The organism is Sphingomonas jejuensis, from assembly GCF_011927695.1.
Taxonomy (GTDB): domain Bacteria; phylum Pseudomonadota; class Alphaproteobacteria; order Sphingomonadales; family Sphingomonadaceae; genus Sphingomonas_K; species Sphingomonas_K jejuensis.
This window is the reverse complement of record NZ_JAATJE010000001.1, coordinates 1723432-1834848: the sequence shown is the minus strand read 5'-3', so window position 1 is coordinate 1834848 and position 111417 is coordinate 1723432. Positions and strand designations below refer to the sequence as shown.

Genomic DNA, 111417 nt, shown 5'->3' with positions numbered 1-111417 from the left:
GTGAGCGACCCATCGCTGAAAGATCGCATTGCCGAACTGACCACCACGCGGGACCAGGCCAAGGGCGATTCGGAGCGCGCCCTCGCCCATATCGTGAAGATCGGTCCGGCGATCACGCCGGAGAGCCTGCGCGCATTCGCGGCGGCCCTGCGCAAGAAGTTGCGCAACGACGACGGGACGTTCGCCCGCGATCAGGTTCGCGCGGTCGCGCAGCGCGTGGAAGTCGTCAACCGGAATGAGGTCCGCATTCGTGGGCTGCGGAGCGAGCTGCTCCGAACCCTAACCGCCGCCTCTGGCGTAGAGGCGGCGGTGCTAGGCGTTCGTGCCTTTGAACCGAAATGGCGCGCCCGGCAGGATTCGAACCTGCGACCACAGGCTTAGAAGGCATGTGCTCTATCCAGCTGAGCTACGGGCGCGCACGCTCGCCGCTCTAGCGGCATTTGCCGCCGCGTGGAACCGCAGGCGTCAGCCGACCGCGGCGATCATGCTCTCGAACAGCCGGCGGCCATCGTCGCCGCCATGCGCGGCCTCGATCATGCGTTCGGGGTGGGGCATCATGCCGAGCACGTTGCGCCGGGGCCCGCCGATCACGCCCGCGATGCTGCGCGCCGATCCGTTCACCGCGCCGGCGTAGCGGAACGCCACCCGGTCCTCGCCCTCGAGCCGATCGAGCACGTCGTCGTCGGCGGTGTAGTTGCCGTCGTTGTGCGCGATCGGGATGGTCAGCGTCTCACCCGCGGCATAGCGGCGCGTGAACGGGCTGTCGGCGGTGCCCACCGTCAGCGTCACGTCGCGGCACAGATAATTGAGCTCTGCATTGCGCATCAGCGCACCCGGCAGCAACCCGGCCTCCGTCAGGATCTGGAACCCGTTGCACACGCCGAACACCAGCACGCCGCGCTCCGCGGCGGCGGCCACCGCCCGCATGATCGGGCTGCGTGCCGAGATCGCGCCCGACCTGAGATAGTCGCCGAAGGTGAAGCCGCCGGGCAGCACCACCAGGTCGATGCCGTCGGGCAGGTCGGTGTCGCCGTGCCACAGCATCTGCGGCGCGGTGCCGCTGACCTGCTCCACCGCCACCGCGACGTCGCGGTCGCAGTTGGAGCCGGGAAAGACGATAACGCCGGCTTTCACGCGCGCTCCACCCGGAAGGTCTCGATGACGCTGTTGGCGAGGAGCTGGCGGCACATCGCCTGGATGGTCTCGTCGCTGGTGTCGTCGGCCAGCTGGAGCTCGATGAGCCGGCCGGCGCGCACGTCCTCGACACCTTGGAAGCCCAGTCCCTCCAGGGCATGCTGGATCGCGCGACCCTGCGGGTCGAGCACGCCCGGCTTCAGCGTGACGTGAACAAGCGCCTTCATCTGGGTACCGCTCCTCGGCAATCCGGCCGCCATGGCCGGCGCGTGCCCTGTCGCACAGGCTTCACCAATTCTTCAACCACCGGCGTTACGGTAAGCGTTCCATCAACCGGAATCCGACGCCATGGCCGCCATCGCCATCATCATCTTCGTGGGCCTGTTCAGCTTCGGCGGGGAGGCTTTTGGCTGGGTCGCCTACGAAGCGGACGTGCGGCTGGCCTTGTTCCTCACCTTTGTGCTCGGCATCATCTGCGGCATGCGGGTGAAGAGCTGACGGCCTATTTGCCCCGCCGCTTGCGGTGGGTTTCCAGGTCCAGCACCGCCGTGTCCGCGCCCTCCGGCAGCAGCCCCAGGCGCCGCGCGACCTCCTGATAGGCCTCCACCTCGCCGCCCAGGTCGCGGCGGAACCGGTCCTTGTCCAGCTTCTCGCCCGACGTCATGTCCCACAGGCGGCAGCCGTCCGGGCTGATCTCGTCGGCCAGGATGATGCGGCTGTAGTCGTTCTCCCACAGCCGGCCGAACTCCAGCTTGAAATCGACCAGGCGGATATTGATGCCCGCGAACAGCCCGGACAGGAAGTCGTTCACCCGGATCGCCATGTCGGCGATGTCGTGCATCTCGTCCTGGTTGGCCCAGCCGAAGCAGGCGATGTGCTCCTCGGACACCAGCGGGTCCTGCAGCGCGTCGTCCTTGTAGTAATATTCGATGATCGTGCGGGGCAGGGCGGTGCCCTCCTCGATCCCCAGCCGCTTGGAGATGGATCCGGCCGCGACGTTGCGGACCACGACCTCCAGGGGGACGATCTCCACCTGCCGGATCAGCTGCTCGCGCATGTTCAGCCGGCGGATGAAGTGGGTGGGGACGCCGATCCCGCCGAGCAGCGTGAAGACATGCTCGGAAATGCGGTTGTTCAGCACGCCCTTGCCGCTGATCGTGCCCTTCTTCTCCGCATTGAACGCGGTGGCGTCGTCCTTGAAATACTGGATCAGCGTGCCGGGCTCCGGACCCTCGTAGAGGATCTTGGCCTTGCCTTCGTAGATCTGACGGCGGCGTGCCATGCGGGCTGGCTCCATGGGGCGGCGGCGCCCGAAAAAGACGAGGGATCCGCCCGGCACGCGCGGGCGGATATGGCGAGGCGCGGGCTATAGACGAGGGCTCGGGCGCGCGCAATTCGTCCCCGTTGGGGACCAAAGCTTCACCGCATGGCAACCGTGCAGGATCAAGACCGGCGGCCGGACGTTAACCGACTGTCACGATCCCGAAACGTCCGCGTGGCGCCCGGGAATCGGGGCCAGGGAATTTAGATGTGCCGAATCGATACAATTCAGGGTAGTCGGGTAACCAAGATTCGTGATCCCGGTAACCCTGTTCGGATGGGGCAAACCACCGATTGTCGCGTTAAAACAAGGGTCTGAAAGGGAGGAAAACGGTGCTCAGCCAGATCGTAGCGTCCAGAGCGGCAAAGCTGATTGCGGCATGCGTGTGCCCCGTCGCGGGCGCCGGAACGCTGACCGTCGCGGTGCCGGAGGTTCGCCAGGCCGTTCACCGCGCCACCGCGCCGCGCGCGGCTGCCCGGCCGGCGCGTGCCCCGCGTCAGATCGCGCGTCCGCAGGCGCGTCCGCGCATCCAGCCGGCCGTTGCCGCCATCGAGTGTCCGCCCGATGCGCCCATCGTGCTCACGGGCAACAGCTTCGCGCCGGAAGCGGTGCCGGTCAGCTATCAGCCGGGCGCGCTTCCGCCGCTCGCCGGGGGCAACCAGCCGTCGATCCCGGGCACCTATGTGCCGGTGACGCCGATCGGCTTCGTTCCGATCGTGCCCGGACCGCCGACCACCGGCAACCCGCCGCCGACGGAGAATCCGGGCCCGGTGCCCGTGGTGCCGGAACCGTCGACCTGGGTGCAGATGATCATCGGCTTCGGCATCGTCGGCGGTGCGCTGCGCAACGCGTGGAAGCGGCGCGACGAGGACTGGGTGGACGACACGCAGGAGGCCTGATCCGGCCTCCGGCGTTCGGCCCGCTCAGAAGGGCTGTTCGCCTTCCAGGTTGCCGGCCGTGCTGTACCGGCAGACGAGATATTCGTCCTCGCCATCATCGGCCATCGCGCAGCCGACATGCGTCGTCTCGCGCCACATCACCTGGGTGTAGTGGCCGACATCCTCCATCCGGCCGGTGGTCGACACGTCGGGGAACCGGCCGGGATGGTAGCGGGTCTTGCCCGCCGACCACAGGTCCACCATCGCCTCCGGCGAGTAATAGCCCTTGGTCCCCAGCCACAGATTCTCGCCCTGCGGATCGGGATCGGTCGGGTCGATGCCGAAATGTTCGAACGTCCGGGTCGCCGCCAGGTAGCGCGCCCACTCGGCCGCGTCGCTGGCAAGCCCGGCGTCCCATTGCAGCGCGTCCACGCCCATGCTGCCGCGCTCGCGGTTGTGCGCGGCGAGCAACCTGTCGTCCAGGTTGCCCAGCCGGTCGGTGGCGCCAAGCGCCGCCGGCGCGGCGAGGAGGAGCGAGACGGCCATCACACGCCGTCGGGAAAACGCGGTGCCCATGGCCGACGGGCTACCGGCAAAAGCCTAACAAAGACTTACCTGCTGCCGCCAACTGCTTGTCCGCAAACATGATTTATCGTGCGTTAGCCACGATCCGGCGCGCGATCGGGCCGCCGACGGCCGGTGCGCGGATCGCTGGCATCTTCGCGCAGGCGGCGCTGGCTGCTACGCCGGCGCAATGACCGACACCGCCGATCCGTTCGACAGCATCGTCGACGCGCCGTTCGACAGCGCGCTCAGCGAGCGATACCTCGTCTACGCGCTGTCGACGATCACGGCGCGCTCGCTGCCCGATCTGCGTGACGGCCTGAAGCCGGTGCACCGCCGGCTGCTCTGGGCGATGCGGCTGCTTCGGCTCGACCCCGCCGCTGCCTACAAGAAGTGCGCGCGCGTCGTCGGCGACACCATCGGCAAATACCACCCGCATGGCGATCAGTCGGTCTACGACGCCATGGTCCGCCTCGCGCAGGATTTCTCGCTTCGCTACCCGCTCGTCGACGGGCAGGGCAATTTCGGCAATGTCGACGGCGATAACGCCGCGGCCTACCGCTACACGGAAGCGCGGCTGGCGCAGCCCGCCATCGACCTGATGGCCGGCCTGGACGAAGGCACGGTCGACTTCCGTCCGACCTACAATGGGGAGGAGGAGGAGCCGGAGGTTTTTCCCGGCCTGTTCCCCAATCTGCTCGCCAACGGCGCGAGCGGCATCGCCGTCGGCATGGCGACCAGCATCCCGCCCCATAATGTCGCCGAGATCGTGGATGCGGCCACGCTGCTGATCGACGATCCGAACGCGGCGCCGGCCGCGCTCCTGGCGCATGTGAAGGGCCCGGACTTTCCGACCGGCGGCCTGCTCGTCGATCCGCCGGCCGCGATTGCGGAGGCGTATGCCACCGGGCGCGGCAGTTTCCGCGTCCGCGCCCGCTGGGTGCGCGAGGACACCGGCCGCGGCACCTGGGCCGCGGTGGTGACGGAGATCCCCTACGGCGTGCAGAAGGGCAAGCTGATCGAGGCGATCGCCGCGCTGGTCAACGACAAGAAGCTGCCCATCCTCGCCGACGTCCGCGACGAAAGTGATGCCGCCATCCGCATCGTGTTGGAGCCGCGCAGCCGGTCGGTCGACGCCGACATGCTGATGGACAGCCTGTTCCGCCTCACCGACCTGGAGGTGCGCGTCCCGCTCAACATGAACGTGCTGGACGCGTCCCGCACCCCGCGCGTCATGGGGCTGAAGGAGGTGCTGGTCGCCTGGCTGGACCACCAGAACGACGTGCTGCTGCGCCGGTCGCGCCACCGGCTCGCCAAGATCGCCGACCGGCTGGAGCTGCTTGGCGGCTACATCATCGCCTATCTGAACCTCGACCGGGTGATCGCCATCATCCGCAGCGAGGACGAGCCGAAGCCGGTCCTGATGGCCGAGTTCGCGCTGACCGACCGGCAGGCGGAGGCGATCCTCAACATGCGGCTGCGCTCGCTGCGCCGGCTGGAGGAAATGGAGCTGAAGCGCGAGCAGGCCGCGCTCGAAAAGGAACGCGACCAGCTCCAGGCGCTGGTCGACAGCCCCGCCCGCCAGCGCACCCGGCTGAAGAAGGACCTCGCCAAGCTGCGGGAGCGATACGGCCCGGAAACCGCCATCGGCCGCCGCCGCACCGATGTGGCGGAGGCCGCGCCCGCGCGCGAGATCCCGTGGGACGCGATGATCGAGCGGGAGCCGGTCACCGTGATCCTGTCGCAGCGCGGCTGGATCCGCGCCATGCGCGGCCATGCCGACCTGGCCGCGGCCGACACGCTGAAGTTCAAGGACGGCGACGCGCTCGCCTTCGCGCTCCACGCGCAGACCACCACCCGCCTGTTCCTGGCGGCGGCGGACGGGCGGATCTACACGCTGGGGGCGGACCGGCTGCCCGGCGGTCGCGGCTTCGGCGAACCCGTCCGGCTGATGATCGACCTGCCGGCCGAGGTGGAGATCGTCGCGCTGCTGCCGGCCGTGCCCGGCGAACGGCTGCTCGTCGCGACCACCGACGGCCGCGGCTTCCTTGCCCGTGCCGACGAGATCCTGGCCGAGACGCGGAAGGGCCGCCAGCTCGTCAACCTGCGCCCGGGCGCCACGCTCCGCATCGTGCGGCCGATCCGCCGCGAGGGCGACAAGGAGATCGACGATCACCTGGCCGTCATCGGCGACAACCGGAAGCTGGTGGTGGTGCCGCTGTCGGAGCTGCCGGAAATGACGCGCGGCGCGGGCGTGCAGCTCCAGCGCTACCGCGACGGCGGCCTGTCCGACGCGCGCCCGCTCCGGCTCGTCGACGGGCTCAGCTGGGCGATGGGCGGGGGAAGCGGCCGGCAGCGGACGGAGGCCGACCTGACGCCCTGGCGCACCGCGCGCGGCGCCGGCGGGCGCATGGCGCCGAACGGTTTCCCGCGCGACAATCGCTTCGGCTGATCGCCATGCCGCCTTTTGGAGGCTGTTAACCAGTCGGGGTCTAGGCCGACCCTTGATGGCGTCGCGAGCAATCAAGACTGACGGGCCACAGCTGGTGGTCCTGTCCGCACCCGAGGACGGGGGCGGCGATGCCCTCATGGCCGATCTGCTCGACCTGCGCCGCCGCTACCTGGATGCGCTGCCGATCGCGGCGGCGGTGCTCTACGAAAAGGACGGCGGGCTGCGGGTCGATGCCTGCAACCAGCTGTTCGAACGCATCGACACCGGCGCCGGCTGGTCACCCGACGACCTGATCGGGCTCGAGCCGCTTCTCGACCGATCGGGCCTCGCGCCTGTCGTCTCCACCTTCCTGGCCGGCCGCGATGCGCAGTGCGACCTCCGCTGGTCGGACGGCGACAGCATCTCGGGCCGGCACTTCGCCGTGCGCATCTCGCGCGTCCGCACGCTGGCGGCGACGGAGCCGCGCTGCCTCCTGACTCTCCTGGACCGCACGGCGGAGGTGCAGACCGAAAAGAGCCTCCGGCTGGAAATGCAGACGGACAGCCTGACCGGCCTGCTCAACCGCAGCGGTTTCACCGAACGGGTGGAGCAGGCGATCGCCGATGCCGCCGGCACCGGCCAGCGCCACGCGCTTCTCATCCTCGATCTGCGCCGCTTCGGCCGCATCAACGAATCGGTCGGCGCGCTGTCGGGGGACGAGCTGCTGATCACCGCCGCCCGGCGCCTGCTGCGGCCGCTGCGCACCGGCGACGTCATCGCGCGGATCGGCGCCAACGAATTCGGCATCCTGGTCCGCACGGACGAGACCGACGGCGGCATCGCCGTCGCCGATCGGCTGCGCAAGGTGTTCGAACAGCCGTTCCGCCTGTCGGAGCTGGAGATCAGCGTCGACTGTGCGATCGGCAGCGTCAGCGTGGAGGCCGAGCTCGACGTGGACGAGCTCATCCGCCGCGCGCAGTTCGCCAGCAAGCGCGCCAAGCAGAGCGGGCAGGTCGAGCAATATCAGCCCGTCGCGTTTGATCGCGCGCGCCGCCGCTTCACGCTGGAAACCGATCTGCGCCGCGCGATCGAGGGGGATCGGCTGCGGCTCGCCTTTCAGCCGATCACCTGCCTTGCGACCGGCCGGGTGCTGGGGTTCGAGGCGCTGTCACGCTGGCCGCACGACGGGGGCATGATCCCGCCCACCGAATTCATCCCGGTGGCGGAGGAATCGGGGCTGATCGTCCCGCTCGGCCGCTGGGCGCTCGATCATGCGCTGAAGACGCTTGCGGCCTGGGACGCCGCGGCCGCCGCGCCGCAGGCGGTCAGCATGGCGGTCAACCTGTCCCCGCTTCAGATCGCGCAGGACGATGTGCCCTCGCTCGTCGAACATGCGCTCGCCAAGCACGGCGTCGCGCCGCGACGGCTGATCGTGGAGCTGACGGAAAGCGCGATCATCGCCGATCCCGAACGCGCGATGGGGGTCATGGCGGCGCTGCGCGAGCTGGGCGTGGAACTCGCGCTCGACGATTTCGGCACGGGCTACTCCAACCTGTCCTATCTGCAACGCCTGCCCATCGACATGCTGAAGATCGACCGCAGCTTCGTCACCGGCATGCTGACCGACCGCGACAAGGGCGCGATCGTCCGGGCGATCCTGTCGCTGGCCCAGGCCTTTGGGCTGCGCACCACCGCCGAGGGCATCGAATCACCCGAACTCGCCGCGCTGCTGGCGGCGCTCGGCTGCACGCGGGGGCAGGGCTTCCTTTACGCCTCGCCGCTCGATTCCGAGGCGGCCTTCGCCTATCTGTCCGACGCGAGCGCCTGAGCCACTTCGTCGGCCGCGATCTCCTCGACCCGGTCCGCCGGCGGAAAGTCCTCCTCGATCCAGCGCGTCTCGACCCGGCGCAGCGCCGCCGCCACCGCCGGCCCCTCGGTCAGCCCCTGCGCGATCAGCGCACCGCCCGTGATCGGCAGGCGCGGCGGCGACCACCCGATCAGTGGCTGCGGGTCGTCGCCGTTCATCAAGAGCCGGTCGATCGCCGATTCGGTGCCAAGTCGATAGGCGAGCGCGCGCGTGCCTGCGCCAGCATCGCCGCTCGCCTGTTCCAGCCGTCGGACCTGCGCCTTCGACAGTCGCAACCGCTGCCCCACCGACACTGCGGCATCGTCGGGCAACAGCGCGGCCAGCCGCCGGATCGGATCGCCCGGCACGCCGAAGCTGCGCTCCGCCGTCATCAGGTCCGCCAGCCGGTCGACCCCGCGCCGCGTCACTTCCGGCAACACGGGCTTCAGGATGCCCAGCCGCTCCATCAGCGCCACCGTCGGCAGCGGATCGCGGCTCGCCAGCAGCTTCAAGACCTCGTCCGCGATCCGCTCGCGCGACAGGGCCATCAGGTCGTTGGCGCGGTTGGTGCAGGCCTCCAGGGAGCGCGCGTCCGGCTCGCCGCGGCCATAGCGCGCATGGAACCGGAAGAAGCGCAGGATGCGCAGATGATCCTCGGCGATGCGGCGAAGCGGATCGCCGATGAAGCGCACGATCCCCGCGTTCAGGTCGCGGCGCCCCTCGAAATAGTCGATGACGTCGCCGTCGATGGGGTCGGCATAAAGCGCGTTGATCGTGAAGTCGCGCCGGGCCGCGTCCGCTTCCCAGTCGAGCGTGTAGGCCACCGTCGCGCGGCGCCCGTCCGTCGACAGGTCGTGGCGCAGCGTGGTCACCTCGATCGGGCCGGTCGGCAGCACCGCCGTCACGGTGCCGTGCGCCAGGCCGGTCGGCACCACCCGGATGTCGGCGGCCTTCAGCCGGCGGATCACCGTGTCGGGCACCAGCCGGGTGGCAAGGTCCACGTCGTTGAACGGCCGGCCGATCAGCGCGTCGCGCACCGCGCCGCCCACCAGGCGGGTCGCGCCGCGGCCGGTGTCCAGCGCCTCCAGCAGATGCTCCATGCCGGGGCGGAGCGGCAGGATCAGGCGATCCATCGCAGCCGATCCGACAGGTTGGCGATCATGGCCGCGGTCGCGCCCCAGATCCGCCGGTTGTCCCAGATCGCCTCGCGGTAACGCCGCTGCCGCCCGTCGAGCAGGATGGATCGTTCCACCATGTTGCCCGGCGCCAGCAGGAAGGACAGCGGCACCTCGAACACCGCCGCCACCTCCGCCTCGCTCGGCACCAGCGGCACGTCAGGCGGGATCACGCCGATGACGGGGGTCACGCTGTATCCGGTGACCGTCAGATAGGGGTCGGCCTCGCCCACCACCCGCACGGCAGACGGCGGCAGGCCGATCTCCTCTTCCGCCTCGCGCAGGGCGGCGGCGGTGGGCGATGCGTCGTCCGGATCGATGCGCCCGCCGGGAAACGCGACCTGGCCGCTGTGCTGGCGCAGCGTTCCCGCGCGCTCGGTCAGGATCATGCCGGGCGCCGGACGATCGGTGATGGCGACCAGCACGGCCGCCGGCACCGGCCGCGCCGGCACGATGCGGCCGTCCACGTCGTCGCTCGGGTAGAGGGGAGGGGAGCCGGGATGCGCCATCGCCTCCCTCAACCGATTGACGAGGCTCAACGATCCCCGCCGGTGATGGGGAAGAAGGCGCCGTCGCTCCAGACGCCGGCCGGATCGCCGCCGTCCGCGATCGCCAGCTCGGCCAGCTCGTAATAGACCGGCCGCGCGATAAGCGCGTCCAGTTCGCCGCGCACGCGCAGCAGCGGCACGGGACCGTCCTCGCCATCCTCGATGCGGATCGGGCGCGTGGGGCCGGCCACCACCAGGTCGCCGGTGTTCAGCCGGAAGGCGAGCCGGCGGTCGCGTCCGCTGCCGTCGCTTGTCATCTCCACCGCCGTGAACGGGGCGAGCTCGACGTCGATGTCCAGCTTCTCGACGGGCGTCACCAGGACGTGCCGGCCATCCTCCTCGCGCCGCAGCAGCGTGGAGAACAGCGCCACCATCGCCGGCCGGCCGATCGGGCTGCCTTCGTGGAACCAGGTGCCGTCGCGCGCGATCCGCATCCCGCTCGATCCGCAATGCGCCGGCTGCCAGCTTTCGACGGGCGGCAGCTGCGCCGATTCGGCCAGGCGCGCGATCTCGCCCAGCGACAATCCGGTCAGGTCGGGCAGCGTTCTCATGGGCATGTCGGGGCTGTAGCGCACGCGGAACCAAGTGGGAACATCTATGCGTCCGTCAAGGCCCGGCGCGGGACCACCGTTCCGCTCACGCGCAGCCGATCGGCGTCGCGCGCGCGCAGCAGCAGCCGGTGGCGCTCGACCGGCCCGGGCAGCCGCCAGCCACCGGTCGCATCCGCCGAGAATCCGAAGAAGCGGCCATAATAGTCCGGATCGCCGATCATCATCAGCCGTCCGCTGTCGCTGCCGCCGTTCGCGTCGGCGGCGGCGATCACCGCATCCACCAGCGCGCGGCCGATGCCCTGGCCCTGGCGGTCGGGCGCGACCGCGACCGGGCCCACCATCACCATGGGAAGCGTGGTTCCGTCGTCGATCTCGATCGCGACCGGCCAGCTCTGGATGCTGCCGACAAGCGCGCCGCCGTCCAGCGCGGCGAAGCTCAGGGCGGGGATCGGCCTGGTGCCCTCGCGCAGGCGATAGGCGGTGCGCCCGCGCCGATCCGCGCCGAACGCCTGGTCGAGCAGCGCGTCCACGGCTGCGGGATCGATGCGGTCGAGCGGGGACAGGGGCAAAACGGGCATGGCCGGCAACTCTCGCGCCCGTCGGTGGACGGGCAGAGCGGCGCGCTTTAGCGTCGCGCCCGTGAAAAGAAAGGGGACAGCATGACGCCGGAGTTCGGCGGGGGGCCGCGCACCGCCATCGTGACGGGCGCGGGCCGGCGGATCGGCCGGGCACTGGCGGAGGCGCTGGGTGCCGACGGTTGGACCGTCCTTCTCCACTGCAACCGGTCGGTGGACGGGGCGATGGCGCTGCGCGATTCGCTGGGGGCCGGCCGCGTGGTGGTGGCCGATCTCGTCGATCCCAACGCCCCTGCGCACATCGTCGCCGCGCTGGACGGGCTGCCGCCGCCCGCGCTCCTCGTCAACAACGCCTCGCTGTTCGACCTTGATGGCTTTGACGACATGACGGTCGCCGCCTGGGACCGGCACATGGCGATCAATGCCCGGGCACCCGCCTTTCTCACCCGCGCCTTTGCCGCCGCCGTGCCGGCCAGGGCAGGGGGGCTGGTCGTCAACCTGCTCGACGCCAAGCTGGAGAACCCGAACCCGGACTTCTTCTCCTACACCGTATCAAAGATGGCGTTCGCCGGCATGGCGGAGATCGCGGCGCGGGTGCTGGCGCCGCGCGGCATCCGCATGGTGGGCATCGCGCCCTCCGTCACGCTGGTGTCCGGCCCGCAGACGCGGGAAGGCTTCGATGCCGTCCACCGCGTCAACGCGCTTGGCCGCGGCGTCTCCGTTGCCGACATCGTCTCGGCGCTGCGCTTTGCGGTGGCCAGCCCGGTGCTGACGGGGCAGACGATCGTGCTCGATGCCGGGCAGCGCTTCCTGCGTCTGCCGCGCGACGTTCAGTTCATGGAGCCGTGATGATTGCCGACCCGTCCCCCGCCGCGCTGCTCGACGACATGGTCCCGCCCACGCTGGCGCCGCGCACGCGCACCATCTTCATCACCGACTATGACCTCGCCGTCGACATCGGCTTCCATGATTTCGAGATCGGCAATCCGCAGCGGCTGCTCGTCTCGGTGGAGGTTTGGCTGGACGAGGCCGCCTTTGCCGCCAGCGACGATGCCGACAGCGCGTGGAACTACGACCATCTGCGCACGGACATCCGCCGTATCGCCACCGAACGCCGCTACAACCTTCAGGAAACGCTGGCGCGGGCCATCTACGCGATGATCGCGGCCCGCCACGGCGTGGTCGCGCTCACCGTGTCGACGCGCAAGCCCGACATCTACCCGGATTGCGCCGGCGTCGGCGTCTCGCTCTCGTCGCGCTGACGCTCGCACGGGCCCAGCCCGTCGAGCACGACCTGGTAATCGGCCGCGATTCGTTCCGCGTCGGCGCCGGCCGCGATTGTCGGCGGCAGCGTGCGCGGGAGCCCGCACGCCAGCCGGTACCACAGCAGCGTGTCGCGCGGCGGCGGGGCGGCCGATTCGTCGACGATCTCGGTCTGCGACACTGCCCAGCGCACCGTCTCGCCCGGCCGGCGCAGCACGCTCAGCGTCATCGGCCGGCGGTCCGCGGTCTGCACGAACAGCTGCGTCTCGCTTTCGCCCGGCAGGGTGCCGGCGACGCTGAAGCCGCTGGCGATGCCGGTCACGGCGGGTGGCGCATCGGCCGCCGCCGCCGCCGTCAGGATCGCGCGCAGCTGCGCCTCATTCGCCGGCGTCCAGTCGATCTGCGCATCGGCGGCGACCAGCTGCAGCTCGCCCGCCCGCGCCGGCACCGGCCGTGCGAGCACGATCACCCGCCGGTCGCGCAGCCGCGCCGGCCGGCCGCGCGCGTCGTTGGGCACGTCCACCAGATAGGTCACGCGCGATGCCAGCCCGCCCGTGCCCTTCAACAGCGTGGCGACATCCGCCTCGACGTAGAATCGGGTCGATCCTGCCGCCACGCCCGTGGCGCGCGCGTCGCGCAGCCGGGTGGCGCGGTCGATCGTCACGATCGCGGCGACCGGCGCGGACAGCGCCAGATCCGCCTGGTCGACATAGCCGATGGTGGGCGCCGCCGTCGGCGCCGCTGCCGGGGCAGGGGGCGGGGGAGCGGCTTGCGCCGAGAGCGCCGGGCTCGCGGCGGCGAGAAGAAGGGAAAGGATGCCGGCCATGTCTGCTCCATATCGGGACGGCGCGGCTGCCAGGTGCGTGAGCCTGCCTCAAGAAGCCTTCGTTAATGACATGGGCGACGTTGCGGCATCAAGACGGCGACAAAGCGTTTGCGTCGCTCAAAGCTGCGGGTTAAGCCTTTCGTCGAACTGCCCGGACGAAATATTCGTTCGTGCAGGACGACTGGATGGAACGATCCGGTGCCGCGGCGGTCGCGCCGCTGCCCAACTGCCAGGAGTTTGGTTACCGAATGGCTTACGCTGACCAGAAGATGAGCGCTGGCAAGATCTGGTCGATCGTTATCGTCGTCCTGATCCATGTCGTGCTCGGCTATGCGTTGGTCACCGGGCTCGCCTCGAACTTCGTGTCGAAGGTTCAGGAAGAGTTGACGGTGGTCGACGTGGAAGAGCCGCCACCCCCGCCCGAGGAAGAGCCGCCACCCCCGCCGCCGCCCGATCAGCCGATCGAGCCGCCGCCCGTGGTGTCGCCGCCGCCGCTGGTGCGGGCGCCTACGCCGCCGCCGCCTGTGTTCACGCAGCCGACGCCGCCGCAGAACTACAATCCGATCCCGATCGCGCCTCCGCCCGCGCCGCCGGCCCCGCCGGCCCCGCCAGCGGCACCGGTTGCCACGGTCAGCCGTGCGGCCTCGGCCCGCGGCAACCCGGGCTCGTGGCTGACCCAGGCCGACTATCCGGCCCGTGCGCTTCGTGAGGAGCGTGAGGGACGTGTGGGTGTCCGGTTCGACGTCAACGCGCAGGGTCGTATCGAGAACTGCACGGTGACTTCGTCCAGCGGTCATTCGGATCTTGACGCGGCCACCTGCACGGCCATCACGCGTCGCGGTCGTTATTCGCCGCCGCTTGACCAGGCCGGCAACCCGACGCGCCAGAGCGGTCTGCGCCTGAATTTCACGTGGCGGATCGAGCAGTAATCGAACAGCAGGCCCGCCGGCGGCGCCGGCGGGCCATTTCGTCCCCTTCAGTCAGATTATTCTAGAAACAGGAAGCCAAGCGATGCTCATTCATCTTCTCGCCTCGGCCGCCGCCGCGGCCCCCGGCGGTGCAGAAGCAAACCCGTACGGTCTCGGCGCCGCGCTCCGCGAGGGTGGCCTGATCGCGCAGGGCACGTTCACCATCCTGGTGGGCATGTCGATCTTCTCCTTCTACATCCTCTTCACCAAGCTGTTCGAGCAGCAGAAGATCATCAACCAGGGCAAGCGCGTGCGCGCCAGCTTCTGGAACAACACCAACCTGCGCGAAGGCGCGGGCAAGCTGGAGGCGAACAGCGCCTACCGCCAGATCGTCGACGACGGCCTGGTCGCGCAGGACCAGCACGGCAAGCTGACCGACCCCGTCGACCAGCATGACTGGATGCTGAGCTCGCTGGCGCGCAGCCAGGCGACCATCAACTCGAAGCTCGGCGGCGGTCTCGCCTTCCTGGCGACGGTTGGCGCCACCGCGCCGTTCATCGGCCTGTTCGGCACCGTGGTCGGCATCTACCGCGCGCTGATCCGCATCGGCGCGTCCGGCCAGGCATCGATCGACGCCGTCGCCGGCCCGGTCGGTGAGGCGCTCATCATGACCGCGCTCGGCCTCGTCGTCGCCGTGCCGGCCGTGCTCGCCTACAACTGGCTGCAGCGCCGCAACAAGCACATCGCCGAGGACCTGGGCGCCTTCTCCAACGACCTCCATGGCTACATGGTGTCGGGTGGTGCGGTTCGTCCGGCGGTGCGCAGCGGCACGGCCCGTCCGGCGACCACCGGCACGGCCACCGGCTCGACCGCAACGCGTCCGGCAACCCCGGGCGCCGCGTCGCCGACGGGTGCGGGTGCACCGGTCGGTGGTGCGCGCGGCGCGACCACGACCGCGGGTCAGACCGGCGGCGTGCAGACCAAGCCGAACAGCTAAGTCGATTGGGGGAAGGCGGCTGCCGATCCGGCCGCCTTCCCACATGAAGGATCGGGGCCGGACAGCGGCCGGCACTCAATCACCGCTCCAGCAGGAATACGTGCAATGGCAATGAATGTCGGCCCCGGCGACGGTGGCGCGGAAAAGCCGCTTTCGGACATCAACACGACGCCGCTCGTCGACGTCATGCTGGTGCTCCTCATCATCTTCCTGATCGCCATCCCGGTCGTCGTTCAGACCGTCGATGTCCAGCTTCCCGACGTCGTGTTCGAGCCGACCGAGACGAAGCCGGAGAATGTCTCGCTGTCGATCCGACCCACGCCCGGCCAGACCGGCGCGAACGCGACCTGCGAGGTTTACTGGAACCAGACCCCGGTCAATGCGGAGCAGCTCGTCGAGCGCGCCGTGGACAAGCTCGAAACCGAGATCGCCCGCCAGGGTGGACCGGAGGCCCCCGGCCTTGAGCTGCCGGAGGTCCACATCCGCGGCGACGTCAACACGCCCTACCGTTGCATCGGTGGCGCGATCTACCAGATGCAGCGTGCAGGCTTTGCCCGCGTCGGCTTCATTTCAGAGCCGCCGGCCGGCAGCGCGCTCCGCGCGCGCTAAGACAAGGAGTATAGTCCCATGGCGATGAGCGGCGGCACCGAAGACGGCGAGCCGATGATGGAGATGAACACGACGCCGTTGATCGACGTCATGCTCGTGCTCCTCATCATGTTCATCATCACCATCCCGATCCAGACGCACGCGGTGAACGTCGACCTGCCGGTCAACGATCAGACCAACACCCCGCCGCCGATCAATCCGGTCCGTAACAAGATCACGATCGATCCGCAGAGCGGCATCGCCTGGAACGCCCAGCCGGTGAACCTGGTGCTGCTGCGTCAGTATCTGGACATCACCAAGACGCTGCCGACCGAGCCGGAACTGCAGATCCAGCCGGACGCCAACGCGCCCTACCTGACGGTTGATCAGGTGCTCGCGGTGGTCCGCCGTGCCGAGATCACCAAGCTTGGTTTCGTCGGGAACGAGCAGTATCGCGAGTTCTGATCGGCATCGATCGACCAGCACGCAAAAAGGGGCTCGCCGTTGTTCCGGCGGGCCCTTTTTTCATGCGCTCGGACCCGCTGCCCGGTGCGAGCTGATCCGAGGCTGAGGCGAGGAGCGCCGTCCACCGGGGTGCGAGTTCGGCGCCACGAGGCCATCAGCGCACCGGTGACGCCACTCTATGACCAGAGATGCTTCGGTTTGCGGCGGGGCTCGACGTGGCTGACCAGCGCCTCGGCCGCGCCGTTCGGCTCCAATTGTGTTGCCCCTCGGCTGCGGAAACGTCGGCTCAACCGCTGACCGTCGCGCCGTGAACCGGCACATCTCTCGTTCACGGCCGGACCTCGACCAGTCCGCGCCTGCTTCTTCGGGACCAAGCTTGTCAGGTCGCCGATCTGCGGCTTCCACCTTCCCGGGAAAGACGCCTCCAGCGCGCCGAGCGTCGTTCGGTGACCGGCCAGGCTTTCAGCCGCCTGCAGGCTTGTCCGAACCCCGCTTCATCACCTCGCATCGCCTGAACGGGGCGGGCGACCACCACATCGCCGCCACCCAATCCGCCGCTCCGTCTACGCAGTCAGGCTTGTCGGATCGTCGAACTGAAGCCGCGCCAGCCGAGCGTAGAGGCCGCCCTGCGCCACCAGCCGGTCGTGCGTGCCTTCCTCCACGATACGCCCCGCATCCATCACGATGATGCGGTCCGCCGCCCGCACGGTGGCGAGCCGGTGCGCGATGACGATCGTGGTGCGTCCGGCCGCCACCCGCTCGAACGCAAGCTGCACCGCGCGCTCGGATTCCGCGTCCAGCGCCGATGTCGCTTCGTCGAGCAGCAGGATGGGCGCATCGCGCAACAGCGCGCGGGCGATCGCGATGCGCTGCCGTTGCCCGCCGGACAGCCGTGCACCGCCTTCGCCCAGCTGCGTGTCCAGGCCGTCCGGGAGCGCGCGCAGGAACTCCGCGGCGTTGGCGGCCTCCGCCGCTTCCCAGATCGCCTCATCGCTCGCGTCCCAGCGGCCGTAGCGGAGATTGTCGCGCGCGCTTGCCGCGAACACCACCGTCTCCTGCGGGACCAGCGCCAGCCGCGCCCGCACCGCGGCGGGATCGGCGTCAGGCAGCGGCACGCCGTCGATCAGCACGGTTCCCGCCTGCGGGTCGTAGAAGCGGGCGGCGAGCTGGAACAGCGTGGACTTGCCCGCGCCCGACGGCCCGACCACCGCCACCGTCTCGCCAGGCTTCACCTCCAGCGTGAAGTCGTGGAGGGCGGGCAGGTCCGGGCGCGTGGGATAGCGGAATTCGACGTTGCGGAAGGCAAGGCTGCCGGTCGGCGGCGGCAACGGGCGCGGGTTGGCCGGCGGTGCGATCTCCGGCTGCTCCGCCACCAGCTGCGCCAGCCGCCCGGCCGCGCCGGCGCCGCGCAGCAGGTCGCCATAGACCTCGGTCAGCGCGCCGAACGCACCGGCCACCAGCGCGCCGGTCACGACGAAGGCTGCGATGTCGCCGCTCGACATGCGGCCCGCCGCCACGTCCAGCGCGCCCTGCCACATCACCAGCACGATCGATCCGAAGATCAGCGCGATCACCACCGCCGTCATACCGGCGCGCAGCAGGATGCGCGTCTTGGCGGTGCCGAACGCGCGTTCCACCGCATCGGCGAAGCGCAGGCCCTCGCGCCGTTCCTGGCCGAACACCTGCACGATCTTCATCGCACCCAGCGCGTCGGACGCGGTGGTGCCGACCTCCGCCACGCGGTCCTGGCTGCGCCGGGAAAGTTGCGTCAGCCGCCGCCCGAGAAGCGCGATCGGCAGGATGATGAGCGGGATGCCCAAGAGCAGCATGCCCGTCAGCCGCGGCGCCAGCGTGAAGAGATAGGCGATGCCGCCCACGCCCATCACGACGTTGCGCAGGGCGACGGATACGGTGGATCCCACCACCTGTTCGATCACCGAGGTGTCGGCGGTCAGCCGCGACGCGATCTCGGCCGGGCGGTTTTCCTCGAAGAAGCGGGGCGCCAGCCGCAGCAGATTGTCCTGCACCAGCACGCGGATGTCGGCGACCACCCGTTCGCCCAGCCATGACACGAAATAGAAGCGCGCCGCCGTTGCCAGCGCCAGGACGGCGACGATCATCAGCAGGTAGTTGAAGTAGGGCGTGATATCGACCGCACCGCTGGCGAAGCCCTGGTCGATCACCCGCTTGAACCCGCTCGGGATCGCGAGCGTCGCCGCCGCCGCGACCAGCAGCGACAGGCCCGCCAGCGCGATGTGGCCCGGATAGCGGATCGCCGCGCGCCAGACCATCTTGAGGTTGCCCAGCCGCCGCTCCCCGCCGCCTGCTGCCCCTGCCGCCGCCACCTCGGCCGCGCTGCCGTCGTCACCTCGTGCCATGCGCGCGCTCTACTGCCCTTTGCGCCCGTGGGGAACCGCAAGGGCGATTGGATGATGCCGCATTGCGAAACCGCGCGTTATGGTCTTTGACTTAAACGGTTGAGCCGATCCTGCGGCCTGAAGGACGATGATTTCGATGCTTTACGACGCCTACGAGATGCAGAAGTCCTTCCTTGCGGGTGCCAGCGCCTTTGCCTCGGCCAGTGCCGGGCTGTTGCAGCACCCCGCCAATCCCTTCTCCTACATGGGTGGCGGCCCGATCCTCGCTTCTGCGCTTGAGGTGTTCGCCCATGCCTCGGCCCCCCGCGGCAAGCCCGCCTTCGGCCTTGCCAGCACCAGGGTTGACGGCCGCGACGTCGCGGTGCGCGAGGAAATCCTCGGACGCAAGCCGTTCGGCCAGCTCCGCCACTTCGTGCGGGAAGGCGTGGAGGGTCAGCCCCGGCTGCTCATCGTCGCCCCGATGTCGGGCCATTATGCCACGCTGCTGCGCGGCACGGTGGAGCGCATGCTGCCCGGCCACGATGTCTACATCACCGACTGGCGCGATGCGAAGCTGGTGCCGCTGTCGGACGGCAGCTTCGATCTCGACGACTATATCGACTATATCGTCGATTGGCTGGAGCTTGTCGGCCCCGACGCGCACATGCTCGCCGTCTGCCAGCCGACCGTGCCCGCGCTCGCCGCGGTGGCGGTGATGTCGGCCGAGGGGCATCCCGCCCGGCCGAAGACGCTCAGCATGATGGGTGGGCCCGTCGACACGCGCGAGGCGCCGACCGCGGTCAACCTCACCGCGACCGAGCGGCCGCACGCCTGGTTCCAGCAGAACGTGATCGCCACCGTCCCCTACAGCTATCCGGGGGCCGGGCGCCGCGTCTATCCGGGCTTCCTGCAGCTCGCCGGCTTCATGTCGATGAACCTCGGCAGCCATCTCCTCAGCCACTTCGAGATGTTCAAGCATCTCGTCCGCGGCGACGGTGAGTCCGCCGAGGCGTCGATGGACTTCTACGAGGAGTATCGCTCGGTCTGCGACATGACCGCCGAGTTCTATCTGCAGACGATCGACGTCGTGTTCCAGCGCCACGCGCTGCCGCGCGGCGAGTATTTCCACCGCGACACGCGCGTGGACATCGGCGCGATCAAGGATACCGCGCTCCTGGCGATCGAGGGCGAGCGGGACGACATCTCCGGCCTCGGCCAGACCAAGGCCGCGCTCACGCTCGCGACCAGCCTGCGGGACGATCGCAAGCAGTATCTGATGGCCGAGGGCGTCGGCCACTACGGCATCTTCAACGGATCCAAGTGGCGCACCCGCATCGCGCCGGTGCTGGAAGACTTCATCAAGCGCCACGACGCCTGACGAACAAGGAAAAGGGGCGCCGGACCCGCGTCCGACGCCCCCTTCCATGTCCGGCCGCGTCAGGCCGCCGTCGTCGAGACCTTCGCGTGGCTCGACGACTCGGATCCCTTGATCGTGCCGCCGAACAGCATCTTCAGCCGGCCGGAGATGGAGATGTCCGTCTCCCACAGCTCCGCGGAATCGATGTCGAGATAGACGAGCGCCAGGTTCGGGTCGTCCTTGCCGCCGTCGAACCAGGCCTCGACCTGCTTGTTCCACAGCTTTTCGATCATCGCGCGGTCATTGTCCTGAACCACCGTGCCGTGCAGGCAGGCGAAGAAATCGTGCCCCTTGGACACGAACTGCGCCATCGCGTCGCCGCCGCCCGCAATGCGGTTGTCCTTGCCGACGAAGAAGTAGATGCGGTCGACCTGATCCTTGTCGAGCTGCGCGGCCAGCGGCTCGCTGTGCTGCTCGCTGCCGGTCAGCCCCACCATCAGGTACGGGCTGTCGGCCATCTTCTCCCACATGTCCCGGCGGATCTCGTCGTTGCTCTTCTTGTCGGCCATCGCGCGGCTCCTTTCTCGTGCGTCCGCCCTCCAACGGGATCAGGCCGACGCCGGTTCCGCGGGCCCCTGCAATCCGGGCGGGGGCACCGCCTCTCCACCGTCCGAGTCCGGGTCGCGCCCCTGCGACTTGTCCAGCAGCCGCATGACGGGCGTCACGCTCAACCCATGGATCAGCACGGACAGGAGGATCACCAGCCCGGTGATCGACCACAGCGTGCGCGCCTCGGCAATGTCCATGTGGTTGAGGCCGTAGGCGAGATAGTAGATCGACCCCACGCCGCGGATGCCGAAAAAGGCGATCGTTCCGCGCTCCAGCGGCGCGGCCCGGAACCCGATCAGCCCGATCAGCCCCGCCACCGGGCGCACCACCAGCAGGATCAGCAGCGCCAGCGCCACCTCCCGCCAGCCGAGCGGCGCCAGCAGCCCGCTCGCCAGCGCCCCGCCGAACACCAGCAGCAGCACCATCATCGCCAGCCGTTCGACCTGCTCGGTGATCTCGTGCATGCTGTGGTGGAAATCATCGTCAGGGTTCGACTGGCGCAGCGTCAGGGCGGTCACGAACACGGCCAGGAAGCCGTAGCAGTTGATCATCTCGGTGAGGCCATAGGACACGAACGTCGCGGAAATCGCGATCAGCCCGTCGCCGGTCTTCGCCAGCTTGGTCTTGGCCGGCACATGGAACGTCATCCAGCCGAACAGCTTGCCGATCGCCCAGCCGCCCGCCACCCCGGCGCCGATCTCCCACGCCACGTCGTGCCAAAGCCAGTCGGCCAGCCATGGCTCGCCCGTCGTCGCCCATGCCGCCAGCGCGATCGCCAGGTTGACGAACGGGAAGGCCAGCCCGTCGTTCAGCCCGGCCTCCGACGTCAGCCCGAACCGGACCTCGTCCTCCTCACCGGTTTTGGGCGGCCCGACCTGCACGTCGGCCGCCAGCACGGGATCGGTGGGCGCCAGCGATGCCGCGAACAGCAGCGCCGCGACCCAGGACAAACCCAGCCCCCATGCGCCCAGCAGCGTGATCGCGCCGATCGACAGCGGCATGACGATCGCCAACAGCCGCCATGTCACGCCCCATTGCCGCCAGCCGAAGCGCCGGTCTATCTTCAGGCCCGCGCCCATCAGCGCGATGATCACCACGAATTCGCTGAACCGCTCGGTGATGTCCGGGTAATCCAGCGGATCGGGCGAAAAGGGCATCGGCACGAACGCGAACAGCGCCGCGCCGATCGCGATGCACACGATCGGCAGCGACAAGGGCAGGCGGCGAAGGGCCAGCGGCAGCCAGGCCACCAGCGCGATCAGCGCACCGGCGCCGGTCAGCGCGATGATATAAGGGTCGGGCGCGGGAAACATCGCTGGGTGAACGAGCAGCAGCCCCGCCTGTTCACCGCGATTGGTGGGTTGGTGCCGACGCGCGGCCCGATCGCCCGGGCGGCGCGCCGGCGTCCGGCGCCTACAGCACCTCGAACAGGCCGGCCGCGCCCATGCCGCCGCCAACGCACATCGTCACCACCACATGGCGGGCGCCGCGGCGCTTCCCTTCGATCAGCGCGTGGCCGACCATGCGCGCCCCCGACATGCCGTAAGGATGGCCGATCGAGATCGCGCCGCCGTTGACGTTCAACAGCTCGTCGGGGATGCCCAGCGTGTCGCGGCAGTACAGCACCTGCACCGCGAATGCCTCGTTCAGCTCCCACAGGCCGATGTCGTCCATCTTCAGCCCGAACCGCTCCAGCAGCTTCGGCACGGCATAGACGGGGCCGATCCCCATCTCGTCCGGCTTGGTGCCCGCCACCGCCATGCCGACATAACGGCCCAGCGGCTTCAGCCCGCGCTGCTCGGCAAGCTTTGCCTCCATCACCACCGCGGCCGATGCGCCGTCGGACAGCTGGCTGGCGTTGCCGGCGGTGATGTTCGCCTCCGGCCCCATCACCGGCTGCAGCGATGCCAGCCCCTCGGCGGAGGTGTCCGGCCGGTTGCCCTCGTCCTTGGACAGCGTCACCTCGCGGTCGGACACTTCCTTGGTGGCCTTGTCCTGCACCTTCATGGTCGCGGTGACCGGCACGATCTCGTCGTCGAAGCGGCCGGCGGCCTGCGCGGCGGCCGTGCGCTGCTGCGACTGCAGCGCATAGGCATCTTGGCGCTCGCGGCTGATGCCATACCGCTTGGCGACCACCTCGGCCGTCTGCAGCATGGGCATGTACACATCGCCGTGCATCGCGATCAGCGACGGGTCCGGCATCACCCGCATCTCGGGCGTCTGTACCAGCGACACGCTCTCCACGCCGCCGGCGACCACCACGTCCATGCGGTCCACCGTGACCTGCTTGGCGGCGGTGGCGATTGCCATCAGCCCGCTGGCGCACTGCCGGTCGATCGACATGCCGGATACGGTGGTCGGCAGGCCCGCCTTCAGCGCGACCAGCCGCGCGATGTTGGGCGCCTGACTGCCCTGCTGCAGCGCCGCGCCGATCAGCACATCGTCGATCTCGCCGCCGTCGATGCCGGCGCGCTCCACCGCGGCCTTCACCGCATGGGCGCCCAGCGACGGCGCCGGCAGCGCGTTGAAGGCACCGCGATAGGCGCGGCCGATCGGGGTGCGGGCGGTGGAGACGATAACTGCGTCGCGCATGGTCTTGATCCTCTTCAGATGGTGACGAGCAGGCTGATCCAGTCGGCGACCACCGCCGGCTTGTCCTCCCCCTCGATCTCGAGCGTGTAGGTGGTGGTCTGCTGCCATTGGCCCGGCCGCTTCTGCTCCAGCGCCTGGAGCGTGAAGCGCGCGCGCACGCGGGCACCCGTGCGCACCGGCGTGATGAACCGGGTGCGCTCGCCGCCATAATTGACGATCATCGCCAGCCCGGCGGGGCGCGGCAGGTCGGCGTCCACGGACAGCCGCGGCATCAGCGACAGCAGCAGGAATCCGTGGGCGATCGTGCCCCCGAAGGGCGTCATCGCGGCGGCCGCGGGATCGATGTGGATGAACTGGCGGTCGCCGGTCGCATCGGCAAAGGCATCCACCGTCGGCTGATCGATCGTGATCCATCCGGACCGCCCGATCTCCTCGCCCACGCGCGCGCTCAACGCGTCGATTGATACCTCTGGCACCCGGTTCCTTTCGCCTCTCGCTTGGCGCATAGCGCGCCTGTTTTCGCGACTTCTGGGCGCGGTTTCCGGCCGACACAAGGCCGGCGAGGGACAAGGATTCGAAGGCCATGGATTCCGCAACGTCAACCGCGCGCGCCGCGCTCCGTCCGCTCCACCGTGCTCCCGAACCGGACGTGCTGGGGGGGCTGATCGAGTCGGCCCGCCTGACTGCAGCAGAGCGCGACGGCGTGGTCGCCACCGCGCTCGGCCTGTTGGCCGATCTGCGGGCCGCGCAGCGCGACGGCTGGGTCAATCAGTTCCTCCAGGAATATCGCCTCAACAGTTCCGAAGGCGTGGCGCTGCTCGCGCTCGCCGAGGCGTTCCTGCGCGTGCCCGACCCGGACACCGCCGACCTGCTGATCGCCGACAAGCTGGGCGATGCCGACTGGCGCGCCCATGCCGGCCGCTCCAACTCCGCGCTCGTCAATTCGGCGACCTGGGGCCTGGTGGTCGGCCGCGCGCTGGTGTCGACCACGGGGGAGGCAGGCACGCTGCGCCGGCTGGTCGCGCGCGCGGGCGAACCCTTCATGCGTCAGGCGGTCGGCGCCGCCATGAAGCTGATGGGCGAGGTGTTCGTGATGGGCCGCACCATCGACGAGGCGGTCGACCGGATGCGAAAGCCCGCCAACCGCGGCTTCACCGCCAGCTTCGACATGCTGGGGGAGGCCGCGCGCACCTTTGCCGATGGCGACCGCTATTACGCCGCCTATGAAGGCGCGATCGATGCGGTCGGCCGCCGCCCGGGCGATGGTCACTCGATCTCGGTCAAGCTGTCCGCGCTCCACCCCCGTTACGAGGTCGCGCAGGCCGATCGCTGCGTTCCCGCGCTCACCGACATGCTGCTTGCGCTGGCGGAGCGTGCGGCCTCGCGCGGCATCGCCCTCACGGTCGATGCGGAGGAGAGCGAGCGGCTGGAAATGAGCCTCGACATCATCGGCGCGGTCGCGCGGTCCCCGTCGCTGGCCGGCTGGGACGGCTTCGGCATGGCGATCCAGGCCTATTCGAAGCGGGCACGCGCCGTGGTCGGCTGGGCCGACGCGCTGGGCCGGGATACCGGCCGCCGCATCGCCGCGCGCCTGGTCAAGGGCGCTTATTGGGACAGCGAGATCAAGCGCACGCAGGAAGCCGGCCTGCCCGACTATCCGCTGTTCACCCGCAAGGCCGCGACCGACGTCTCCTATCTCGCCTGCGCAAAGGACATGCTGGCCGCGCGCAACATCTATCCGGCGTTCGCCAGCCACAATGCGCTGACCGTCGCCACCATCATCGAATGGGCCGGCGACTCCCGCGATTTCGAATTCCAACGCCTCCACGGCATGGGGGAGGGGCTCTACGAGCGGCTGGTGCGTCGCGAGGGCTACCACACCCGCATCTACGCGCCCGTCGGCGGCCACCGCGATCTGCTCGCCTATCTGGTCCGCCGCCTGCTGGAGAACGGGGCGAATTCCTCCTTCGTCCACCAGCTCGCCGATGAACGGCTGACCGATGCCGACCTGCTCGCCGACCCGGTCGGAAAGGTCGTGGCGGTGGGCGGCACCCGCCACGCCTCCATCCCGCTTCCGGCCGACCTGTTCCCCGATCGCGCCAATAGCGGCGGCATTGACCTTCAGGATGCGCCGACGCTGGCGGATGTGGCGGGCACGATCGCCGCGCACCGCCTCTCCCCCGCTCCTGCGGATGCGGGGGACGTTGCGGGCGCGATCGCGCGCGCCCAGGCCGCCTTTCCCGCCTGGTCCGCCCGCCCGGTCGGCGATCGCGCCGCCGTCCTGGAACGGCTGGCCGACCTCCTGGAACGCGACCGGCTGCCGCTGATGGCGATCTGCGTGGGGGAAGCGAGGAAGACCATCCCCGATGCCCTGGCCGAGGTGCGCGAGGCGGTCGATTTCTGCCGATACTATGCCGTGCGTGCGCGCGCCGACCTGGCCGATGTCGAGCTTCCCGGCCCCACCGGCGAACGCAACGTGCTGCGCCATGGCGGACGCGGCGTGTGGGCGACGATCGCGCCCTGGAACTTCCCGCTCGCCATCTTCCTCGGGCAGACGGTGGCCGCACTGGTCGCGGGCAACAGCGTGGTCGCGAAACCCGCGCCGCAGACGCCGCGCATCGCGGAGGCCGCCGTCGCCCTCGCGCATGAAGCCGGCGTCCCCGCCGACGTGCTGCAGCTCGTCCCCGGCGGTCCGGACGTCGGCGCCGCGCTCACCGCCGACCCGCGGGTCGCCGGCGTTGCCTTCACCGGCTCCACCGCCACCGCCAAGCGGATCGCGGCGAGCCTGCTTGCCGATGACGACCGCCCCATCGTCCCGCTGATCGCGGAGACCGGCGGCATCAACGCGATGATCGTCGATTCAACCGCGCTGCCCGAACAGGTGGTGGCCGACGTCGTCACCTCCGCCTTCCGCTCGGCCGGGCAGCGCTGCTCCGCGCTCCGCCTTTTGCTGCTGCAGGAGGAGATCGCCGACCGCACGCTGGAGATGCTGGCCGGCGCCATGGACACGCTGGTGGTGGGCGATCCCGCCGATCCGCGCACGGACGTCGGCCCGGTGATCGACCAGACGGCCTATGACCGGCTGATGGAGCACCGCGAACAGAGCCGCGCCCAGTGGATCAAGACGGTGGCAGCGCCGGCGGACGGGCTGTTCGTGCCGCCCACCGCGATCCGGCTGGGAAGCGTCGACGCGCTCACCCGCGAATGGTTCGGCCCGCTCCTCCATGTCGCCACCTGGGCCGCCGGCACGCTGCCGCAGACGATCGAGCGCGTGAACGCCAAGGGCTTCGGCCTCACCATGGGCCTGCACAGCCGCATCGCCCGCAACGCCGACGTGCTGGAGGCGCATGCCCGCGCCGGCAACCTCTACGTCAACCGGTCGATGATCGGCGCGATCGTCGGCTCGCAGCCGTTCGGCGGGGAGGGGCTGTCCGGCACCGGACCGAAGGCGGGCGGCCCGCATTATCTGCCCCGCTTCGCGGCGGAGCGGGTGACCTCCACCGACACCACCAGCTCGGGCGGCAACGCAACGCTGCTCAGCCTGGAAGAGGTCGGCTTCTGAAGCGGACGACGGGGCGGCGGCACCGTGCCGCCGCCCGCGCGTGATCAGGCGGCGACGGCCACCGGACGGCGGCGCATCAGACCGCCCACCAGCGCGAAACCGCCGATCATCATCGCCCAGGTCGCCGGCTCCGGCACCGCCGCCACGCGCTCCAGCGTGAAGGTCACCGGCGTGCCGGCAACGGGCAGCGGCGGCAGCGTTTCGTTCATGCCGTTCACATTGGCGGAGAAGAACGCCTCGCCGACACCCGCGAATGAATAGAAGTTGAGATCGGCATCATAGCCATCGACGCGAAAGGCCACGCCACCGATCGTGAAGAACGGCTGGGCGCCGAACAGCAGGTTGTCCGAGCGCTCGCCCCCGATATCCGTGCCGGCCGGCAACAGGCTGGTAATCGCCTGTCCGTTGAAGGTGCCGGTCAGGCCGGTAATGGTGAAGGCCTGCCGCCCGTCGACCGTGGTGGTCGTGTCGGTGGTGGTGAAGGTCCCCGCCGCGGTCAGGCCGGTGCCCGCCGCGGTAAAGGTGAAGGTGGCGGCCGATGCCGGTGCGGCGGCACACAGCATCGCGGCACCCGCGAGTAGAACCTGCTTCATCGAAAGTCCCCTGACCTGATGCGACCCCCGCCGCGCTTCCCCGCGCGAAGGTTAACGCATTGGCGTCATGGCGGCAACGCGGCTCTTGCACCCCTCGCACCAAACGCCTGGGCGTCGATCCGTCGCGGCGCGCCCCTGTCATTGCCCTGAAACACGCCGGATCCAAGATGATGCGCGTGCTGCCGGGGGATCTGGGGAGATGAAGACCCGCCTGTTGCCGCTCGCGCTGCTGCTGCTGGGAGGCTGCGGCGGCGGCGGATCGGACAGTTCGGATGTGTCCGTGGTTCCCACGCCGACACCCGCGCCCGCGCCCGCGCCGCCCCCGGCCGCGCCTGCACCCGCACCGACGCCCGCGCCGGCCCCCGCGCCGACGCCGGCCCCGACCGCCGATCTGCGCTTCGACGAGATCTACAGCTTCCGCTTCGGCCAGTCGGGGATCGAGGTTCCCACCGGCTGCGCGGTGTCGGGATCGCCCCCGGCCGTCACCCGCCACGGTGACGGGCCATCGTTGCGCTTCCTGCTGACGCCGCAGGTCTGGATCATCGGCGGCGACGTCGGCATCGGCTTCGATGGACGCGATGCCGATCCGGACCTCGCCGGGCGCGAGGTCGCCTATGCGAAGCGGCTGGGGCCGGCGACGGCCCGCTTTTCGATCACGCGCCCGACGCCCGCCGGCGCGGCGATCGACTATGTCCGGCAGGTCGACATCGCTGCTCCCGTCGGCGGAGTGGAACGCCGCTACCGCTGCATCGCCGGCTTCGCCACACGGGCGGAAGATCTCGGGGTGCGGGCCTCCTCCTCCCTGGCGCGCGCGGTGCTGTCCGGATCGGTCCTGATCGGCGGGTTGGAACGCCGGCTTGAGGCGAACGGCGTTCAGATCGCCTATGATGCACCGGCGCGTGAGCTGTCGGTGGTGCTGCGGCTGGTCGCCCGGGCGGCGGACCCGGCGTCTGCGGACATCGACCTCGGCGTCATGTCCGCCCGCGCCACGCTCGGCACCTCGGGGCTTTTGTTTACCGCCTTTGACGACAGGGCAGGCGCGGCGGGCCTGATCAGCGGCGCCTTCTTCGGTCCCGGCGCCGGTGAGTTTGGCGCCGTCTTCTCCGTCAGCGGCACCGCATCTGGCGTCGCCTACAGCGCCACCGGCAGCCTGTTCGCCGAACCCTGACGCCAGCCGGTTCAGCCGGCGCTGTTCACCGTCCGCACCGGCTGCACCTCGGCATAGGGCATGACCATCCGGCCGTCGGGCGCGGCGGTGAAGGTGGTCTGCGTGGGATAGGCGAACTCCAGCCCCGCCTCGTTGAACCGCTTCAGCACGGCCATGCCGACGGAGTGCCGCGCGTCATAGGCGATCTGGTAATCGGTCCCTGCGACGTCGAACTCCAGCTCAAAATCCAGCGAACTCGCGCCGAAGCCGACGAACCCGGACCGGACGAACTTGTGCCCCAGTCCTTCGACGATCCCCTTCAGCAGGTCGGGAATGCCGGCCGCCGCGTCGGGATCGGTCTGGTACACCACGCCGATCGCGAACTTGAACCGCCGGGCATCGCGCCGCGAATTGTTGCTGATCTCCTTGTTGAGGAGATTGGTGTTGGAGATGATCCGCTCCTCGCCCGTGATCGAGCGGATGCGGGTGGATTTCAGGCCGATCGCTTCCACGCTGCCGGTCGTGGTGTCGTAGGTCACGGCATCGCCGCGGCGGAACGGGCGGTCGAACAGGATCGACAGCGCAGCGAACAGGTCGGCGAAGATGCCCTGCGCGGCAAGGCCGATGGCGATGCCGCCGACGCCCAGACCCGCCACCAGGCCGGTGATGTTCACGCCCAGATTGTCGAGCACCACCAGGAGCGCAATGGCGAAGAACACGGTGGTGACGAGCAGGCGGATGATGCCCAGCGCGCTCGCCAGCCCCTCGTGCTCGCCCGCGACCGTGCGATGCTCCACAAAGCCCAGCACCAGCTCGCGCGCCCAGATCGCGCCCTGGAACACGGCGATGACCGTGAACAGGAAGGTTGCGGTGTCGTCCACCGCCGCCGGCGGGTTGGTGTATCCCGTCACCAGCTGCCCGGCGACCGCGATGATGAACAGCGTGCCGGTCTTGTCGATCACGCGGCCCAGGATCGCGCGCCAGTCGGCGCCGACCTCCGATCCTCTCAGGAACCGCCGGCCGATCCGCCGCAGGCCGATCAGCGCGATCACGATCACGGCGCCTGCCAGGCAGGCGATCAGCAGGTTCACGCCGTTGGTCTGGAACCATCCCACCGTCTCGCCGGCCAGCTGGTCGACGCGGGGCGGGCGGAACGGCAGGTCGGCGCCGTTTGCCGGGCTTGCCGTGCTCACGCGGCGGCTTGAACGGGAACCTTGCCCGCCTCCTCAAGGAAGCCGATCAGCCCGCGCTCCGCGCGTGTCAGATAACGTGTTCCGCGCGGCAGCCGCATCGACGCGTCCCATTCCACGCCCTTGGCCGTCAGCGCGATCAGCGCCGGGTGGACGTAGGATTTGCGCGCGATCGCCGGGGTGTTGCCCAGCGCCTCGGTGACCGGCTCCAGCAGCTGTTTCAGCGTCAGCGATCCCGCCGTCTCGAACAGCGTCTCGAAGGCGATCGCGCTGGCGCCCCAGGTGCGGAAATGCTTGGCGGTGAAATCCTCGCCCATCGCTTCGCGGATGTAGCAGTTGACGTCCGTGGACGTCACCGGGTGGATGGTGCCGTCATCGTCCAGCCAGTTGAACAGGTTCTGCCCGGGCAGGTCCTGCATTTTCTTCACGAACCGGTTGAGCCCGCCGTCGCTGACCGTCAGCACGCGCTGCTTGCCGGACTTGGCGCGATATTCCAGCTTCAGCGTGCGACCCTTCAGCACCGCATGCTTCTTGGTCAGCGTGGTCGCGCCATAGCTCTTGTTGGTCTTGGCGTAGGACGCGTTGCCGACGCGGACATGCCCGACGTCCAGCAGCCGCACCACCGCCGCCACCGCGCGCTCGCGGCCCAGGCCGCGCCCCGCCAGGTCGCTCTCCACCCGCGCGCGGAGCAGCGGCAGCTTGCGCCCGAACAGCGCGCAGCGGTCATATTTCGCCGCTTCCTGCTGCGCGCGGAAATCGAGGTGATAGCGATACTGCTTGCGGCCCTTGTCGTCCCACCCGACCGCCTGGATGTGGCCGTCCGGGCTGGGGCAGAACCAGGCGTCCTTGTAGGCGGGGGGCAGGCCGATGCGGTTCAGCCGGTCGATCTCGTCGCGATCCTTGATGCGCTCGCCCGTGGCCGTGAAATAGGCCCAGCCCTTTCCCGCCTTCTTCCGGGTGATCCCCGGAAGGTCGTCGTCGACAAAGGTCAAACCACCTGCCACGCGCGCCTGGCTCCCATCATGCTCTCGCCCGGGACAACAAGGGCGGACCCGATTTCGTTCCGGGGCAGGTCATTCCTGCGCCAGCACCAGCGCCTCGATCCGCACCGTCACCGTTCCTCCGGCGCCGCTCTCCAGCGCGCCTGCGACATCGGCCATGATGTGCCCGGGCAGGCGCCAGTCCATCTCGGGCAGGTCCAGCATCAGGCGGTCGACGGGACCGGCCTGGCCGCTCGTCAGCACCATGGACAGCTGCACGCCCGAATAGGTGACGCTGGCCCATGGCCGCTGCCGCGCCGTCACCAGCTCCGCGTCCGGCACGCGGCGCCGGATCTCGCGCATCACGGCCACGGCCGGGTCGGGTCCGCGACGCTCCATCATGCCCCATGCTCCGCCAGGTAGCTGTCGATCCGCCGCTGGATGCGCGTGCCGAGCGCGCGGCCGTTCCTCATGTCGAACACCAGCCGCGGATCGTGCACGCAGTCGCGGCCGAACCGGGTGGGCGTCATCCCGCTGGTCTTGAGGAAAAGCTCGATCCGCCTGTTCACGTCCATGGTCCCGCCGCCGACTCGTTGATAGGGTTTTGCCTAGCTGGATGAGCATTTCCTACTTGTCTAGGGAAATTCCTAGCGGTAGGAAGCGCCATGGCGGACGATCCCAGACAGGTGCTCGACAGGCTGATCGCCGAACGGGGGGAGGATTATGCCTCGCTCTCGCGGCTGATCGGGCGCAACGCCGCCTATATCCAGCAGTTCATCAAGCGCGGCGTGCCGCGCCGCCTGGACGAGGGCGACCGGGCCACGCTGGCCCGCTACCTGCGCGTCGACGAGGCGCTGCTGGGCGCGCCGCAGCGGAGCACGGCGCGGGTGGCGGCGGTCGGCGGGCACTGGCGGGGCGCCGATCTCGTCGCGATCCCGCGGCTCAGCGTGTCCGCCGCGGCCGGTGCCGGCGCCTTCGACGGGGAGGAGGGGGGCGAGCCGGCCATGCTGGTGGAGCCCGCCTGGCTGCGCAGCGTCGCGCCCGGCGGGCGCGATGTGTCCATCATCTCGGTGCGCGGCGATTCGATGACGCCGACGCTTGACGACGGCGACGACATCCTTGTCGACCGCGGCGATGCCGGCGACCGGCTCCGCGACGGGATCTATGTGCTTCGCCGCGACGACATGCTGATCGTGAAGCGTGTTACGCTGACGAAACGATCTGGCCGGTTCGACGTCACAAGCGACAACTTGGCCCACAATCGCTGGACCGACGTCGGCCTCGACGAGATCGAGGTGGTGGGCCGCGTCGTCTGGCGCGGCCGCCGCCTCCCCTGACGGTCAGCGGCGGTCCGCCACCCAGAACAGCAAGGTCAGCACCAGCGCCGCTGCCAGCCCGATCACCAGTCCCGCCGACGGCTGCCGCAGCACCGCGCCCACCAGCAGGCCGGCAACGGGAAGAATGGCGAACATCACGCCGGCGGATCGGCTGGCGCGGCGTTGGGGCGGGCGGGGCATGGCCGCTGCCCTGCCACCAACCGCGCCGGTCCGCCAGCCATGTCGGTGTGCCTGACGTTTACCAGATCGGGCAAAACGGCCTTTACCATCACCCGCCGCCGGAATGCTGGAATTTGCGCAAACTGGCACCGACCTTGCGGAACCTCCGCTCATCACAGGATGAAGGCGAATTCCGATGCGCAACATGCTTTTCGCTCTGGCCGCCGCCACCGCGATCGTCTCGCCAGCCCAGGCCGCCATCACCTTCAACCTCGGCGGCAGCAGCACCGACAGCCCGACCAAGACCTTTTCCGCCGGCGGCCAGACGCTGGCGGCGATCGGCTTCACCTATGAAGGGCAGCCCTCCGACTTCCCGATCGGCACCAGCGTTCCGTCGCTCGCCCCCATTCGCCAGAGCGCAAGCGGCATCGGCGTCTGCCAGGCCGGCGAGAGCGGCGACTTCTGCGCCCAGGTCGAAAGCCACGGCCCGAACGCATCGGAAGGCCTCGCCTTCGCGCTGACCGACGGCACCGCCTTCTCGATCACCTCGGTCACCTTCTCGATCATCGATTCGAATGACACGCTCCAGCTCTGGGGCGGCGCGCTGCCCGACACGCTCGACTATCTCGGTTTTTCCGGCACCATCGCCGGCGGCCTTGCGGGCGCCACCACGACGCGCCTCGGCAACGGCGTCTACCGCGTCGATATGAACACGGCGGCCTATCAGCTGTTCGCCTTCGGCCAGCAGCGCCGCGGCGACGGCGCGCAAGGTGATGGCTTCCGCATCAACAGCATCTCGGTGGCGGCCGTTCCGGAACCGGCGACCTGGGCGATGATGATCGCGGGCTTCGGCATGGTGGGGGCCGGCATGCGCCGCCGCGCCGGCCGCACGGCGACCGTCACCGCCTGAACAAGGCTTCCCGGGGGAAGGGATGGGGGCGTCGGACCGGGTCCGGCGCCCTCATTCCGTTGCGGGATCCGCCTCCCGCCACGACCAGCGAAGGTCCTTCCACGTCAGGTCGCGGCCGTCGGCGGCGCGAACGCGCACTTCCTGCACAGGCCGTTCGTCGCGCCGGTCGATCAGAACCGGGTTGGACGGCACCCCCGTGCCCCAGCGCTCCCCCCACTGCCTGAGTGCGATCAGCACCGGCAGCAGCGCCTCGCCCTTGTCCGTCAGCCGGTATTCAATCCGCCGGCGGTCGTCGTCGCACGGTCGTCGCTCCAGGATCCCGTGCCCCGTCAACCGGCTGAGGCGGTCGGCAAGGATGTTCCGCGCGATGCCGAGATGGCCTTGCATCTCCTCGAAATGCCGCATGCCGTTGAAGGCCGCGCGCAGGATCAGGAACGACCAGCGCTCGCCGATCGCCTCGATCGCGGACGGCAGGCCGCACGACAGCTCGGCGATCACGGAGGGAGGCAGCGGCGCGTCTGCAGGAACGGGACGATCGGACATCCACCCGGTGTCTCACGCGCCTCATCAGGTTGCAACTTGCAACCTTTGCTGCGTCGCCATATGAGTAGCGAATCGAAACTCAAGCCGAGGCTTAGCCATGCGTCTCCCGCTTCTCGCCGCTGCCATGATGATCGCCGCACCCGCCGCCGCACAGACGGCGCCGACCCACAGCGTGCGCCTGGCCGCCGCGCCGGAGCAGGGGCGCGTGGTCGTTCGCGACGTGCTGTGGACCTGCGCCGGCAACAGCTGCACCGGCGGCCGCTCGGACAGCCGCCCGGCGATCGTCTGCCAGAGCGTGGCGCGCCGCTTCGGCGCCGTGGATGCCTTTGCCGTGGGCGACCGGGTGTTTGACGCGGCCGAGCTTGAGCGGTGCAATGGAGCTGCACAGCGCTGACGCCCTTGCATCGCCGGCCTCAGCCGTCACATTGAAGCCGTGCTGAGACAATATGAGCTGGTGGAGCGCGTCCGCGCCTACGATCCCGATGCCGACGAGGCGCTGATCAACCGCGCGTACGTGTTCTCCATGCACGCGCATGGCAGCCAGAAGCGCGCATCCGGCGACCCTTATTTCAGCCACCCGATCGAGGTGGCCGGCATCCTGACCGACCTGCGGCTGGATGACGAGACCATCGCCACCGCCATCCTCCACGACACGGTGGAGGATACGGTGGCAACGCCGGAGGAGATCCGGTCCAAGTTCGGCGACAATGTCGCGCGACTGGTCGACGGCGTCACCAAGCTGTCTAAGATCGAGGCGCAGACCGAAAGCGAGCGCGCGGCGGAGAACCTGCGCAAGTTCCTGCTCGCCATGTCGGACGACATCCGCGTGTTGCTGGTGAAGCTGGCCGACCGGCTCCACAACATGCGCACGCTCCACCACATCGCAAAGCCGGAGAAGCGCCGCCGCATCGCCCGCGAGACGATGGACATCTATGCGCCGCTTGCCGAGCGCATCGGCATGTACGAGTTCATGGTGGAGATGCAGACGCTCGCCTTTCGCGAACTGGAGCCGGATGCCTTCGCCTCCGTGACCCGCCGACTGGAGCAGCTGGAGGCCGGCGACGGCAACCGCATCGCCCGTATCAGCGAAAAGCTCACCGAGCTGCTCGCCTCCGCCGGGATCGAGGCGCAGGTCAGCGGGCGCAAGAAGCATCCTTATTCCATCTGGCGCAAGATGGCGGAGCGGCACGTCAGCTTCGAGCAGCTGTCGGACGTGATGGCGTTTCGCGCGATCGTTCCGACACAGGACGATTGCTACCGCGCACTTGGCCAGATCCACGCGCGCTGGCCGACCGTGCCGGGACGGTTCAAGGATTACATCTCGACGCCCAAGCGCAACGGCTACCGTTCGCTTCACACGGCGGTGATCCATTCGGAAAACATGCGGGTCGAGATCCAGATCCGGTCGGCCGAGATGCATGAACAGGCCGAACATGGCCTCGCCAGCCATTGGGCTTACAAGCAGAAGGCCAATGATCCGGACGCGCAGGTGCGCTGGATTCGCGACCTGATCGAGATCCTGGACAATGCCGGCAGCGCGGAAGAGCTGCTCGAACATACCCGCATGGCGATGTACCAGGACCGCATCTTCGCCTTCACGCCCAAGGGCGAGCTGTTCCAGCTGCCGAAGGGCGCGACGCCGATCGACTTCGCCTATGCGGTTCATACCGACCTGGGCGATCAGGCGGTGGGCGCCAAGGTCAACGGACGCGTGGTGCCGCTGCGCACCGAACTCCAGAACGGCGACCAGGTGCAGATCCTGAAGTCGGACGCGCAGGAGCCGCAGCCGTCATGGCTTGGCTTTGCAACCACCGGCAAGGCGCGCGCCGCGATCCGTCGTTTCGTCCGGCACAAGGAGCGCGGGGAAAGCGTTGCGCTCGGCCGCAAGCTCTACGACGACATCGTCAAGCGGCTGCCGGCACAGCTCGGCGCGGACGCGATGGGCCAGGCGCTGAAGCGACTTCGCATCGAATCCGAGGCCGAGCTGATGGCCGCCGTCGCGCGCGGGTCGGTCGGCGACCGCGCGCTGATGGAGGCGCTGATGCCCGGTTCGGCGGGCGGGGACGTGGCCGATGTCGATGCGGTGCCGCCGCAGCGCGAGGCGATCTCGATCAAAGGCCTGACGCCCGGCGTCGCCTTCGGCCTTGCTGCCTGCTGCCACCCCGTGCCGGGCGACCGCATCGTCGGCCTGCGTCATCCGGATGCGCCCATCCAGGTTCACACCATCGATTGCCCGACACTGGCGAGCGGCGAGGATGCCGACTGGATCGACCTTGCCTGGGGCGACGGGTCGGACGGCGCCGCCGCCCGCCTGCGCATCGTGCTGAAGAACGAGCCGGGCGCACTTGGCGTGATGGCGAGCATCCTGGGCGGGCACAAGGCGAACATCCTGAACCTGCGGCTGGAGAGCCGGGACGTTCAGTTCCACAGCTTCCTTGTCGATCTGGAGGTGCACGACCTCCACCACCTGACCCGCATCGTCGCAGCCCTTCGCGCCGCCGACGCGATCAGTGCTGCGGATCGCTGCTGATCCGCCTTGTTGTCGGCGACGCTGACAGCGACCGGCCCCGACCACGGTTAGTTCGGCGGAAAACCGCGCTTGGCACGGGGGGTGCAATCCGACCCCGCATCGGCTCGTCGCCGTCATCAAAGGGGGTTTGAAACATGAAGCGTCTTGCCATCCTCGCTGCAACCGTTGCCGCGTTCGCGGCCGTACCCGCTGCCGCTGCCGACTTTTCCTATCGCGGCACGCTGACCGATCCAAACACGCCGTTGTTCTTCAACTTCACCGCGACGGGCGCGTCGACGGTGACGTTGGTCAGCTTCTCCTATGCCGGCGGCACCCAGGCGGATGGCACGCTTGTCGGCCGCGGGGGGTTCGATCCGCGGCTGGCCCTGTTCCGTGCCGATGGCACCTTCATCGGTGAGGATGACGATGGATCGTCAGTGGTCGATCCGTCCACGACAAATTCCTACGACGTGCGGTTCAGTGCGCCGCTCACCGCCGGTAACTATATCGTCGCGCTGACCGCGTTCCCGCTCACCGCCAACGGCAACCGCCTGGACGTCAACAACTTCCGCCCTGCTTTCGACAGCACCGGAAGGCTTGATGGCCGCTCCAGCCAGTTCGCATTCGACATCCTTGGCGTTGACCAGGCGTCCGGTCCCGGCGCGGTTCCGGAGCCCGCGACCTGGGCGATGATGATCGGCGGTTTCGGCCTGATCGGCACTGCGCTCCGCCGCCGTACCGGCGACACCGCGACCGCCTGACCGCGTCGATCACCAACTTCGGGCGCCGTCGACCTGCCCTGGTCGGCGGCGCTTTCCGTTGCCTGTCATCCGCAGCTAGGATGCGGGCATGACCACGTCCGACATGACCTATGCCCGCTACCTCGCGCTCGACGACCTTCTGTCCGCACAGCACCCCGTCTCGGCCGAGCATGACGAGCTCCTGTTCATCGTCATCCACCAGACCAAGGAATTGTGGCTGAAGCAGATCGTGGCCGAGCTGCACGAAGCCAAGGCCATGGTGCGCGCCGGCGATCTCGTCCCGGCCTACAAGATCCTCGCGCGCGTGTCGCGGATCCAGGCGGTGATGACGCTCTCGTGGGACGTGCTCGCGACAATGACGCCTGTGGATTATACCCGCTTCCGCGGCGTCCTCGGCACCTCTAGCGGCTTTCAGTCGGACCAGTTCCGCACGGTCGAATATCTCCTTGGCCTGAAGGACGAAGGCTTTGTCCGCTTCCAGGAGGATCGCCCGCATGCCGCTGCGGCGATGGAGCAGGCGCTGGACCAGCCCTCGCTGTGGGACGATGCGATCGCGGCTCTGGCCGCCGCCGGGTTCGACCTGCCGCTGGGCGTTCTGGAACGCGACTGGCGCCAGCCATATCGACCAAGCACCGCCGTCGAGGACGGGTGGCTCGCCGTCTACCGCGATCCCGACCGCTACTGGCCCCTCTACCAACTGGCCGAAAAGCTGGTCGACATCGACGACGCCACCGCCACCTGGCGACACAAGCATGTGACCACGGTGGAGCGCATCATCGGCTTCAAGCAGGGCACCGGCGGCACCGCCGGCGTCGGCTACCTGTCGTCCACGCTGCCCAAGCGCGCTTTTCCCGAGCTCTGGTCGCTCCGGACCCGGCTCTGATCCGGCGCGCCTTCCTGTCAAAGCCTGCGGCTTTGGGGTAGGACAGGCGCAAACATGATCTTGCCAGAGAGAACGCCATGAACGCTCCGCTTCGCACCCTCGCCAACTGGGACGACATCCTCCTCCTGGACGACCAGCTGTCGGACGAGGAGCGGGCCATCCGAGACGCGGCGCGCGATTATGCGCAGGACAAGCTGCTCCCCCGCGTTGTGGAAGCCTTCCGCAACGAGCACACCGATCCCGCGATCTTCCGAGAGATGGGCGCGCTTGGCCTGCTCGGCGTGACGCTGCCGGAAGATTATGGCTGCGCGGGCGCGTCCTATGTCGCCTACGGCCTTGTCGCGCGGGAGGTGGAGCGCGTCGACAGCGGCTACCGATCGATGATGAGCGTGCAATCCTCGCTCGTCATGTATCCCATCTATGCCTTCGGCACGGAGGAGCAGCGCCGCCGCTACCTGCCGAAGCTGGCGAGCGGCGAATGGATCGGCTGCTTCGGCCTGACGGAGCCCGATGCCGGTTCCGATCCCGGCTCGATGCGAACCCGCGCCGAGAAGATCGACGGCGGCTATCGCCTGACGGGCGCGAAGACCTGGATCTCCAACGCGCCCATCGCCGACGTGTTCGTCGTGTGGGCGAAGTCGGACTCGCATGGCGGGGCCATCCGCGGCTTCGTTCTCGAAAAAGGCGCGACCGGCCTGTCGGCGCCCAAGATCGACGGCAAGCTTTCGCTGCGCGCTTCGGTCACCGGCATGATCCAGATGGACGGGGTCGAGCTGGGCGAGGCCGCGCTGCTTCCGGAGGTGCAGGGCCTGAAGGGGCCGTTCTCCTGCCTCAACCGCGCCCGCTACGGCATCAGCTGGGGGTCGATGGGCGCGGCCGAGGATTGCTGGCATCGTGCCCGCGCCTACGCACTCGACCGCACGCAGTTCGGCCGGCCGCTCGCCGGCACGCAGCTGGTGCAGAAGAAGCTGGCCGACATGCAGACCGAAATCGCGCTCGGGCTACAGGCCAGCCTGCGCGTCGGGCGGCTGTTCGATGAAGGTCGGATGGTCCCTGAAATGGTCAGCCTGGTGAAGCGCAACAACTGCGGCAAGGCACTCGACATCGCCCGCGTGTCCCGCGACATCCACGGCGGGAACGGCATTTCGGAGGAATATCATGTCCTCCGCCACGCGCTGAACCTGGAGACGGTGAACACCTATGAGGGCGCTCACGACGTCCACGCGCTGATCCTTGGCCGCGCGCAGACGGGGCTTGCCGCCTTCTAGTCAGGCCGCGTTCGCGCACCCATCGCCTTCGTTTCTCAGGCGGTTGGAAACGCTTCCACTTGCGCGCGCCTCCGGTTCGGGCGAAGCACGGCGCGAAAGTTCAGGATCGGGGAGTAAATCATGGCAATTGGGGCACCGGTGGCACCGCCGGCGGCGGGTGATGCGTCGCACGGATATGACGCGCCCGACCTGAAATGGTTCGTGTTCGCGCTGTTCTTCATCTTCGGCGGCATCACCAGCCTCAACGACGTCATTATCCCGAAGCTCAAGGAGCTGTTCACGCTCAATTATGCGCAGGCGCTGCTTGTGCAATCCGCCTTCTTTGCGGCCTATGCGCTCATCTCGCTGCCGGCCGCCGCGATCGTCCGCCGGCTCGGCTACATGCGCACCGCATCGCTCGGCCTCGTCACGATGATGGCCGGCTGCCTCCTGTTCGTGCCGGCATCGCAGTCCGCCACCTTCGGCGTGTTCCTGCTCGCGCTGTTCGTGCTGGCGGCGGGCATCACCATCGTCCAGGTCGTCGCCAATCCGCTCATCTCGCTGCTCGGCCATCCGCGCACCGCGCACAGCCGGCTGACCTTTGCGCAGGCGTTCAACTCGCTGGGCACCACCATCTTCCCCTATGTCGGGTCGATCGTGATCCTGGGATCGCTGGCGACGGTTGATGCCTCCACGCTCACCGGCCCGGCGCTCGCCGCCTACCGCGCGGAAGAGACGCAGGTCGTCGTGCACACCTATCTGGCACTCGCCGCGGCGCTCGCCGTCGTGGCGATCGTCGTCTGGAGCCGACGCAACCGCCTGCAGGAGCAGCAGGCGCCCGGCGGCAGCATCTTCGCGCCGCTCACGCTGCTTCGCCGTCCGCGCTTCGCCATGGGTGCGGCGTGCATCTTCCTTTATGTCGGCGCGGAGGTCGCGATCGGGTCGCTGATCGTCAATTACCTGATGGAGCCGGAGGTGCTCGGCCTCAGCGACCAGGATGCCGGCAAGCGCGTGGCGCTTTACTGGGGCGGTGCGCTCGTCGGCCGCTTCATCGGCGCCTATCTGCTGACGCGGATCTCGCCCGGAAAGCTGCTCGCCGCCTTTGCCGGCGGCGCGATCGCGCTGCTCGCCATCTCGACCAACAGCACGGGCAATGTCGCGGCCGTGTCGCTGCTGGCGATCGGGCTGATGAACTCCATCATGTTCCCGACGATCTTCAGCCTGGCGTCCGAAGGGCTCGGCCCGCGGGCGGCGGAAGGATCGGGCGTGATCGCCACCGCGATCGTCGGCGGCGCGATCATCCCGCCGCTGACCGGGCAGCTCGCCGACAGCTCGGGCAGCCTGCAGTTCGCGATGATCCTGCCGGCGATCTGCTACGGCCTTATCCTCGCTTATGGCCTCTACGCGCGCCGTCCGCTCGTTGCCGACGACGTGCTGGCGACCCCCACCAGCACCTCGGCACACTGAGGCGTCAGGCGAGCGCCCGCTCGCCATGCACCAGCATGGCGGGCACCACGATCTCCTCCTCGTCGGCCAGGTGCCGGTCGAGGAGGGCGATCAGCTGGCCCGACCGGGCGGCAAAGGCCTCCGCCTCGCGCGGGGCGTCCCCGGCGGCAAGCGCGGTGAGCAGGCCGCGCGCCGACGACACCGTCTCCTCCAGCATCCGGTGCACCGCAGCGTGGTCAGCCTCCAGCAGGTCGAACGCCGCGGCCATCCGCACATCCAGCGCGCGGAATTTTGGGAAATAACTCTGGTCCTCGATGCCATGATGCATGTCGAGGTGGCCGAGATGCTGGTTGAGCGCGGCGACAAACCGCGGCGCGAACGTCTCGCGCGCGATGCTGCCGTCGATCAGCCCCGCCGTCAGCGCCTCAACCGCCCCGCCTTCCCGCCGCAGCTGCGCGTGCACGTTCAGCCAGAAGTCGGCGAGCTGCCCGAAGGTGGGCGCCGCCCGCCATCCCTCGCGCGGGTTGGCTGCACGCAAGTAAGCCACCTCGTCCGGAAGGCCCCGCCGCACGCCCAGCATCAGATCATCCGCCATGGCGGTCACATGGTGGCGGGGGCAGGGCGCGTCCAGTCTCGACCGGCTCAGCGCGGGCGGTATGTTCGCCTGAGCACCAGCATCGCGGTGGGCGCCCCTGCCTCCCGGACGATCAGTTCGACCGCGACATAGTCGCGATCGGCGTAGAACAGCCCGGGGTCCGTCACCACCGTCCAGCTGCCGCCCGGCGTCCGCGTCCGAAGCCCGCGCCCTGCGGAGGACCCGCGGGGCGGCGTCGCCGACCACAGTCGCTGCGACCATCCGGGAATAACCGCGCTCCCGTCCGGCCGGCCGACATGCCGCGTGGTGCCGCCCGCCCCCATCAGCCCGGTCACCCCCCGGATCAGGGCGGGGATGTCGGGCGACCCGATCAGCACCAGCGTGCATCGGTCCTCGACCAGGCCATGCGTGATCTGCGCGGTGGAGGCGGACATGACAAAGGTCAGGCCGCTCACCCCGTCCCGCATCGCGCCCGCGGGTGCCGCCGCCTGGCGGATCCCCGCCCGGTCCCGCTCACGCGGCGTCAGCGCCCGCCAGTCACCGGTCGTGCGAATGGATGGCTGCCCGGTCCGCCGCATCGGATCGAAGCAGCGGCGCCGGAAGATCGCGACGGGATCGATCGGGCTGCTGCCTGGCCGCGCTGACACGACGATGTCGTCGCCCGGCATCGGGTCGGGATCGGCGACCGGCGGCGGCTGCAGCCCGATCAGGGCGACGGCCGCGATGACCGCCGCGCCCACCGCCTCAATAATCCCGTGAGTAGCGCAGGTTGACGTTCGACCCGCCGAAGCTTCCCGTGGATGACAGCAGGCTCAGCGTGCGGGATAGCGCGATCTCGATCTGCGTGGCGGTGAAGCCGCGCGCGTCGGTGATCACCTCCAGGTAGATGTCGTTGGAGATATAGGTCCCCGCCGCCAGCGCCGTTCCGCGCCCGGTCGCCTCGTCCGCACCCAGGATGCGCAGCCGGTCGATGCCCGTCGCCGAGCGGAGCGTGCCGAGCGGGTTGAGCCCGCCGCCGCCCGATCCGCGCAGCGAGTTGAGCGCCGCCGCCAGCTGCAGGGCCTGCGTGGCCGACAGCTCGGTCACGCTGTTGCCGAACAGCAGCCGCGACAGCACCTCGTCCTGCGGCAGCGTGGGCACCGATCCGAACGCGATCTGCGGGTTCTGTGCGCGGCCCGTGATGTCGATGGTGGCGGTGATGCCGTCCACCGTCGTCTCGGCCGCGATCTGCAGCTCCGGATTGGTCAGCGGCCCGCCGTCGAAGCGGATCAGGCTTGCCTGGTCGAGCTCGAAGCGCTTGCCCGCAAAGCTGTAGGTGCCGCGCACCAGCTCCACATTGCCGACCACGCGCGGCGCGGCGTTGGTGCCGGTCACGCGCAGGTCCGCGCCCCATTCCGACTCTAGGCCCATTCCGGACACGAACAGCTGGTTGTCCGCGCGCACGCGCAGGTTGAGCCTGAACAGTCCGGGCGGCGACGCCGCGGCGGCGCCCTGCTGACGCTGGCGTGCCGCCAGCTCGGCCGGCGACGGGCTGCCGCGCCGGCGCACGCCCTCCAGCTCGGCGATTTCCGCCTGCCCCTGGCGGACCACCTCGTACCGGATCTCCGGCAGCCGCAGCTCACCCTCGATCAGCCCGCCGTTCGCGGCGCTGTTGGTCACCGCGATGTTGCCTGAGACGGTCGCCGACAGCGCATTGGACCGGGCCAACTGCGCGTTCTGCAGCTGCGCGCGGAGATCGATGGGGAAGCCCGCCGCCGACGACAGCCCGACCGTGCCCGCGCCGCTGACGGTGCCGTCGCCGGCACGGCCTGCGAACTCGGTGATTTCCAGCCGGTCGTTGGAGAAGCGCCCGTTCAGCCGGATGGCGCTGATCCGCGTGCCATAGATGTCGTTGGTGTAGGTGAGCGCATTGGCGCGAAGCACCCCGTTCAGCTGCGGCCGGTCGAGCCGGCCGGAGAAGTCCGCCGCCACGCCGATCGGGCCGGAGATCGTCTGCCCGGCGATGCCGGCCAATGACCACAGGGCGTCCGCAGGGCCGTTGTAGCGGATCCCGCCGGCCAGCGGCGCCGCGGCCAGCTGTTCGGTCCAGCCGCCCGCGCCGCTCACCGGCTGCAGCCGCAGCTGCGCGCGCCCGATCACCCCGCCGCCGCGGCGCATCACCGCCGCCAGGTTGCCGCCTTCGGGCCGCAGCGTGCCGAGCAGCGACACGTCGATCGCCTGCGACACCGACACCGCGCTCGAGCGGGTGAAATTGTCGATGTTCAGGCGCATGTCGGCGCGCGGGAACGCGTCCCCGCTTTGCGCGAAATCAAGGCTTCCCGTCGCCGCGCCGCCCAGGCCCGCGCCCGGCGTGAAGGCGTTCAGGATGGCGAGGTCGAAGCGATCGAGACGGGCCTGCGCCTGCAGGCTGTCGCCGAACCGCCCGGCAAGCCGCACCTGGCCGCGCCCGCCGCCGACGGCGATAACGGTCGGCCGCAGCACATAACCATCGGCCGCCCGCTCGATCACCGCCGGCGCAGCCGTCCGCAGGTCGACTCCGCCCACCGTGCCGTTCAGCGCGGCGCGGTAAAGATCGGGCGTCAGCTCCACGGTGCTGGCGATGCGGAAGCTGGTGCCGCTGTTTCCTTCGGCCAGCAGCTGCGCGGTGCCGCGGCCGCCGCGATAGTTCACCCGCGCCCGCGCGGTCTGGATGGTGATCCCGCCGGACTGCACGCCGGCGGCCTGCACATCGGCAGCGATCAGCGGGGCTGCCGGATAAAGCACGATGTCGGCCTCGACGATCGCCCGGCCGATCTGGATGGGCGCGTCGCCCGGCACCTGGAACCCGGTCGCACGCGCCGACACGCGGGCACGCTGCACGCCGTCCTGCACGCCCAGTCCGACGACGCCCTGCAGGCCTTGTCCGGCCAGCGTCAGCCGACCGCTGAACGGACCGGCGGCCGTCTGGACGACCCGACCGGCAAGGTTCACGCCCGCGAACTGCGCATCGGCGATGTCGATGGTCAGCGGCCCTGCGCCCGTGGCCACGAACAGATCGGCGGAAAACGGTCCGTAGGGCGAACCGCCGGTGACATCGACCTGATAGCCGCGGCCGGTGCCGCGCACGATTGCATCCACGTCGGTCAACTGCACGCCGACATTTGGCCGCGCCGCCTGCAGCCGGATCAGCGGCTGCGTCGCCGTCCCCGTCACCCCGACACGGAGCGGCCCATAGATGTCCGACAGCCCGACGGCATTAAACGTGATGCGCCCGTCGGGGCGATAGCTTCCGTCGCCCGACGTGATGCGGAACAAGGGCGCGTTCAGCCGCAGGTTGCGGATCGCCGCCACCCCTTCTGGGTCAAAGCTCACCTGCGCCGACACGTAGGTGCGACCGCCAAGGAAGTCGCGCGCGCTCTGGTTGTCGATGCGCACCGTCTGAGCGGCCACCCGCCCGGCAAGACCGAACCCGCCGGACGGCGTCGTCGTCAGGTTGATGTCGGTGTTGAGGTTGATGATGCCGACACCGTCGATGGCGTAGTCGTTCACCCGCCCGCGCAGCGCGCCGCGGTAGATGCCGGTTGACAGGTCCGCGACCACCAGAGCGGTCGCGTCGATCCGGTCCGACCGGATGCGCAGGTTGTCCGACAGGATCGTGTCGCCCGCCCAGGCGAGCTGCCCGTTCAGGGACACGTTGGTCAACAGGCCGCCGGCCGCGGCGTTGAGGCCGCTGACCCGCGCCGCGCGTGCCTGGACGGGGATCAGGATGCGGTCGGCATCCACCCGCGCACGCCCCCGTGCCTGCAGCCGCTCGACCACCGTCTCGCCAAAGCCGATTGCCGCGGCGGTGACGGCATAATCGACCAGCGGCGTGGCAAAGGGGCCATCCAGGATCACCGCCGCGCGCACGTCACGGCCGTTCAGGTTCTCCGCGATCGATCCGGGCTGCAGCAGCTGCGCATCCACCCGCACCGAATTGAACCGGCTGCGGGCAAGGTCCAGCCCACCCTGCGCGTCCACCGCCAGGGCATCGGACGTCAGCCGGATCCGGCCGGTGCCGACCCGCTCGGCAAAGGTCGCGCGCGCATCAACGCTCAGCTGCGGCGTCGTCAGCCGCTCCACGGGGCCGGCCAGGATCAGCCCGGGGCGGGTCGGCCCGCGCAGGCTGAACGTGCCGTCGCGCGCCTGCAGCGACAGATCGGCAAGCGGCTGCCCGCCAAGCCGTGCCTGCGCCCGCCCGTTCCAGGCCGCCCAGCTGCCGCGCCCGTCGATCGTTGCGACCAGCGGCGCCTCCAGCCCCGCCAGCGAGGCGATCAGCCCGCCCGCCGGCGCGTTGACGCGGGCGTTGATGTCCAGCCGGTCGGCGTCGGGCACCGCATCCAGGCTCAGCTGCAGGCGGTCGCCGCGGCCCAGCTCGGCCGCGCGGGTTTCCAGTTGCGCGCGCCCGTCCGCGATGCTCGCCTGACCGGTCAGGCTGACCACCCGCCGCTCGCCCGACACCGGCGCATCGAGCACCAGCCGGTCGACCTGCAATCGTCCGATGTCGATGTCGATGTTGGGCAGCAGCGGCGCGTTGGGGTCGGTCGGCTCCTCGCTGGGGCGCAGTTCCGGCAGGCGCGCGACCCGCGCGAACGGAATGCGGGCGGACCGGACGTCGACATGGTTGTTGATGAAGGCGAAAGGCCGCCAGTCGAGCGCGACTTCGGGCACCACTGCGAACACGCCGCGCGCGTCGTGGATGCGCAGGTCGCGGATCGTCAGCTGGTCGTAAAGCGACCCGTCCAGACGCCCGACCTCGAACCGGAGCCCCGATGCCAGCTCGAACCCGCTGATCTGCCGCGCGACGAAGCGGCGGCCGGGATCGGTGTTGAGCCCAAGCACGACCAGCACCAGCAGCAGGATGAGCCCGCCGAACACGCCCGCGCCCCAGGCGGCGACGCGTCCGGCGGTCCAGCGACGGCTGTGGCCGCGCTCCTCCTGATCCTGGATCTCGGTCTGCGGTTCCGCGGCGGAAAGGGGCTCGTCCGCCATCAGAAGGCCTGTCCGATCGAGATGTAGAGGGCCACCGTCGGCTCGCCCTCGCGCCGGCCGAGCGGCGTCGCGATGTCGACGCGCAGCGGTCCGAAGTTGGTGTAGAGCCGTCCGCCGATGCCGACGCCGAAGCGCAGATCGTTGAAGCCGGGCGTCACGCTGTCATAGACCTGCCCGCCGTCGATGAAGGCGACCACGCCGTAGTCGCCGAAGCGGTAACGGCCTTCCAGCGCGAACTCGTTGAGCGATCGTCCGCCGATGGGGTCGTTGTTGGCGTCCCGCGGTCCCAGCTGCTGGAAGCCGAAGCCGCGCACCGATCCGCCGCCGCCCGCATAATAGCGCCGCGACGGGGCAAGGTCCTCGCGGGCGACGCCGGGGATCGATCCCACCCGCACGCGCCCCGCCACCGTCAGCGCGTCCGTCGCCGGATAATAGACCGACCCTTCCAGCAGCCCGCGCAGATACTGGCTGTTGGGACCGCCGTCCCGCTGCGAGATTTCCGGGCTCAACCGCGCCGTGATCTTGAAGCCGCGGGTCGGGTCCAGCAGGCTGTTCGACCGGTCATATGTCACCTCGCCGGGCAGCGCTGCGACGAAATAGGTCTCGCGCTGGTCATCGCCGTCGGCGTTGATGTTGCGGAACACCGTTTCGTTGGTCGCAATGACCTCGAAGCCATAGGCGTAGGTCCAGCGCTTCTGCCAGATCGGCGTGCTGATCCGGCTGATCCGCCCGCTGATCTGCGCGGTATAGGCCTGGAACGCCTCATAGTCGTTCTGCGACACCGACGCGCCGAGGAACACGGTGCGATCGCGAAGGCCGGCGTTCGACCGCGTGAAGTTGACGCCGAGCAGCTGTTGCTGCGTGCCGCCCACCGCCTGCACGCCCAGCGCTCCTTCGGGCGGGAACAGGTTGCGGTGCGTCCAGGTGCCCTCCAGGCGGAAGCCCTCGCCGGTGCCATAGCCCGCACCGGCGGTCAGCCGCCGCGCGGGGCCGGCATCCTGGCGTACCAGCAGGTCGACGACCTCCGTGCCCTCCGGCCCCATCCGGCCGGTGCGGACCGGCTCGACCGATGCCGTGGCCAGCAATCCCGTCGCGATCAGCGCCTGCCTCAGGTCGTCGACCAGAAGACTGTTGTAGATCTGCCCTTCCTCGAACCGGGCGAGCACGCCGACATGCTCGGCATCGAAGGCGAGGTCGCCCGTGGTGCTGTAGGTGCCAAAGCTCGACCGCGGGCCGGGATCGACCGGCAGCGTATAGTCGCCGGTCAGCGTGGTCGCATCCAGGACCACGTCGCGCGCGCCCAGCTCAACAAAGGGATAGCCCTGCTGCGGCAGCTTCAGGCTGATCGCGGCCTCCGCCCCCTCGATGTCGGCGGCGACCAGCGGATCGCCGCTGTTCAGCCGGAACGCATCGCGCACCAGGCCGGGCGGCACCGTCTCCGGTCCGTCGAGCGTGATCGTGCCCAACGAATAGCGGCCACCCGGCACGGCGGCGACGGTGGCGCGAACGCGGCCCGGCGTGTCCGGCAGCACCTCAACCGACGAGGTGACCACCCCGTCATAATAGCCTTCCGATCGAAGGATGCGGAGCGCGAGCTGTTCGTCCTCGCGCGCCCGTGCGGTCAGCACCGCGCCGTTCGCCGCCTCGCCGTCGCCGTCGTCAAGCGCGGACAGCCCGCTGAACGTGCCTTCCAGCCCGACCTCGTCCAGCCCGGTGACGACCACGTCGTAGCGGACCGTCGCCGCCTGCTCCGTTTCTTCCATGCCGGGCAGGTCGGCTTCGGGCGTCACCTCGAAAGACGACAGCGCCGGCAGCGGCTCGCTCAGCGCCGGATCGGCCGGGACCGGGCCTGCGAGAGCCGGCGCGCTCTCGGCCGGCGCGTCGGGGGCGGGCGGGGGCAACACGTCGTCGATGTCGGCGAGCGGCGCGTTCAGCTCCGGATCGACGGGCGGCAACGCCTCTTCGAACTGGCTGTTCGGGATGATCGGTTCGGCCGGGGTGGGGAGCAGCGACCCCTGCGGTGCCGCGTCCACCGCGCTCTGGCTCGGAGTGGGCGGGGCAGGGTTGGCCGCCTGGGCCATGGCAAGGCCGATCCAGCTCGTCGCAGCGACACCCAACCCAGCCATGCGACGAAACAACCCCCTGTTTTGCTAAGGCAACGAAGCACTTCCGGAATGTATCCGGAGCGCATGCCCGTTTGCGGTCAGCGCGGATTGCGCCGCCGGATCAGGCCTTCCTGCGCCACGCTCGCGACCAGCCGCCCATCGCGCGAGAAGATCTCGCCCCGCGCAAAGCCGCGGCCGCGCCCGGCCCACGGGCTGTCGGTCACGTAAAGCAGCCAGTCGTCGATGCGGATGTCGTCATGCAGCCACATGCTGTGATCCAGGCTGGCCGTCTGCATGGCATCCACCATCCAGTTGACGCCGTGCGGGCGCGTCGAGGTGCCGAGCAGATACATGTCCGACAGATAGCCGAGCATGGCGCGGTGCATCCGTGCATCGTCGCCGACCGGCGCGACCGCGCGGAACCAGATGCGCTGGGTGGGCGCGGCCGCCGCACCGCTCAGCCAGGGCGGCAGGTCGACCAGCCGCACCTCGAAGGCGCGCGGCCGCAGGAACCACTCGCGGAACCGCTCCGGCACCTGCGCCGCCACCGCGCGGCGCTGGTCCGCCTCGTCGACCAGCGTCTCCGGCGCAGGCGTATCGGGCATTTCCGACTGGTGCGACAGGCCGGCTTCCAGCGTCTGGAAGGACGAGGTCATCGTCAGGATCGGCTTGCCATGCTGGAACGCGATGACCCGGCGGGTCGAAAAGCTGCCGCCGTCATGGTCGCGCGCGACGCGGTAGATGATCGGCACCTCCTCGTCGCCCGGCCGCATGAAATAGGCATGGAGCGAGTGGACAATACGCTCGGCCGGCGTGGAGAGGCCGGCGGCGACCAGCGCCTGTGCGATCACCTGGCCGCCATAGACGCGCCCGACACCGCCCGGCTGCCGCGCGCCGCGGTACAGGTCGACGTCGATCTGCTCCACCGCCAGCAGCTGGCGCAGGTCGTCGACCAGCTGGTCCGGGGTTCTCGCCGCCGCGATCGGAGCTTGATCGTTCATCATTGCGCCACCAAACCCGGCCGCACCCGGCTGTCAACCAGCGCGCCATAGATCATGGTGCGCAGCTCGCGCCGCACCGGATAGGTGCTCGACGGGCTCAGCTGCGCCATGAACACGGTGATGATGCGCTCGACCGGGTCGATGAAGAAGGCGGTCGAGAACATGCCCCCCCAGTGATATTCGCCCGCCGATCCCGCCAGCATGGTGCGCGCCGGATCCATCGTCACCGCGAGGCCCAGGCCGAAACCGATGCCCGCATTGGTCGCCTCGCTGAACATCGATCGCGACAGGCTCGTCAGGTCGCTGTTGCCCGGCAGATGGTTGGCGGTCATCAGAGCGATCGTCTTGGGCGACAGGATGCGCGCGCCGTCCAGCGCGCCGCCGTCCATCATCATGCGGCAGAACCGGTGATAGTCGGCGCTGGTCGACACCAGGCCCCCGCCACCCGACAGCAGCTTGGGCTGCCGCAGCCAGCGGGATCGCACCGCCTCGTCATAGAGCGCGACGCCGCCCGGCACGACGGCATGGCAGTCGGCCAGCCGGTCGACCTTGTCGGCCGGAACCACGAAGCCGGTGTCGGTCATCCCCAGCGGATCGAACAGCCGGCGCTTCAGCACCTGGTCGAGCGGCGCGCCGTCCAGCCGCTGCACGATCAGGCCGAGCACGTCGGTCGCCATTGAGTAGTTCCACAGCTCGCCCGGCGAGAATTCGAGCGGCAGCTGGCCAAGGATGCCCGCCATGCTGTCCAGATCGTGGTTGCCGTGGAACGCCTCGATCCCGGCCTCGCGATAGGCGGCGTCGACCACCGTGCGGTTCTGGAAGCCGTAGGTCAGCCCGGACGTGTGCCGCAGCAGGTCGATCATCAGCATCGGGCGCTCGGGCGGGGTCCGCACATAGCCGCCCGATCCGCCGGCGGCATGGACGCCGACATTGGCGAACTCGGGCACCACCGTGTCCACCCGGTCGTCGAGCGCCACCCGGCCTTCCTCCACCTGCATCATGAAGGCGACCGACGTGATCGGCTTGGTCATCGACGCGATGCGGTAGATGGTGTCGGGGCGGGTCGGCACCCCGTCCTGCCGCATCGCGCCGGTGGAGGCGAAGTGAACCGGCTCGCCGTCCCGGCTGATCAGCAGCTGGGTGCCGAGCAGGCGGCCCGTCTCGATGTAGCGCTGCTGCAGGAACCGGTCGATGCGCTGCAACCGGTCGGGATCGAAGCCAAGCGTGGCGGGTGAGGTGATCTTCATCTCGGCTCGCTTATCGTCATGCCGCGGTGCAGGGGCAACCGTCTTGGCGCGTCGGTCAACGCCCGAACCCACCGGCTGGCCTGCTCGACTTGGGCGCCCGGGCGGGGCAAAGGGCAGGAGCACCGGCGTTCCGACCGGAAACTGTCCCCAAGTCGCGGAGTTTGCGAGATGTTCCGTTGGGCGATGATGGTGGCCGCCTTGCTGTCGGCGATGATGGCGTCACCGGTGGCGGCGCAGGTGGCGCTCTCGATCCATTCGCGGGAATTCGGCAACACCTTCCCCCACGCCTTCGTCACCTTCGAAGGCACGCTGTCGGACGGCACGGCCGTGCCGCTGACCGGCGTCGGCTTCACCGCCCGCCGGCTGTCCCCCGCCATCCTGATGGGCTCGGTGGAGGGCGAGGTGGAGGCGATCACCGGCCGCGACCTCACGCGCGGCACCAACCATTTCACCGTGATGCTGGACGATGCCGCCTATGGCCGGATGCTCGCCGTGATCGCGGACTGGCGGGGGCGGGAAGGGCGCAGCTACAATCTGGAACGCGCCAACTGCATCCATTTCGTCATGGACATCGCGCGCGCGGTCGGCCTCGCGACCAACCCCGACACCCGCTTCCGGAAGCGGCCCCGCGCCTTTTCGGAGGAGCTGAAGGCGCTCAACCCCACCCTTGCGCTGCCGCCGCGACCGGTTTCCGCGGCTGATGCAGGTTAGATAGACAGGTCGGCACATCCGGACGGCACAGGCGTTGGGTCCGGTCTATGCCTCAGGTTAGCAAGCCGCCATTCCGTTCGATCTTCACGCCCGGCGCCGAAACGGCGGCGGCGGTGGCCGAAGACCTTCGCGACTTCATTCGGGAGCGGGCGTTTCCCTGCGTCGGCGCGAAATCGGCGCTGTCGCGCGACACGCTGGAAATCATGGTGGCGCGGTCCATCACGTCGGCCTGGGACGATCTGACGATCGTCCAGTCGCTCCTCCGCTTCGTGCAGCAGCCGCGCGACCCGCGCGATCTGGTGAGCTTCGCCGTGGTGTTCGCGGACGACACGCCCATGGACGAACATGACTTCGAAAAGCACCTGTGGGACCGCATCCAGTCGATCAGCGACAAGGACCAGTGGCTCGGCCAGCCCTATGACCGCTCGGTCAGCTCCGATCCGTCCAACCCCCATTTCTCCCTGAGCTTCGGCGGGCAGGCCTTCTTCGTCGTCGGCCTGCACCCGGGGTCAAGCCGGAAGGCACGGCGCTTCGCCCGGCCGGTCATGGTGTTCAATCTCCACGACCAGTTCGAGCGACTTCGCGAGGAGCAGCGCTACGAGAAGATGCGCGAGACGATCCTCGCCCGCGACGTGGCCTTTTCCGGATCGGTCAACCCGATGCTGTCGCGCCACGGCGAGGCGTCCGAAGCGCGCCAGTATAGCGGTCGCGCGGTGGACGCGGACTGGCGCTGCCCCTTCTCGCGCGCCGGCACTGACGGCGCGGTGACCCAGGACGACAGGCAGGCCGACATCGATGCTGCATGACATCGCGCCGCGCACGGGCGCAGCGTTCACGGTCGACAAGGGTCAGCGCCTGACGGTGATCGATCCGCAAGGCGGGCAGGTCGCGGATCTGCTGGCGTTCAACCGGTCCGACATGGCGGAGGTGCTCTCCTCCGGCCGGACGCTCGACTATGCCAGCCGCATCTATCTGACGACCGGCGATCCGCTTTATTCGAATCGCTCCAACGTCATGCTCCGCATCGTGGAGGATATGGTCGGGCGTCACGATTTCCTGCTGACGCCCTGCTCGGCCGACACCTTCCGCATTCTCTACGGCGACGATCAACCGCACCGCGGCTGCTTCGGCAATCTCGCCGCCGCGCTCGAACCTTATGGCGTGACGCCGGACGCGATCCCGGTCGCGTTCAACTGCTTCATGAATGTGCCGGTGAATGGCGAGACAGGGACCTTCACGGTGGAGCCGCCGCTCAGCCGCGCCGGCGACCATATCGTGTTCGAGGCCGAACAGGATCTCGTGATCGGCCTCACGGCCTGCTCCGCGCCGCTGTCGAACGGCGGCAGCTTCAAGCCGATCGCCTATCGCATCGACTAGCGCGCGGCGGCTCAGTCCTGCTGCGCGTCTTCGGCCGGTGAGTCCTCGACGCCCTCAGCCGGCGTCAGGAAATAGGGCTCGACCTCACCGACCAGCTTGATGGTGAGCGGACGTCCGCGCCGGTCGACCTTGCGTGCCAGGGCGACGCGGATCCAGCCGGCCTCCGCGTCATATTCCTCCACGTCGTTCCGCTCCGCACCCTTGAAGCGGATGCCCACGCCCCGCGACAGCACCGTCTCGTCATAGAGCGGGCTGGACGGATCGTTGGACAGGCGGGCGGGTGGCCGGTCGGAAGCTGTATCGGTCATCTGCGGGCGCATAGCGGGGGCGGGGGGCGCTGCCAACCACGGCGTGCGCGCATTGCGCGGCGGGCGGGACGCTCTATGGGCGGGGCGTGCCGCGCTCGCTCGATTCCTCCGCCTGGCGAACCGAAGCGGCAGCGACGCTGGCGCTCGCCGCCCCCTTGATCCTCACCAACGTCGCGCAGGCGCTGATCCACGCGACTGACGTGGCGCTGGTCGGCCGCCTCGGGCGCGATCCGCTCGCGGCGGCGCAGCTCGGCATCAACCTTTACACCGCCTTTCTCATCTTCGGTGTCGGGCTGGTCACCGCCGCTGCGCCGATGATGGCGCGCGAACGGGGGCGCTTCCGCCATTCGGTGCGCGACCTGCGCCGCACCTTCCGGCAAACGGTATGGGTCGCGCTCGCCATCTGCCTGCCCTTCTGGCTGATCCTGTGGAACACCGCGCCCATCCTGATCGCGCTCGGCCAGCAGCCGGCGCTCGCCGCCGCCGCGCAGTCGCTCGTCCGGCCGCTGATGTGGGGCCTGTTCCCCTATCTCCTGTTCGTGGTGCTCCGCTCGTTCGTCTCGGCGCTGGAGCGTCCGACGGCCGCGCTGCTGATCGCGGTCGCTGCGGTGATCTTCAACTTCGCCATCAACTCGGTGCTCATCTTCGGCCTCGGTCCGGTGGCACCGCTCGGGCTGTTCGGCGCCGGGCTGGGCAGTTCAATCACCAACCTGCTGATGGCGCTCGGCCTGTCGGCCGTGGTGATGACCGATCGGCGCTTCCGCCGTTACCGCCTGTTCGGCCGCTTCTGGCGTCCGGACAGCGCCCGCTTCGCGCAGGTCTGGCGCTTGGGGCTGCCGATCGCGGTTACGCTCGCGCTGGAGGTGACGGTGTTCAACGCGGCCGTGTTCCTGATGGGCCTGATCGGCACGGACGCGCTGGCCGCCCACGGCATCGCCATTCAGATCGCGGCCTTGAGCTTCATGGTTCCCCTCGGCCTCTCGCAGGCGGTGACGGTGCGGGTCGGCCTGGCGCTCGGCCGAGGCGACAAGATGGGCATCACCCGCGCGGGCTGGACGTCGTTCTGGATGGGCACCGGCTTCATGGCCGTCATGGCCCTCCTGCTGATCGCCGCCCCGCGCCTCCTGATCTCGGCCTTTGTCCCGCTCGACGATCCGAGCTTTGCCCGCGCGATCCCGCTGGCCGTCTCGTTCCTTGCGGTCGCCGCGCTGTTCCAAGTGGTCGACGGTGCGCAGGCGGTCGGCGCGGGCATGCTGCGCGGCCTCCACGACACCACCGTGCCCATGATCTTCGCCGCCGTCGGCTATTGGGGCATCGGCCTGTCGCTCGGCGCCGGGCTCGCCTTCTGGGGCGGCTGGGGCGGGCTCGGCATCTGGGTGGGGCTGGCGACCGGGCTTGCGGTCGTGTCCGTCCTGATGGTCGCGCGGTGGGTGATGCGCGACCGGCTCGGGCTCGTCGTGCTTTAGCCCGCCACCGCCGCCGTCCGGTGGTGGCGGATCACCTCCTCAATGATGAAGCGGAGGAACTTCTCGGAAAATTCCGGGTCCAGCCGCGCGTCCTGCGCCAGCGCGCGGAGCCGGGCGATCTGCTGCTCCTCCCGCGCCGGGTCGGCGGGCGGCAGCCCGGCCTGTGCCTTGTACCGGCCCACCGCCTGGGTGATGCGGAACCGCTCGGCAAGCATGAACACCAGCGCTGCATCGATGTTGTCGATGCTCCGCCGGTAACCGTCCAGCAGGTCGTCCCCCATCCATCCGTCCTTTCCGCGCGTGCCGCGCTTGCCTTCGAGGCCGTCGCGGGCCACATCCCCCGGCAATGACGGCCAGCATCCACCGCCTGAACGCCGACCGGCCGCCCTCGCTCGATCCGATGATGGCGCTGACGGCGCATGACCTCAACCATGTCAACGCGGTGATCCTCGATCGCATGCAGTCGGACATTCCGCTGATCCCCGAACTGGCGGGTCATCTGATCGCCGGCGGGGGCAAGCGGATGCGTCCTATGCTGACCTTGGCCAGCGCGCGGCTGCTCGATTATCCGGGGGCCCGGCACCACCGGCTCGCCGCCGCCGTGGAGTTCATCCACACCGCAACCCTGCTCCACGACGACGTCGTCGACGGCTCCGACCTGCGGCGGGGGCGGCGCACCGCCAACATCATCTGGGGCAACCCGGCCAGCGTCCTGGTCGGCGATTTTCTGTTCAGCCGATCGTTCGAGCTGATGGTGGAGGACGGCAGCCTCAAGGTCCTGAAGATCCTGTCCAACGCCTCGGCCGTGATCGCGGAAGGCGAGGTCAACCAGCTGACCGCCCAGCGCCAGGTCGAAACAACCGAGGAGCGCTACCTCCAGATCATCGGGGCGAAGACCGCCGCGCTGTTCGCCGCCGCCTGCCGCATCGCCGCCGTCGTCGCCGAGCGAGGGGAAGGGGACGAGCAGGCGCTGGACGCCTATGGCCGCAATCTCGGCATCGCCTTCCAACTCGTCGACGATGCCATCGATTATGCGTCCGACGCGCAGACGATGGGCAAGGGCGTCGGCGACGACTTCCGCGACGGCAAGGTGACGTTGCCGGTCATCCTGGCGCATGCGCGCGGGGATGCCGACGATCGCCGCTTCTGGCGCGATGCCATGCAGGGCCACCGCGTCAGCGACGACGACCTCGCCCATGCCACCGCGCTGCTCCGCAGCACGGGCGCACTCGACGACACCATGGCCTGCGCGCGCCTTTACGGTCAGCGGGCGATTGACGCACTGACGCGCTTTCCGGCGGGTGAGGCGCGGTCGGCGATGGTGGAGGCGGTCGCCTTCGCCGTATCGCGGGCCTATTGACGGTGGAACGCCGCCGTTCCCCGGTGGACCCGATCGCCGGGCTGCCGCCGCGGCTTGTCTACGCCGCGATCCTGCTGCTCGATCTGGCCGTGATCGCCTTGTTGCTCACCGGCGTGCTCTGGCTGGTCGACCGGGTCGAAGATCGGATCTTCCCGGGCGGCACCGAATGGCTGCCCTTCTGAGCTGATCCCGCCGGCACGCGCCGACGGGATCTCGCATGACCAGATCAGGCGAAGCGGACGCTCGTCCGCTGCCGACGCATCGCCGCGCCGACCAGGCCGAAGCCGCCGATCATCATCGCCCAGGTCGCCGGCTCCGGCACGGACGGCGGCAGCGGGGCCGTGATGGCGGCGCCCGCATTGATGCCGGCGTTGGCAACGTCGCTGAACGCGATGTCGAGCGTGCCGTCGCCGTTCAAGCGGGCGAAGCCGTAGAAGAAGTCCTGCCCGACCGAATAGCGGAGCCCCAGGTCACCCGCCACGAGGCTGAACGGGATCGGGGTCAGGTCCGGGAACGACGCGAAGGACGGAAACAGGTTCGCATCGACCAGGATGTTCGCATCGGTGCGGAACACGCTCGGTTCCAGCGGAATGCCCAGGAAACCGCCGAATGCGGAGGTTTGAGCCGTGCCGGTGGTCTGCACCGAATAGGTGTCGGGGTTGAAGCTGGCGGCCGCCTGCGGATCATAGGAGAACCGGAACGTAGAGCCTTCCACCGGCGTGAAGACGAACGGCGTGGAGAGCGAGACGCCGGCCAAGCCGACGACGGCTGCACTGGCGGGTGCAGCGGCAGAAGCCGCAACGACGGCGGCAATCGCGAAAACGGAAGAACGCATGACGAGGTACCCTTCCCTGTGAGCCCCCGCTCGACCTGAACAAACACCTCTGCTGGGGATCGTGCGCCCCCCGAATGGATGAAAAATTAACCACATTCCTTGGGACGCTCCGTCTGAAAATACTTCCGGAACGGCTTTACCGAAGCAGCGTTCTTGGCGGCTTCGCGCCGTGCGTGACGGTCGACACGGGCGTGCTTTTCTGGTCCTGACGACCACCGATGCTGCCGATCCAAGACGTTCTTCCGTCCATCCTCGCGCATCTGGATGCAGGATCGACCTGCGTCGTCGTGGCGCCGCCCGGTGCCGGCAAGACCACCGCGATCGCCCCGGCGCTGCTTGACCGGGATTGGTGCACGGGTGAGGTGCTTTTGCTGTCGCCGCGGCGGCTTGCCGCGCGTGCGGCGGCCGAGCGGATTGCGGAACAGATGGGGCAGGCGGCGGGCAGGCTGGTCGGCTATGCGACCCGCCTCGACAGCCGCCGCTCCGCCGCCACCCGGCTGACCGTCATGACGGAGGGCATCTTCCTTGCCCGCATCCAGGCCGACCCCGAACTCGCCGACGTCTCGGCCGTCCTGTTCGATGAAGTGCATGAGCGCAGCCTCGACAGCGACTTCGGCCTCGCGCTTGCGCTCGATGCGCAGGCTGGCCTCCGCCCCGACCTCCGCCTCGTCGCCATGTCCGCCACGCTCGACGGCGCCCGCTTCTCGGCGCTCATGGATGGTGCGCCCGTGGTCGAGAGCGAGGGGCGAAGCCACCCGCTCGACCTTCGCCACATCGGCCGCAGCGGCGCCGATCGCATCGAGGATGCCGTCGCCGCGGCCGTTCGCCGTGCCTTGGGTGACGCCGATGGCGGCGTGCTCGCCTTCCTGCCGGGCGTGGCGGAGATCGAGCGCACGGCCGATCGCCTCGCGACCCTGCCGGCCGGTGTTGTCGTTCACCGCCTGCACGGTCAGGTCGATCCCGCCGCCCAGCGCGCTGCGATCGGCCGCGCGCGAGATGGTGAGCGAAAGGTCGTGCTTGCGACCTCCATCGCCGAAACCAGCCTGACGCTGGATGGCATCCGCATCGTCGTCGACAGCGGCCTGTCCCGCCGCCCGCGCTACGACCGGGCGGCCGGCATCACCCGGCTGGTGACCGAACGCGCCAGCCGCGCGGCGGTGACGCAGCGCGCGGGCCGCGCCGCACGCCAAGCGCCGGGCGTCGCCTATCGACTGTGGGAAGCGGCGGCGACCGACGGCCTGCCGCCGTTCGATCCGCCCGAGATCGTGGATGCCGACCTGTCCGCGCTCCTGCTCGATTGCGCCATCTGGGGCGTGGCCGATCCCCGCGCGCTCCGCTGGCTCGATCCGCCATCGCCTGCCGCATTGGCCGAAGCGCGGGAGCGCCTGGATCATCTGGATGCCCTCGACCCTGATGGGCGGCCGACCGCGCATGGACGGCGCCTCGCCCGGCTGCCGCTGCCGCCGCGGCTCGGCCACATGCTCGTCCGCGCGGGCGAGCGCGGCTGGGCGCGCGTGGCGGCGCGCGTGGCCGTGCTGCTCGGTGAGCGCGGGCTGGGCGGCAACGATGTCGATCTGGAGCGGCGGTTGAGGCGCTGGCGTCAGGAGCGCGGACCGCGGGCGGCCTCCGCCGCACGACTCGCGGCGCGCTGGGCCGCACTGGTCGGCGGCGGAGGGGAGGGGGGCGATGACATGGCCGCCGCCTGCATCGCGCTTGCCTTTCCGGATCGGCTCGCCCGCCGCCGCGATGCAGCGGGCGAGCGCTGGGCCAGCGTGGGCGGCCGTGGCTTCCGGCTGGACCCTGACAGCGGGCTCGCCACGGCGGAATGGCTGGCCATCGCCGATGTCAGCGGCAGCGCCGCCGGCGCGCGCATCCTGTCGGCCGCGGCGATCGACGACGCGGCGGTGACCGCCCTGTTCGGTGATCGGATCGAGCAGCACCGGGTCGTCCGCTTCGATCCGGAGACGCGCGGCGTCCGCGCGACCAGGGAGCGCCGGCTGGGCGCCATTCGCCTTTCGGAAGGCCCCGATGTTGACGCCGACCCCGCTGCCATGGCCCAGGCGCTGCTGGCCGGTGTCCGCGCCGGCGGCGTGCAGCTGCTGCCATGGCCGGACGCCGCCGCCGCGCTTCGCGCCCGGGCCGCCTTTGCCGGGACGGCCGCCGACGCGATCGGCATGGACGCGCTTGCCGCCGACCTCGACGAGTGGCTGCCGCCGCTGCTCGCGGGAAGGCGCCGGCTCGGCGATGTCGATCCGGGCGCGCTGATGGCGGTTCTCGACGCGCGGCTCGGCTGGACGGCGCGCGCCGAACTCGACCGGGTGGCGCCTGCCGCCTTTCGCTCCCCGGCGGGCTCGACGCACCCAATCGACTATGCGGCCGAGGGCGGTCCGCGCGTGGAGCTGCGGGTGCAGGCGCTGTTCGGGCTCGCCGATCATCCCGTGGTCGGGGCCGGGCGGGTGCCGCTGGTGCTCAGCCTCACCTCGCCGGCTGGCCGGCCGATCCAGACCACGCGCGATCTGCCCGGGTTCTGGGCGGGCAGCTGGCGGGAGGTCGCCCGCGAAATGCGCGGCCGGTATCCCCGCCATCCATGGCCGGATGATCCCGCCGCGGCCACCGCCACCTTGCGCACGAAGCGGGCGGACGCGCGCGGATGATCGGTGCCGGCGCTTGCCATGGCGCGCCCTTCGACACTATCTGCCACGCGACTTCAGGAGCAGCTTCGCCATGGCCGCGCGTATCTATCAGCACGTCAAGAGCAACATGCAGTCGGGCCGCGCCCGCACCGACCGCTGGGTGCTGGAATTCGAGCCGGCCGAGCCGAAGCGCGCCGATCCGCTGACCGGCTGGGCGGGGTCGGGCGACACGCGCGAACAGGTGCGTCTCGGCTTCCCCACGCTCGATGCGGCGCGCGCCTATGCCGAAAGCCAGGGGCTCGACTTCCACGTCGTTCCTGCGCCCGAACGGCGGCTGAAGCTTCAGGCCTACGCCGACAACTTCCGCTGATCGCCGGTCCGGCGATCAGGCCGGGTTCGTGCCCAGCCAGCCGCCGGCAAGCAGCAGCAGCATCTTGACGTCGATGGCGCATCCGGCGGCACGCCGCGCCTCCACGAAACCAGGCACGTCCGGCAGGGCCACATGGTGGACCGCGATGTCCTCGCCCGCCGCCCCGCCGCCATCGCCCACGCGCGTCAGGCCGTGGGCGCGGACCAGCCAGAAGGTTTCGGACACCATCCCCGGCGACGCGGCGAACTCGCCAAGTCGCTCGATCCGAGCCGCGCGCCAGCCGGTTTCCTCCTCCAGCTCGCGCGCCGCGGCGGCCTCGATGCTCTCGCCCGCCGTTTCGTCGCCGACCAGCCCGGCCGGCAGCTCCACACAGCGCCGGCCGAGCGGCACCCGGTACTGCTCCACCAGGATCGCGCGACCTTCCGGATCGACGCCCAGGATCACCGCGGCGGTCATGCCGCCCTGCCGGCCGACATATTCCCACGGGCCCCGCGTCTTGGCGACGATGTAGCGGCCCGCCCAGCGCACCTCCTCCGGCGCTGTTTCGCTCACAGTTCGATCAGCCGGTCGGGCAGCTCGTTGCGATCGTCATGCCCGCGCGGGAAATGCTCGGCCAGCGGTCCCGCGATCAGCCCGATCGCGTCGGCCATGCCGTCGCCCGGCCGACCGTCACGCGTGGCGGCCAGCAGCGCCGCCATCGCATCCGCCCAGAACTCGGCCGGCACCTTTTCGTGGATGCCGGCATCGGCGATGATCTCCGCGCGGTGCTCGTCGAGCGACAGGTAGATGAGGACGCCGGTCGAACCATGCGTCCGGCCCTCGATCGCCGCGCGGAACATGGCCAGTGCCCGCCGCCTGACCCGCCGCGTCTTGGTGGCGCCGGGCGTCAGCAGCATGCGCACGGCCATCGGCAGCGTCGCCAGTCGGGCCAGCAGAAAGGTCAGCGCCAGCGTCGCCAGCAGGATGGAGGCGAGCTGCGACAGGCTCCATTCCGCACCCCACCGTCCCGTGATCCGGTCGAGCAGGTCCACCGCGCACTGCGGGACGGCCGCGACCAGCGCGACCACCAGCAGCATCGCCAGCATGGCCCAATGGAGCGCGACATCGTGATAGGCGTCCGAGTTGCCGGCTGCGATCGCGACGATCTCGCCGCTGGTGTTCGCCTCGGCGGCCGCGACCGCGGCACTCACCCGCGCGTGCTGATCGACGCTCAGCCGCATCACCAGCTCCCGGAGGCGCCGCCGCCCCCACCTGAGCCACCACCGAACCCGCCGAACCCGCCGCCTCCACCGAAGCCGCCACCGCCGCCCCAGCCGTCATTGCCGTTGCCCGACCGGCTGGCCGCGCTTGCGATGTTGGCGATGGTCCAAAGCGCGATGCCCCAGTCGACATCTCCGCCCCGGCGCCGCTGGCTCCCGCGCATGCCCCAGGGCCCCTTTCGCCGCCGACGCCCGCGCGACCCGCCGATCACCGCGGGCAGGAGGACGAAGCCCAGCACCACCAGCCAGAAGACGATACCGATCCAGTTGATGCCGCCGCGCCGCGCGCGGCTCTGCGCCTGTTCCTGTTCCGCCTGCTCGGCGCGCGTGCGCTGCTCCTCCGGCGGGAGCTGAAGCTGCCCGATCAGCGCATCCGCACCCGCGATGGTGCCGCCCGCAAGATCGCCCGAACGGAAGCGGGGAATGATCTCGCGGCGGATGATCGTGGAGGACACGGCATCGGTCAGCACGCCTTCCAGGCCGTACCCGACTTCGACCCGCACCCGCCGTTCGTTGGGCGCGATCAGCAGGATGGCGCCCCGGTCGGATCCGGCCTGCCCGACGCCCCAGGCGCGCAGCAGGCCGACGCCGTATTCCTCGATCTCGCGCCCCTCCAGGCTCGGCACCGTCACCACCGCCAGCTGCGTGCCCGTGCCCTGGTCGAGCGACTGGAGCCGCGTCGTCAGCGCAGCCTCGTCGGCCGGCGGCAGGATGTTCGCCGCATCGACGACATAGCCCGTCGGCCGCGGATAGGTCTGCGCGCCGGCCATTCCCGCCGGCAGCGATGCCAGCAGGACCAGCAGGATGAGCCGGACGATCGTCATGCCGATCAACTGCCCGGCGCGAACACCTCGGGCGCGACGTTGGCGTTGGGCGTGGTCGCCTGGAAGGGCGGATAGGGCTCCGCGCCGTGGATGAAGCGCGCCCCGATCAGGTCGGGGAAGGTGCGGATCCGGGTGTTGTACGCGCGCACCGCCTCGTTGTAGTCGCGAACCGCCACCGCAATCCGGTTCTCCGTGCCTTCAAGCTGCGACTGGAAGGTCAGGAAATTTTCGTTCGACCGCAGCGTCGGGTACTGCTCGACCGTCACGCGCAGGCCGTTCAGCGCCGACGACAGCTGGCCCTGCGCCTGGCCGAAGCGCTGCAGCGCCGCCGGGTCGTTCAGCTGCTCGGGCGACACGTTCACCTGGACGGCGCGCGCACGCGCCTCGGTGACCTCCGTCAGGATCTGGCGCTCCTGCGCGCCGGCCGCGCGCACGGTGTTGGCCAGGTTGGGGATCAGGTCGGCGCGCCGCTGGTAATTGGTCTGCACGTCGGCCCAGCGTGCCTTCACCTCCTCCTCGGCGGTCGGCACGCTGTTGATGCCGCAGCCCGCCAGCAGCAGCGGAGCCAGAAGAGCGGCAGATCGATACGCCATCGCGTGAAAATCCCTCATCATGCAGAGGCCGGCATGTTACGACGACCATCGGCTTTGTCGAAGCCCTTTCGACGAAGCGACTTTGTCTGTCAGAAGGGGGTTCGCTGATGTTCAAGGATTTCAAGGCCTTCATCGCCCGCGGCAACGTGCTTGACTTGGCCGTGGCCGTGATCATCGGCGCCGCCTTCGGCCGCATCGTTACCTCGCTCACCGACGACATCATCATGCCCGTGATCGGCAAGATCACCGGCGACCTGGACTTCTCCAACTATTTCGTCCGGCTGGGCGAGCTTCCGGCGGGATATGCGGGGTCGCCCACCAACTATGCCGCGCTGAAGGCCGCGGGCGTCCCGCTTCTCGGCTACGGTCAGTTCGTCACCGTCTTGGTCAACTTCCTGATCGTTGCCGTCGTGATCTTCATGATCGTGCGTGCGGTGAACCGGCTGACCGAGCTCGAGAAGCGCAAGGCGGCGGAGGCGCCGGCGCCGTCCGATCCTGCCGACGTCATCCTGCTTCGTGAGATCCGCGACGAGCTGCGCGCGCGCCGGACCGCCGACGGCGCGGCCGTTCCGCCGCCGGGCGGATCGTTCCCCGCCTGACCCCTTTCCACCGTCCCCCCGCGCGCCTATACCGGTCGGGCCGGGCTTGCCCGGCTATGGTGATAAACGATGCCGTGAAATAGGCGCAGCGGACCCGGGGGCAGTACCCGGCGGCTCCACCATCAATCCCGCCCGCGGGCTTGCTGATGGGGCCGAACCAGGATCGACGTGTGTTCAAAGACGGTATTTTTGCCCGGCCTGATTGAGCCGTAAAACCGATCAAAACCACAAGTGCCAACGACAACGAGGCGCTCGCGATTGCTGCCTAACCCAAGTCCTCACGGATTAGGTTAGACTGACAAAAGCGCGGTCCGGGCCGCACCGGGCAACAGAAGCGGACACCGGCGGTATGGGGGGCACCGAGCAACAGAAGCTCCCCACTTCGCAGAATTCTGGAGAAATTGTGGGAACCAGCCAGTGACTTGGTTGTTCTACCACCAAGCCCATCCCCCCGGGGCTCACAAAAACGTCCCGAGATCATCGGGTCGCAGAAGCCGGCACCGTTCCCCCCACGGTGTCGGTTTTTCTGCGTCTTGGGCTTTTGTTTTCGGCCGATGATGGGCCGTCAGCGCGGGATTTGCAGGCGCGCCACCGTGCCCCCGCCTGCCGCGGCCGAGAGCCGGAAGCGTCCGTCCAGCGTCTCGGCCAGAGTCGTGGCGATCTTCAATCCCAGGCTCGACGAGGCGCCGACATCGAACGCCTCCGGCACGCCGATGCCGTTGTCCTCGACCTGGATTGACAGCTGCGCCCCCTCCTCGACGACCCGCACCAGGATGCGCGCCTCGTCGCGGCCGGCGAGCCCATGTTCCACCGCATTGGCGACCGCCTCGGCGACGATCAGCGCGACGGAAACGGCCGCATCGGGGTGGAGGCGGGTGCCGTGCGCGCAATCGACGCGCCGGTCGATGTCGCTGCGTCCATGCGCATCCAACAGGTCGTCCACCATGGTGGTCAGGAAGGTGTCGAGCGACGACGCCTCGCCACTCGGATCGTAAAGATTGCGACTGATCCGCCCGATCAGGCCAAGTCGGCGCGCCGCCTGGTCAAGCGCGCCGCGCGCATCCTGGTCGGCCAGCTTTTGCCGTTGCAGCGTCAGCAGGCCGGCCGCCACCTGCAGGTTGTTGGACACGCGGTGCTGCAATTCGCGGAACAGCAGCTCGCTGGTGGCGGCGAGCTGCGCATTGTGCACACGCGCGCGTTCCAGGCGGTTGTTGGCGACCTGCATGAAGTGGATCAGGGTCAGCTCCACGCCGACCACCAGCAGGTAGAATGCCATCGCCGTCAGCGTCTGTGGCGAAGTGCCGAACGTGCCCGGCGTCACGAAGAAATACCAGGAGATCAGGCCGGACAGCAGCGCCGCCAGCATCCCCGGCTTCAGCCCGAACAGGAAGGCGGTAAGCGCGACCATCGGAAAAAAGGTGAAGAAGGGGTATCCCGGCGGCAGCGCGTGGTCGACCAGCACGCGGAGCCCCGCTCCGAAAGCGACCAGCAGCACGGCGGCCAGGTAACTGAGCACCGGCCGGCTCCGCGCGATGGGGAGGCGCTCCACCAGGCGTTCGGAAGATGATCGGGCGGTGAGCGGCATTCGTTCCCGGTGTAGGCGAGCAAGGGGAGGAAGACCAGCGCCCCCGAAACGATCAAGGGCCGCGCTCCATGATGGAGCGCGGCCCTCGTGTCGGACGTCCTCTGGTAGGAGGATCAGTCGTCGTCGCGGCTCAGGAATGCGGGGGCAAAGGTCGGCGCCTCGCCGCCTTCGCTGCGCTCCGGCCGGTCGCCGCGGTCGCGACGCGGGCCGCGATCGCCGCCGCGTCCGCCGCGGTCGCTGCCGTCACGGCGGGGGCCCCGATCGCCACGGTCGCCGCGCGGGCCGCGATCACCACGCTCACCGCGGGGACGCTCCTCGCGCGGGGGACGCGTGTCCTCCAGCTCGGCACCGGTCTCCTGGTCGACGACGCGCATCGACAGGCGCACCTTGCCGCGGTCGTCGATGCCCAGCACCTTGACCTTCACCGGCTGCCCCTCGGACAGGACGTCGGCGACCTTCTCGACCCGGTCGCTGCGGATCTCGGAGATGTGAACCAGGCCGTCCTTGCCGCCCATGAAGTTCACGAACGCACCGAAATCGACCATGTTGACGACCTTGCCGGTGTAGATCTTGCCGACCTCCGGCTCCTCGACGATGCCGAGGATCCAGTTCTTGGCGGCCTCGATCTGCGACAGGTCGGACGAGCTGATTTTGATCAGGCCCTCGTCGTCGATGTCGACCTTGGCGCCCGTCTCGGCCACGATCTCGCGGATCACCTTGCCGCCGGTGCCGATCACCTCCCGGATCTTGGACTTGTCGATCTGCAGCGTCTCGATGCGCGGCGCATGCGCCGACAGCTCGCCGCGGGTCTCGCCCAGCGCCTTGGCCATCTCGCCCAGGATGTGGGCGCGGCCCTCATGCGCCTGTGCCAGCGCGGTCTTCATGATCTCCTCGGTGATGCCGGGGATCTTGATGTCCATCTGAAGGCTGGTGATGCCCTCGGACGTTCCGGCCACCTTGAAGTCCATGTCGCCCAGGTGATCCTCGTCGCCCAGGATGTCGCTGATCACGGCGAAATCCTTGCCTTCCAGGATCAGGCCCATGGCGATGCCGCTGACCGGCCGCTTCAGCGGCACGCCCGCGTCCATCAGCGACAGCGAACCGCCGCACACCGTCGCCATCGACGACGATCCGTTGGACTCGGTGATGTCGGACACCACGCGGATCGTGTAGGGGAACTCGTCCTTGGTTGGCAGCACCGGGTGCAGCGCCCGCCATGCCAGCTTGCCGTGCCCGACCTCGCGGCGGCCCGGCGCGCCGAAGCGGCCCACTTCGCCGACCGAATAGGGCGGGAAGTTATAGTGCAGCATGAAGTGCTGGTACGACAGGCCGTTCAGCCCGTCGATCATCTGCTCGCTGTCCTTGGTGCCAAGGGTGGTGGTGCAGATCGACTGGGTCTCGCCGCGCGTGAACAGCGCCGACCCGTGCGTGCGCGGCAGGAAGCCGACGGTCGCCTCGATCGGGCGAACGGTCTTGGTGTCGCGCCCGTCGATGCGGCGGCCGTCCTTCAGGATGGCCGTGCGCACGATCTCGGCTTCCAGCTTCTTCACCAGCTTCAGCGTGGCGAGATATTCGGCCGGGTTCTCCGCCTTCAGGTCGGCAAAGGCGTCGCGCGCCTTGGTGCGGGCCTCGTTGACGGCGTTCTGGCGCTGCTGCTTGTCCGTCAGCTTGTAGGCCGCGGCCAGGTCGGCCCCGATCAGCGACTTCAGCTTGGCCTTGGCCTCGCCGCGGTCGATCTGCGCGGACAGCTCCCACGGCTCCTTGGCGGCCTGCTCGGCCAGCTGGATGATGCCGTCGATGACCTTGCGGCTGGCGTCGTGCGCGAACACGACGGCGCCCAGCATCACGTCTTCCGACAGCTCCTTGGCCTCGGACTCGACCATCATCACAGCGTCCTGCGTGGCCGCGACCACCAGGTCCAGGTTACCGGCGGCGACCTGCTCGTCCGTCGGGTTCAGCTGGTACTCGCCGTCCTTGTAGCCGACGCGCGCCGCGCCGATCGGGCCCATGAAGGGCACGCCGGAGATGGTGAGCGCGGCCGACGCCGCGACCATCGCCAGCACGTCGGGCTCGTTCTCGCCGTCATAGGAGAGGACGTGGCAGATGACGTTGATTTCGTTCAGGAACGCTTCGGGGAACAGCGGGCGGATCGGCCGGTCGATCAGGCGGGAGACCAGCGTCTCCTTCTCGGTCGCGCCGCGCTCACGCTTGAAGAAGCCGCCGGGGATGCGGCCGCTTGCGAAGAACTTCTCCTGGTAGTGGACGGTCAGCGGGAAGAAGTCCTGCCCTTCCTTCACCGAGCGCGCGGCGGTTACCGCGCACAGCACCACCGTCTCGCCGAGCGTCGCGATCACCGCGCCGTCGGCCTGTCGGGCCACCTGGCCCGTTTCAAGAGTGAGGGTCTTGCCGCCCCACTCGATCGATACCGTCTTCTTGTCGAACATGCTTGTTTCCTTCATCCGGCGGCCCGATGCCGGCCGGTGCCTACGAGCCCAAGTACGGGCTCTCAGATGTCCCCCAGCCCGTTCGGGCTGAACCTGTCGATGCCCCGTCCTGCGCGATGACGGTCCGGGGCAATCGGGGGACTTTGATCGGGCGCGTCGCCGGATTGCGACAGGCCCGGATATGCGAAGGGCGCCGGTGGGGCGCCCTTCGGAAAACTTACTTGCGGAGGCCCAGCTTGGCGATCAGCGCAGAATAGCGATCCGCGTCCTTGCGCTTCAGATAGTCCAAGAGGCTGCGCCGCTTGTTGACGAGCATCAGAAGGCCGCGGCGCGAATGGTTGTCCTTCGCGTGGGTCTTGAAGTGCTCGGTCAGGTTGGTGATCCGCTCGGTCAGGATCGCGACCTGCACCTCGGGGCTGCCGGTGTCGCCGTCCGCGCGGGCATTGTCCTTGATCAGCGCTTCCTTGCGCTCTGCCGTGATCGACATCGTCGTCCTTTCTCGTTCAAAGGTTGAAGCCGCGCACGACCCGGGCCACCCGGGCCGAGACCTCGACCAGCGCGACAGGAACATCGTCCAGCGTCGCGAACATCTGGCCGTCGTCGGCGGCGATCCCGACCAATTCACGCCCCTGGCGGAGCCGCCCTGCCTGGTCGGGGGAGAGGGTGAGAGCCGGGATGTCGTCCAGCCCCGCCCTCAATGGCAGGATGTGTTCGTGAAGGCTGCGGGCCTTACCGGCTTCGGCCAATTTGTCCAGCGATATCGCCTTCGCCAGCCCGAACGGCCCCGCAGCCGTCCGCCGCAGCATGGTGACATGGCCCACGGTGCCCAGCGCCCGGGCGATGTCGCGCGCCAGGCTGCGGATGTAGGTGCCCTTGGAAACCGTGGCAGACAGGGTGAGGCTGTCGAACACAGTGTCGTCCCAGCCAAGGTCCCAGTGCGGGATGACCAGTTCGTGCACGGTCACCCGGCGCGTCGGCATCTCCGGCGCTTCGCCCGCCCGCGCCCGGTCATAGGCGCGCTTGCCCTCGATGCGGATCGCCGAATAGGCCGGGGGCGTCTGCTCGATCGACCCGCGGAACCGCCACAGCACGTCCTGGATGGCCGTCTGCGTCGGGCGAACGTCGCTCGATGCTACCACCGCGCCTTCGGCGTCGAGCGTGCTCGTCTCCGTGCCGAAGCCGATCGTGAACAGATAGGTCTTGGTGGCATCGAGCATGCGCCCGGCAAGCTTGGTCGCCTCGCCCAGCGCCACTGGCAGCACGCCGGTCGCCAGCGGGTCCAGCGTGCCGCCATGCCCGACCTTCACCTTGGGATAGCCGCCAGTCCTCACCGCCCGCTTCACCGCAGACACGACCTCGGTCGATCCCGTGCCCAGTGGCTTGTCGACGATGATCCACCCGTGCAGCGCGGCCGCGCCGTCCACGTCCGCGATCAGAACGGCACCCAGTTCTGCCGTTCGGTGAAGCGCATATAGCCCGCGTTGACGCCGAGCCGCCATCCGACGCCCAGACGGATCGGGATCAGCACCACGTCGCCCCACCGCAGGTAGGACGCGTTGAACCCGCCGACGAGATAGGCGGTGCCCTCGCCGGCCGGAAAGCGGCGGTAGAGCTCCTGCGAGTCATAGAGGTTGTAGACGAGGACGAACGTCTTGGACGCATTGCCGCCGACGTCGAAGCCGACCGACGGCCCGGTCCAGTAGACCGGCCGCTGCCCTTCCACCTTGTGGAACAGCGTGCCCGATCCGTAGCGCAGCCCGACGATGAACGCGCCGCCCGCCTCGCGGCCGGAGATGTAGGCGCTGGGTTCGCCCTGGTCGCGCAGGATGTTCTCGATGATGCCGGCGAGCCCTTCGGCGCCGCGGCCGAACACGCCTTCGGCTGCCGAGATCAGGTCGTCGCGCTTGTAGGTGGTCTCGCCCGCCTGCGCGCGCAGCGCCTCCTGGCTCCCTGCTGCGGCCGGCGCAGTGGGGGCGGGGGCAGGGGCTGGGGTGCTCGGCGCCTGCTGCACGGGGTCGGGTTGTTGATAGGGGTCTGGCTGCGGCGCATCCGGCGACACCAGGTCGGCGTCCGCCGACGTGCTGCTCTCGGCCGGCGGGGGCGTGTCCTGGTAGTACACGTCGCTACTGGTGCGCGGCGGGGCGGGGGCCAGGTCCGCGTCGATGGCGCTGTTGGGATCAACCGTGCGCACCTGGGCGGACGCCGCGCTGGCAAGCGCGACCGACCCCGCCGCCATCAGCACCGCACGCATCATCACCGACCTGACCATCATCGCTTTCCCGCCGAACCCCCGGATCCCGCGCATGTAGCCGCGTTCGGTCTGACCCGGCAATGAACGGGCGACGGCCGGAGTCCCCGCACGCCCGGTCGACGCGGCTGCGGCCGCCGACGCGCCGCAGGGCAGTTGATTGGCCCCGGCCACATGGTTATAGCCCGCCGCTGCCGCGATGCGACCCGGAGACGTGGGTGAGTGGCTGAAACCAGCGGTTTGCTAAACCGCCGTAGGGGGATTACTCCTACCGAGGGTTCGAATCCCTCCGTCTCCGCCAGTCTCCCTCCATGGGACGGCCCGTTCAATCCCGGGCCATCTACCGGCGACGTCCCCTCCGAGACTTGCGGATGCCGAGGCGCTCTACCTGGACGCATGCTGCCGAAGGCCATCCTCCACGCCAGTCCATGCGACGCCGAAATAGCGGTCATTGTCGAACGGCGTGTCGAGCATGCCCTCTCCGGCAAAGAGGTTCTTCATGTACTGCATCCCCTGCCACGCCGGGTAGACCTCGCCCGTGCGTCCGGGTGCGACACGCTTTGCGATGCCGATGATCAGGTCGAGCATGCCGATCGTTCCGGCGGGAAGGACGCCGTAATCGCGTCCCCTCACGCGCGAGACGACCTCGGCCAGGTCGCGCGCGCTCACCCGCGCCCCGCAGATGTTCAGCGCGCGCGGGCTCTGCGGGTCGAGGGCGGCGCGTGCGGTGAACGCTGCGGTGTTGGCGATAGTCGTGAAATCCATCGGCTGGTCCGCGCTGCCCCAGTAGAGGACTCGGCGCAGGCGATGCTGGATGATCGGGATCGTACCCGACAGCATGTCCATGAACGCGCCGTTGAAGATCGACGTCAACCGGATGTCGGCCTGCTCGGCGATCGCCTGAAAGCGGGCGCGAAGATCGAGGTTACGGTTGGTGCCGCGCGGGATCTTGCGAAAGTCGATCGCGAAGTCCGACGGGATGAAGCGCGGCACTCGCGCCTGAGCCGCGGCATCGAGCAGCCGCCGCTGCGCGGTGACGACAACGGGTTCGAGCCCGCTGAGGGCGGAGACGATGCAGCTCGCCCCATCGACCGCGCGGGCCAGCGACGATGCATCATCATAGTCGACGATCCGGGTCTTTGCGCCTGCCAGGCGATCCGCCCCATTGGCTCCACGGGCCAGCGCCACGACCGGCGCCTTGAGCTCGACCAGCTCGCGGACGATCCGACCGCCCAGGTTTCCTGTTGCGCCAGCGACGATGATCATTCGTATCTCCGCATCTTGCGGCATCATGATCTCAGAAGCGACGCAATGGTTCCGGAGGCGGCCTGGTTCCGCCGGTCGCCCGTCGTCACGCCGTCATTGCGGCCTCGCCGGCGTTCCGGCACCTTTGATCCATGGAGCTGTTCTTTGGCTGGCGATCGGCGGTCCTCCTGTGCGCGGCGCTGGTGACGCTGCCGATCGTCGTCGCGTTGCCGCAAGTCTCCGTGAACCGCTCCGCGAACCGAACGCTCGCGCTGCTTCTGCTGGTCCTGGTCGGGGTGCAGACCCCCTGGGCGATCGGCTTTGCCGGCTTCTACGATCGCTGGCCGTGGCTGACATTCCTGCCGGTCGCTTTGCCTCTGCTCACGCCGCCCCTGGCCTTCTTCTACGCGCATGCGCTGACCCATGGTGGCTGGCCACGCCGCGCCTGGCTCGCCCTGGTGCCGGGTCTCTTCCACCTTGCGGTCATGGTTGCGGCGTTCTGCCTGCCGCTCCCCGCAAAGCGCTTGGCCGCGGACCGGATTGGCCCGTGGATTGGGGCGGCGGTCGCGGTGGGTCTCGTCATCGGCTTCGCTGCCGCACTTGCGCTGCTTGCCCGGACGTTCCGCGACTATTCGCGCTGGCTTGCGGGTCAACGGAGCGACGATGCGCGCTTTGCCACGCGCTGGTTGGGTCGCGCCATTGCGGCGCTTGGGCTGCTCTTCGTGTTGTGGGCGGGCTTTGAACTCGTCGATCTCGTGCGTCCGCTCGGCTATGAAGGGCTGATGCCGCTCTATTGCGGGATCGCAGCGGTAACGGTGTTCTTTGCCGTCGAAGGCTGGCGGCATGCGGCGCTGGTCTGGCCGGTGATGCCGGCCGAGATGCCGGCGATGCCGACAGCACCAACGGGGCACGACTGGCCCGCATTGGGCGCGCGCTGGCAGGCAGAGCTGCGCGCCGCTGGCGCCTTCCGTGAAAATGATCTGACGCTTGCGCGAGCCGCTCGCCTGGTCGCCACCAACACCAACTATCTCTCGCGCGCCTGCAACGACGGGCTGGGGATCAGCTTTTCGACTCTGATCAACCGGATGCGCGCCGAAGCCGTCGCCGACGCCATGGTTGATGGATCCGCGGCGAGCTTGCTCGATCTCGCACTGGACGCAGGCTTCGCTTCGAAGGCGAGCTTCAATCGCGCATTTGCGGAGCGCTTCGGCGCCAGCCCGTCCGCATTCCGCCGACGTCTCACATCGCGAAAAGCTGAGCCCTTTCGCCAAAGTGAGGCGATCGAGGCGTCGGTGTCAGGATAGGGCCTCGGCCATGAACCGTCGCCATCTCCTGCTCGGCCTCGCCCGAAGCTCACTCGCCGGCCTCTTTGCTGCCCGCGCCTTCTCCCCTGCGCATGCCGTGCTGCATGGAACCGGCCGGACGATCGATGCCGACCTCGACATCGCCGTCATGCGTGCGGCGATGGGCATCCACCCCGGCATCTATCGCTATCAGGAAACAGCCGCCGCCCACCGCGAGCTGGCTGCTTTCGAGGCATCCTACCGCGCGGCGCTCCAGCGCGGACATGTCGCCGGTGCTTACCTCGCCCTGTCGCGCTACCTCGCGACCCTGCGATGCGGGCACAGCTACGCCAACTTCTTCAACCAGAACGACGACGACGTGGTGGCTCTGTTCGATCGGAAAACGCGCCTGCCTTTCTGGTTCCGGTGGGTTGGCGATCGCATGATCGTTACGCGCGATACCGGAGGGCTCGGGCTCACTCCGGGCAGCGAGGTCGAACGCGTGAATGGCGTCCGGGCCGCCGATCTGCTGGCGGCGCTCATGCCGTTTACCCGCGGCGATGGCAGCAACGACGGCAAGCGCCGCGCGCTTTTGAGCGTGCAGGGGCACGAGGATTACGAGACCTTCGACATCTTCCAGGGCTTGGTCGCGCCTCCCGGCGGCGATGGCCTGCACCATGTCGCCCTGCGCTTGCCGACGGGGCGACATGTTGACCTGGCGCTTCCCCCGATCGATCTCGCGCAGCGTCGCGCGGCGATGACCCGCGTGCCCGACAGCGGCGACCGGCCACGTTGGACCTGGGAGGAAAGGCGCGACGGCGTGTGCCTGCTCACCATGCCGGGCTGGGCGATGTGGAACAGCCAGTGGAATTGGCGACAATGGCTGGAGGAGCGGCTCGACAGCCTCGCCGGCGCGCGCGGGCTCGTGATCGACATTCGCGACAACGAAGGCGGCGATGATTGCGGCGACCCGATCGTCGCGCGCCTCATCAATCGTCCGCTGGCCGGCTGGCCGTTCGAGACCCGCATCCGCTTCACGCAAATGCCCGCTTTGCTGCGCGATCATTCCACGACCTGGGACGATCGGTTCTACGCTCTGGGCGACGGCGCAATTTCGCTCGGGGGCGGCGAATGGCGCCCGCGCGAGGACGCGGTCCAGAACGCGATCGGTCCGTCGTCGAAGCGGATCACCTGTCCGGTGGCGGCGCTGATCGGCCCGACCAACAGCTCCGCGACCTTCGGCTTCATCAATGCCGCGCGCGCAAGCGGCAAGTTTCGCCTGTTCGGCGAAACCACCGGCGGCAATCGCCGCAGCATCAACGGCGGCGCTTTTCTGTTCGTGAAGCTGCCCAGCAGCGGCATCGTGTTCGACCTGCCGCTGAAGGGCTATGTGTCGCGCACGCCCCAGCCGGATCGCGGGATCGATCCGGACGTGCAGCTGCCCTTCGATCCCGCCTGGATCGGCGCAGAGGCCGATCCGGTGGTCGAGGCCGCGGCACAGTGGTGCGTCGCCTCGGGCAACCCGCGGCGGGGGTCGCCGCAGACGGCGTCGTGAGGCCGTGATCGGCTGATCGGAAGATCATGCTAACAGCGTCGAAGAACGTCCTGGGGCGGGGAGACGCGCGTGAGTCCGTTTGAGTTTCTGATCAGCTTCTACGGCATCCTGCTGGGACTGAGCATCGCCGAGCTGGCGAGCGGCTTTTCACGGGTGTGGGACAAGCGTGCCGTTCACGGGATCGGCTGGCTCGCCCCGCTTCTCGGCACCATCATGTTGGCGGACCTGGTGAGTTTCTGGACCAACACCTGGCTGCTGAAGGACGTCATCGAGGTCGGCTATTTCACCGCATTGGGCGCCGCGGCGATCACCTTGCTCTATTACTTCGCCGCAACGCAGGTGTTTCCCCGCGAGGGTGCCGACGCTGTTCCGGACGCGCACGCGATGGCCCACCGGAAGGTGGTCGTCAGCGCGATGATCGCCAGCAACGTCCTCCTGATGGTCGCGCTCAAGATCATCCTGGATCTCAGCACGCCAAGGCTTCTGGCGGTCTTTCTCACCTATGTGCCGCTGCTGGCCGCCCTGATCTGCGTCGGCTGGCTCCGGACGCGCCGGTCGGTGCGTGTCGCGATGCTGGTGTGCCTCCCGCTGACCATCATCTACAAGCCCTTCGCGGACGGCGTCTGGTCCGCCCTGATCGAGCGCGCCGGCTGACGGCGGCCGTCCGAAAAACGCAGCGGTCGATCCCCAAACTTTCACATGGATCAAGGACGCGCCGGCTGAAACGTCATCATCTGGCGTATGGCTCCGGTGGTCTCTGACGCACCCACGCAGCAGAACGACAGCGAGGCGCGCTTCCGCCTGCTGCTCGGAAACATCGCGCAGGCGTTCTGGGAAACCGATCCGGACGGGGTCGTCGTCGTCGATAGCTCCAGCTGGCGCGCCTATACCGGCCAGAGTGTGGATGAATGGATGGGCTATGGCTGGCTGGGCGCCATCCATCCCGACGACCGCGCCTTTGCCGAGCGTCAGTGGCGTGCATCCGTTGCCGCCCGGCGCCTGGTCGATGCCGAGTTCCGGCTGCAGGCGCCGGATGGCGGCTGGCGCTGGACCAACGTCCGCGCCGCGCCGATGCTCGCCGCCGATGGACGCATCGCCCGCTGGCTCGGGATGAATATCGACATCGATGCGCGCAAGCGGGCCGAAGCCGCTCTCCGGGAGAGCGAGGCCCGGTTCCGCACGCTGGCCGACACCGCGCCCGCCCTCATCTGGTTCAACGATCCGGACGGCAACAACATCTTCGTGAACCAGGTCTGCCTCGATTACACGGGCCGGTCGCAGGCGGAGATCGCGGGGAGCGGCTGGCGCGGTCTGCTAGATCCCCAGCTGGAGGCGGCATATACCGCGGGCTATCTCGCCGCGATCCTAGAGCGGCGCGAATGGCGGGATCGCACGCGCATCCGGCGGTGGGACGGGGCGTGGCACTGGTTCGAGAACCACGCGCGCCCGATGGTCTCGGACGATGGAAGCTAACTCGGACATGTGGGGGTGTCCGTCGACGTCAACGAGGTGGCCGAAGCCGAAGTCGCGCTCCGCACGAGCGAGGCGCGCCAGCAGGTGCTGATCGAGGGGGTGCCGCAGCTCGTGTGGCGCGCGGTCGATCATGGCCGATGGGCCTGGGCAAGCCCGCAGTGGACAGCAAAGACGGGCCAGGCGGAAGCGGACAGCCACGACTTCGGCTGGCTCGACATGGTTCATCCCGAAGATCGGCCGCTGGCGATGGAGGCCTGGGCGGGGGCGATCGACGGCGCCGAATTCCACGCCGACTACCGGCTCTGCCATCCTGCCGAGGGCCGCTATCGCTGGTATCAGACACGCGCGACCCCGGTCCGCAACGATCGCGGCGACATCGTCGAATGGCTCGGCACCTCCACCGACGTCGACGACCTGCGCCGGCTGCAGAAGCGCCAGGAAGTCCTGCTTGCCGAGCTGCAGCACCGCACCCGCAACATCCTTGCGGTCACCCGGTCGATCATCAGCCGGTCGGACGATGGCGAGCGATCCACGGAGGATTATGTCGCGCATCTGCAAGGGCGGCTCGCCGCGCTGGCCCGGGCCCAGGTCCTCCTGACGCGCGCGGCCGGAACCGACGTCGATCTGGAAGGCCTGATCTGGGACGAGTTGCTGGCGCAGGCCGTCTCGGAAGATCAGATCAGCGCGGCAGGGCAGTCGGTCGCGATCTCGCCCAAATGCGCGGAGGTCCTGACGCTCGCCATCCACGAACTTGCGACCAACGCCACGAAATATGGTGCCTTCTCCCGCGCTTCGGGACGGCTCGATGTCGGCTGGAGCATCGAGACGCGGGACAATCGCGATTGGGTGGTGATCCTGTGGAAGGAGCGGGGCGTCCCGGTCATCGATGCCTTTCCGCGCCGCCAGGGGTTCGGGCTGGAGCTGATCACGCGGCGCATCCCCTATGAATTGCGGGGGCACGGCACGCTTGAGCTGAAGCCCGAAGGGATCGAGAGCCGGATCGAGTTTCCGCTCAGAAGTGGCGAGAGCATCCTGCAGACCGACGCCGGGTCGCATTGAGGGGAGGCTGATGGTGGAAGGCGCGCGCGTTCTGATCCTCGAGGATCACTATTACCTTGCGACCGATCTTCAGGCGGCGCTCCAGGCTGCGGGCGCGCAGGTGGTCGGCCCGTTCGGCGACATCGGGGAAGCGTCGCGGGCGCTCGCATCGGACCCGCCGGATTGTGCGCTGGTCGACCTCAACCTTGGCGCCGGCATCAGTTTCGATCTTCCGCAAAGGCTCCGGCAGCATCATGTGCCGTTCGCCTTCGTGACTGGCTATGATCGCGCGGCGATCCCGGACGAGTTCGCGGGCTTCACCCAGCTAGAGAAGCCGGTGGCGGCCCAGAAGGTGGCGGATGTCGTGCAAAGCCTGCTCGCGCCTCAGCAAAGCTGATCGCGCGCAGCGCGGCGTGGATCCGCGCAGACATCGGGCAGCTGGAGATAGTCCGGGTCGAACTCGGCCACGGCAACCAGGGCACTCCAATCAAGGATCTTCACCGATGCGCGGCAGATCTGGATGAGCCGCGTGTCCTGCATGGTCTTGATGGACCGATTGACGGGGACCGGTGTCAGTCCGACGGCATCGGCGATCTGCTCCTGCGTCATCTGGAGCCGGAACACGCCGTCGTTCAGCATGCCGATCTGCGCGCAGCGCGTGGCCATCTCGGCGATCAGGTGAGCGATCCGGGCCAGCGCGCTCTTGCGACCCACATTGATCAGCCACCGCTCCACCACAGAAGCATCGCCCAGACAGTCGCGCCACAGCGCCTCCGAAAGCTCTCTGTTGTCAAGCAAAGGCCGCAGGTCATCGTGTCGCACCCTGATGATGGTCGTGTTCGCCAGCGCATGCAGCGGGGACTGCGCCGCGGGAAGCAGCAGCGAGGGCAGCGCCAGCAGGTCGCCCGGCATGTACACGCTCAGGATCTGGCGAATTCCATCGACAAATTGGCTCGACAGGGCGGCAAGCCCCTCGGCGATCAGGAACGACTCGCTCAGTATCTCACCGGATCTGACGAAATCCCGATGTGCGGCGACCTTCTGCGGCGTCCCGGAAGCTCAAGTACCAAGTTTTGCGCAGGCGATCCGAGTGTAGATCTGGATTCCAGCCTGCGGAGAAGAAGCTTCAACGCCTCGCGTCTCGACCCGATCTCCATGATCTCGCCTCTTTCCATCTCCCGCACAGCGACCTGACATATAAAAACATGCTCTGATCTATGTTGTTTCAACCCGTCTTCGGATGGCGAAGCGTCAGATCCGAAGAAGGAAACTTGCAAAGCAGCCGGCAACGAAGATGCCGGAAGGCCTCGGGTTGATCGCAAAACCGCGCGGCGGTATCAGGCGCGCGGGTGTCGCCCAGCGTGCGCCCGGCAGGCGGCGACAAGGGACAATGCGCTGCAAGCCTTTTTCAAAGACGAGCTAACGCACTTTTTTCGTTCATCAACAGGAGGGTGGCCTCCGTCCGTCTCCCGAAGGCCCCGGCATGAAGGTCGGCATGCTTCCAGGCCTTGCTCTGCGCGGCGCCGGCTTCGGCACCCGCTGCAGCACTCCCTCGCCGATCAGGAAAGATCCGACAGCATGAACCATGCCCATCGCCGTCCGCTTGAAGGCACCGACCTCGACTATTTCGACGTCCGCAGTGCAGTGGAGGCGATCCGGCCCGGTTCCTACGACAGGCTGCCTTATGTCGCGCGCGTGCTCGCCGAACAGCTGGTGCGCCGGGCGGATCCCGCGATCCTGACGGACGCGCTGACGCAGATCGTCGAGCGGCGGCGCACCATGGACTTTCCCTGGTATCCTGCCCGCGTCGTCTGCCACGACATTCTCGGCCAGACTGCGCTGGTCGATCTCGCCGGCCTGCGCGACGCGATCGCGGAGCAGGGGGGCGATCCCGCCAAGGTCAACCCGGTCGTCCCGACGCAGCTGATCGTCGATCACAGCCTGGCGGTCGAATATGGCGGCTTCGACCCGGATGCATTTGCCAAGAACCGCGCGGTGGAGGATCGCCGCAACGAGGACCGGTTCCACTTCATCGAATGGACCAAGCTTGCCTTCGACAATGTCGACGTGGTGCCCGCCGGCAACGGCATCATGCACCAGATCAACCTGGAGAAGATGTCCCCCGTCATCCAGGCGCGCGACGGCGTCGCCTATCCGGACACCTGCGTCGGGACGGACAGCCACACCCCGCATGTCGATGCGCTTGGCGTGATCGCGGTCGGCGTGGGCGGCCTTGAGGCCGAAACGGTGATGCTCGGCCGTCCATCGATGATGCGGCTGCCCGACATCGTCGGCGTGCGCCTTTCCGGCCAGCGCCAGCCCGGCATCACCGCCACCGACATCGTGCTCGCTCTGACCGAGTTCCTGCGCAAGGAGCGCGTGGTCGGCGCCTGGCTCGAATTCTTCGGCGACGGTGCCGACAGCCTGACGATTGGTGACCGCGCGACGATCAGCAACATGACGCCGGAGTTCGGCGCCACCGCGGCGATGTTCTACATCGACGATCAGACGATCGACTATCTGCTCACCACCGGCCGCGATCCCGATCACGTCCGCTTGGTGGAAACCTATGCGCGCCAGGTCGGGCTCTGGTCGGACGCGCTGCGCGACGCCGACTATGAGCGCGTGCTGGAGTTCGACCTGTCGACCGTGGTGCGCAACATGGCCGGCCCGTCGAACCCCCACCGCCGCCTGCCGACCAGCGCGCTCAAGGAGCGTGAGATCGCCGTCAACCTCGATGCCGCTCGCGCCGAGGAGCGGGAGGGCAAGCTGCCCGACGGCGCTGTGATCATCGCCGCCATCACCAGCTGCACCAACACTTCCAACCCGCGCAACGTGGTCGCCGCCGGCCTTGTCGCCCGCAAGGCGAACGCGCTTGGTCTGGTGCGGAAGCCCTGGGTGAAGACGAGCTTTGCGCCCGGCTCCAAGGTCGCGCGCCTCTACCTGGAGGAAGCGGGGCTGCTGCCCGAGCTTGAGAAGCTCGGCTTCGGCATCGTCGCCTATGCCTGCACCACCTGCAACGGCATGTCCGGCGCGCTCGATCCCGACATCCAGCGTGAGATCGTGGAGCGGGATCTCTACGCAACCGCCGTTCTGTCCGGAAACCGCAACTTCGACGGGCGCATCCATCCCTATGCCAAGCAGGCGTTTCTCGCCTCGCCGCCGCTGGTCGTCGCCTATGCCATCGCCGGCACCGTCCGCTTCGACATCGAAACCGACGTCTTGGGCATGCATGACGGGCGCGAGATCCGGCTGGCCGACCTGTGGCCCAGCGACGAGGAGATCGACGCCATCGTCCGCGCGCATGTGAAGCCGCAGCAGTTCCGCGACATCTACGATCCCATGTTCGCCGGCGCGCTGCCGGAGGGGGTGGAGGCAAGCCCGCTCTACGCCTGGCGGCCGCAGTCCACCTATATCCGGCGCCCCCCTTACTGGGACACGCAGGGGCTGGGCGCGCTTGCGGCATCGCCGCGGACGCTGTCGGGCATGCGCCCGCTCGCCATCCTGCCGGACAACATCACGACCGACCATCTGTCGCCGTCCAACGCCATCCTGCCGACGTCGGCGGCGGGCGAGTATCTGACCTCCATGGGCGTGCCGGAGGAGGATTATAACAGCTACGCCACCCACCGCGGCGATCACCTGACCGCGATGCGCGCGACCTTCGCCAACCCGCAGCTCGTCAACGAGATGGCGGTGGTCGACGGCGCGGTGAAGAAGGGCAGCCTTGCCCGGCTGGAGCCGGACGGCACCGTTGTCCGCATGTGGGAGGCGATCGAGACCTATCTGAAGCGCCGTCAGCCGCTCATCATCATCGCGGGCGCCGATTACGGGCAGGGGTCCTCGCGCGACTGGGCGGCCAAGGGCGTCCGGCTTGCGGGCGTGGAGGCGATCGTGGCGGAAGGGTTTGAGCGCATCCACCGCACCAACCTCATCGGCATGGGCGTGCTCCCGCTGGAGTTCCAGCCCGGCACCACCCGGCTGACGCTTGGTCTGGACGGGACCGAGACCTATGACGTTGCCGGCACGCCTGCGGCCGGCGCGACGCTCACCGTCCGGATCAACCGCGCCCACGGCCGGGTGGAGGAGGTGCCCGTCACCTGCCGCCTCGACACGGCGGAGGAGGTGTTGATCTACGAAGCGGGCGGCGTGCTGCAGCGCTTCGCCCAGGATTTCCTCGCCGGCGAGCTGGAAGCGGCATGACCGGCCAGGTCCGCATCCCCGCCACCTACATGCGCGGCGGCACCAGCAAGGGCGTGTTCTTTCGGTTGGAGGACCTGCCGGAGGCTGCCCGCACGCCCGGCGCCGCGCGCGACCGGCTGTTCCAGCGCGTGATCGGCAGTCCCGACCCTTATGCCGCGCAGATCGACGGCATGGGCGGGGCGACCAGCTCTACCAGCAAGTGCGTGATCCTCTCGCCCAGCAGCCGGCCGGAACATGACGTCGACTATCTCTACGGCCAGGTGTCGATCGACACCGACTTCGTCGACTGGTCGGGCAATTGCGGCAACCTGTCCACCGCCGCCGGCGCCTTTGCGATCCATGCCGGCTATGTGGCGGCCGGCGACGACGGCATCCGCACGGTGCGCATCTGGCAGGCCAACATCGGCAAGACCATCGTCGCGCATGTGCCGGTGGCCGACGGCGCGGTGCAGGAAACCGGCGATTTCGAGCTCGACGGCGTCACCTTCCCGGCGGCCGAGATCGTGCTGGAGTTCGTCGATCCCGCCGACGACGATGACGGCGGCTCCATGTTCCCGACCGGCAATCTCGTCGACACGCTCGACGTGCCGGAGGAAATCGTTGCCGGCGGCCGGCTGGAGGCGACGCTGATCACCGCCGGCATCCCGACCATCTTCGTGCGCGCCGCCGACATCGGCTATGCGGGCACGGAACTGCGCGAGGCGATCAACGGCAACCCGGATGCGCTCCGCCGTTTCGAGGCGCTGCGCACGATCGGCGCGCTGAAGATGGGGCTGATCGCCAGGCCCGAGGAAGCGCTGAAGCGGCAGCACACGCCCAAGATCGCCTTTGTCGCACCGCCGGTCGCCTACACCGCGTCCAGCGGGCGGCAGATCGCGGCGGACGACATCGACTTGGTCGTGCGCGCCATGTCGATGGGCAAGCTCCACCACGCCATGATGGGCACGGCGAGCGTCGCCATCGCGACCGCGGCCGCGGTGCCCGGCACGATCGTGAACGCGGCGGCGGGCGGCGGCGACCGCACCGCCGTCCGCTTCGGCCACCCGTCAGGGACGCTGCGGGTGGGCGCCGCCGTCGCCGACGTGGACGGGCGCTGGACCGTCACCAAGGCGGTGATGAGCCGCAGCGCGCGCATCCTGATGGAGGGGCATGTGCGCGTGCCCGCCGGCAGCTTCTGACGGCTTACGCCGGCTCGTCGTCGTGCGCGTCGTCGGCCGTCGTCTTCGGCTCGGAGATCTGCGGCGGCTCCGACGTCATCATTGATCCCTGCAGCGCGATGTCCAGCTTCTCGTCCGCGTCGAGCTTGCCGTCCTTGATCGGCTGTTCGTCCCGGATACGCTCGTCGGCGTCGGTCTGCGGCTTGTCGGCCATGGTCGTTCTCCTTCTGCGCCCTTCAACGGGGGGAGGGGACGGCGCGTTCCGCCTCCCGTGGGGTTGAACCGCAGGCCCGCTTGTTCCTAAGGCAACCGCAACACATCGCCGGCAACCGCCGGACGACATAAGGCAAAGAGGAACCGAGATGACCGACACCGCCACCGCCCCCGCGCCCGCCGCCGATGCTCCGGCGTTCAAGCCGAAGAAGTCGGTCGCTCTGTCGGGCGTGGCGGCGGGCAACACGGCGCTGTGCACGGTCGGCAAGACCGGCAACGACCTCCACTATCGCGGCTACGACATCCTTGATTTCGCCGAGGGCGCGGAGTTCGAGGAGATCGCGCATCTGCTCGTCCATGGCTGGCTGCCCAACCAGGCCGAACTCGCCGCCTACAAGACGAAGCTGAAGGCGCTGCGCGGCCTGCCGCTGGCGGTGAAGGAAGCGCTGTCGGCGATCCCCGCAAACGCCCACCCGATGGACGTGATGCGCTCGGGCGTCTCCGCGCTCGGCTGCGCGCTGCCGGAGAAGGACGATCATGCCGCGCCCGGCGCGCGCGACATCGCCGACCGGCTGATGGCCTCGCTCGGCTCGATGCTGCTCTACTGGTACCACCTGTCGAACAACGGCAACGAGATCGACGTGGAGACCGACGACGAGTCGATCGGCGGCCATTTCCTCCACCTGCTGCACGGGGAACGGCCCAGCGACAGCCATGTGCAGGCGATGCACACCTCCTTGATCCTCTATGCCGAGCATGAGTTCAACGCGTCGACCTTTGCCGCGCGGGTGATCGCGGGAACGGGATCGGACATGCACTCCGCCATCACCGGCGCGATCGGCGCGCTGCGCGGCCCCAAGCACGGCGGCGCCAACGAGGTCGCGTTCGAGATCCAGAAGCGGTACCGCAATCCGGACGAGGCGGAGGCCGACATCCGTGCCCGTGTCGCGGCCAAGGAGGTCGTCATCGGCTTCGGCCACCCGGTCTACACCGTCAGCGATCCGCGCAACGTGGTGATCAAGCGCGTGGCCAAGAAGCTGTCGGACGAGGCGGGCTCCACCAAGATGTACGACATCGCCGACCGGCTGGAATCGGTGATGATGGACGCCAAGAAGATGTTCCCGAACCTCGATTGGTTCTCGGCCGTGTCCTACCACATGATGGGCGTGCCGACCGCGATGTTCACGCCGCTGTTCGTCATCGCCCGCACCAGCGGCTGGGCCGCGCACGTCATCGAGCAGCGCGAGGACAACAAGATCATCCGCCCGAGCGCCAACTATGTGGGGCCGGAGGATCAGACGTGGGTGCCGTTGAAGGAGCGAGGGTGATATCGTTCGAAAATGACTAGCGGGGCGAGCCGAACGTCATTCATTCGCATCACGCGAGGAATTGGCCGCCTCGCACTCTGGCTCTTCGCAGCTGTTGGTGTGCTGTGGACGTTCGGGCAATTCGTGCTGCCCAGGCTAATGTCTGGTCTGTATGTCACCGAGGTGATCCGAACTGTGCCATCGCCCGATCGGCATGCGAAAGCCCAGATCGAGGTAACCCGCGGTGGCTTTGGCACGGTTTGGACCACGCGAGTAAATCTCTTCAAAGATCGTCCCGAGCCTTGGACGGTTTACGAGACGAGAGACAGCGACAAAGTTCCTGGGGCCACTTGGCTTTCAGGTAACGTCCTTCAACTCACGCTCCCTTGCGAGCGCTTTGACCACGTCTCCAATCCCGATGATTGGGAGCGGAACAACGCCAATGAGCGACGCTTGAAAATCAGACTTCGGTATCCCGCTGGCTGCCCGAGTTCCTAGGCGCCTCCACCACCTTATCGAGAGTATCCCATGCCCTACCTCCTCTCATCCGACCTCCCCACCGAACCCGCCGGCAAGCGCTTCCGCGCCGCGCTCGCGCGCCCCGGCATCTACCAGCTGCCCGGTGCGCATAACGGGCAGGCGGCGATCCAGGCGCGCAATGCCGGGTTTGACGGGCTGTACCTCTCCGGCGCGGCGATGACCGCATCGATGGGCCTGCCCGATCTCGGCATCATCACGGTGGACGAGGTCGGCTTCTTCATCCGCCAGATTGTCCGCGCCTCCGGCCTGCCGCTCTTGGTCGATGGCGACACCGGCTATGGCGAGGCGCTGAACGTCATGCACATGGTCCGCACCTTCGAGGATGCGGGCGCGGGCGCGGTCCACCTGGAGGACCAGATCCTGCCCAAGAAGTGCGGGCACCTGAACGGCAAGAGCCTGGTCAGCCCCACCGACATGGCCGCCAAGGTCGCCGCCGCCGCCAAGGCGCGCCGCGACATGGTGATCGTCGCGCGCACGGATGCGGTCGGCGTCGACGGCTTCGACGCCGCGGTTGAGCGCGCACGCCTTTATGTCGATGCCGGCGCGGATGCGATCTTCCCCGAAGGGCTCACCAGCCGCGAGATGTTCGAGCGGTTCAAGGCGGCGCTGCCCGATACGCCGCTGCTCGCCAACATGACGGAATTCGGCAAGACGCCGTTCTTCACGGCCGCCGAGTTCGAGGCGATGGGCTACAAGCTCGTCATCTGGCCCGTGTCCAGCCTGCGGGTCGCCAACAAGGCACAGGCCGAACTCTACGCCTCCATCAAGGCGGAGGGCGGAACCCACAAGATGCTGGATCGCATGCAGACCCGACAGGAACTCTACGACACCATCGGGCTGCACGATTTCGAACAGCTCGACGCCAACATCATCCAGACGATCGTGCCGCAGGGAATGCCGCAGGACGCGTGACAATGGCGGGAGGCATGTTACACTGTAACATATGACCCAACATGCCTCCCACACCACCGCCGGCTTCTTCAACGCGGACATGGCCGCCGGCTATGATCAGCGGAACGCCGGCCTGAAGCCGATCGGCGACTGCCTTCACTTCCTGATGGGCATGGTGCTGGAGGATCTGCCGCCCGACGCCCGCATCCTGTGCGTCGGCGTCGGCACGGGCGCGGAGATCCTGGCGCTTGCCGGCGCTCATCCGGGCTGGTCCTTCACCGGCGTCGATCCATCGGCCGAGATGCTGGCTGTCGGGCGCGACCGGCTGGGGGCGGCGGGCGTGCTCGGGCGCTGCCGCCTCGTTCATGGCTATGTCGACGATGTCGCCGACACCGGCTTCGATGCGGTTGTCAGCCTGCTTGTCGCGCATTTCGTGGCGCCGGCCGATCGGCCCGCCTTCTACCGCGCCATCCATGATCGGCTCCGCCCCGGCGGCCGCTTCGTCAGCGCGGAGATCAGCGCCGATCTCGACGCCGCGGCCGCGCCCGCGATGATCGACGACTGGCGGCTGGTGCATGCGCGCATGGGGGCGGACGCCGATGCGCTGGCCGCGCTTCCGGCCATGCTGCGCGATGTCCTTGCAGTCGTCACGCCGGACCGGACGCAGGCGCTGTGGCGCGACGCCGGCTTCGTGGCCACCGTCCCCTTCTTCCAGGGCTTCATGATCCGCGCCTGGCACGCACGCAAGGGGTGAGCGCGCGGCTGCTTCATGCTAGGGGCGACCCATCATGACCGACCTGCAACGCCCCGTCCTGACCCCGCCCGCTGGCCACACGCGCGTGCTGCTGCACAGCTGCTGCGCGCCCTGCTCGGGCGAGGTGATGGAGGCGATGACCGCGTCGGGGATCGACTATACGATCTTCTTCTACAACCCGAACATCCATCCCAAGGAGGAATATCTGCTCCGCAAGGAGGAGAATATCCGCTTTGCCGAACAGCATGGCGTGCCCTTCGTCGATGCCGACTATGACACGGTCAACTGGTTCAAGCGCGCCAAGGGCATGGAATGGGAGCCGGAACGCGGCATCCGCTGCACCATGTGTTTCGACATGCGCTTCGAACGCACCGCCCTCCACGCGCACGAGCATGGCTTTCCGGTGATCACCTCCTCGCTCGGCATCAGCCGGTGGAAGGACATGAACCAGATCAACGGCTCGGGCGAGCGCGCGGCTTCGCACTATCCGGACATGACCTACTGGACGTTCAACTGGCGCAAGGGCGGCGGCGCGGCCCGGATGATCGAGATCTCCAAGCGGGAGCGCTTCTACCAGCAGGAATATTGCGGCTGCGTCTATTCGCTGCGAGACACCAACGCCCACCGCGTGGCGCAGGGCCGCGCGGAGATCGATCCCGGCAAGCTCTTCTACGGCGACGACCAACCGGCCTGAGGGGAGGGGGCGGCGCCACCTGCCGACCGGATCAGCCCGTCACCAGCGTTCACCTCGAAGCGACAAACCCCTGTATGTGCAGGGATCGTCGACACCGAATGCGCTGGCCGCACCGGCGTGCGGCGAGGCTGCACGCTGGATAGGAATGCAGTCCCGCGCCGATCCCTGTTCCGGGTCGATGGCCAGGAGCCCGCGACGCATGCCGGGGGCGGCGCCAGATACGAGCTCCCGGGTTAGCGACGACGGCAGATCCGAACCTCCGCACTCAGGCGGCGTTTCTCAAGTCCAGCCTGGTTGGGAACACCGGGACGCGGGGCAGGGACGCGACGTGCGCGGCCGTTTCGCTTGCTTCGGAAAGATGAACCACCCGCTTGGCAAACTCCCGCTCGAAGCTGTGGGATCGCGCCACCGACGCTGCGACGCTCATCATCTCGGTGACCTTCTGCCGGTTCTCACAAAGATCGACGACGATGTTCGCCAATTGCTTGATGTCACCCATTCTGCAGACGTCGCCGAACCCGCCAAGGCTGAGAAGACCCCGCAACGCTGCGTTGTTGTAGCCGATCGTTGGCACGCCGCAGCCGGCGGTTTCCATATAGGTGCAGGATGGATCGGCCTGCTTGTGGCAGCACAGGAACATGTCCACATTCTGCCTGAAGAAGGGGACAAGCCTGGTCAGGTAGTCGACCGAGCCATGAAGCGTGATGGCATCGTCTAGGCCGCCGGCGCCGATCTGATGCTCGATCAAGGCGCGCGATGGTCCGTCCCCGAAGATGTCGAGGGTCACGTCCGCACCCGCGCGACGGGCTTCGGCGATCACCGGAACCAGGTCCTCCACGCCCTTGATGGGGTCCAGCCGTCCTGAGAAGGCCAGCCGCAATGGCTCACGGCTTGAGCAGCTGCCCTGCTTCAGCCGGAGCTCCGAAGACGAGATAACCGCCTTCTCCGGCATGCGCGTGTCGAAGAACTGCACGGAGTGCTGCGAGCACGCCCCGTAGGCATCGAAAGCCGGAAACCCGTTGCACTGCAGCCCGGCGGACATCCGGAAGGATCGACGGCGGTAAAGCTCCGCCTTTGCTGCCCACGCGCTTCTCTTCAGGCGCCTGAGCGGCGACGCTTCTTCCAGCCTGATGATGTCGAGTTGGGTCTTGAGCGGATTTTCGACGATGTAGACGATCGGCGTCGAGGTGATCCGTGGAAGGTGGTGATCAAGATGATTGTCGCCGCTCGCAAAACCACAGCCGCGCCCTGGACATCCGCTGCCGTCAGCCGGCTGTGCTCCGGGACGACATCCACGGTAAATGGCAGGTCACCTGGGTCATAGCTCTCGCCAAAGACGATGTTCTTCTCATCGCCCTTCCGCATGATGCAGCGGACTGTGCCGTTCCACCGTGATGCATATTGCGCCAGACCGTCCACGGCCTTCCGGTCGAGGTGCAGCTTGTTGCCCGCGACGGTCGCGGTCGTGCTCGGAATAACGGTTAAGACACGTCGATTGTTGATTGGCCTGATCATCGAACATCCCCCCGGACAATTCTTGATTGTTCTTTATCTGTAACCGGCAACCTGCTGGCACTCGCCGGCGGGGTCCAACGGACATCTGCCGGAAATTTGTGGAGGTTGGTCAAGGCCCCCGCCCGACTCACCGCCACCTGGCTTCAACGTTCTTCGATCCGGTATCAGGACCACCAACTCGTCGGACGCGCCGATCTGAAATGGTGGCCTGGGCCAGCTCGCTGCCTTCGGCTCTCAACGCTACACAGCACGCGGATGCAGAAGAAGGCGGCGCTTCCGCACGCTCTTCGGCACATTGTCGGACCGACACCATGGTCCGGTTCGACTCGAATGGTTAACCTAAAATGCTCGGCCGATCCATCGGCGATTCCCGCCGACGGGTCGCCATCGAACGAAGTCCCGTGTTGGGACCACGCGGCGCGAGCAGTTCCGTCAACCGGGCGGCCGTCACCGTGGCAGCACGGCCTTGGGAAAGTCCTTCCACACGCTGTCGTAATCCAGCTGCGCGTCGGACAGCGCCTGCGCGGTCGGGCGGTATGGCCAGCAGCTTTCCAGCATGAACGCCATCGTGCCCTCGATGCGATGGGGCTTCAGCTCGGCCGCGCTTGCCGCCTGCCAGCTCGCCACGTCGGGGCCATGCCCCGCCATCAGGTTGTGGAGCGACAGCCCGCCCGGCGCGAAACCGTCCGCCTTGGCGTCATAGGCACCCAGGATCAGCCCCATCGCTTCCGACATGACGTTGCGGTGGAACCAGGGCGGCCGGAACGTGTCCTCCGCCACCATCCACCGCGGGGGAAAGATCACGAAGTCGGCATTGGCCCGCCCCGGCACGTCGGACGGCGACGTCAGCAGCGTGAAGATGGACGGGTCGGGATGGTCGAAGCTGACCGTTCCGATCGTGTTGAACCGCGCCAGATCGTACCGCCACGGCGCCAGGTTGCCGTGCCACGCCACCACGTCGAGCGGCGAATGGTCGAGCGTCGTCGTCCACAGACTCCCGCCGAACTTCTGGATCAGCGCGACCGGCTCGTCGCGGTCCTCGAACCACGCCACCGGCGTCTCGAAGTCGCGCGGATTGGCAAGGCCGTTGGCGCCGATCGGCCCCAGGTCGGGCAGGCGGAACAGCGCCCCGTGATTTTCCAGCAGGTAACCGCGCGCCGCCCCGTCCGGCAGCAGCGCGCGAAAGCGGACGCCGCGCGGCACCAGCGCGATCTGCCCCGGCGCGATGTCGATCCGCCCCAGCTCGGTCAGCAGCGCCAGCCGCCCGTCCTGCGGCACGAACAGCAGCTCGCCATCGGCGTTGGCGAACACGCGCGCGTCCATGTCGCGGTTGGCGGCATAGCGGTGGATCGCCACGCCCTCTAGCGCAGCCGGGTCGCGGTTCGCCATCGCCGTCACCAGCCCGTCGATCAGGTCCGTCGGCACCGCGGCGGGCGGCAGCGGGTCCCAGCGCAGCCGGTTGGGCGCAAGCGGCGCATCCGACGTGCCGGGCGCAAAGCGCGCCGCGCCCTCATAGGCGACGAACGGCGGGTGCTCGGCGGTCGGCCGCATGCGGTACAGCCAGCTGCGCCGGTTCTCGTGGCGCGGCGCGGTAAAGGCGGTGCCGGACAGCTGCTCGGCATAAAGGCCGAAGGCCGGCCGCTGCGGGGAGTTGCGGCCGATCGGCAGCGCCCCGGCCACCGCCTCCGTCGACACATGGTTGCCGAAGCCGGGGATGTACCCGGCCGAGCGTCGCGCTCCCTCGGTCGTCATGCCCCCCTCCCCTTCAGCGGCCGCCCGATCGCGTCCCGGCGGCGATCACGCATCCACCTGGATCACGCCGCGGCGGATCTGATCCAACTCGATGCTTTCGAACAGCGCCTGGAAATTGCCGTTGCCGAAGCCCTCGTTGCCCTTGCGCTGGATAATTTCGAAGAAGATCGGGCCCACCATCGGCTCGGTGAAGATCTGCAGCAGCAGCCCTTCGTCGCCGACCGCCCCGTCGATCAGGATCCGGTTGCGGCGCAGCCGCTCCAGGTCCTCGCCGTGCCCGGGCACGCGCTTGTCGACCAGCTCGTAATAGGTCTCGATCGTGTCCTGCAGCCTCACGCCGCGGGCGCGCAGTCGCTCCACCGTGTCGTAGATGTCGGCCGTGGTCAGCGCCAGGTGCTGGATGCCCTCGCCATTATACTCGCGGATGAACTCCTCGATCTGGCTGTTCTCGTCCTGGCTTTCGTTCAGGGGAATGCGGATGGCCTTGTCGGGCGCGATCATCGCCTGGCTGAACAGGCCCGTCGCCTTGCCCTTGATGTCGAAATACTTCTGCTCTTCGAACCCGAACAGCCGGCCGTAGAAGCTGGACCAGGTCCGCATCTCGCCGCGTCGGACATTGTGGGTCAGGTGGTCGAGCAGGTCCAGCCCGACATTGTTCTCGGCCTCCGCCGCCTGCCAGCCCGGGATCTCGTCCCAGTCGGCGTATAGGTCGACGCCGGCCTGCACGAGGTAAAGGTTGCTGCCGCCGATGCCCTCGATGACGTGGCTGTCGGGGCCGAGCGTGCCGCTCGCGGCGTCGACCGCCGTGGCGCCGGCCGCCACCGCATGGTCGAACGCGGCCCCGGGGTCGGCGACCCGGAACGCCATGCCGCTCGCCGACGGCCCGTGCGCCGCCCGGAATGTCGCCGCTTGGCCGTCAGCGGCCCGGTTGAGCAGGAGGTTGATGCGCCCCTGCTTGTACCGGGTGACGTCGCGGTCCGGGTGGCGGTGCGTCGGGACAAAGCCCAGCTGCTCGAACCCGGCGGCCAGCGCGGCCGGATCGGGCGAGGTGAACTCGCAGAACTCGAACCCTTCGAGGCCCAGGGGATTGGCGTCATCGACGGCCATGATCGCTCTCCAAGATGGTATCAGTTGTTACCATCCTTATCGATCCGGCGGCCGGTCGCCGTCAACAGGGCCGTGCCGCCCGCCGGCCGCTATCCGCCCCGCGCCACCTGGAAACCGGCAAAGGACTGGCTGACCGGCATGATCTCCAGCCGGTTGACGTTCAGGTGCGGGGGCAGTCCCGCGATCCACAGCACGGTTGCGGCGATGTCCTCCGCCGTCATCGGCGTCGCCCCCTGGTAGAGCGCATCGGACGCGCCCTGGTCGCCGCCCGTCCGCACCAGCGTGAACTCGGTCTCCACCATGCCCGGGTCGATCAGGCTGGCACGCACGCCCGTGCCGTGCAGGTCCGATCGCAGCGCCAGCGTGAACTGCTGCACGAACGCCTTGGTGCCGGCATAAACGTTGCCGCCGGGATAGGGATAGCTGCCCGCCACGGACGCGATGTTGATGATCGCCCCGCGCCGCTCGATCAGGCGCGGCAGCAGGCGGTGGGTCAGCGCCAGCAGCGCGGTGACGTTGGTGTCCACCATCGTGCGCCACTGCGTCAGGTCCGCCTTCTGCGCGGGCCCGGTGCCCAGCGCCAGCCCGGCATTGTTGACGAGCAGGTCGACCGCCGCGAACCGGTCGGGCAGGGCATCGATCGCCGCGGCCATCGCGGCTTCGTCGCGCACGTCGAAGACGGCGGGATGCACGGCCTCGCCATGCTCGTCCCGCAACCGCTCCAGCCGCTCGGCGCGGCGGCCGGTCGCGACCACCTGCCACCCTGCGCCGATCAGTGCGGCAACCGTGGCCGCGCCGATGCCGGATGTCGCACCCGTGACGATCGCTGTCTTCATGTCCGCGTCTCCGTTCCTCAATGCGCCGCCCCCGGCTTCAGGTGCAGCAGCGCGACCACGATGCCGCCGGCCACCAGCCCGACCACGCCCGATGCCACTGCCGTCACCAGCCATTCGATGGCGGCGGCGTCGCCGCCGATGCCGACCGCCAGGTCGTGGATCACATGCTCCGGCCCGGCCAGTCCCAGCTCGGCCAGGCCGTGGATCAGGATGCCGCCGCCGACCCACAGCATCGCCGCCGTTCCGACCACCGCCAGCACCTTCAGCAGCATCGGCATGGCCTTCACCAGCCCGCGGCCGATCCCCGCCGCCGAACCGCCGGCACGCTGCATGCGCAGGCCCACATCGTCCATCTTCACCAACAGGCCGACCAGGCCGTAGACCGCGACGGTCACGGCGATGCCGACCACCGCCAGCACCACCGCCTGCGTCACGATCGGGCTCTCCGTCAGCTCGTTCAGCGTGATCACCATGATCTCGGCCGACAGGATGAAATCGGTGCGGATCGCGCCGCTCACCTGCCGCTGCTCCAGCTCGGCGGGCGAGGAGATCGCGGCGACCTCCGTCTCGGCATGCTTGCCGCGCAGCGAATGAAGGATCTTCTCCGCGCCCTCGAAGCTCAGATAGAGTCCGCCCGCCATCAGGATCGGCGTCAACGCCCAGGGCGCAAAGGCGCTCAGCAGCAGCACCACCGGCAGGATGAAGATCAGCTTGTTGCGAAGCGAACCGATCGCGATCTTCGCGATGATCGGCAGCTCGCGCTCCGGCGGCAGTCCGACGACATAGCCCGGCGTCACCGCCGCGTCGTCGATGACCACGCCCACGGTCTTGCTGCCGGCGCGTCCGGCCGCTGCTGCGATATCGTCGGCGGATGCCGCCGCCAGACGCGCCAGCGCAGCGACGTCGTCCAGAAGCGCCAACAAACCACCCGCCATCGGATCCCCTTTCCTGAAGCCGGGATCGGCATGCGCAGAAACCGGCCGGGCCGTCCATGACCGATCACGAATGGCGGCGCTCCGGCCCCCCGCCAATGAAAATGCGGGACACCTTCGTCTCGAAGATGCCCCGCACATGGGAAGAACGATTTGTGTCGTGCGTTCGGGAACGCAGGGCGCGCCCCGCATTCCCGGCTGCGATCAGGCGACGTCCATCAGCACGTCGTCAGACCGGCGCGCAGTCAGGTCGAAGCGATCGGCGTTCATCACCTTCACCCAGGCCTTCACGAAGTCGCGCACGAACTTCTCTTCATGGCCGCGCTCGGCATAGACCTCGGCGGTCGCACGCAGCTGGCTGTTCGACCCGAAGATCAGGTCGGTGCGCGTCGCACGCCACTTGGCATGGCGGCCACCGCGATCATAGCCGATGAACTCCTCGTCGCTGGACGTGTCGACCCGATCCCAGAAGGTCTCGTTGTCGAGCAGATTGACGAAGAAGTCGTTGGTCAGCGTACCCGGACGGTCGGTGAACACGCCTTCCTTCAGGTCGCCGTAGTTGGCACCCAGCACGCGCAGGCCGCCGACCAGCACGGTCAGCTCCGGCGCGGACAGGCCCAGCAGCGATGCGCGGTCCAGCAGCAGCTCTTCCGTCTTCACCCGCTGGCGCGTCTTCAGATAGTTGCGGAAGCCATCGGCCTGCGGCTCCATCCAGTGGAAGCTCTCGACGTCCGTCCACTCCTGCGTCGCGTCGCCGCGGCCGCCGGAGAACGGCACTTCCACGTCGAAGCCGGCGTCCTTCGCCGCCTTCTCGACCGCGGCCGATCCGGCCAGCACGATCGCGTCGGCCAGGCTCAGCGAGCCGCGAAGCTCGTTCAGCTTGTCGAGGACGATCTTCAGCTGCTCGGGCTCGTTGATCGCCCAGTTGCGCTGCGGCTCCAGCGCGATGCGGGCACCGTTGGCGCCGCCCCGGTGGTCCGACTTGCGATAGGTGGAGGCCGACGCCCAGGCCGTCTTCACCAGCTGCGACACGGTCAGGCCGCTCGACAGCACCTTGTCCTTGAACGCCTTGACGTCGGCGTCGGACGGCACGGTGCCCTCGGGGATCGGGTCCTGCCAGATCAGGTCCTCGGCCGGCACGTCGCTGCCGAGGTACCGGATCTTCGGGCCCATGTCGCGGTGGGTCAGCTTGAACCACGCGCGGGCGAAGGCGTCGTCCAGCGCTGCCTGGTCGTCCTTGAACCGCAAGGAGATCTCGCGGAACTCCGGATCCATCTTCAGCGCCATGTCGGCCGTGGTCATCATCGTCGGCACGCGCTTGTTGGGGTCGCGCGCGTCCGGCGCCATGTCCTCGGGATCCGGGTTGACCGGGGTCCACTGCTTGGCGCCCGCCGGGCTGGTGGTCAGCTCATAGTCGTACTTGAACAGCAGGCGGAAATAGTCGCCGGTCCACTTGGTCGGGTTGTTCGACCATGCGCCCTCGATGCCGGACGTGGTGATGTGGCCGCGGCCGATGTCTTCCTCGTCGACCAGCCAGCCCAGGCCCTGCAGGTGCACCTCGCCCGCGGCCGGGTTCTTGCCGAACTTCTCGCCGGGCTTGGCGCCGTGCGCCTTGCCGAACGCGTGCCCGCCGGCCGTCAGCGCGACGGTTTCTTCCGAATTCATCGCCATGCGGGAGAAGGTGGCCTTCATGTCGCGCGCCGACAGCAGCGGGTTGGGATCGCCGCCCGGACCTTCCGGATTGACGTAGATGAGGCCCATCTGGATCGCGGCCAGCGGCCCTTCCAGCTCCGGCAGCTCATCGGTGATGCGGGTCTGCGCACCCTCGTCGACCCAGATCTCCTCGGCGCCCCAGAAGGTGTCGCCTTCGGACTGGTACACGTCCTTGCGGCCGCCGGCGAAGCCGAACACGGGTCCGCCCATGCTCTCGATCGCGACGTTGCCGGCCAGGATGAACAGGTCGGCCCAGCTGATGTGCTTGCCGTACTTCTGCTTGATCGGCCACAGCAGGCGCCGCGCCTTGTCGAGGTTGCCGTTGTCCGGCCACGAGTTGAGCGGCTCGAACCGCTGCTGGCCCGAGCTCGACCCGCCACGACCGTCGGTCACGCGGTAGGTGCCGGCGGCGTGCCACGCCATGCGGATCATGAAGGGACCGTAATGGCCGTAGTCAGCCGGCCACCAGGCCTTGCTGTCGGTCATCAGCGCGGTCAGGTCGGCCTTCAGCGCCTGGTAGTCGAGCTTGCTGAACGCCTCGGCATAGTCGAAATCCTCGCCCATCGGGTCGGGCGACACGCCGTTCTGGTGCAGGATGTCGATCGGCAGCGCTTCCGGCCACCAGTCCTTGTTGGTCCTGCCGAGCAGCGAGCGTGCCTCGGTCACGCCCGGCGCGCCTGCGTGCATGGGGCAGCCTGTAGGATCGCGGTCAGCCATGGTAACTCTCCGTTGCCTCGTGATGGTCTGGGTCGAACACCCTTTACGGAGACAAGATAGCCCTAAACACCCGCCGGGATAAGGCGGGCTGCCTCGATCAAACCCATCGCCAAATTAGATCAGCCTTCCTGCCAGGGCGCCTCGCCGTAAAACGGCCTTCCGCTCAAAAGCCGATGACGACGCTCACCGTGTCGGTGTAGCGGCCCGCCCGCGGCGTCGGCTGCGCGGGATTGATGCGCGCGACAAAGGCTTGCACCTGCCCCGGCACGACCGCGCCCGTGCCGACCTGCGCGGCCGGCGCCGGATTGGCCTCGTCCCAGATCGTCGACCCGTCCGGGCGGTAGATGTTGTACTCCAGCCGGTCGCCCGCGCCGCTGCTCATCGCCCGCCACGGCCGGCTCGCCCCGCTCGCTCCGGCGGAGAAAGACACGGTGTAGGCCGCGCCGAGCGAGCAATCCACCAGCACCGCCTGCGACACCGGCGCGAACTGGCCGGCGAGCGGCGCCGACCCGAACTCCAGCGCGTTGGCGGCCACGCGGCAATCCTTGGTCACGGTCACGCGCACCGTGATGGTGGTCGTCTTGTTGCTGCCCGTCTCCGCCAGGACGCAGACGCCCAGCGCCCCCACGCCGCGGCAGATGGTGTAGTTCCAGACGATCGTGACCGTGTCCTCGTACACGCCGGCCGGCACGTTGCCCGCGCCCGTCAACGTCGCGAACAGCGGCGTGCGAAAGCTGTCCTGGCTCAGGATGCCGAGCAGCGAGAGCAGCGCCGGGTTCATGTAGTTGATCGTCGGCGTGGTGTTGAACGAATAGGTTCCGCCGCTGTCCGCCGACAGCCGGTAGGGAAGGGTGACGCCGCTGCTCGAACGGAGCTGGAACCCGTTGGCGCTGGTGGCGGTCGCCCGCGCATAGTCGGACGATATGACCGTCAGCACCGATCCGTTGCAGGTCAGCCCCCCGCTTCCACTCACCTGCGCGACCTTGGCCTCGCGCACGTCGAACGTGGAGCTGTCCGCGAACAGCAGCGACCCCGCCGGCGCGACGCTGCAGGCGGCCCGGGCTTCCGTTCCGCCGATCACCGCCAGCAGGGCGGCAAGGAGGATCCGCAGCATCAGCGGCACGGTGTCGGCTCCAGCCGCGTAAACGCCGGCAGGCCCGGCGGCACCGACAGGCTCGCCGTGCAGTCCGACCCGTCGCGCCGGGTCACGCGGACGGTGACGGTGCCCTGGACGTCTTCCAGCAGCAGCAATCCTCCCCACCCGACCAGTGCCTCGCGACCGTCGCCGAAGCGTGCGCGCGCGCCCGGCGCGATCGTCTGCCCGGCATCGTCGACCAGCGTGGCCATCGCGCTTGCGGTGTGGCGCACGGGCATCCGGATCACCGCGCCCGTGCCCTCGCGCAGTGCCACCCGCCGCTCGACCACGTCGGCCAGCATGCCGTCGGGCAGGGCAATCGGATCGATCGAGTAGAGCGCGTTCTGGTACGCGCCGAGCGCTGGCACGAACAACCGGCCGCGGCGATCGGTCACGCCGACCTTCTGGTTCTCGAAGCGGACGGGCACCCCCGGCGCTTCGGTGCGCACGATCGCAAAGGCGTCGGGCGTGGTGTTGGCGATATAGACGGCGTCGTCCATCAGGATCGCGGCGCCCGACATCCCGACCCAGCCAGCCGTGCGCCCGGCCACCGTGGAGACGCCCGCTTCTCCCCGGAACGCGCGCGCACGCCAGTCGAGGCTCGCCTGCCCGTCGATCCGCCCCCCGCCCAGGGCCGCATCGACCGTATAGCCGAGCCCGCCGTCACTCGGTGCCGATCGTCCGAGGCCAAGCTGCGCGGACAAGCCGCGTGCGCCATCGGTGGCCAGCCCCGCGCTCGCGCCGGTCATACGTGACGCGCCCAGCGGAACCACAAGCCGCACCTGTGCCGCCGTGCTGCGCCGGCCGAGGTCGTGGTTCACCGCCGCGAAGATTGCGATCCGCTCGTTTAGGTGGGCCGACCAGGACGCGTTGAAGAGGCGGATCGACCCGCTGTCCTCCCGCCGCGCCGCCAGATAGCCGATCCCGACGCTGCCGAAGCGCCCGAGCGAAAGGCTCCCGCTCACCCGGTCGCTGCGCAGCCGCTGGCCGAGCTGCCCGAGGTCGAAGCTGGCGAGGTCGGCATAGCCGGGCCCGCGCTCGACATGCTCCGCTCCGACGCTGAAACGTCGGGTGGTGTAGCTGTACCCCACGGTGATCTGGGTGCCGGAGCGTCCGCGCGCCTGCCCGGCTGCGACGGACGCGTTCACCGCGCCCCACAGGCCGGGCGACCAGACGATCCCGGCTCCCGCCACAGCGACGTTTCCGCTCGCCTCGCCGTGCGCCTCCACCGTCAGCCGCTGCGTCAATCCATGGCGCACGGTCCCGGCGGCCGCGGCAGATCCATAGGCAAGATTGCGGACGCCGAACCCGCGGCGCAGCAACCCAGCATCGATCGAGAAGTCGGTCAGCCCACGCCGCAACGCCTGTGGCGCGACATAGAAGGGGACGGTGGTCGCCACCTGCCGACCAACCGCATCGGTTGTGACAACCGTCAGGTCACCGGCACCGTTCACCACCGGCAGGTCATCCAGCACGAACCGACCAGGTTCGACGCTGGTGCTGCTCTGTCGCGTTCCGTCGATATACAGGTCGACCGCCGTCGGAACGGCAGCTTGCCCGGCAAAGCGCGGCAGCGGAACCGTGACGAGGTCGGGCCGGACGCGCCAGCTGCGCGCGACCTGCACGCCGCCCAACCGGACCGACCCGTTCCACGCAAGCGCGCCGGTGAAGAGATCGCCCGCCGTGATCGTCAGCGCGCGATCCTCATCGATGCGCCTGAGGTGCGTGTCGTAGCGCACGTAACGCGCCGGTCCGCGCTCCGTCAGGAACAGGCTGCCCGTGTTGGACAAGGTTCCGAGATCGCCGAACAGTCGCTGCTCCGTCCAGGCGGACAGGCTGCTGCCGCCGCTGCCGGCGCGGCCGTAGACGTCGTAGGCGAAGAGGGCGCCCGTATCGGCGACCGTGCGCACCCGGTCGCGACGCGATCCGCGATGCGTGGTGGTCGGGAGGCGGTCGGGCGGCACGTCCAGCATCAATCGCTGTCGCGGCCCGTCATAGGTGGCGGTCGTGCCGACGATGCTGTGCAGGTCGATCGGCCCATCGCCGTCGACCGAGACCCGGGCGGAGCGAAGATCGGCCGCATCGACGATCAGGCGGTCGCCGTCCCGCACCAGCGGCAGGATGGTCCCCGTCGCGACGCCGTTCAGGACAAGCTCCACATAGTAGCGAACGGCGGGATCGGTCGCCTCGGCCTGGGCCGGCGCAGCGCCGAACGCCGCCAACAGCGCCATGAAGCAGAAAAGGCGGCGCAGCATGGCGGCGACAGCACCCGGCCCTCAGGCCGACGGCGTGAGCAGGCGAGACACACCGTCGACGGACACGGTGAACACCGGCGCGGTGACATCGGCCGGAAGCGGCCAGCGCATGGTGGCACCGGCCAGGACATAGCCCATCAGCCCCTGGCGCAGCATCGCGCCGTCCGCTGATCCACCCGCGCGCAGGTCGGTCAGGCGGACATGGGTTGCGCCCACGTTGGTGATCTCGATTGTGCGCACGCCGTTGACGCTCCGCACCCGCGTGACAAGCGGATCGGCCGGCGCCGCAACGGGGCTTGCGGGCGAGTAGGTGAACAGCGGAATGGAATAGCGCATCTGCACGGTCAGCCGCGCGCCCGTGGCGCCGGCCGCGAGGTCGGGGGAGGCCGTGGGCACTTCGTCGACGAACAGGCGGAAGCTGCGCTCGCCCGCCGATCCGTCGACGGTTCGCCGGATCACGCGCACCAGCTGCCGTGCGCCGGGGGCGATCTCCACCATCGGCGGGCTGGCGACGATCTCGTCCTGATCGGTCAGCCGGTCCTCCCCCCCATCCTGGGACCATAGGAAGGATCGCACCTGCAGCGTGATCGGATCGGTGCCGCTGTTTTCCAGCCACAAGGCCGTCGCACGCTCACCCGCCTCGATCCGGGGATCGATCGGCCAGATCACGACGGACGCCGCCAGGGCGGGCACCGGCAAGGCGAGGGCAGCCAACGCGACCATCAGGCGAAAGCAGATCATGCGGATCATCCTAGAAGCTCAGCGTCAGCCTGATGGTGTCGGTGTATCGGCCCGCCGGCAGGGTGGTCGGCAGGCTGGTCTCGGCGCGGATCGGCAGCACGCGGCGCTGCCCGCCCGCCGGAAAGGCGAGGCGGAGCGATTGCGTGGTCCACGGCGTCGCGCTCCCATCGACGAACAGGCGATAGTCAAGGCGGGACGCTCCGCTCGCCGGAGCAAGGCGACGCGTTCCCGACTGGCTGTTCAGCCCTTGATCAATGGCCAGCGACACATCCGCGCCGGGCGTGCACTCGATGCTCAGTCCCGCGACGCCGCCGGCGCTCAACGATCCGCTGGCACTGGCTCCGGGGATGCCCGGCACGGTGCCCATGGCGATGTCTCCCCATGATCCCGATACATCGCTGGCAACGGTGCAGCCGTTGACGATGCTCGCGCCGACGATGAAGGCCGCGCGCCGTTCGCCGGCGTCCGCCGTACCGGGCACAAGCGTTGCGCCCAGAAGCGCAAGGCCGGCAGGCAGGCGCCGTGCGACCACCGCGGTGCTACCAGCTGAGCGTAACGGTGACGGTGTCGGTATAGGTGCCCGCCGGGAGCACCTGACCGCCGCTGTTCACCCGCGCGAAGATCGGCACACTCGTCGCACTGGCCGACGGCGCCAGGTTGATCACGCCGCCGATGGCGATCTCGGAGGTGCGCTGCGCGTCGGAGAACAGGCGGTAGGCGACGTCGCGGCCGTTGGCGCGCAGGTTGCGGCGGGTGGAGCCGTCCTGCTGTCCCGCGCCGATCGTGAGGACGGGCGACAGGCCGGGCGAGCAGAGCACCGACAGCGCGCCCTGCGGACCGACCAGCTCGCCGTCGACATCGCCGAAGATGCCCGCCTGGTCCGGAAAGGCGATGGAGCCCAGCACGCCGGCGTTGGTCTGCACGGTATTCGCGCCGTTGATCACGCAGGCATTGGTGACGTTCAGGCTAAGATTGATGGTTCCCTGCGTGTTCGCATTCGCCGGGGTTGCGGCCAGCAGCACGGTCGAGAGAAGAGTGGAGACGACGACGGAAGCACGCATATCGAGCGGCCTTGCTTGGTTGCGGTACCTCCGGATAACTCGCTCGCAGTAAAGGATAACTTACGGGTTCCTGCGACTTGGATCAGTCCGAAACGGCTTCATTTGAGCTGTTAACCGCGGAAATCAGCCATCGTTTCGGCCTCCAATCCAAACGCACGTTCCACGTCACGCGAAAAAGTTCCGTCGTTGCGAAATTTTTTTCGACGTTGATCGTCTCCCTCGCCGCGTCCGTCGCCGGCGCTGCGAATCAGAAGCTTGGGGAGCGTTGGACGGCGCCGGTCGTTCCCCTGAAATGACAGACCCCAGCATCAGCACCGCCCGGCCGCTTCGCCTTGGTTTCCCCGTCAAGGTGATGGGGCGTCCGGGGTTCAAGAGCAACGACACGCGACGCTGGCAGAAGGGGCCGCATCTCAAATGCTCGCTCGAGGAAGTGGACAAGATCCTCGACTACCTCATCGCCGAGGATCTCGACATGTATCGCCTGTCGTCGGACCTCGCGCCCTACGCCACCCATCCGGACCTGCCGCAATTCCATGATCAGGTGGCGGACAGCGATGCCGAGCTGAAGGCTTTCGGCCGGAAGGCGCGTGACAACGACATCCGCCTGTCCTTCCACCCGTCGCAATATGTGCTGCTGAACTCACCCGACCCGGCGCTCACCGACAAGAGCATCTGGGATCTGTCGAGCCAGGCGGAAATGCTCGACCGGATGGAGCTCGACGACGAGGCTGTGATGGTGACGCATGTCGGCGGCGTCTACGACGACCATGACGCCAGCCGCGCCCGCTGGATCGAGGGATGGGAGAAGTGCCCGCCGCACGTCCAGCGGCGGCTCGTCCTGGAAAATGACGACATCCGCTTCTCCGCCGCGGACGCCTTGTGGATCCATGAGCGCACGGGCGTCCGGCTGATCTTCGACTACCAGCATTTCTGGTGCCTCAATCCCGAAGGGCTGGACATGCGCGACACGCTTGAGCGCTTCCTGGCGACCTGGCCCGCCGGCGTGCGACCGAAGATCCATTTTTCCTCGCCGCGCACGGAGATGCGGGAGGTGAAGCAGAAGATCACGGCCAAGCAGCGGAAGGCCGGTACCGGCGGCAAGGTGAAGGCGGGCGAGACGCTGAAGGCCGCGGTGAAGGCCACCGCCCGCATCAAGACGGTGCTGCGGCCGCCGATCTGGACGGGCCATGCCGACTTCACCAACCCGTTCGAGTTCGCCACCTTCATGCGGATGGCGCACGGGCTGGAGTTCGACGTGATGATGGAGGGCAAGTCGAAGGACGTCAGTCTGTTGAAGCTGCGCCCGGACCTGCTGCGCTATGCGCCGGACGTTGCCGCCCGCTTCGGTATCGGCGCGGAGGACGCAGCGGCGCTCGCGGCGGACGAGGCCGCTCTCGAGACCGGGGTGGATGCCGACAGCGAGCCCGATGTCGATGAAGGGGATGCGATCCGCGCCGCCGCCTGACCGCGCCGCCACAGGAGGCACCCCGGCAGCACCGGCACCACCAGGCTGGCGGCGGCCAGTGCGTCCCACGCGCCGCCGTCGCCCATCAGGCCGGCCATCAGCCCGCCGATGGTGATGGCGCAGATGATCGCGGGCGCCGCCAGGATGCGGCGCAGCGGCTGCACCCGCCGCTTCATGCCTGCACCGCCTTCAGCCGGCGATGCCCAGCCGGGGCCCGACGCCGCCCGATCCACAGCCGCAGGCCGGTCCACAAGACGGCGATCGTCATCAGGTCGAGGATCGCCCACAGGATCTTCATGGGCAGCCCGGCATAGTCCCCGAAATGGAGCGGCTGGGCGAGCAGCAGCGCCTGCATGTACCACGGCATCGGCTGCACCGCGTCCAGCCGCCCGGTCCGCGCGTCGACGAAGGCGGGGGTAAGGAGCCGCGCCGTCATCGGCGTGTCGCCCTGCAGGAAGATCGCCAGGTGCCGGTCGCTTGAATAGGACACGCCCGGAAAGCCGATGAACTGCGGCGTCATGCCGGGTGCGGCCGCCAAGGCGCGGTCCATCGCCGGCTGGACCAGCCCCTGGCGGACCGGCACCGCGCCGCCCGCCGGCCCCGCCGCGATCGCCGCCAGCTGGTCGGCCTTCCACATGGTGGTGATCGGCAGCACCAGCGTGTTGATGGTGCCGGTCACCCCCACCACCAGCGCCCAGGCGAGCGTGACGACGCCCAGCAGGTTGTGGCGATCGATGCGGCGCACGCGCGCGGTACGCTCATGGCGGACGGTGCCGAACGCCAACCGCTGCATGAAGGGCACGTAGAGCACGAGGCCGGAGATGATGGCCACCGCGAAGAGCAGGCCCATCGCGCCCAGGAACAGTTCGCCCGACAGGCCCAGCATCATGTCGGTGTGAAGCTGCAGCACCACGTCCATCACGCCGCCTTCGGCCATCGGCAGCACCTCGCCCGTGCGCGCGTCGAGCGACTGGAAGTGCATGTCCGTGGCGACGGCATCGGGCGTGGGCCCGCTCGTCACGTTCACCACCGGCCGGTCGGTATCGAAGCTCATATAGAGCGGCACCTCGCCCGGCCGGTCGGCGAGTGCCCGGGCCAGCAGCGTGTCGAGATCAAGCCGCGGGCGCCCCTCGGCCGCCGGGTTGAGGGGGGCGGGCGGGTTCAGCCAGCCGTCGATCTCGTCATGGAAGATGAGCGGCAGGCCGGTGACGCACAGCATGAGGAGGAAGGCCGTGCACAGCAGGCTCGACCACCTGTGCACCGCCGCCCATGCCGAGATCGTCCCGCGCCGCATGCCGGGTCAGAAGCGCCGCGTGACCGTGCCGAGCACCTGCCGCGGCGCGCCGTAGAAGCAGCCGACCGGCTGGGAACACCGCGCGACATAACGGTTGTCGAGGATGTTCGACCCGTTGATCGCAAAGCGCCAGCCGGGAATGTCGTAGCTGAGGATCGCGTCCATCAGCGTGGCGGCCTCGCCCCGATAGACGACCGGATTGAACGGGCCGGGCAGGCTGCCGGCGCTGCTGCTGGTGTACCGGCCGCCAAGCCCGATGCCGAAGCCGGCAAGCGGCCCGCGCTGGAAGTCATAGTTCACGAACGCCGATGCCTTGTGCTCCGGCGTCGTCGGCAGTGGCGATCCCACCTCGGCGGCCACCGCGCTCTCCAGCACCTCGCTGTCGTTGTAGCTGTAGGAGCCGTTGACGGTCAGCTGGTCGCGGATGCGCGCCACCACCTCCAGCTCGCCGCCCTGCACTCGCACCCGGCCCACCTGGGTGCCGAACACCGGGATGGTGCTGGCCTGCGTCGTCACAACGTCCCGCTGGTCGATGCGAAAGAGCGCGGCGGTGGCGAAGATGCGGATGTCGGGTGACAGCGCCCGGCCGTCGAACTTCACGCCCGTCTCCCACTGGTCGCCGCTGGACGGCTTGAAGGCCTCGCCGGTCGCCGCGTCGGTCCCCAGCACCGGCTCGAACGAGGTCGAGTAGCTGACATAGGGCGCGATGCCGCTTGTCGTCACATAGTTGACACCGGCGCGCCAGGTGAAGCGGTCCTGATCGAAATCCACCTCCGGCCGGCGGCTTTCGATCCAGTCCTGCCGGCCGCCGAGTGTGATGAACAGGTCGCCCAGGCGCAGCTGCTCCTGCACATAGATGCCGGTCTGCTTCAGCCGCTGGTCGTTGAAGGCGGTCGGATAGCCGGGGACGATCCCCGCCTGCGGCGTCGTGTAGACGGGATCGAAGGCGTCCACCGTTCCCGCGCCGACGAAGCCGAACGCCGCCTGATTGTCGACGTTGCGATAATCGACGCCGGCGATCAGCGTGTGGCCGATGAACCCGGTCGCGAAGTTCGCCTCCACCCGGTTGTCCGCCGCAAAGCTGTGGACGTCTTCGGCGTAGGAGAAGTTCGACTGCGTCACAGTCCGCAGGTCGGCACCGATCCCGGTCGCGTAGATGCCGATCGGCACCCGCTCCCGATACTGGTTCCACCGGCCGTTCGACCGGAAGGTAACACCGGTGGTGAACGCATGGCTGAACTCGTAACCAGCCGAGAACTGCCGCCGCTCGAACACGTCGCGCGGGTCGCCAAGGTTGGTACGATGGTCGATGCGGCCATTGGGGTTGGGGAGCAGCGTGCCCTGAACAGGCAGGAACCCGCCGTTTCCGCCCTCGCCCTTGTCGTATTGGTAATAGGCAAGTCCGGTCAGCTGCGTGTCGGGGCCGATCGCCCAGGTCGCCGTCGGCGCGGCATAGACCCGCTTGAAGCTGGTCGCATCGGCAACCAGGTCGCGGTCGCGCACCAGCCCGGTGAAGCGTGCGGTCAGGCCGTTGGCAACCGTGCCCGTGACGGTGCCTGCCACCTCGGCGAAGTTGTCGGTGCCGCCCTGCACGCGCAGCTCGCCGGATGTCTCGGCTTCGGCGCGCCGGCTGACCTGGTTGAAGATGCCGCCGGGCGGCGTGTTGCCGTACAGGGTGGATGCCGGCCCTTTCAGCAGGTCGAGCGACTGGAAGCCGTAAAGGTCGACACCGACCGAGTAGATCGACGTGGAGATCGGCGCCGCGAGGCCGTCGATATATTGCTTCGGCGTGAAGCCGCGCACCGTGAAGAAGTCGTACCGCGCGTCCGGGCCGTAGTTCTCGCCGAACACGCCCGCGGTGTAGCGCACGGCCTGCTGGGCATCGACGAAGTTCAACAGATCGATCTGGTCGCGCGTGATCACCGACACCGACTGGGGGGTCTGGATCAGCGGGATGTCCGCCTTGTTCGCCGACACCGCACCTTCGGGAACGTAATTGCGCGCCGTGACGATGATCTCGCCTTCGCGCTCGACCGTGCGGAGCGATGACGCGGCATCCGGTTGTGCCGTCTGGGCGTGCAGCGGCACCGCCATGGCCAGAGCAGCAGTTCCGAACAGCATCGTCTTCATGGTCACTCCGGTCCGTCGTCCCGGGTGCCCGATGGCAGAGCTGATAACGATTTGCAATAGCGCGGCGGGACGGATCGCCCGCTTGCGCCGTGCTGCGGAAAAGGAAAAGGGCTGCCGAACCGCGCGGTGCGGGTTCGACAGCCCCTTTGCATGGTCAGCGGCCGGAAGTGCCGCCTCCGGAAACCTCAGGCAGCGCCAGTCAGGCGCGCGGCTCCCGAACGGACTTCACCGACCTCTCTGCTGAACCATGAGACATCGGATCACCTCCTTTCGCTTGTTGCAAGGGCATGCCCGGCACCGGGCACGACGCAGATGTGATTCATTCCAAAGCCATGTTCAAGTCTTGAACTGCATTGGATTTTCACGATACTCACCCGCTCGCTATCGGCAGGCGCGGATGATGTCGCCGATCGAGGCGTCGGACGGGATGGCCACTGCCCGCCTGGTGCCGAGCACCACCCCGATTACGTCACCGCCGCTGCCAAGCGCGTCCCGGAAGAAGGGCAGCTGCGCCGTGAACCGTGCGGTGACCACGGACGGGTCGGACGCCGGCCGTGTTGCGGTGAAAAGGTTCGCGCCCCGCTCGGTCAGCAGCGTCAATGTCTGCTCCGCCTCGGCAGGCGGGCGGGCGGGCCGGAACAGGATCAGCATGTCGCCCTCGTCGCAGGCAAGCGTCAGGGCAACGCCATCGGTGCCGACGAACCGCGTCTGCGATCCCGTCCTTGTCCATGTTCCCCGGCTCGTCGCGACCCCGTCCAGCTCCGGGATCATCGTGCGCTCCAGCGCAACGTCGTCACGCCCGACGTCCGTGTTGCCGATCGCCTCGGGCGGCGCGGTGGGCGCCGGCGGCGCGGCGGGTTCCAGCGAGAAGTTCGCCTGCGGCTCCGGCTGACGCTCGCACGCGGCGACCGCCAGCAGGGCCAGCGGAGCGAGGCGGATCAGGCGCGGCAATCTTCGACGACGCGCGCCATTTCCGGCCGTGCCGGCAGGATCAGGTCCGGCGTTCCGGGCAGCGTGACGATGAAGCGGCCGCGGCTGAACGTCATCGCATCCAGCCCCGCGTCGCGCGCCGGCACTTCGGCGACGGAGGCGGGGGTGGCGCCGCCGCTTGCGGCCGTGGCGTAGGCGTGGACACCGGTGCTCGTCTGCACCCGCATGGCGGCGCCGGGCGCGGCCGTGCCGCTGCGCATCAGGCGAACGGCGCGTGTGGCACGCTCGCACCGCACGGCAAACTCGGGCGCGATACCGGCCGGGCCGAACCGCGCGAGCGATCCGCGCCCGTCCTGGCCATAGCTCCAGTCGCCCGGGGAATAGGGGCGGTCACGCCAGTCCGCCTGCGGCGAGGGGGGCAGGGCCGGAACCGGCTCCGGTGCGGGCGCCGGCGTCGGCGTGGGTGCGGGGGCGGGCTCGTCGGGGCGAACGCAGCCGGCGACCAGGAACAGGGTGACAAGCGCGGGCAGGATCTTTGAACGCATCGGAACTCCGTGGGATCGCGGGGGAGCATGACGGGGGCAAGCCTGCGGTGCAAGCAGTTGGCGGAACGGGCGGGCGCGGGCTATGCTCCGCCCGACCCCAACCTTTCCCGGTTCTTTGCTGAGGCTGCCATGCTCGACACGCCGTTGGTTTCCCCGCTCTCGCTCCATCAGCAGGATGACGAACCGGACGGCTTTGCCGCGGCGCTTGGCGCATCGTTCGAGCGGTTCGGCTTTGCCGTCATCCAGGATCACGGGATCGACCAGGGCCTGATCGACCGGGCCTGGGCCGACACGGCGGCGTTCTTTGCGCTTCCGGAGGAGGAAAAGCGCGCGTTGCACAAGCCCGGCGCCGGCGGTGCGCGCGGCTACACGCCTTTCGGGATCGAGATCGCCAAGGACGCCAAGCAGCACGACCTGAAGGAATTCTTCCATGTCGGGCGCGAACTGCCGGAGGGACACCGCTTTTCCGAGACAATGGCGCCCAACATCTGGCCTGATCGGCCGGAAGGGTTCCGTGACACCTTTGTGGAGCTGTTCGCCGCCTTCGACCGCGCGGGCGATCGGCTCCTGTCCGGCATCGCCCGGCACCTTGGCCTTGCGCCCGATTGGTTCGATCCGGCGGTCAAGGATGGCAACAGCGTCCTTCGCCTTCTCCACTATCCGCCGATCGGCCCCGACGCGCCGGGCGTGCGGGCGGGCGCGCATGAGGACATCAACCTCATCACGCTGCTCCTGGGCGCCGAAGAAGCGGGGCTGGAACTGCTCGACCGCGACGGGCGCTGGCTCCCCGTCGCCCCGCCCGAAGGCGCGATGGTCGTCAATGTCGGCGACATGCTGCAGCGGCTGACCAACCATGTCCTGCCATCGACCACGCACCGCGTCGTGAACCCGCCGCCCGAGCGGCGCGGCACGTCGCGCTATTCCATGCCCTTCTTCCTCCACCCCGCGCCCGACTTCGTCATTGAGACGCTGCCCGGCTGCGTCTCGGCCGACCGCCCCAACCGGTATCCGGAGCCGATCAGCTCCAACGATTACCTGCTGGAGCGGCTGAGGCAGATCGGGTTGGCGAAGGCGTGACCGGGCGCTTGCTCCGTGGCTGATCCGTTGAACATTGCCCTCGCGGGCCTGGGGACGGTCGGTGCTGGTGTCGTCCGCCTGCTTGCGGACAATGGCGACCTGATCGCGCGGCGGGCCGGGCGGGCGATCCGCGTGGTGGCGGTGTCGGCGCGGGACCGGACGCGCGACCGGGGGATCGACCTGTCCGGCATCGATTGGGTCGACGACACCGCCGCGCTTGCCGAGCATTCGGGTGTCGACGCGGTTGTCGAGGTGGTCGGCGGATCGGACGGGCCGGCCCTGGCGCTCGCCCGCCGCACGATCGCAGCCGGTCGCAGCCTCGTCACCGCCAACAAGGCGATGATCGCGCACCATGGCATGGACCTGGCTGCGGCGGCGGAGGCGGGGGGCGTCGCGCTGAAGTACGAGGCGGCGGTGGCGGGCGGCATTCCCGTCATCAAGGGGCTGCGCGAGGGCGCGGCCGCCAACCGCTTCGCCCATGTCTACGGGATCCTCAACGGCACCTGCAATCACATCCTGTCGGTGATGGAGAAGGAAGGCCGCAGCTTCGCCGACGTGCTCGCCGAGGCGCAGGCGCTGGGCTATGCCGAGGCCGACCCCGCCTTCGACATCGACGGCGTCGATGCCGCGCACAAGCTGGCGATCCTGGCGAGCCTCGCGTTCGGCACCGCCATCGACTTCGATGCGATCGAGACGGTCGGCGTCCGCCATGTGGTGGAGGCCGACATCGCGGAGGCGGCGGCGCTGGGGTTCCGGATCCGGCTGGTCGGCGTCGCCGGCATGGATGCCGGCGGGCTGTTCCAGCGGGTCCATCCGCACCTCGTTCCCCACGATCACCCGCTTGCCCATGTGTCGGGGTCGCTGAACGCGGTGGTGGCGCAGGGCGACGCGGTCGGCCGGCTGTTCTTCGAGGGGCGCGGCGCGGGGGCCGGGCCGACGGCCAGCGCCGTGGTCGCCGACCTGATCGACCTGGCGCGCGGTGCGTCCGGCCCGGTGCTGTCGATGCCGGCCGAGACGCTGGAGCGGGCGGCGGTGGCCGATGCCGGCGCGCGCGAAGGACGCGCCTACCTGCGCTTCGCCGTCGCCGACCGTCCGGGCGTGCTGGCGGAGATCGCCGCCGCCATGCGCGATGCCGGCGTGTCGATCGAAAGCCTCATCCAGCGCGGCACCATGCCCGACGGCAGCGTGGTGGTGGCGATGGTGACGCACCGCGGGCGGGAAGCTTGCGTGACGGATGCGCTCGGCCGGCTGCGCGGCTCTGCCAGCCTCACCGGCCAGCCGATGTGGATGCCGATCCTGGAGGACTGAACGGCGGTCCCGATCGCCGCCGCGCGCTTACGCGCGTGCGGTCAGCGCGGCGATCCCGGCGGCCTGGTCGGTCGCCACCCGCGTGCTTTCGGCCAGCTTCTTCACCTCGCTCGCCACCACGGCGAAGCCGCGCCCGGCATCGCCGGCGCGCGCGGCCTCGATGGCGGCGTTCAGCGCCAGCAGGTTGGTCTGCCGCGCGATGTCGCCGATCGACGCCACGATCACCGACAGCTGCGACAGCGTCGCCTCCAGCGCGGCCTTCACCTGCTTGGCCTCGCCGATATCGGCGGCCACCTTCAGTACGCGCTCAAGCCGGCCGCCCGCGCCGATGATCGGATTGTAGGTTGCCTGCAGCCACATCTCGCGCCCGTCCTTGCCGACCCGGCGATACTCGCCCCGGTCGAACTCGCCGCGCCCCAGCTTGGCCCAGAAGGCGGCATAGTCGTGGCTGGCGGCATAGGCGGGGTCGCAGAAGATGCGGTGGTGCCGCCCCACGATGTCGGGCAGGGCATAGCCCGACAGCTTCAGGAACATGTCGTTGGCCCACAGGATCATGCCGGCGGGATCGAACTCGATCACCGCCTGCGATCGGCAGATCGCCGTCCATGCCGCCTCGTTGGCGCGCGTGCCGTCCCGCATCTCGAACCCTCCGGCCTGATCATCTACCAACCAAGGCCCAAGGAAGGATTAATCCAGGTTCATTCCGGCGGCGGCGGAATCGGCGGCGGGTCGGTCCCCTCGATCAGTCCGACCACCCGCGTCACCACCATGGCGGCGATGCCGAGCACGTCGAGCCCGCCGTTGCAGCCATAACCCTGGCCCACCGTGCCGCAGCTGCCGGCTTCCGCGTCGAGCGCGACCGGCAGGATCTCGCCGGGGATCCTGCGATCGGGCGGTCCGCGAAGCGCGGGGTAGGGGAGGCGATACTGGCTGTCCCTGTTGCGCGCGCAGACCACCACCTCCTCCGCGCCGCGGGCCTCCGGGCAGAGCGAGGATGTCGCCGCCGTCATCTGACGGTGCGCGCGCATCGCGTCTTCGGCGGTAAGTGTTGCCGGCTGGGCGTAGAGCAGAAGCGCAAGCATCGACATGGGCGGCAGGCTCCACTATCCGGCCGGCAGGAGAAGGGGAGCATGATCCAAATGGTCAATGCCAGCAAGATACTCGACCGGGTGCTCGTGCTCGAGATGGTCCGCGTCACGGAGGCGGCGGCGATCGCCGCATCCCGCCTGGTCGGACGCGGCGACGAGAAGGCGGCGGATGCCGCCGCCGTTGAGGCGATGCGCGAAGCGCTCAACAACCTCGCCATCGACGGCACGGTCGTGATCGGGGAGGGCGAGCGCGACGAGGCGCCGATGCTCTATATCGGCGAAAAGGTCGGCACCGCGCCCGGCGACGCGCCTGCCATCGACATCGCGCTCGATCCGCTGGAAGGCACGACCATCACGGCAAAGGCCGGCCCGAACGCGCTTGCCGTGCTGGCGATTGCGGAAAAGGGCTGCCTGCTGAACGCGCCTGACGTCTACATGGACAAGCTGGCCGTCGGCCCCGGCTATCCGCCGGGCGTCATCGACATGGCGAAGAGCCCGGCCGACAATGTCCGGGCGGTCGCGGCCGCCAAGGGTGTCGACCCGCACGAGATCATCGCCTGCGTGCTCGATCGCCCGCGCCACGAAAAGCTGATCGCGGAGCTGCGCGAGGTTGGCTGCGGCATCATGCTGATCCCGGACGGCGACGTTGCCGGCGTGATCGCGACGACCGATCCCGACACCACCATCGACATCTATCTGGGCTCCGGCGGGGCCCCCGAAGGCGTGCTCGCCGCGGCGGCGCTGCGCTGCGTCGGCGGCCAGCTGAAGGGGCGTCTGATCTTCCGCAACGATGATGAGCGCGCCCGCGCCCGCAAGTGGGGCATCGAGGATCTGGACCGGGTCTATGACCTGGACGAGCTGGCGTCGGGCGACTGCATCTTCGCTGCGACCGGCGTGACGGACGGCTCGCTCCTTGACGGCGTCAAGCGGCTGAAGGGCGGGTTGATGACCACCGACAGCGTCGTGATGCGCGCCAGCAGCGGCACCGTGCGCTGGGTGAAGGGAGAGCACCGCGCCCGATCCTGATCCGGGTCAGCGGCGCGCGGGCGGGGGCGGATCCGGGTCCGCCTCCACGATCCACTCATGGTTCTGCACGATCGTGGATTCGACCGGTCGCCCGCGACCGTCCCGCGACGGATCGAAGCGGAACCGCTCGACGATCAGGCGGCAGGTGGTGTTGTCCAGGACGGCACTGCCGCTCGATCGGGTGACCGCGCAATCGGTGACGCGACCGGTGACGGCCACGGTGAAGCGCACTTCGACGGATCCCTGGATACCGGCCTCGCCCAGCCCCTCCGGATAATCGCGGACGCGGATGCGGCCGCGCCGCCAGCGGGGCGGGGTCTCGTCGCCTCCCGCGCCGCCGCCGTCGCCATATCGCCCGCTCCCGCTGCCGTCGCCTTCACCCCCCGCACCGGTGCCGGGGCCCGGCCGCTCGGCAGCGCCCTGGGTCGGATCGAACAGCGCCCCGGCCACGGGTGCCGCGATCACCGGGCTGGGCTGGGGCAGCGGGGTCGGCGGCGCCACGATCGGCGTCGCGGACGATCGGATGTTCGGGGGTGCCGCGGCGCCCTCGGCGGCCCGGCTGGGGACCGGGTCCGGCCGGACGGGCGGCGGCGGGTCGGGTGGTGCGGTCGCCGGCAGGTCGAACAGGGACAGCGCCGGCCCGATGATCGATGCCGTCGACACCTTGAGCCCGACGAGCAGCGCCCACCCGACGATCAGGTGAACGCCGGCGACCCCGATCGCGGCGGCGATGCGCTCTCTCGGCTGCGACGCGACCATGATCCTTCGTAAGGCTCCCGCACTGAATGGCGCCTTGCCGATGATTGCGCGGCTTGCCCCGGACTTGCTAGAGAGTCGTATGTCCGTCGCTCTCAACGTTCATCGCTCCTTTGCGGGCCAGAGCTGGCGCTGGCGCGGCATCGGTGAGCCCGACGCCGGCGCGCGCCCCGACGATCTGGTGACCCGCCTTCTTCTTTCGCGCGGCTGTCCGGACGACGCGCTGGACGCGCATCGCAGCCCCACCATCCGCGGCTTCATGCCCGATCCCGCAGGCTTCCAGGACATGGAAAAGGCCGCCGTCCGACTGGCCGACGCCGTCGCCGCGCAAGAGCCGATCACCATCTTCGGCGATTATGATGTGGATGGTGCCACCTCGTCGGCATTGCTCATGCGGCTCCTTCGCAGCCTGGGGCTGGCGCCGGCGGTCTATATTCCCGACCGGCTGGCCGAAGGCTATGGCCCGAACAGCCGGGCGCTTGCCGGGATCGTCGAAGGCGGCACCCGCCTGATCATCACCGTGGATTGCGGCGCGCAGGCGTTCGATCCGCTGGCGCACGCGGCATCACTCGGTGCCGAGGTCATCGTCGTCGACCATCATCAATGCGCCAGCACGCTTCCCAATGCGATCGCCGTCATCAACCCCAACCGTCTGGATGAGGGCGACACGGGGCGCGCGCATGGGCATCTGGCGGCCGTCGGCGTCGCGTTCCTGCTGGGTGCCGCCCTGTTACGCGTGCTGCGCGGGCGCGGCTTCTTTGCGGATCGGCCGGAGCCGCGGCTGCTCGATCTGCTCGATCTGGTCGCTCTCGGCACCGTGGCCGACGTGGCGGCGCTGACCGGCCTCAACCGCGCCTTC

The 111417-nt window shown here is 68.9% G+C and carries 109 protein-coding genes, 2 tRNA genes, 1 other RNA gene and 1 pseudogene (2 of these 113 cut by a window edge); 50 read left to right on the top strand and 63 right to left on the bottom strand.

Features of this window, described 5'->3' with window-relative positions:
* Positions 1-381 carry the final stretch of a recombinase family protein gene (locus GGR88_RS09245; RefSeq protein ID WP_167954477.1) on the top strand. It extends 1317 nt beyond the left edge of the window, so the window shows 381 of its 1698 coding nt (coding positions 1318-1698); its start codon lies beyond the left edge, outside the window; its stop codon occupies positions 379-381.
* Here the strand turns inward: GGR88_RS09245 and GGR88_RS09240 are convergent.
* The 3 genes from GGR88_RS09240 to purS form a co-directional block, all read right to left on the bottom strand.
* Positions 340-416: transfer RNA gene (locus GGR88_RS09240), tRNA-Arg, on the bottom strand. The genes GGR88_RS09245 and GGR88_RS09240 overlap by 42 nt on opposite strands.
* Positions 417-465: 49 nt before the next feature.
* Positions 466-1134 (bottom strand): phosphoribosylformylglycinamidine synthase subunit PurQ, encoded by a 669-nt coding sequence (purQ, locus tag GGR88_RS09235; protein WP_167954204.1) that lies wholly within the window; start codon positions 1132-1134, stop codon positions 466-468.
* Positions 1131-1361, bottom strand: coding sequence for a phosphoribosylformylglycinamidine synthase subunit PurS (gene purS, locus GGR88_RS09230; RefSeq protein ID WP_167954203.1), 231 nt, complete (start codon positions 1359-1361; stop codon positions 1131-1133). The genes purQ and purS overlap by 4 nt, the downstream gene beginning before the upstream one ends.
* A gap of 121 nt (positions 1362-1482) precedes the next feature.
* On the opposite strand from purS, the gene GGR88_RS09225 reads away from it, so the two are divergent.
* Positions 1483-1632 (top strand): hypothetical protein, encoded by a 150-nt coding sequence (locus GGR88_RS09225; protein ID WP_167954202.1) that lies wholly within the window; start codon positions 1483-1485, stop codon positions 1630-1632.
* 4 nt (positions 1633-1636) lie between these two features.
* Here GGR88_RS09225 and purC read toward each other — a convergent pair whose 3' ends face one another.
* Complete coding sequence (gene purC, locus GGR88_RS09220) at positions 1637-2416, bottom strand: phosphoribosylaminoimidazolesuccinocarboxamide synthase (RefSeq protein WP_167954201.1); 780 nt, start codon at positions 2414-2416, stop codon at positions 1637-1639.
* A 371-nt stretch (positions 2417-2787) separates the two neighbouring features.
* On the opposite strand from purC, the gene GGR88_RS09215 reads away from it, so the two are divergent.
* Complete coding sequence (locus GGR88_RS09215; protein ID WP_167954200.1) at positions 2788-3354, top strand: PEPxxWA-CTERM sorting domain-containing protein; 567 nt, start codon at positions 2788-2790, stop codon at positions 3352-3354.
* Positions 3355-3378: 24 nt separating this feature from the next.
* On the opposite strand, the gene GGR88_RS09210 is transcribed toward GGR88_RS09215, so the two are convergent.
* A complete protein-coding gene (locus GGR88_RS09210) occupies positions 3379-3879 on the bottom strand; it encodes a CAP domain-containing protein (RefSeq protein ID WP_245196483.1) in 501 nt (166 codons plus the stop codon).
* Between the two features lie 208 nt (positions 3880-4087).
* On the opposite strand from GGR88_RS09210, the gene parC reads away from it, so the two are divergent.
* Entirely contained in the window at positions 4088-6349 is a 2262-nt protein-coding gene (gene parC / locus GGR88_RS09205) for a DNA topoisomerase IV subunit A (RefSeq protein WP_167954198.1), read from the top strand.
* Positions 6350-6404: 55 nt separating this feature from the next.
* Positions 6405-8156, top strand: a complete 1752-nt coding sequence (locus GGR88_RS09200; RefSeq protein ID WP_245196482.1) for a putative bifunctional diguanylate cyclase/phosphodiesterase — start codon at positions 6405-6407, stop codon at positions 8154-8156.
* On the opposite strand, the gene GGR88_RS09195 is transcribed toward GGR88_RS09200, so the two are convergent.
* Genes GGR88_RS09195 through GGR88_RS09180 form a run of 4 tightly spaced genes read right to left on the bottom strand, consistent with a single transcriptional unit; the run spans position 8132 to position 11026 of the window.
* Positions 8132-9307 (bottom strand): CCA tRNA nucleotidyltransferase, encoded by a 1176-nt coding sequence (locus tag GGR88_RS09195; protein WP_167954197.1) that lies wholly within the window; start codon positions 9305-9307, stop codon positions 8132-8134. The two genes, GGR88_RS09200 and GGR88_RS09195, sit on opposite strands and share 25 nt — an antisense overlap.
* Positions 9295-9888 carry a CoA pyrophosphatase gene (locus GGR88_RS09190; protein ID WP_245196481.1) on the bottom strand — a complete coding sequence of 198 codons (594 nt, stop codon included), beginning with the start codon at positions 9886-9888 and terminating at the stop codon, positions 9295-9297. The genes GGR88_RS09195 and GGR88_RS09190 overlap by 13 nt, the downstream gene beginning before the upstream one ends.
* Positions 9885-10454, bottom strand: a complete 570-nt coding sequence (locus GGR88_RS09185; RefSeq protein ID WP_167954475.1) for a DUF1285 domain-containing protein — start codon at positions 10452-10454, stop codon at positions 9885-9887. The genes GGR88_RS09190 and GGR88_RS09185 overlap by 4 nt, the downstream gene beginning before the upstream one ends.
* Positions 10455-10492: 38 nt before the next feature.
* A complete protein-coding gene (locus GGR88_RS09180) occupies positions 10493-11026 on the bottom strand; it encodes a GNAT family N-acetyltransferase (RefSeq protein ID WP_167954196.1) in 534 nt (177 codons plus the stop codon).
* A gap of 81 nt (positions 11027-11107) precedes the next feature.
* On the opposite strand from GGR88_RS09180, the gene GGR88_RS09175 reads away from it, so the two are divergent.
* Positions 11108-11872: an SDR family NAD(P)-dependent oxidoreductase gene (locus GGR88_RS09175; RefSeq protein ID WP_167954195.1), complete on the top strand. Its 765-nt coding sequence runs from the start codon at positions 11108-11110 to the stop codon at positions 11870-11872.
* Entirely contained in the window at positions 11872-12285 is a 414-nt protein-coding gene (locus tag GGR88_RS09170) for a dihydroneopterin aldolase (protein ID WP_167954194.1), read from the top strand. Before GGR88_RS09175 ends, GGR88_RS09170 begins: the two co-directional genes overlap by 1 nt.
* Here GGR88_RS09170 and GGR88_RS09165 read toward each other — a convergent pair.
* Entirely contained in the window at positions 12240-13112 is an 873-nt protein-coding gene (locus GGR88_RS09165) for a hypothetical protein (protein ID WP_167954193.1), read from the bottom strand. The two genes, GGR88_RS09170 and GGR88_RS09165, sit on opposite strands and share 46 nt — an antisense overlap.
* Before the next feature lie 248 nt (positions 13113-13360).
* Here GGR88_RS09165 and GGR88_RS09160 point away from each other — a divergent pair, with 248 nt between their 5' ends.
* The 4 genes from GGR88_RS09160 (at position 13361) to GGR88_RS09145 (ending at position 16070) form a co-directional block, all read left to right on the top strand.
* Positions 13361-14041 (top strand): energy transducer TonB, encoded by a 681-nt coding sequence (locus GGR88_RS09160; RefSeq protein ID WP_167954192.1) that lies wholly within the window; start codon positions 13361-13363, stop codon positions 14039-14041.
* 82 nt (positions 14042-14123) lie between these two features.
* Positions 14124-15017, top strand: a complete 894-nt coding sequence (locus GGR88_RS09155) for a MotA/TolQ/ExbB proton channel family protein (RefSeq protein ID WP_167954191.1) — start codon at positions 14124-14126, stop codon at positions 15015-15017.
* A 105-nt stretch (positions 15018-15122) separates the two neighbouring features.
* Positions 15123-15626, top strand: a complete 504-nt coding sequence (locus GGR88_RS09150) for an ExbD/TolR family protein (RefSeq protein WP_167954190.1) — start codon at positions 15123-15125, stop codon at positions 15624-15626.
* An 18-nt stretch (positions 15627-15644) separates the two neighbouring features.
* The gene (locus GGR88_RS09145) at positions 15645-16070 is read left to right on the top strand and encodes an ExbD/TolR family protein (protein ID WP_167954189.1); all 426 of its coding nucleotides are present in this window, start codon (positions 15645-15647) and stop codon (positions 16068-16070) included.
* 563 nt (positions 16071-16633) lie between these two features.
* Here the strand turns inward: GGR88_RS09145 and GGR88_RS09140 are convergent.
* Entirely contained in the window at positions 16634-18361 is a 1728-nt protein-coding gene (locus GGR88_RS09140; RefSeq protein ID WP_167954473.1) for an ABC transporter transmembrane domain-containing protein, read from the bottom strand.
* Positions 18362-18584: 223 nt separating this feature from the next.
* Between GGR88_RS09140 and GGR88_RS09135 the strand changes: the two genes are divergently transcribed.
* On the top strand, positions 18585-19805 hold the full coding sequence (locus GGR88_RS09135; RefSeq protein WP_167954188.1) for a polyhydroxyalkanoate depolymerase: 1221 nt from the start codon (positions 18585-18587) through the stop codon (positions 19803-19805).
* Positions 19806-19864: 59 nt separating this feature from the next.
* Here GGR88_RS09135 and GGR88_RS09130 read toward each other — a convergent pair whose 3' ends face one another.
* The 4 genes from GGR88_RS09130 to GGR88_RS09115 form a co-directional block, all read right to left on the bottom strand.
* Positions 19865-20353 carry a pyridoxamine 5'-phosphate oxidase family protein gene (locus GGR88_RS09130; RefSeq protein ID WP_167954187.1) on the bottom strand — a complete coding sequence of 163 codons (489 nt, stop codon included), beginning with the start codon at positions 20351-20353 and terminating at the stop codon, positions 19865-19867.
* Positions 20354-20392: 39 nt separating this feature from the next.
* A complete protein-coding gene (locus tag GGR88_RS09125; RefSeq protein WP_167954186.1) occupies positions 20393-21706 on the bottom strand; it encodes a cation:proton antiporter in 1314 nt (437 codons plus the stop codon).
* Positions 21707-21806: 100 nt separating this feature from the next.
* Positions 21807-22985, bottom strand: coding sequence for an acetyl-CoA C-acyltransferase (locus tag GGR88_RS09120; protein WP_167954185.1), 1179 nt, complete (start codon positions 22983-22985; stop codon positions 21807-21809).
* A 14-nt stretch (positions 22986-22999) separates the two neighbouring features.
* On the bottom strand, positions 23000-23461 hold the full coding sequence (locus tag GGR88_RS09115; RefSeq protein WP_167954184.1) for a MaoC/PaaZ C-terminal domain-containing protein: 462 nt from the start codon (positions 23459-23461) through the stop codon (positions 23000-23002).
* Between the two features lie 107 nt (positions 23462-23568).
* On the opposite strand from GGR88_RS09115, the gene GGR88_RS09110 reads away from it, so the two are divergent.
* Positions 23569-26547 (top strand): L-glutamate gamma-semialdehyde dehydrogenase, encoded by a 2979-nt coding sequence (locus GGR88_RS09110; protein ID WP_167954183.1) that lies wholly within the window; start codon positions 23569-23571, stop codon positions 26545-26547.
* A gap of 44 nt (positions 26548-26591) precedes the next feature.
* On the opposite strand, the gene GGR88_RS09105 is transcribed toward GGR88_RS09110, so the two are convergent.
* Positions 26592-27140 (bottom strand): PEPxxWA-CTERM sorting domain-containing protein, encoded by a 549-nt coding sequence (locus tag GGR88_RS09105; protein WP_167954182.1) that lies wholly within the window; start codon positions 27138-27140, stop codon positions 26592-26594.
* Positions 27141-27339: 199 nt separating this feature from the next.
* Here GGR88_RS09105 and GGR88_RS09100 point away from each other — a divergent pair, with 199 nt between their 5' ends.
* Positions 27340-28308, top strand: a complete 969-nt coding sequence (locus tag GGR88_RS09100; RefSeq protein ID WP_167951678.1) for a hypothetical protein — start codon at positions 27340-27342, stop codon at positions 28306-28308.
* Between the two features lie 11 nt (positions 28309-28319).
* Here GGR88_RS09100 and GGR88_RS09095 read toward each other — a convergent pair whose 3' ends face one another.
* The 4 genes from GGR88_RS09095 to GGR88_RS09080 all read right to left on the bottom strand — a co-directional run bounded on the left by GGR88_RS09095 (position 28320) and on the right by GGR88_RS09080 (position 31032).
* Positions 28320-29480: a mechanosensitive ion channel family protein gene (locus tag GGR88_RS09095; protein WP_342449759.1), complete on the bottom strand. Its 1161-nt coding sequence runs from the start codon at positions 29478-29480 to the stop codon at positions 28320-28322.
* Positions 29477-30481 carry a DNA topoisomerase IB gene (locus tag GGR88_RS09090; protein WP_167954181.1) on the bottom strand — a complete coding sequence of 335 codons (1005 nt, stop codon included), beginning with the start codon at positions 30479-30481 and terminating at the stop codon, positions 29477-29479. The genes GGR88_RS09095 and GGR88_RS09090 overlap by 4 nt, the downstream gene beginning before the upstream one ends.
* A 69-nt stretch (positions 30482-30550) precedes the next feature.
* Positions 30551-30859, bottom strand: coding sequence for a hypothetical protein (locus GGR88_RS09085; RefSeq protein ID WP_167954180.1), 309 nt, complete (start codon positions 30857-30859; stop codon positions 30551-30553).
* Positions 30856-31032 (bottom strand): hypothetical protein, encoded by a 177-nt coding sequence (locus tag GGR88_RS09080; RefSeq protein ID WP_167954179.1) that lies wholly within the window; start codon positions 31030-31032, stop codon positions 30856-30858. Before GGR88_RS09080 ends, GGR88_RS09085 begins: the two co-directional genes overlap by 4 nt.
* Positions 31033-31122: 90 nt before the next feature.
* Between GGR88_RS09080 and GGR88_RS09075 the strand changes: the two genes are divergently transcribed.
* Positions 31123-31794: a S24 family peptidase gene (locus tag GGR88_RS09075; RefSeq protein ID WP_167954178.1), complete on the top strand. Its 672-nt coding sequence runs from the start codon at positions 31123-31125 to the stop codon at positions 31792-31794.
* Between the two features lie 3 nt (positions 31795-31797).
* On the opposite strand, the gene GGR88_RS09070 is transcribed toward GGR88_RS09075, so the two are convergent.
* On the bottom strand, positions 31798-31974 hold the full coding sequence (locus GGR88_RS09070) for a hypothetical protein (RefSeq protein WP_167954177.1): 177 nt from the start codon (positions 31972-31974) through the stop codon (positions 31798-31800).
* Positions 31975-32149: 175 nt separating this feature from the next.
* Here GGR88_RS09070 and GGR88_RS15300 point away from each other — a divergent pair, with 175 nt between their 5' ends.
* On the top strand, positions 32150-32863 hold the full coding sequence (locus GGR88_RS15300; protein WP_245196480.1) for a PEPxxWA-CTERM sorting domain-containing protein: 714 nt from the start codon (positions 32150-32152) through the stop codon (positions 32861-32863).
* Positions 32864-32914: 51 nt separating this feature from the next.
* Here GGR88_RS15300 and GGR88_RS09060 read toward each other — a convergent pair whose 3' ends face one another.
* Complete coding sequence (locus tag GGR88_RS09060) at positions 32915-33406, bottom strand: winged helix-turn-helix transcriptional regulator (RefSeq protein ID WP_167954176.1); 492 nt, start codon at positions 33404-33406, stop codon at positions 32915-32917.
* Between the two features lie 97 nt (positions 33407-33503).
* Here GGR88_RS09060 and GGR88_RS09055 point away from each other — a divergent pair, with 97 nt between their 5' ends.
* From GGR88_RS09055 to GGR88_RS09030, 6 genes are all read left to right on the top strand, one after another.
* Positions 33504-33800 (top strand): CC_3452 family protein, encoded by a 297-nt coding sequence (locus tag GGR88_RS09055; protein WP_209023228.1) that lies wholly within the window; start codon positions 33504-33506, stop codon positions 33798-33800.
* A 39-nt stretch (positions 33801-33839) separates the two neighbouring features.
* A complete protein-coding gene (locus GGR88_RS09050; RefSeq protein ID WP_167954175.1) occupies positions 33840-35936 on the top strand; it encodes a RelA/SpoT family protein in 2097 nt (698 codons plus the stop codon).
* 134 nt (positions 35937-36070) lie between these two features.
* Positions 36071-36676, top strand: a complete 606-nt coding sequence (locus GGR88_RS15065) for a DVUA0089 family protein (RefSeq protein WP_209023227.1) — start codon at positions 36071-36073, stop codon at positions 36674-36676.
* A gap of 88 nt (positions 36677-36764) precedes the next feature.
* A complete protein-coding gene (locus GGR88_RS09040; RefSeq protein ID WP_167954174.1) occupies positions 36765-37559 on the top strand; it encodes a tryptophan 2,3-dioxygenase in 795 nt (264 codons plus the stop codon).
* Positions 37560-37636: 77 nt separating this feature from the next.
* Positions 37637-38827, top strand: coding sequence for an acyl-CoA dehydrogenase (locus tag GGR88_RS09035; protein ID WP_167954173.1), 1191 nt, complete (start codon positions 37637-37639; stop codon positions 38825-38827).
* A 120-nt stretch (positions 38828-38947) separates the two neighbouring features.
* Entirely contained in the window at positions 38948-40273 is a 1326-nt protein-coding gene (locus tag GGR88_RS09030) for a sugar MFS transporter (protein WP_167954172.1), read from the top strand.
* Between the two features lie 4 nt (positions 40274-40277).
* Here the strand turns inward: GGR88_RS09030 and GGR88_RS09025 are convergent, their stop codons facing one another.
* The 6 genes from GGR88_RS09025 to GGR88_RS09000 form a co-directional block, all read right to left on the bottom strand.
* On the bottom strand, positions 40278-40847 hold the full coding sequence (locus GGR88_RS09025; protein ID WP_167954171.1) for a hemerythrin domain-containing protein: 570 nt from the start codon (positions 40845-40847) through the stop codon (positions 40278-40280).
* Positions 40848-40894: 47 nt separating this feature from the next.
* Complete coding sequence (locus GGR88_RS09020) at positions 40895-41587, bottom strand: hypothetical protein (protein WP_167954170.1); 693 nt, start codon at positions 41585-41587, stop codon at positions 40895-40897.
* Between the two features lie 4 nt (positions 41588-41591).
* Positions 41592-45857 carry a translocation/assembly module TamB domain-containing protein gene (locus tag GGR88_RS09015; protein WP_167954169.1) on the bottom strand — a complete coding sequence of 1422 codons (4266 nt, stop codon included), beginning with the start codon at positions 45855-45857 and terminating at the stop codon, positions 41592-41594.
* Positions 45857-47983, bottom strand: a complete 2127-nt coding sequence (locus GGR88_RS09010; RefSeq protein WP_167954168.1) for an autotransporter assembly complex protein TamA — start codon at positions 47981-47983, stop codon at positions 45857-45859. Before GGR88_RS09010 ends, GGR88_RS09015 begins: the two co-directional genes overlap by 1 nt.
* Before the next feature lie 77 nt (positions 47984-48060).
* Complete coding sequence (locus tag GGR88_RS09005; RefSeq protein ID WP_167954167.1) at positions 48061-48963, bottom strand: acyl-CoA thioesterase; 903 nt, start codon at positions 48961-48963, stop codon at positions 48061-48063.
* Positions 48963-50210 carry a serine hydrolase domain-containing protein gene (locus GGR88_RS09000; RefSeq protein ID WP_167954166.1) on the bottom strand — a complete coding sequence of 416 codons (1248 nt, stop codon included), beginning with the start codon at positions 50208-50210 and terminating at the stop codon, positions 48963-48965. Before GGR88_RS09000 ends, GGR88_RS09005 begins: the two co-directional genes overlap by 1 nt.
* Before the next feature lie 168 nt (positions 50211-50378).
* Here GGR88_RS09000 and GGR88_RS08995 point away from each other — a divergent pair, with 168 nt between their 5' ends.
* The 3 genes from GGR88_RS08995 to GGR88_RS08985 all read left to right on the top strand — a co-directional run bounded on the left by GGR88_RS08995 (position 50379) and on the right by GGR88_RS08985 (position 52298).
* On the top strand, positions 50379-50921 hold the full coding sequence (locus GGR88_RS08995; RefSeq protein WP_167954165.1) for a hypothetical protein: 543 nt from the start codon (positions 50379-50381) through the stop codon (positions 50919-50921).
* 113 nt (positions 50922-51034) lie between these two features.
* Positions 51035-51727: a guanitoxin biosynthesis heme-dependent pre-guanitoxin N-hydroxylase GntA gene (gene gntA, locus GGR88_RS08990; RefSeq protein WP_342449758.1), complete on the top strand. Its 693-nt coding sequence runs from the start codon at positions 51035-51037 to the stop codon at positions 51725-51727.
* A complete protein-coding gene (locus GGR88_RS08985) occupies positions 51717-52298 on the top strand; it encodes a DUF1989 domain-containing protein (protein ID WP_167954163.1) in 582 nt (193 codons plus the stop codon). Before gntA ends, GGR88_RS08985 begins: the two co-directional genes overlap by 11 nt.
* Positions 52299-52309: 11 nt before the next feature.
* On the opposite strand, the gene GGR88_RS08980 is transcribed toward GGR88_RS08985, so the two are convergent.
* Positions 52310-52606, bottom strand: coding sequence for a DUF3297 family protein (locus GGR88_RS08980; protein WP_167954162.1), 297 nt, complete (start codon positions 52604-52606; stop codon positions 52310-52312).
* A gap of 86 nt (positions 52607-52692) precedes the next feature.
* On the opposite strand from GGR88_RS08980, the gene GGR88_RS08975 reads away from it, so the two are divergent.
* Positions 52693-54072, top strand: a complete 1380-nt coding sequence (locus GGR88_RS08975) for an MATE family efflux transporter (RefSeq protein ID WP_167954161.1) — start codon at positions 52693-52695, stop codon at positions 54070-54072.
* Here the strand turns inward: GGR88_RS08975 and GGR88_RS08970 are convergent.
* Positions 54069-54353, bottom strand: a complete 285-nt coding sequence (locus GGR88_RS08970) for a chorismate mutase (RefSeq protein ID WP_167954160.1) — start codon at positions 54351-54353, stop codon at positions 54069-54071. The two genes, GGR88_RS08975 and GGR88_RS08970, sit on opposite strands and share 4 nt — an antisense overlap.
* 65 nt (positions 54354-54418) lie before the next feature.
* Between GGR88_RS08970 and GGR88_RS08965 the strand changes: the two genes are divergently transcribed.
* Positions 54419-55432 carry a polyprenyl synthetase family protein gene (locus tag GGR88_RS08965; protein ID WP_167954159.1) on the top strand — a complete coding sequence of 338 codons (1014 nt, stop codon included), beginning with the start codon at positions 54419-54421 and terminating at the stop codon, positions 55430-55432.
* A 23-nt stretch (positions 55433-55455) separates the two neighbouring features.
* Positions 55456-55614, top strand: coding sequence for a hypothetical protein (locus tag GGR88_RS08960; RefSeq protein ID WP_167954158.1), 159 nt, complete (start codon positions 55456-55458; stop codon positions 55612-55614).
* A 44-nt stretch (positions 55615-55658) separates the two neighbouring features.
* Here GGR88_RS08960 and GGR88_RS08955 read toward each other — a convergent pair whose 3' ends face one another.
* Complete coding sequence (locus tag GGR88_RS08955) at positions 55659-56267, bottom strand: PEPxxWA-CTERM sorting domain-containing protein (RefSeq protein ID WP_167954157.1); 609 nt, start codon at positions 56265-56267, stop codon at positions 55659-55661.
* 218 nt (positions 56268-56485) lie between these two features.
* On the opposite strand from GGR88_RS08955, the gene hrpB reads away from it, so the two are divergent.
* Both hrpB and GGR88_RS08945 read left to right on the top strand, forming a co-directional pair.
* Entirely contained in the window at positions 56486-58921 is a 2436-nt protein-coding gene (hrpB, locus tag GGR88_RS08950; protein ID WP_167954156.1) for an ATP-dependent helicase HrpB, read from the top strand.
* A gap of 70 nt (positions 58922-58991) precedes the next feature.
* A complete protein-coding gene (locus GGR88_RS08945; protein WP_167954155.1) occupies positions 58992-59270 on the top strand; it encodes an ETC complex I subunit in 279 nt (92 codons plus the stop codon).
* A gap of 15 nt (positions 59271-59285) precedes the next feature.
* Here the strand turns inward: GGR88_RS08945 and GGR88_RS08940 are convergent, their stop codons facing one another.
* Genes GGR88_RS08940 through GGR88_RS08925 form a run of 4 tightly spaced genes read right to left on the bottom strand, consistent with a single transcriptional unit; the run spans position 59286 to position 61946 of the window.
* Positions 59286-59822, bottom strand: coding sequence for an NUDIX hydrolase (locus GGR88_RS08940; RefSeq protein ID WP_342449757.1), 537 nt, complete (start codon positions 59820-59822; stop codon positions 59286-59288).
* Positions 59819-60490 carry a TPM domain-containing protein gene (locus tag GGR88_RS08935; RefSeq protein WP_167954154.1) on the bottom strand — a complete coding sequence of 224 codons (672 nt, stop codon included), beginning with the start codon at positions 60488-60490 and terminating at the stop codon, positions 59819-59821. The genes GGR88_RS08940 and GGR88_RS08935 overlap by 4 nt, the downstream gene beginning before the upstream one ends.
* Entirely contained in the window at positions 60490-61353 is an 864-nt protein-coding gene (locus GGR88_RS08930; RefSeq protein ID WP_167954153.1) for a TPM domain-containing protein, read from the bottom strand. Before GGR88_RS08930 ends, GGR88_RS08935 begins: the two co-directional genes overlap by 1 nt.
* A gap of 5 nt (positions 61354-61358) precedes the next feature.
* On the bottom strand, positions 61359-61946 hold the full coding sequence (locus tag GGR88_RS08925) for a LemA family protein (RefSeq protein WP_167954152.1): 588 nt from the start codon (positions 61944-61946) through the stop codon (positions 61359-61361).
* 107 nt (positions 61947-62053) lie between these two features.
* Between GGR88_RS08925 and mscL the strand changes: the two genes are divergently transcribed.
* On the top strand, positions 62054-62545 hold the full coding sequence (gene mscL / locus GGR88_RS08920) for a large conductance mechanosensitive channel protein MscL (RefSeq protein ID WP_167954151.1): 492 nt from the start codon (positions 62054-62056) through the stop codon (positions 62543-62545).
* Positions 62546-62888: a transfer-messenger RNA gene (ssrA, locus tag GGR88_RS08915) on the top strand.
* 222 nt (positions 62889-63110) lie between these two features.
* Here the strand turns inward: ssrA and GGR88_RS08910 are convergent.
* From GGR88_RS08910 to GGR88_RS08890, 5 genes are all read right to left on the bottom strand, one after another.
* Positions 63111-64094: an ATP-binding protein gene (locus tag GGR88_RS08910; protein ID WP_167954150.1), complete on the bottom strand. Its 984-nt coding sequence runs from the start codon at positions 64092-64094 to the stop codon at positions 63111-63113.
* Between the two features lie 149 nt (positions 64095-64243).
* A complete protein-coding gene (gene pnp / locus GGR88_RS08905; protein ID WP_167954149.1) occupies positions 64244-66574 on the bottom strand; it encodes a polyribonucleotide nucleotidyltransferase in 2331 nt (776 codons plus the stop codon).
* A 217-nt stretch (positions 66575-66791) separates the two neighbouring features.
* Entirely contained in the window at positions 66792-67061 is a 270-nt protein-coding gene (gene rpsO / locus GGR88_RS08900) for a 30S ribosomal protein S15 (protein ID WP_167954148.1), read from the bottom strand.
* 16 nt (positions 67062-67077) lie between these two features.
* On the bottom strand, positions 67078-67998 hold the full coding sequence (truB, locus tag GGR88_RS08895) for a tRNA pseudouridine(55) synthase TruB (RefSeq protein ID WP_342449756.1): 921 nt from the start codon (positions 67996-67998) through the stop codon (positions 67078-67080).
* An 8-nt stretch (positions 67999-68006) separates the two neighbouring features.
* Entirely contained in the window at positions 68007-68879 is an 873-nt protein-coding gene (locus GGR88_RS08890; protein WP_425338474.1) for a DUF1134 domain-containing protein, read from the bottom strand.
* A 151-nt stretch (positions 68880-69030) separates the two neighbouring features.
* On the opposite strand from GGR88_RS08890, the gene GGR88_RS08885 reads away from it, so the two are divergent.
* A tRNA-Ser gene (locus GGR88_RS08885) sits at positions 69031-69123 on the top strand.
* Positions 69124-69206: 83 nt separating this feature from the next.
* Here the strand turns inward: GGR88_RS08885 and GGR88_RS08880 are convergent.
* Positions 69207-70088, bottom strand: a complete 882-nt coding sequence (locus GGR88_RS08880; RefSeq protein WP_167954147.1) for an NmrA family NAD(P)-binding protein — start codon at positions 70086-70088, stop codon at positions 69207-69209.
* 131 nt (positions 70089-70219) lie between these two features.
* Here GGR88_RS08880 and GGR88_RS08875 point away from each other — a divergent pair, with 131 nt between their 5' ends.
* The 6 genes from GGR88_RS08875 (at position 70220) to GGR88_RS08850 (ending at position 75813) form a co-directional block, all read left to right on the top strand.
* Positions 70220-71371 (top strand): AraC family transcriptional regulator, encoded by a 1152-nt coding sequence (locus GGR88_RS08875; RefSeq protein WP_209023224.1) that lies wholly within the window; start codon positions 70220-70222, stop codon positions 71369-71371.
* A 10-nt stretch (positions 71372-71381) separates the two neighbouring features.
* Positions 71382-72905: a S41 family peptidase gene (locus tag GGR88_RS08870; protein WP_167954146.1), complete on the top strand. Its 1524-nt coding sequence runs from the start codon at positions 71382-71384 to the stop codon at positions 72903-72905.
* 69 nt (positions 72906-72974) lie between these two features.
* On the top strand, positions 72975-73559 hold the full coding sequence (locus GGR88_RS08865) for a hypothetical protein (protein WP_167954145.1): 585 nt from the start codon (positions 72975-72977) through the stop codon (positions 73557-73559).
* Positions 73560-73655: 96 nt separating this feature from the next.
* Complete coding sequence (locus GGR88_RS08860) at positions 73656-74378, top strand: PAS domain S-box protein (protein ID WP_167954144.1); 723 nt, start codon at positions 73656-73658, stop codon at positions 74376-74378.
* Positions 74379-74393: 15 nt separating this feature from the next.
* On the top strand, positions 74394-75437 hold the full coding sequence (locus GGR88_RS15605; RefSeq protein WP_167954143.1) for a PAS domain-containing protein: 1044 nt from the start codon (positions 74394-74396) through the stop codon (positions 75435-75437).
* A 10-nt stretch (positions 75438-75447) separates the two neighbouring features.
* Positions 75448-75813, top strand: coding sequence for a response regulator (locus tag GGR88_RS08850; RefSeq protein ID WP_167954142.1), 366 nt, complete (start codon positions 75448-75450; stop codon positions 75811-75813).
* On the opposite strand, the gene GGR88_RS08845 is transcribed toward GGR88_RS08850, so the two are convergent.
* Positions 75801-76130: a Crp/Fnr family transcriptional regulator gene (locus GGR88_RS08845; protein WP_342449770.1), complete on the bottom strand. Its 330-nt coding sequence runs from the start codon at positions 76128-76130 to the stop codon at positions 75801-75803. The two genes, GGR88_RS08850 and GGR88_RS08845, sit on opposite strands and share 13 nt — an antisense overlap.
* Positions 76131-76214: 84 nt before the next feature.
* A pseudogene (locus GGR88_RS15515) lies at positions 76215-76445 on the bottom strand (cyclic nucleotide-binding domain-containing protein); the annotation flags it as partial.
* Positions 76446-76994: 549 nt separating this feature from the next.
* On the opposite strand from GGR88_RS15515, the gene acnD reads away from it, so the two are divergent.
* Together acnD and prpF are read left to right on the top strand one after the other, a co-directional pair.
* Positions 76995-79619 carry a Fe/S-dependent 2-methylisocitrate dehydratase AcnD gene (gene acnD / locus GGR88_RS08840; protein ID WP_167954140.1) on the top strand — a complete coding sequence of 875 codons (2625 nt, stop codon included), beginning with the start codon at positions 76995-76997 and terminating at the stop codon, positions 79617-79619.
* Positions 79616-80797 carry a 2-methylaconitate cis-trans isomerase PrpF gene (gene prpF, locus GGR88_RS08835; RefSeq protein WP_167954139.1) on the top strand — a complete coding sequence of 394 codons (1182 nt, stop codon included), beginning with the start codon at positions 79616-79618 and terminating at the stop codon, positions 80795-80797. The genes acnD and prpF overlap by 4 nt, the downstream gene beginning before the upstream one ends.
* A gap of 4 nt (positions 80798-80801) precedes the next feature.
* Here the strand turns inward: prpF and GGR88_RS08830 are convergent, their stop codons facing one another.
* Positions 80802-80990, bottom strand: coding sequence for a hypothetical protein (locus GGR88_RS08830; RefSeq protein ID WP_167954138.1), 189 nt, complete (start codon positions 80988-80990; stop codon positions 80802-80804).
* A 148-nt stretch (positions 80991-81138) separates the two neighbouring features.
* Between GGR88_RS08830 and prpC the strand changes: the two genes are divergently transcribed.
* The 4 genes from prpC to GGR88_RS08810 all read left to right on the top strand — a co-directional run bounded on the left by prpC (position 81139) and on the right by GGR88_RS08810 (position 85175).
* Complete coding sequence (gene prpC, locus GGR88_RS08825) at positions 81139-82317, top strand: bifunctional 2-methylcitrate synthase/citrate synthase (protein WP_167954137.1); 1179 nt, start codon at positions 81139-81141, stop codon at positions 82315-82317.
* Between the two features lie 507 nt (positions 82318-82824).
* Positions 82825-83748 carry a methylisocitrate lyase gene (gene prpB / locus GGR88_RS08820; protein ID WP_167954136.1) on the top strand — a complete coding sequence of 308 codons (924 nt, stop codon included), beginning with the start codon at positions 82825-82827 and terminating at the stop codon, positions 83746-83748.
* Positions 83749-83779: 31 nt separating this feature from the next.
* Positions 83780-84481: an SAM-dependent methyltransferase gene (locus GGR88_RS08815; RefSeq protein WP_167954135.1), complete on the top strand. Its 702-nt coding sequence runs from the start codon at positions 83780-83782 to the stop codon at positions 84479-84481.
* 34 nt (positions 84482-84515) lie between these two features.
* Complete coding sequence (locus GGR88_RS08810; RefSeq protein ID WP_167954134.1) at positions 84516-85175, top strand: epoxyqueuosine reductase QueH; 660 nt, start codon at positions 84516-84518, stop codon at positions 85173-85175.
* A gap of 265 nt (positions 85176-85440) precedes the next feature.
* On the opposite strand, the gene GGR88_RS08805 is transcribed toward GGR88_RS08810, so the two are convergent.
* The 12 genes from GGR88_RS08805 to GGR88_RS08750 form a co-directional block, all read right to left on the bottom strand.
* The gene (locus GGR88_RS08805; protein ID WP_167954133.1) at positions 85441-86217 is read right to left on the bottom strand and encodes a glycosyltransferase; all 777 of its coding nucleotides are present in this window, start codon (positions 86215-86217) and stop codon (positions 85441-85443) included.
* Positions 86218-86270: 53 nt separating this feature from the next.
* Positions 86271-86690 (bottom strand): hypothetical protein, encoded by a 420-nt coding sequence (locus tag GGR88_RS08800; protein ID WP_167954132.1) that lies wholly within the window; start codon positions 86688-86690, stop codon positions 86271-86273.
* A gap of 447 nt (positions 86691-87137) precedes the next feature.
* Positions 87138-88442: a homogentisate 1,2-dioxygenase gene (gene hmgA, locus GGR88_RS08795; RefSeq protein ID WP_167954131.1), complete on the bottom strand. Its 1305-nt coding sequence runs from the start codon at positions 88440-88442 to the stop codon at positions 87138-87140.
* Positions 88443-88487: 45 nt separating this feature from the next.
* On the bottom strand, positions 88488-89549 hold the full coding sequence (hppD, locus tag GGR88_RS08790) for a 4-hydroxyphenylpyruvate dioxygenase (RefSeq protein WP_167954130.1): 1062 nt from the start codon (positions 89547-89549) through the stop codon (positions 88488-88490).
* An 89-nt stretch (positions 89550-89638) separates the two neighbouring features.
* Entirely contained in the window at positions 89639-90385 is a 747-nt protein-coding gene (locus GGR88_RS08785) for an SDR family NAD(P)-dependent oxidoreductase (RefSeq protein ID WP_167954129.1), read from the bottom strand.
* Positions 90386-90402: 17 nt separating this feature from the next.
* Complete coding sequence (locus GGR88_RS08780; RefSeq protein ID WP_167954128.1) at positions 90403-91320, bottom strand: DUF808 domain-containing protein; 918 nt, start codon at positions 91318-91320, stop codon at positions 90403-90405.
* Between the two features lie 201 nt (positions 91321-91521).
* Positions 91522-93747: a catalase/peroxidase HPI gene (katG, locus tag GGR88_RS08775; protein ID WP_167954127.1), complete on the bottom strand. Its 2226-nt coding sequence runs from the start codon at positions 93745-93747 to the stop codon at positions 91522-91524.
* Between the two features lie 163 nt (positions 93748-93910).
* A complete protein-coding gene (locus GGR88_RS08770) occupies positions 93911-94861 on the bottom strand; it encodes a Csu type fimbrial protein (RefSeq protein ID WP_245196743.1) in 951 nt (316 codons plus the stop codon).
* Positions 94861-97137 carry a fimbria/pilus outer membrane usher protein gene (locus GGR88_RS08765; RefSeq protein WP_167954125.1) on the bottom strand — a complete coding sequence of 759 codons (2277 nt, stop codon included), beginning with the start codon at positions 97135-97137 and terminating at the stop codon, positions 94861-94863. Before GGR88_RS08765 ends, GGR88_RS08770 begins: the two co-directional genes overlap by 1 nt.
* A gap of 21 nt (positions 97138-97158) precedes the next feature.
* A complete protein-coding gene (locus tag GGR88_RS08760; protein WP_167954124.1) occupies positions 97159-97878 on the bottom strand; it encodes a fimbrial biogenesis chaperone in 720 nt (239 codons plus the stop codon).
* A 10-nt stretch (positions 97879-97888) separates the two neighbouring features.
* A complete protein-coding gene (locus GGR88_RS08755; RefSeq protein ID WP_167954123.1) occupies positions 97889-98410 on the bottom strand; it encodes a spore coat protein U domain-containing protein in 522 nt (173 codons plus the stop codon).
* Between the two features lie 7 nt (positions 98411-98417).
* Positions 98418-98939: a Csu type fimbrial protein gene (locus GGR88_RS08750; RefSeq protein ID WP_167954122.1), complete on the bottom strand. Its 522-nt coding sequence runs from the start codon at positions 98937-98939 to the stop codon at positions 98418-98420.
* Positions 98940-99231: 292 nt separating this feature from the next.
* Between GGR88_RS08750 and uvsE the strand changes: the two genes are divergently transcribed.
* Complete coding sequence (gene uvsE / locus GGR88_RS08745) at positions 99232-100404, top strand: UV DNA damage repair endonuclease UvsE (protein ID WP_167954121.1); 1173 nt, start codon at positions 99232-99234, stop codon at positions 100402-100404.
* A gap of 172 nt (positions 100405-100576) precedes the next feature.
* On the opposite strand, the gene GGR88_RS08740 is transcribed toward uvsE, so the two are convergent.
* The 4 genes from GGR88_RS08740 to GGR88_RS08725 form a co-directional block, all read right to left on the bottom strand.
* Positions 100577-101665 carry a PepSY-associated TM helix domain-containing protein gene (locus GGR88_RS08740; RefSeq protein ID WP_342449755.1) on the bottom strand — a complete coding sequence of 363 codons (1089 nt, stop codon included), beginning with the start codon at positions 101663-101665 and terminating at the stop codon, positions 100577-100579.
* Positions 101666-101704: 39 nt separating this feature from the next.
* A complete protein-coding gene (locus tag GGR88_RS08735; protein WP_167954119.1) occupies positions 101705-103828 on the bottom strand; it encodes a TonB-dependent siderophore receptor in 2124 nt (707 codons plus the stop codon).
* 381 nt (positions 103829-104209) lie between these two features.
* Complete coding sequence (locus tag GGR88_RS08730) at positions 104210-104779, bottom strand: hypothetical protein (RefSeq protein WP_167954118.1); 570 nt, start codon at positions 104777-104779, stop codon at positions 104210-104212.
* Positions 104767-105303: a hypothetical protein gene (locus GGR88_RS08725; RefSeq protein WP_167954117.1), complete on the bottom strand. Its 537-nt coding sequence runs from the start codon at positions 105301-105303 to the stop codon at positions 104767-104769. The genes GGR88_RS08730 and GGR88_RS08725 overlap by 13 nt, the downstream gene beginning before the upstream one ends.
* Before the next feature lie 129 nt (positions 105304-105432).
* On the opposite strand from GGR88_RS08725, the gene GGR88_RS08720 reads away from it, so the two are divergent.
* On the top strand, positions 105433-106380 hold the full coding sequence (locus GGR88_RS08720; RefSeq protein WP_167954467.1) for an isopenicillin N synthase family dioxygenase: 948 nt from the start codon (positions 105433-105435) through the stop codon (positions 106378-106380).
* Between the two features lie 15 nt (positions 106381-106395).
* On the top strand, positions 106396-107688 hold the full coding sequence (locus GGR88_RS08715) for a homoserine dehydrogenase (RefSeq protein ID WP_167954116.1): 1293 nt from the start codon (positions 106396-106398) through the stop codon (positions 107686-107688).
* Positions 107689-107715: 27 nt separating this feature from the next.
* On the opposite strand, the gene GGR88_RS15510 is transcribed toward GGR88_RS08715, so the two are convergent.
* Together GGR88_RS15510 and GGR88_RS08705 are read right to left on the bottom strand one after the other, a co-directional pair.
* Positions 107716-108327, bottom strand: coding sequence for a methyl-accepting chemotaxis protein (locus GGR88_RS15510; RefSeq protein ID WP_167954115.1), 612 nt, complete (start codon positions 108325-108327; stop codon positions 107716-107718).
* A 59-nt stretch (positions 108328-108386) separates the two neighbouring features.
* A complete protein-coding gene (locus GGR88_RS08705) occupies positions 108387-108776 on the bottom strand; it encodes a hypothetical protein (protein ID WP_167954114.1) in 390 nt (129 codons plus the stop codon).
* Positions 108777-108827: 51 nt separating this feature from the next.
* Between GGR88_RS08705 and glpX the strand changes: the two genes are divergently transcribed.
* Positions 108828-109802, top strand: coding sequence for a class II fructose-bisphosphatase (gene glpX, locus GGR88_RS08700; protein WP_167954466.1), 975 nt, complete (start codon positions 108828-108830; stop codon positions 109800-109802).
* Positions 109803-109808: 6 nt separating this feature from the next.
* On the opposite strand, the gene GGR88_RS15505 is transcribed toward glpX, so the two are convergent.
* Complete coding sequence (locus GGR88_RS15505; RefSeq protein ID WP_167954113.1) at positions 109809-110561, bottom strand: energy transducer TonB; 753 nt, start codon at positions 110559-110561, stop codon at positions 109809-109811.
* Positions 110562-110640: 79 nt separating this feature from the next.
* Between GGR88_RS15505 and recJ the strand changes: the two genes are divergently transcribed.
* Positions 110641-111417: the start of a single-stranded-DNA-specific exonuclease RecJ gene (recJ, locus tag GGR88_RS08690; RefSeq protein ID WP_167954112.1), read on the top strand. Its footprint extends 987 nt past the window's final position; the window shows 777 of its 1764 coding nt (coding positions 1-777); it begins with the start codon at positions 110641-110643; its stop codon lies off the right edge, out of view.

Bases quoted from the DNA above. Each gene is read 5' to 3' on its own strand.
- GGR88_RS09040 (WP_167954174.1), top strand. From the start codon at position 36,765: ATGACCACGTCCGACATGACCTATGCCCGCTACCTCGCGCTCGACGAC.
- GGR88_RS08765 (WP_167954125.1), bottom strand. From the start codon at position 97,137: ATGCTGCGCCGCCTTTTCTGCTTCATGGCGCTGTTGGCGGCGTTCGGC.
- GGR88_RS09170 (WP_167954194.1), top strand. From the start codon at position 11,872: ATGATTGCCGACCCGTCCCCCGCCGCGCTGCTCGACGACATGGTCCCG.
- GGR88_RS09185 (WP_167954475.1), bottom strand. From the start codon at position 10,454: ATGCCCATGAGAACGCTGCCCGACCTGACCGGATTGTCGCTGGGCGAG.
- rpsO (WP_167954148.1), bottom strand. From the start codon at position 67,061: ATGTCGATCACGGCAGAGCGCAAGGAAGCGCTGATCAAGGACAATGCC.
- GGR88_RS09015 (WP_167954169.1), bottom strand. From the start codon at position 45,857: ATGGCGGACGAGCCCCTTTCCGCCGCGGAACCGCAGACCGAGATCCAG.
- GGR88_RS08965 (WP_167954159.1), top strand. From the start codon at position 54,419: ATGACGGCCAGCATCCACCGCCTGAACGCCGACCGGCCGCCCTCGCTC.
- GGR88_RS08720 (WP_167954467.1), top strand. From the start codon at position 105,433: ATGCTCGACACGCCGTTGGTTTCCCCGCTCTCGCTCCATCAGCAGGAT.
- hrpB (WP_167954156.1), top strand. From the start codon at position 56,486: ATGCTGCCGATCCAAGACGTTCTTCCGTCCATCCTCGCGCATCTGGAT.
- GGR88_RS08800 (WP_167954132.1), bottom strand. From the start codon at position 86,690: ATGATCAGGCCAATCAACAATCGACGTGTCTTAACCGTTATTCCGAGC.
- GGR88_RS15510 (WP_167954115.1), bottom strand. From the start codon at position 108,327: ATGCGGGACGGCACGCGCGCCAACGAGGCGGCATGGACGGCGATCTGC.
- GGR88_RS09085 (WP_167954180.1), bottom strand. From the start codon at position 30,859: ATGATGGAGCGTCGCGGACCCGACCCGGCCGTGGCCGTGATGCGCGAG.
- GGR88_RS08830 (WP_167954138.1), bottom strand. From the start codon at position 80,990: ATGGCCGACAAGCCGCAGACCGACGCCGACGAGCGTATCCGGGACGAA.
- GGR88_RS09010 (WP_167954168.1), bottom strand. From the start codon at position 47,983: ATGGCTGGGTTGGGTGTCGCTGCGACGAGCTGGATCGGCCTTGCCATG.
- GGR88_RS09055 (WP_209023228.1), top strand. From the start codon at position 33,504: ATGCGTCTCCCGCTTCTCGCCGCTGCCATGATGATCGCCGCACCCGCC.
- parC (WP_167954198.1), top strand. From the start codon at position 4,088: ATGACCGACACCGCCGATCCGTTCGACAGCATCGTCGACGCGCCGTTC.
- GGR88_RS09025 (WP_167954171.1), bottom strand. From the start codon at position 40,847: ATGGCGGATGATCTGATGCTGGGCGTGCGGCGGGGCCTTCCGGACGAG.
- GGR88_RS09060 (WP_167954176.1), bottom strand. From the start codon at position 33,406: ATGTCCGATCGTCCCGTTCCTGCAGACGCGCCGCTGCCTCCCTCCGTG.
- GGR88_RS08705 (WP_167954114.1), bottom strand. From the start codon at position 108,776: ATGTCGATGCTTGCGCTTCTGCTCTACGCCCAGCCGGCAACACTTACC.
- GGR88_RS09070 (WP_167954177.1), bottom strand. From the start codon at position 31,974: ATGCCCCGCCCGCCCCAACGCCGCGCCAGCCGATCCGCCGGCGTGATG.
- GGR88_RS08780 (WP_167954128.1), bottom strand. From the start codon at position 91,320: ATGGCGGGTGGTTTGTTGGCGCTTCTGGACGACGTCGCTGCGCTGGCG.
- GGR88_RS09155 (WP_167954191.1), top strand. From the start codon at position 14,124: ATGCTCATTCATCTTCTCGCCTCGGCCGCCGCCGCGGCCCCCGGCGGT.
- GGR88_RS08890 (WP_425338474.1), bottom strand. From the start codon at position 68,879: ATGCGCGGGATCCGGGGGTTCGGCGGGAAAGCGATGATGGTCAGGTCG.
- GGR88_RS09110 (WP_167954183.1), top strand. From the start codon at position 23,569: ATGGATTCCGCAACGTCAACCGCGCGCGCCGCGCTCCGTCCGCTCCAC.
- GGR88_RS09100 (WP_167951678.1), top strand. From the start codon at position 27,340: ATGAAGACCCGCCTGTTGCCGCTCGCGCTGCTGCTGCTGGGAGGCTGC.
- GGR88_RS08980 (WP_167954162.1), bottom strand. From the start codon at position 52,606: ATGACCGATACAGCTTCCGACCGGCCACCCGCCCGCCTGTCCAACGAT.
- hmgA (WP_167954131.1), bottom strand. From the start codon at position 88,442: ATGACGACCGAGGGAGCGCGACGCTCGGCCGGGTACATCCCCGGCTTC.
- GGR88_RS09120 (WP_167954185.1), bottom strand. From the start codon at position 22,985: ATGCGCGACGCAGTTATCGTCTCCACCGCCCGCACCCCGATCGGCCGC.
- mscL (WP_167954151.1), top strand. From the start codon at position 62,054: ATGTTCAAGGATTTCAAGGCCTTCATCGCCCGCGGCAACGTGCTTGAC.
- GGR88_RS09080 (WP_167954179.1), bottom strand. From the start codon at position 31,032: ATGGACGTGAACAGGCGGATCGAGCTTTTCCTCAAGACCAGCGGGATG.
- GGR88_RS09200 (WP_245196482.1), top strand. From the start codon at position 6,405: ATGGCGTCGCGAGCAATCAAGACTGACGGGCCACAGCTGGTGGTCCTG.
- pnp (WP_167954149.1), bottom strand. From the start codon at position 66,574: ATGTTCGACAAGAAGACGGTATCGATCGAGTGGGGCGGCAAGACCCTC.
- GGR88_RS09180 (WP_167954196.1), bottom strand. From the start codon at position 11,026: ATGCCCGTTTTGCCCCTGTCCCCGCTCGACCGCATCGATCCCGCAGCC.
- GGR88_RS08955 (WP_167954157.1), bottom strand. From the start codon at position 56,267: ATGCGTTCTTCCGTTTTCGCGATTGCCGCCGTCGTTGCGGCTTCTGCC.
- prpC (WP_167954137.1), top strand. From the start codon at position 81,139: ATGACCGACACCGCCACCGCCCCCGCGCCCGCCGCCGATGCTCCGGCG.
- purC (WP_167954201.1), bottom strand. From the start codon at position 2,416: ATGGCACGCCGCCGTCAGATCTACGAAGGCAAGGCCAAGATCCTCTAC.
- GGR88_RS15300 (WP_245196480.1), top strand. From the start codon at position 32,150: ATGCGCAACATGCTTTTCGCTCTGGCCGCCGCCACCGCGATCGTCTCG.
- GGR88_RS08805 (WP_167954133.1), bottom strand. From the start codon at position 86,217: ATGTCCGCCGGGCTGCAGTGCAACGGGTTTCCGGCTTTCGATGCCTAC.
- hppD (WP_167954130.1), bottom strand. From the start codon at position 89,549: ATGGCCGTCGATGACGCCAATCCCCTGGGCCTCGAAGGGTTCGAGTTC.
- GGR88_RS08750 (WP_167954122.1), bottom strand. From the start codon at position 98,939: ATGCGTGCTTCCGTCGTCGTCTCCACTCTTCTCTCGACCGTGCTGCTG.
- GGR88_RS08770 (WP_245196743.1), bottom strand. From the start codon at position 94,861: ATGCTGCGGATCCTCCTTGCCGCCCTGCTGGCGGTGATCGGCGGAACG.
- GGR88_RS09105 (WP_167954182.1), bottom strand. From the start codon at position 27,140: ATGAAGCAGGTTCTACTCGCGGGTGCCGCGATGCTGTGTGCCGCCGCA.
- uvsE (WP_167954121.1), top strand. From the start codon at position 99,232: ATGACAGACCCCAGCATCAGCACCGCCCGGCCGCTTCGCCTTGGTTTC.
- GGR88_RS08785 (WP_167954129.1), bottom strand. From the start codon at position 90,385: ATGAAGACAGCGATCGTCACGGGTGCGACATCCGGCATCGGCGCGGCC.
- purS (WP_167954203.1), bottom strand. From the start codon at position 1,361: ATGAAGGCGCTTGTTCACGTCACGCTGAAGCCGGGCGTGCTCGACCCG.
- GGR88_RS09160 (WP_167954192.1), top strand. From the start codon at position 13,361: ATGGCTTACGCTGACCAGAAGATGAGCGCTGGCAAGATCTGGTCGATC.
- GGR88_RS09075 (WP_167954178.1), top strand. From the start codon at position 31,123: ATGGCGGACGATCCCAGACAGGTGCTCGACAGGCTGATCGCCGAACGG.
- GGR88_RS09000 (WP_167954166.1), bottom strand. From the start codon at position 50,210: ATGAAGATCACCTCACCCGCCACGCTTGGCTTCGATCCCGACCGGTTG.
- GGR88_RS08925 (WP_167954152.1), bottom strand. From the start codon at position 61,946: ATGGCGTATCGATCTGCCGCTCTTCTGGCTCCGCTGCTGCTGGCGGGC.
- GGR88_RS08850 (WP_167954142.1), top strand. From the start codon at position 75,448: ATGGTGGAAGGCGCGCGCGTTCTGATCCTCGAGGATCACTATTACCTT.
- GGR88_RS08935 (WP_167954154.1), bottom strand. From the start codon at position 60,490: ATGCGGCTGAGCGTCGATCAGCACGCGCGGGTGAGTGCCGCGGTCGCG.
- acnD (WP_167954140.1), top strand. From the start codon at position 76,995: ATGAACCATGCCCATCGCCGTCCGCTTGAAGGCACCGACCTCGACTAT.
- GGR88_RS08870 (WP_167954146.1), top strand. From the start codon at position 71,382: ATGAACCGTCGCCATCTCCTGCTCGGCCTCGCCCGAAGCTCACTCGCC.
- GGR88_RS09140 (WP_167954473.1), bottom strand. From the start codon at position 18,361: ATGGTCTGGCGCGCGGCGATCCGCTATCCGGGCCACATCGCGCTGGCG.
- GGR88_RS09165 (WP_167954193.1), bottom strand. From the start codon at position 13,112: ATGGCCGGCATCCTTTCCCTTCTTCTCGCCGCCGCGAGCCCGGCGCTC.
- GGR88_RS15505 (WP_167954113.1), bottom strand. From the start codon at position 110,561: ATGGTCGCGTCGCAGCCGAGAGAGCGCATCGCCGCCGCGATCGGGGTC.
- GGR88_RS09195 (WP_167954197.1), bottom strand. From the start codon at position 9,307: ATGGATCGCCTGATCCTGCCGCTCCGCCCCGGCATGGAGCATCTGCTG.
- GGR88_RS08995 (WP_167954165.1), top strand. From the start codon at position 50,379: ATGTTCCGTTGGGCGATGATGGTGGCCGCCTTGCTGTCGGCGATGATG.
- GGR88_RS15065 (WP_209023227.1), top strand. From the start codon at position 36,071: ATGAAGCGTCTTGCCATCCTCGCTGCAACCGTTGCCGCGTTCGCGGCC.
- GGR88_RS09145 (WP_167954189.1), top strand. From the start codon at position 15,645: ATGGCGATGAGCGGCGGCACCGAAGACGGCGAGCCGATGATGGAGATG.
- glpX (WP_167954466.1), top strand. From the start codon at position 108,828: ATGGTCAATGCCAGCAAGATACTCGACCGGGTGCTCGTGCTCGAGATG.
- GGR88_RS09135 (WP_167954188.1), top strand. From the start codon at position 18,585: ATGCTTTACGACGCCTACGAGATGCAGAAGTCCTTCCTTGCGGGTGCC.
- GGR88_RS09125 (WP_167954186.1), bottom strand. From the start codon at position 21,706: ATGTTTCCCGCGCCCGACCCTTATATCATCGCGCTGACCGGCGCCGGT.
- GGR88_RS08970 (WP_167954160.1), bottom strand. From the start codon at position 54,353: ATGGGGGACGACCTGCTGGACGGTTACCGGCGGAGCATCGACAACATC.
- GGR88_RS09210 (WP_245196483.1), bottom strand. From the start codon at position 3,879: ATGGCCGTCTCGCTCCTCCTCGCCGCGCCGGCGGCGCTTGGCGCCACC.
- prpF (WP_167954139.1), top strand. From the start codon at position 79,616: ATGACCGGCCAGGTCCGCATCCCCGCCACCTACATGCGCGGCGGCACC.
- GGR88_RS09175 (WP_167954195.1), top strand. From the start codon at position 11,108: ATGACGCCGGAGTTCGGCGGGGGGCCGCGCACCGCCATCGTGACGGGC.
- GGR88_RS08815 (WP_167954135.1), top strand. From the start codon at position 83,780: ATGACCCAACATGCCTCCCACACCACCGCCGGCTTCTTCAACGCGGAC.
- GGR88_RS08930 (WP_167954153.1), bottom strand. From the start codon at position 61,353: ATGACGATCGTCCGGCTCATCCTGCTGGTCCTGCTGGCATCGCTGCCG.
- GGR88_RS08945 (WP_167954155.1), top strand. From the start codon at position 58,992: ATGGCCGCGCGTATCTATCAGCACGTCAAGAGCAACATGCAGTCGGGC.
- GGR88_RS09150 (WP_167954190.1), top strand. From the start codon at position 15,123: ATGGCAATGAATGTCGGCCCCGGCGACGGTGGCGCGGAAAAGCCGCTT.
- GGR88_RS08735 (WP_167954119.1), bottom strand. From the start codon at position 103,828: ATGAAGACGATGCTGTTCGGAACTGCTGCTCTGGCCATGGCGGTGCCG.
- GGR88_RS09035 (WP_167954173.1), top strand. From the start codon at position 37,637: ATGAACGCTCCGCTTCGCACCCTCGCCAACTGGGACGACATCCTCCTC.
- GGR88_RS08725 (WP_167954117.1), bottom strand. From the start codon at position 105,303: ATGCGTTCAAAGATCCTGCCCGCGCTTGTCACCCTGTTCCTGGTCGCC.
- katG (WP_167954127.1), bottom strand. From the start codon at position 93,747: ATGGCTGACCGCGATCCTACAGGCTGCCCCATGCACGCAGGCGCGCCG.
- GGR88_RS09005 (WP_167954167.1), bottom strand. From the start codon at position 48,963: ATGAACGATCAAGCTCCGATCGCGGCGGCGAGAACCCCGGACCAGCTG.
- prpB (WP_167954136.1), top strand. From the start codon at position 82,825: ATGCCCTACCTCCTCTCATCCGACCTCCCCACCGAACCCGCCGGCAAG.
- GGR88_RS08985 (WP_167954163.1), top strand. From the start codon at position 51,717: ATGCTGCATGACATCGCGCCGCGCACGGGCGCAGCGTTCACGGTCGAC.
- GGR88_RS08760 (WP_167954124.1), bottom strand. From the start codon at position 97,878: ATGATCTGCTTTCGCCTGATGGTCGCGTTGGCTGCCCTCGCCTTGCCG.
- GGR88_RS09030 (WP_167954172.1), top strand. From the start codon at position 38,948: ATGGCAATTGGGGCACCGGTGGCACCGCCGGCGGCGGGTGATGCGTCG.
- GGR88_RS08875 (WP_209023224.1), top strand. From the start codon at position 70,220: ATGGAGCTGTTCTTTGGCTGGCGATCGGCGGTCCTCCTGTGCGCGGCG.
- GGR88_RS09130 (WP_167954187.1), bottom strand. From the start codon at position 20,353: ATGGCCGACAAGAAGAGCAACGACGAGATCCGCCGGGACATGTGGGAG.
- GGR88_RS09225 (WP_167954202.1), top strand. From the start codon at position 1,483: ATGGCCGCCATCGCCATCATCATCTTCGTGGGCCTGTTCAGCTTCGGC.
- GGR88_RS08880 (WP_167954147.1), bottom strand. From the start codon at position 70,088: ATGATCATCGTCGCTGGCGCAACAGGAAACCTGGGCGGTCGGATCGTC.
- GGR88_RS08810 (WP_167954134.1), top strand. From the start codon at position 84,516: ATGACCGACCTGCAACGCCCCGTCCTGACCCCGCCCGCTGGCCACACG.